The 92,570-nt window shown below is 61.9% G+C and carries 107 protein-coding genes and 2 tRNA genes (1 of these 109 cut by a window edge); 70 read left to right on the top strand and 39 right to left on the bottom strand.

Annotated elements, in window-relative coordinates:
• A protein-coding gene (argC, locus tag MAFF_RS34345; RefSeq protein WP_010915633.1) for an N-acetyl-gamma-glutamyl-phosphate reductase crosses the window boundary here: on the bottom strand, positions 1-850 show its 5' portion. The gene continues 77 nt to the left of window position 1, outside the view; 850 of the gene's 927 nt are visible here — the first part of the coding sequence; the start codon lies at positions 848-850; the stop codon falls past the left edge of the window.
• Between the two features lie 29 nt (positions 851-879).
• Positions 880-1,887, bottom strand: coding sequence for an agmatinase (gene speB / locus MAFF_RS34350; RefSeq protein ID WP_010915634.1), 1,008 nt, complete (start codon positions 1,885-1,887; stop codon positions 880-882).
• 123 nt (positions 1,888-2,010) lie between these two features.
• Between speB and MAFF_RS34355 the strand changes: the two genes are divergently transcribed.
• Positions 2,011-3,219, top strand: a complete 1,209-nt coding sequence (locus tag MAFF_RS34355) for an acyltransferase family protein (RefSeq protein WP_010915635.1) — start codon at positions 2,011-2,013, stop codon at positions 3,217-3,219.
• 95 nt (positions 3,220-3,314) lie between these two features.
• Entirely contained in the window at positions 3,315-4,373 is a 1,059-nt protein-coding gene (locus MAFF_RS34360) for a glycerophosphodiester phosphodiesterase family protein (RefSeq protein ID WP_044550258.1), read from the top strand.
• 159 nt (positions 4,374-4,532) lie between these two features.
• On the opposite strand, the gene rpsI is transcribed toward MAFF_RS34360, so the two are convergent.
• The 3 genes from rpsI to MAFF_RS34375 all read right to left on the bottom strand — a co-directional run bounded on the left by rpsI (position 4,533) and on the right by MAFF_RS34375 (position 6,160).
• Positions 4,533-5,015, bottom strand: coding sequence for a 30S ribosomal protein S9 (gene rpsI, locus MAFF_RS34365; RefSeq protein ID WP_010915637.1), 483 nt, complete (start codon positions 5,013-5,015; stop codon positions 4,533-4,535).
• A 1-nt stretch (position 5,016) separates the two neighbouring features.
• Positions 5,017-5,481, bottom strand: a complete 465-nt coding sequence (gene rplM / locus MAFF_RS34370; protein WP_010915638.1) for a 50S ribosomal protein L13 — start codon at positions 5,479-5,481, stop codon at positions 5,017-5,019.
• Between the two features lie 214 nt (positions 5,482-5,695).
• On the bottom strand, positions 5,696-6,160 hold the full coding sequence (locus MAFF_RS34375) for a PaaI family thioesterase (RefSeq protein WP_010915639.1): 465 nt from the start codon (positions 6,158-6,160) through the stop codon (positions 5,696-5,698).
• Between the two features lie 154 nt (positions 6,161-6,314).
• Between MAFF_RS34375 and MAFF_RS34380 the strand changes: the two genes are divergently transcribed.
• The 6 genes from MAFF_RS34380 to MAFF_RS34405 all read left to right on the top strand — a co-directional run bounded on the left by MAFF_RS34380 (position 6,315) and on the right by MAFF_RS34405 (position 10,647).
• Positions 6,315-7,136 (top strand): enoyl-CoA hydratase, encoded by an 822-nt coding sequence (locus tag MAFF_RS34380; protein WP_010915640.1) that lies wholly within the window; start codon positions 6,315-6,317, stop codon positions 7,134-7,136.
• 2 nt (positions 7,137-7,138) lie between these two features.
• Positions 7,139-7,561: a VOC family protein gene (locus MAFF_RS34385; RefSeq protein WP_044550261.1), complete on the top strand. Its 423-nt coding sequence runs from the start codon at positions 7,139-7,141 to the stop codon at positions 7,559-7,561.
• On the top strand, positions 7,561-8,337 hold the full coding sequence (locus MAFF_RS34390) for an AAA family ATPase (RefSeq protein WP_010915642.1): 777 nt from the start codon (positions 7,561-7,563) through the stop codon (positions 8,335-8,337). Before MAFF_RS34385 ends, MAFF_RS34390 begins: the two co-directional genes overlap by 1 nt.
• Positions 8,334-8,855, top strand: coding sequence for a CoA-binding protein (locus tag MAFF_RS34395; RefSeq protein ID WP_010915643.1), 522 nt, complete (start codon positions 8,334-8,336; stop codon positions 8,853-8,855). The genes MAFF_RS34390 and MAFF_RS34395 overlap by 4 nt, the downstream gene beginning before the upstream one ends.
• A 160-nt stretch (positions 8,856-9,015) precedes the next feature.
• Positions 9,016-10,296 (top strand): O-acetylhomoserine aminocarboxypropyltransferase, encoded by a 1,281-nt coding sequence (locus tag MAFF_RS34400; protein ID WP_010915644.1) that lies wholly within the window; start codon positions 9,016-9,018, stop codon positions 10,294-10,296.
• A gap of 6 nt (positions 10,297-10,302) precedes the next feature.
• Positions 10,303-10,647 (top strand): cupin domain-containing protein, encoded by a 345-nt coding sequence (locus tag MAFF_RS34405; RefSeq protein ID WP_010915645.1) that lies wholly within the window; start codon positions 10,303-10,305, stop codon positions 10,645-10,647.
• Here MAFF_RS34405 and MAFF_RS34410 read toward each other — a convergent pair whose 3' ends face one another.
• Together MAFF_RS34410 and MAFF_RS34415 are read right to left on the bottom strand one after the other, a co-directional pair.
• Entirely contained in the window at positions 10,648-11,607 is a 960-nt protein-coding gene (locus MAFF_RS34410; protein WP_157866131.1) for a hypothetical protein, read from the bottom strand.
• A gap of 139 nt (positions 11,608-11,746) precedes the next feature.
• A complete protein-coding gene (locus MAFF_RS34415) occupies positions 11,747-12,997 on the bottom strand; it encodes a cytochrome P450 (RefSeq protein WP_010915647.1) in 1,251 nt (416 codons plus the stop codon).
• Positions 12,998-13,101: 104 nt separating this feature from the next.
• Between MAFF_RS34415 and MAFF_RS34420 the strand changes: the two genes are divergently transcribed.
• Positions 13,102-14,205, top strand: coding sequence for an NAD(P)/FAD-dependent oxidoreductase (locus MAFF_RS34420; RefSeq protein ID WP_010915648.1), 1,104 nt, complete (start codon positions 13,102-13,104; stop codon positions 14,203-14,205).
• Here the strand turns inward: MAFF_RS34420 and MAFF_RS34425 are convergent.
• Positions 14,202-14,792 carry a hypothetical protein gene (locus tag MAFF_RS34425; RefSeq protein WP_010915649.1) on the bottom strand — a complete coding sequence of 197 codons (591 nt, stop codon included), beginning with the start codon at positions 14,790-14,792 and terminating at the stop codon, positions 14,202-14,204. The two genes, MAFF_RS34420 and MAFF_RS34425, sit on opposite strands and share 4 nt — an antisense overlap.
• Positions 14,793-15,118: 326 nt before the next feature.
• Here MAFF_RS34425 and clpP point away from each other — a divergent pair, with 326 nt between their 5' ends.
• From clpP to MAFF_RS34450, 5 genes are all read left to right on the top strand, one after another.
• Positions 15,119-15,748 carry an ATP-dependent Clp endopeptidase proteolytic subunit ClpP gene (gene clpP / locus MAFF_RS34430; RefSeq protein ID WP_010915650.1) on the top strand — a complete coding sequence of 210 codons (630 nt, stop codon included), beginning with the start codon at positions 15,119-15,121 and terminating at the stop codon, positions 15,746-15,748.
• Between the two features lie 295 nt (positions 15,749-16,043).
• A complete protein-coding gene (gene clpX / locus MAFF_RS34435) occupies positions 16,044-17,318 on the top strand; it encodes an ATP-dependent Clp protease ATP-binding subunit ClpX (RefSeq protein WP_010915651.1) in 1,275 nt (424 codons plus the stop codon).
• Between the two features lie 274 nt (positions 17,319-17,592).
• Positions 17,593-20,004 (top strand): endopeptidase La, encoded by a 2,412-nt coding sequence (gene lon, locus MAFF_RS34440; protein WP_027046751.1) that lies wholly within the window; start codon positions 17,593-17,595, stop codon positions 20,002-20,004.
• A gap of 197 nt (positions 20,005-20,201) precedes the next feature.
• Positions 20,202-20,474, top strand: coding sequence for an HU family DNA-binding protein (locus tag MAFF_RS34445; protein WP_006201846.1), 273 nt, complete (start codon positions 20,202-20,204; stop codon positions 20,472-20,474).
• Between the two features lie 327 nt (positions 20,475-20,801).
• Entirely contained in the window at positions 20,802-21,008 is a 207-nt protein-coding gene (locus MAFF_RS34450; RefSeq protein WP_010915653.1) for a hypothetical protein, read from the top strand.
• 228 nt (positions 21,009-21,236) lie between these two features.
• On the opposite strand, the gene MAFF_RS34455 is transcribed toward MAFF_RS34450, so the two are convergent.
• Positions 21,237-22,259, bottom strand: coding sequence for an aldo/keto reductase (locus MAFF_RS34455; RefSeq protein WP_010915654.1), 1,023 nt, complete (start codon positions 22,257-22,259; stop codon positions 21,237-21,239).
• Between the two features lie 165 nt (positions 22,260-22,424).
• Between MAFF_RS34455 and MAFF_RS34460 the strand changes: the two genes are divergently transcribed.
• Together MAFF_RS34460 and MAFF_RS34465 are read left to right on the top strand one after the other, a co-directional pair.
• The gene (locus MAFF_RS34460) at positions 22,425-22,991 is read left to right on the top strand and encodes an SIS domain-containing protein (RefSeq protein ID WP_010915655.1); all 567 of its coding nucleotides are present in this window, start codon (positions 22,425-22,427) and stop codon (positions 22,989-22,991) included.
• A gap of 3 nt (positions 22,992-22,994) precedes the next feature.
• The gene (locus MAFF_RS34465; protein ID WP_010915656.1) at positions 22,995-23,738 is read left to right on the top strand and encodes a creatininase family protein; all 744 of its coding nucleotides are present in this window, start codon (positions 22,995-22,997) and stop codon (positions 23,736-23,738) included.
• Between the two features lie 284 nt (positions 23,739-24,022).
• Here the strand turns inward: MAFF_RS34465 and MAFF_RS34470 are convergent, their stop codons facing one another.
• The 3 genes from MAFF_RS34470 to MAFF_RS34480 all read right to left on the bottom strand — a co-directional run bounded on the left by MAFF_RS34470 (position 24,023) and on the right by MAFF_RS34480 (position 27,839).
• Positions 24,023-24,940, bottom strand: a complete 918-nt coding sequence (locus MAFF_RS34470) for a carbohydrate ABC transporter permease (protein ID WP_010915657.1) — start codon at positions 24,938-24,940, stop codon at positions 24,023-24,025.
• An 11-nt stretch (positions 24,941-24,951) separates the two neighbouring features.
• Positions 24,952-26,073 (bottom strand): carbohydrate ABC transporter permease, encoded by a 1,122-nt coding sequence (locus MAFF_RS34475; RefSeq protein WP_032933358.1) that lies wholly within the window; start codon positions 26,071-26,073, stop codon positions 24,952-24,954.
• A gap of 98 nt (positions 26,074-26,171) precedes the next feature.
• Positions 26,172-27,839, bottom strand: coding sequence for an ABC transporter substrate-binding protein (locus MAFF_RS34480; RefSeq protein WP_032929955.1), 1,668 nt, complete (start codon positions 27,837-27,839; stop codon positions 26,172-26,174).
• A 283-nt stretch (positions 27,840-28,122) separates the two neighbouring features.
• On the opposite strand from MAFF_RS34480, the gene MAFF_RS34485 reads away from it, so the two are divergent.
• The 3 genes from MAFF_RS34485 to rbsK are packed head-to-tail and all read left to right on the top strand — an operon-like array spanning position 28,123 to position 30,591.
• On the top strand, positions 28,123-29,178 hold the full coding sequence (locus tag MAFF_RS34485) for an ABC transporter ATP-binding protein (protein WP_010915660.1): 1,056 nt from the start codon (positions 28,123-28,125) through the stop codon (positions 29,176-29,178).
• A gap of 26 nt (positions 29,179-29,204) precedes the next feature.
• Complete coding sequence (locus MAFF_RS34490; RefSeq protein ID WP_010915661.1) at positions 29,205-29,657, top strand: RbsD/FucU family protein; 453 nt, start codon at positions 29,205-29,207, stop codon at positions 29,655-29,657.
• Between the two features lie 4 nt (positions 29,658-29,661).
• Positions 29,662-30,591 (top strand): ribokinase, encoded by a 930-nt coding sequence (gene rbsK, locus MAFF_RS34495; protein ID WP_010915662.1) that lies wholly within the window; start codon positions 29,662-29,664, stop codon positions 30,589-30,591.
• Positions 30,592-30,756: 165 nt separating this feature from the next.
• Here the strand turns inward: rbsK and MAFF_RS34500 are convergent, their stop codons facing one another.
• Positions 30,757-31,272: a hypothetical protein gene (locus MAFF_RS34500; protein WP_010915663.1), complete on the bottom strand. Its 516-nt coding sequence runs from the start codon at positions 31,270-31,272 to the stop codon at positions 30,757-30,759.
• A gap of 56 nt (positions 31,273-31,328) precedes the next feature.
• On the opposite strand from MAFF_RS34500, the gene MAFF_RS34505 reads away from it, so the two are divergent.
• Entirely contained in the window at positions 31,329-31,610 is a 282-nt protein-coding gene (locus tag MAFF_RS34505) for a hypothetical protein (RefSeq protein ID WP_010915664.1), read from the top strand.
• A 51-nt stretch (positions 31,611-31,661) separates the two neighbouring features.
• Here the strand turns inward: MAFF_RS34505 and MAFF_RS34510 are convergent.
• Positions 31,662-31,738: transfer RNA gene (locus MAFF_RS34510), tRNA-Asp, on the bottom strand.
• Between the two features lie 217 nt (positions 31,739-31,955).
• On the opposite strand from MAFF_RS34510, the gene MAFF_RS34515 reads away from it, so the two are divergent.
• Positions 31,956-32,031, top strand: a tRNA-Val gene (locus MAFF_RS34515).
• A 98-nt stretch (positions 32,032-32,129) separates the two neighbouring features.
• Here the strand turns inward: MAFF_RS34515 and MAFF_RS39600 are convergent.
• The 5 genes from MAFF_RS39600 to MAFF_RS34545 form a co-directional block, all read right to left on the bottom strand.
• Positions 32,130-33,209, bottom strand: coding sequence for a site-specific integrase (locus tag MAFF_RS39600; protein ID WP_010915665.1), 1,080 nt, complete (start codon positions 33,207-33,209; stop codon positions 32,130-32,132).
• 193 nt (positions 33,210-33,402) lie between these two features.
• A complete protein-coding gene (locus MAFF_RS34530) occupies positions 33,403-33,627 on the bottom strand; it encodes a hypothetical protein (RefSeq protein WP_010915666.1) in 225 nt (74 codons plus the stop codon).
• A complete protein-coding gene (locus MAFF_RS34535) occupies positions 33,624-33,866 on the bottom strand; it encodes a hypothetical protein (protein ID WP_010915667.1) in 243 nt (80 codons plus the stop codon). The genes MAFF_RS34530 and MAFF_RS34535 overlap by 4 nt, the downstream gene beginning before the upstream one ends.
• Before the next feature lie 5 nt (positions 33,867-33,871).
• Positions 33,872-34,102, bottom strand: a complete 231-nt coding sequence (locus MAFF_RS34540) for a hypothetical protein (RefSeq protein ID WP_157866132.1) — start codon at positions 34,100-34,102, stop codon at positions 33,872-33,874.
• Between the two features lie 482 nt (positions 34,103-34,584).
• Complete coding sequence (locus MAFF_RS34545; protein ID WP_157866133.1) at positions 34,585-35,289, bottom strand: XRE family transcriptional regulator; 705 nt, start codon at positions 35,287-35,289, stop codon at positions 34,585-34,587.
• 74 nt (positions 35,290-35,363) lie between these two features.
• On the opposite strand from MAFF_RS34545, the gene MAFF_RS34550 reads away from it, so the two are divergent.
• The 5 genes from MAFF_RS34550 to MAFF_RS34570 all read left to right on the top strand — a co-directional run bounded on the left by MAFF_RS34550 (position 35,364) and on the right by MAFF_RS34570 (position 38,230).
• Positions 35,364-35,588, top strand: a complete 225-nt coding sequence (locus MAFF_RS34550) for a carph-isopro domain-containing protein (RefSeq protein WP_044550281.1) — start codon at positions 35,364-35,366, stop codon at positions 35,586-35,588.
• On the top strand, positions 35,585-36,085 hold the full coding sequence (locus tag MAFF_RS34555; RefSeq protein WP_044550284.1) for a hypothetical protein: 501 nt from the start codon (positions 35,585-35,587) through the stop codon (positions 36,083-36,085). Before MAFF_RS34550 ends, MAFF_RS34555 begins: the two co-directional genes overlap by 4 nt.
• Positions 36,086-36,210: 125 nt before the next feature.
• Positions 36,211-36,696 carry a hypothetical protein gene (locus MAFF_RS34560; protein WP_044550287.1) on the top strand — a complete coding sequence of 162 codons (486 nt, stop codon included), beginning with the start codon at positions 36,211-36,213 and terminating at the stop codon, positions 36,694-36,696.
• Positions 36,696-37,052 (top strand): HNH endonuclease signature motif containing protein, encoded by a 357-nt coding sequence (locus tag MAFF_RS34565; RefSeq protein ID WP_044550289.1) that lies wholly within the window; start codon positions 36,696-36,698, stop codon positions 37,050-37,052. The genes MAFF_RS34560 and MAFF_RS34565 overlap by 1 nt, the downstream gene beginning before the upstream one ends.
• Positions 37,049-38,230, top strand: a complete 1,182-nt coding sequence (locus tag MAFF_RS34570; RefSeq protein WP_010915672.1) for a hypothetical protein — start codon at positions 37,049-37,051, stop codon at positions 38,228-38,230. The genes MAFF_RS34565 and MAFF_RS34570 overlap by 4 nt, the downstream gene beginning before the upstream one ends.
• Positions 38,231-38,232: 2 nt before the next feature.
• Here MAFF_RS34570 and MAFF_RS34575 read toward each other — a convergent pair whose 3' ends face one another.
• Entirely contained in the window at positions 38,233-38,916 is a 684-nt protein-coding gene (locus MAFF_RS34575; RefSeq protein WP_157866135.1) for a hypothetical protein, read from the bottom strand.
• Between the two features lie 50 nt (positions 38,917-38,966).
• Here MAFF_RS34575 and MAFF_RS34580 point away from each other — a divergent pair, with 50 nt between their 5' ends.
• The 27 genes from MAFF_RS34580 to MAFF_RS34710 all read left to right on the top strand — a co-directional run bounded on the left by MAFF_RS34580 (position 38,967) and on the right by MAFF_RS34710 (position 60,257).
• Positions 38,967-39,239, top strand: a complete 273-nt coding sequence (locus tag MAFF_RS34580; RefSeq protein WP_044550295.1) for a hypothetical protein — start codon at positions 38,967-38,969, stop codon at positions 39,237-39,239.
• Positions 39,232-39,528 (top strand): hypothetical protein, encoded by a 297-nt coding sequence (locus MAFF_RS34585; RefSeq protein WP_010915675.1) that lies wholly within the window; start codon positions 39,232-39,234, stop codon positions 39,526-39,528. Before MAFF_RS34580 ends, MAFF_RS34585 begins: the two co-directional genes overlap by 8 nt.
• Positions 39,525-39,815, top strand: a complete 291-nt coding sequence (locus MAFF_RS34590; protein ID WP_010915676.1) for a hypothetical protein — start codon at positions 39,525-39,527, stop codon at positions 39,813-39,815. Before MAFF_RS34585 ends, MAFF_RS34590 begins: the two co-directional genes overlap by 4 nt.
• Positions 39,812-40,111 (top strand): hypothetical protein, encoded by a 300-nt coding sequence (locus MAFF_RS34595; protein WP_010915677.1) that lies wholly within the window; start codon positions 39,812-39,814, stop codon positions 40,109-40,111. The genes MAFF_RS34590 and MAFF_RS34595 overlap by 4 nt, the downstream gene beginning before the upstream one ends.
• Positions 40,108-40,668 carry a hypothetical protein gene (locus MAFF_RS34600; protein WP_010915678.1) on the top strand — a complete coding sequence of 187 codons (561 nt, stop codon included), beginning with the start codon at positions 40,108-40,110 and terminating at the stop codon, positions 40,666-40,668. The genes MAFF_RS34595 and MAFF_RS34600 overlap by 4 nt, the downstream gene beginning before the upstream one ends.
• Positions 40,665-42,620 (top strand): DNA cytosine methyltransferase, encoded by a 1,956-nt coding sequence (locus tag MAFF_RS34605; RefSeq protein WP_044550298.1) that lies wholly within the window; start codon positions 40,665-40,667, stop codon positions 42,618-42,620. Before MAFF_RS34600 ends, MAFF_RS34605 begins: the two co-directional genes overlap by 4 nt.
• Positions 42,617-43,747 (top strand): helix-turn-helix domain-containing protein, encoded by a 1,131-nt coding sequence (locus MAFF_RS34610; protein ID WP_244420695.1) that lies wholly within the window; start codon positions 42,617-42,619, stop codon positions 43,745-43,747. Before MAFF_RS34605 ends, MAFF_RS34610 begins: the two co-directional genes overlap by 4 nt.
• Positions 43,716-44,402, top strand: a complete 687-nt coding sequence (gene nusG / locus MAFF_RS34615; protein ID WP_244420696.1) for a transcription termination/antitermination protein NusG — start codon at positions 43,716-43,718, stop codon at positions 44,400-44,402. The genes MAFF_RS34610 and nusG overlap by 32 nt, the downstream gene beginning before the upstream one ends.
• Positions 44,403-44,514: 112 nt before the next feature.
• The gene (locus tag MAFF_RS34620; protein WP_048894845.1) at positions 44,515-44,874 is read left to right on the top strand and encodes an HNH endonuclease signature motif containing protein; all 360 of its coding nucleotides are present in this window, start codon (positions 44,515-44,517) and stop codon (positions 44,872-44,874) included.
• 23 nt (positions 44,875-44,897) lie between these two features.
• Complete coding sequence (locus MAFF_RS34625; RefSeq protein ID WP_010915683.1) at positions 44,898-45,431, top strand: hypothetical protein; 534 nt, start codon at positions 44,898-44,900, stop codon at positions 45,429-45,431.
• Positions 45,432-45,435: 4 nt separating this feature from the next.
• Complete coding sequence (locus MAFF_RS34630) at positions 45,436-47,232, top strand: terminase large subunit (RefSeq protein WP_010915684.1); 1,797 nt, start codon at positions 45,436-45,438, stop codon at positions 47,230-47,232.
• Between the two features lie 2 nt (positions 47,233-47,234).
• Positions 47,235-48,539 (top strand): phage portal protein, encoded by a 1,305-nt coding sequence (locus MAFF_RS34635; protein ID WP_157866217.1) that lies wholly within the window; start codon positions 47,235-47,237, stop codon positions 48,537-48,539.
• Entirely contained in the window at positions 48,536-49,381 is an 846-nt protein-coding gene (locus MAFF_RS34640) for a head maturation protease, ClpP-related (RefSeq protein ID WP_010915686.1), read from the top strand. The genes MAFF_RS34635 and MAFF_RS34640 overlap by 4 nt, the downstream gene beginning before the upstream one ends.
• Before the next feature lie 14 nt (positions 49,382-49,395).
• Positions 49,396-50,799, top strand: a complete 1,404-nt coding sequence (locus MAFF_RS34645) for a phage major capsid protein (RefSeq protein ID WP_010915687.1) — start codon at positions 49,396-49,398, stop codon at positions 50,797-50,799.
• Between the two features lie 85 nt (positions 50,800-50,884).
• Positions 50,885-51,322, top strand: a complete 438-nt coding sequence (locus MAFF_RS34650) for a hypothetical protein (RefSeq protein WP_044550303.1) — start codon at positions 50,885-50,887, stop codon at positions 51,320-51,322.
• A gap of 62 nt (positions 51,323-51,384) precedes the next feature.
• Positions 51,385-51,669 carry a hypothetical protein gene (locus tag MAFF_RS34655; RefSeq protein WP_157866136.1) on the top strand — a complete coding sequence of 95 codons (285 nt, stop codon included), beginning with the start codon at positions 51,385-51,387 and terminating at the stop codon, positions 51,667-51,669.
• An 11-nt stretch (positions 51,670-51,680) separates the two neighbouring features.
• The gene (locus MAFF_RS34660) at positions 51,681-52,334 is read left to right on the top strand and encodes a hypothetical protein (protein ID WP_010915690.1); all 654 of its coding nucleotides are present in this window, start codon (positions 51,681-51,683) and stop codon (positions 52,332-52,334) included.
• A 109-nt stretch (positions 52,335-52,443) separates the two neighbouring features.
• Entirely contained in the window at positions 52,444-52,731 is a 288-nt protein-coding gene (locus MAFF_RS34665; protein WP_157866137.1) for a hypothetical protein, read from the top strand.
• Positions 52,731-53,372, top strand: a complete 642-nt coding sequence (locus tag MAFF_RS34670) for a hypothetical protein (protein ID WP_010915692.1) — start codon at positions 52,731-52,733, stop codon at positions 53,370-53,372. Before MAFF_RS34665 ends, MAFF_RS34670 begins: the two co-directional genes overlap by 1 nt.
• On the top strand, positions 53,372-53,812 hold the full coding sequence (locus tag MAFF_RS34675; RefSeq protein ID WP_010915693.1) for a hypothetical protein: 441 nt from the start codon (positions 53,372-53,374) through the stop codon (positions 53,810-53,812). Before MAFF_RS34670 ends, MAFF_RS34675 begins: the two co-directional genes overlap by 1 nt.
• A gap of 44 nt (positions 53,813-53,856) precedes the next feature.
• A complete protein-coding gene (locus MAFF_RS34680; protein ID WP_010915694.1) occupies positions 53,857-54,798 on the top strand; it encodes a phage tail tube protein in 942 nt (313 codons plus the stop codon).
• The gene (locus MAFF_RS34685) at positions 54,798-55,022 is read left to right on the top strand and encodes a hypothetical protein (RefSeq protein ID WP_010915695.1); all 225 of its coding nucleotides are present in this window, start codon (positions 54,798-54,800) and stop codon (positions 55,020-55,022) included. Before MAFF_RS34680 ends, MAFF_RS34685 begins: the two co-directional genes overlap by 1 nt.
• 82 nt (positions 55,023-55,104) lie before the next feature.
• Positions 55,105-55,539: a hypothetical protein gene (locus MAFF_RS34690; RefSeq protein ID WP_010915696.1), complete on the top strand. Its 435-nt coding sequence runs from the start codon at positions 55,105-55,107 to the stop codon at positions 55,537-55,539.
• A gap of 143 nt (positions 55,540-55,682) precedes the next feature.
• Positions 55,683-55,889, top strand: coding sequence for a hypothetical protein (locus MAFF_RS41560; protein WP_425280343.1), 207 nt, complete (start codon positions 55,683-55,685; stop codon positions 55,887-55,889).
• A gap of 15 nt (positions 55,890-55,904) precedes the next feature.
• Positions 55,905-58,862 (top strand): hypothetical protein, encoded by a 2,958-nt coding sequence (locus MAFF_RS34700; protein WP_010915698.1) that lies wholly within the window; start codon positions 55,905-55,907, stop codon positions 58,860-58,862.
• Positions 58,863-58,865: 3 nt separating this feature from the next.
• The gene (locus MAFF_RS34705) at positions 58,866-59,621 is read left to right on the top strand and encodes a hypothetical protein (RefSeq protein ID WP_010915699.1); all 756 of its coding nucleotides are present in this window, start codon (positions 58,866-58,868) and stop codon (positions 59,619-59,621) included.
• 3 nt (positions 59,622-59,624) lie between these two features.
• Positions 59,625-60,257, top strand: coding sequence for a hypothetical protein (locus MAFF_RS34710; protein ID WP_010915700.1), 633 nt, complete (start codon positions 59,625-59,627; stop codon positions 60,255-60,257).
• Here the strand turns inward: MAFF_RS34710 and MAFF_RS34715 are convergent.
• Positions 60,251-60,442 (bottom strand): helix-turn-helix domain-containing protein, encoded by a 192-nt coding sequence (locus tag MAFF_RS34715; protein ID WP_157866139.1) that lies wholly within the window; start codon positions 60,440-60,442, stop codon positions 60,251-60,253. The two genes, MAFF_RS34710 and MAFF_RS34715, sit on opposite strands and share 7 nt — an antisense overlap.
• A 34-nt stretch (positions 60,443-60,476) precedes the next feature.
• Here MAFF_RS34715 and MAFF_RS34720 point away from each other — a divergent pair, with 34 nt between their 5' ends.
• The 3 genes from MAFF_RS34720 to MAFF_RS34730 are packed head-to-tail and all read left to right on the top strand — an operon-like array spanning position 60,477 to position 65,286.
• The gene (locus tag MAFF_RS34720) at positions 60,477-60,884 is read left to right on the top strand and encodes a DUF6950 family protein (RefSeq protein WP_010915702.1); all 408 of its coding nucleotides are present in this window, start codon (positions 60,477-60,479) and stop codon (positions 60,882-60,884) included.
• Positions 60,869-63,151: a hypothetical protein gene (locus tag MAFF_RS34725; protein ID WP_010915703.1), complete on the top strand. Its 2,283-nt coding sequence runs from the start codon at positions 60,869-60,871 to the stop codon at positions 63,149-63,151. Before MAFF_RS34720 ends, MAFF_RS34725 begins: the two co-directional genes overlap by 16 nt.
• A 14-nt stretch (positions 63,152-63,165) precedes the next feature.
• Positions 63,166-65,286 (top strand): SGNH/GDSL hydrolase family protein, encoded by a 2,121-nt coding sequence (locus MAFF_RS34730; protein ID WP_010915704.1) that lies wholly within the window; start codon positions 63,166-63,168, stop codon positions 65,284-65,286.
• 76 nt (positions 65,287-65,362) lie between these two features.
• On the opposite strand, the gene MAFF_RS34735 is transcribed toward MAFF_RS34730, so the two are convergent.
• Together MAFF_RS34735 and MAFF_RS34740 are read right to left on the bottom strand one after the other, a co-directional pair.
• A complete protein-coding gene (locus MAFF_RS34735) occupies positions 65,363-65,665 on the bottom strand; it encodes a hypothetical protein (protein WP_157866141.1) in 303 nt (100 codons plus the stop codon).
• A gap of 148 nt (positions 65,666-65,813) precedes the next feature.
• The gene (locus tag MAFF_RS34740) at positions 65,814-66,185 is read right to left on the bottom strand and encodes a hypothetical protein (protein WP_044550314.1); all 372 of its coding nucleotides are present in this window, start codon (positions 66,183-66,185) and stop codon (positions 65,814-65,816) included.
• A gap of 194 nt (positions 66,186-66,379) precedes the next feature.
• Here MAFF_RS34740 and MAFF_RS34745 point away from each other — a divergent pair, with 194 nt between their 5' ends.
• From MAFF_RS34745 to MAFF_RS34755, 4 genes are read left to right on the top strand one after another with little or no spacing between them, the layout of a single operon-like run.
• Positions 66,380-67,231: a glycoside hydrolase family 108 protein gene (locus MAFF_RS34745; RefSeq protein ID WP_010915706.1), complete on the top strand. Its 852-nt coding sequence runs from the start codon at positions 66,380-66,382 to the stop codon at positions 67,229-67,231.
• Positions 67,228-67,521 (top strand): hypothetical protein, encoded by a 294-nt coding sequence (locus MAFF_RS34750; protein WP_010915707.1) that lies wholly within the window; start codon positions 67,228-67,230, stop codon positions 67,519-67,521. The genes MAFF_RS34745 and MAFF_RS34750 overlap by 4 nt, the downstream gene beginning before the upstream one ends.
• A 28-nt stretch (positions 67,522-67,549) precedes the next feature.
• Positions 67,550-67,675 carry a hypothetical protein gene (locus MAFF_RS41225; protein ID WP_010915708.1) on the top strand — a complete coding sequence of 42 codons (126 nt, stop codon included), beginning with the start codon at positions 67,550-67,552 and terminating at the stop codon, positions 67,673-67,675.
• 10 nt (positions 67,676-67,685) lie between these two features.
• Entirely contained in the window at positions 67,686-68,090 is a 405-nt protein-coding gene (locus MAFF_RS34755; protein WP_010915709.1) for a DUF1515 family protein, read from the top strand.
• Positions 68,091-68,299: 209 nt separating this feature from the next.
• On the opposite strand, the gene MAFF_RS39840 is transcribed toward MAFF_RS34755, so the two are convergent.
• Complete coding sequence (locus MAFF_RS39840; RefSeq protein WP_162034346.1) at positions 68,300-68,485, bottom strand: hypothetical protein; 186 nt, start codon at positions 68,483-68,485, stop codon at positions 68,300-68,302.
• On the opposite strand from MAFF_RS39840, the gene MAFF_RS34760 reads away from it, so the two are divergent.
• Complete coding sequence (locus MAFF_RS34760; RefSeq protein WP_010915710.1) at positions 68,445-69,377, top strand: NAD-dependent epimerase/dehydratase family protein; 933 nt, start codon at positions 68,445-68,447, stop codon at positions 69,375-69,377. The two genes, MAFF_RS39840 and MAFF_RS34760, sit on opposite strands and share 41 nt — an antisense overlap.
• Before the next feature lie 107 nt (positions 69,378-69,484).
• Here MAFF_RS34760 and MAFF_RS34765 read toward each other — a convergent pair whose 3' ends face one another.
• Entirely contained in the window at positions 69,485-71,077 is a 1,593-nt protein-coding gene (locus MAFF_RS34765) for a hypothetical protein (RefSeq protein WP_157866142.1), read from the bottom strand.
• A 71-nt stretch (positions 71,078-71,148) separates the two neighbouring features.
• Between MAFF_RS34765 and MAFF_RS34770 the strand changes: the two genes are divergently transcribed.
• Entirely contained in the window at positions 71,149-71,892 is a 744-nt protein-coding gene (locus MAFF_RS34770; protein ID WP_010915712.1) for a class I SAM-dependent methyltransferase, read from the top strand.
• Positions 71,889-72,296: a GtrA family protein gene (locus MAFF_RS34775; protein ID WP_044550317.1), complete on the top strand. Its 408-nt coding sequence runs from the start codon at positions 71,889-71,891 to the stop codon at positions 72,294-72,296. Before MAFF_RS34770 ends, MAFF_RS34775 begins: the two co-directional genes overlap by 4 nt.
• Here MAFF_RS34775 and MAFF_RS34780 read toward each other — a convergent pair.
• Positions 72,293-73,354 (bottom strand): glycosyltransferase, encoded by a 1,062-nt coding sequence (locus MAFF_RS34780; protein ID WP_010915714.1) that lies wholly within the window; start codon positions 73,352-73,354, stop codon positions 72,293-72,295. The genes MAFF_RS34775 and MAFF_RS34780 overlap by 4 nt on opposite strands.
• Before the next feature lie 115 nt (positions 73,355-73,469).
• Between MAFF_RS34780 and MAFF_RS40355 the strand changes: the two genes are divergently transcribed.
• From MAFF_RS40355 to MAFF_RS34805, 5 genes are all read left to right on the top strand, one after another.
• Positions 73,470-73,718 (top strand): hypothetical protein, encoded by a 249-nt coding sequence (locus MAFF_RS40355; protein ID WP_044550320.1) that lies wholly within the window; start codon positions 73,470-73,472, stop codon positions 73,716-73,718.
• Positions 73,719-74,607: 889 nt separating this feature from the next.
• Entirely contained in the window at positions 74,608-74,994 is a 387-nt protein-coding gene (locus MAFF_RS38630) for an ArsR/SmtB family transcription factor (protein ID WP_010915715.1), read from the top strand.
• A 1,022-nt stretch (positions 74,995-76,016) separates the two neighbouring features.
• The gene (locus MAFF_RS34795) at positions 76,017-76,394 is read left to right on the top strand and encodes a hypothetical protein (protein WP_010915716.1); all 378 of its coding nucleotides are present in this window, start codon (positions 76,017-76,019) and stop codon (positions 76,392-76,394) included.
• 82 nt (positions 76,395-76,476) lie between these two features.
• Complete coding sequence (locus tag MAFF_RS34800; RefSeq protein WP_044550326.1) at positions 76,477-77,067, top strand: hypothetical protein; 591 nt, start codon at positions 76,477-76,479, stop codon at positions 77,065-77,067.
• Positions 77,068-77,575: 508 nt separating this feature from the next.
• The gene (locus tag MAFF_RS34805) at positions 77,576-77,779 is read left to right on the top strand and encodes a hypothetical protein (protein WP_010915717.1); all 204 of its coding nucleotides are present in this window, start codon (positions 77,576-77,578) and stop codon (positions 77,777-77,779) included.
• A gap of 147 nt (positions 77,780-77,926) precedes the next feature.
• Here MAFF_RS34805 and MAFF_RS39615 read toward each other — a convergent pair whose 3' ends face one another.
• The gene (locus tag MAFF_RS39615) at positions 77,927-78,268 is read right to left on the bottom strand and encodes a hypothetical protein (protein WP_010915718.1); all 342 of its coding nucleotides are present in this window, start codon (positions 78,266-78,268) and stop codon (positions 77,927-77,929) included.
• Here MAFF_RS39615 and MAFF_RS34815 point away from each other — a divergent pair.
• Positions 78,267-78,803 carry an inorganic diphosphatase gene (locus tag MAFF_RS34815; RefSeq protein WP_010915719.1) on the top strand — a complete coding sequence of 179 codons (537 nt, stop codon included), beginning with the start codon at positions 78,267-78,269 and terminating at the stop codon, positions 78,801-78,803. The genes MAFF_RS39615 and MAFF_RS34815 overlap by 2 nt on opposite strands.
• A 225-nt stretch (positions 78,804-79,028) precedes the next feature.
• Here MAFF_RS34815 and MAFF_RS34820 read toward each other — a convergent pair whose 3' ends face one another.
• The 5 genes from MAFF_RS34820 to MAFF_RS34840 form a co-directional block, all read right to left on the bottom strand.
• Positions 79,029-79,799 (bottom strand): SDR family NAD(P)-dependent oxidoreductase, encoded by a 771-nt coding sequence (locus tag MAFF_RS34820; protein ID WP_010915720.1) that lies wholly within the window; start codon positions 79,797-79,799, stop codon positions 79,029-79,031.
• A 13-nt stretch (positions 79,800-79,812) separates the two neighbouring features.
• A complete protein-coding gene (locus MAFF_RS34825) occupies positions 79,813-80,808 on the bottom strand; it encodes an ABC transporter permease (RefSeq protein WP_032929994.1) in 996 nt (331 codons plus the stop codon).
• Positions 80,809-80,929: 121 nt separating this feature from the next.
• Positions 80,930-81,970: a sugar ABC transporter substrate-binding protein gene (locus MAFF_RS34830; RefSeq protein WP_010915722.1), complete on the bottom strand. Its 1,041-nt coding sequence runs from the start codon at positions 81,968-81,970 to the stop codon at positions 80,930-80,932.
• Between the two features lie 39 nt (positions 81,971-82,009).
• Positions 82,010-82,774, bottom strand: a complete 765-nt coding sequence (locus MAFF_RS34835) for an ATP-binding cassette domain-containing protein (RefSeq protein WP_010915723.1) — start codon at positions 82,772-82,774, stop codon at positions 82,010-82,012.
• Entirely contained in the window at positions 82,771-83,937 is a 1,167-nt protein-coding gene (locus tag MAFF_RS34840) for an ROK family transcriptional regulator (protein WP_010915724.1), read from the bottom strand. The genes MAFF_RS34835 and MAFF_RS34840 overlap by 4 nt, the downstream gene beginning before the upstream one ends.
• A 217-nt stretch (positions 83,938-84,154) precedes the next feature.
• Here MAFF_RS34840 and MAFF_RS34845 point away from each other — a divergent pair, with 217 nt between their 5' ends.
• Positions 84,155-85,333, top strand: coding sequence for a M24 family metallopeptidase (locus MAFF_RS34845; RefSeq protein ID WP_010915725.1), 1,179 nt, complete (start codon positions 84,155-84,157; stop codon positions 85,331-85,333).
• A gap of 189 nt (positions 85,334-85,522) precedes the next feature.
• Here MAFF_RS34845 and MAFF_RS34850 read toward each other — a convergent pair whose 3' ends face one another.
• From MAFF_RS34850 to MAFF_RS34880, 7 genes are all read right to left on the bottom strand, one after another.
• Positions 85,523-86,278, bottom strand: coding sequence for an ABC transporter permease (locus tag MAFF_RS34850; RefSeq protein ID WP_010915726.1), 756 nt, complete (start codon positions 86,276-86,278; stop codon positions 85,523-85,525).
• On the bottom strand, positions 86,275-87,048 hold the full coding sequence (locus tag MAFF_RS34855; protein WP_010915727.1) for an ABC transporter ATP-binding protein: 774 nt from the start codon (positions 87,046-87,048) through the stop codon (positions 86,275-86,277). The genes MAFF_RS34850 and MAFF_RS34855 overlap by 4 nt, the downstream gene beginning before the upstream one ends.
• Positions 87,048-88,076, bottom strand: coding sequence for an ABC transporter substrate-binding protein (locus MAFF_RS34860; protein WP_010915728.1), 1,029 nt, complete (start codon positions 88,074-88,076; stop codon positions 87,048-87,050). The genes MAFF_RS34855 and MAFF_RS34860 overlap by 1 nt, the downstream gene beginning before the upstream one ends.
• Before the next feature lie 83 nt (positions 88,077-88,159).
• Positions 88,160-88,603 carry a VOC family protein gene (locus tag MAFF_RS34865; protein ID WP_010915729.1) on the bottom strand — a complete coding sequence of 148 codons (444 nt, stop codon included), beginning with the start codon at positions 88,601-88,603 and terminating at the stop codon, positions 88,160-88,162.
• Complete coding sequence (locus MAFF_RS34870) at positions 88,600-89,343, bottom strand: FadR/GntR family transcriptional regulator (protein WP_010915730.1); 744 nt, start codon at positions 89,341-89,343, stop codon at positions 88,600-88,602. The genes MAFF_RS34865 and MAFF_RS34870 overlap by 4 nt, the downstream gene beginning before the upstream one ends.
• Positions 89,340-90,779: an FAD-binding oxidoreductase gene (locus tag MAFF_RS34875; protein ID WP_010915731.1), complete on the bottom strand. Its 1,440-nt coding sequence runs from the start codon at positions 90,777-90,779 to the stop codon at positions 89,340-89,342. Before MAFF_RS34875 ends, MAFF_RS34870 begins: the two co-directional genes overlap by 4 nt.
• A gap of 263 nt (positions 90,780-91,042) precedes the next feature.
• On the bottom strand, positions 91,043-92,347 hold the full coding sequence (locus MAFF_RS34880; RefSeq protein WP_010915732.1) for a M23 family metallopeptidase: 1,305 nt from the start codon (positions 92,345-92,347) through the stop codon (positions 91,043-91,045).
• Positions 92,348-92,570: the final 223 nt, after the last annotated feature.

The raw sequence follows: 92,570 nt of genomic DNA on the forward strand, positions 1-92,570 counted from the left end.
GCAGCAGCGCCTGCGCGCGTTTGTCGTTGGCAAAGACATAGACCTTCATGCGGTTGGTGCCGTTGTAGATCTCGGGATCGATCTCCGGCATGCGCTCCAGATGCGCATAGGGCGCCACCTCGACCACACCGCCCTTGATGGCGGCAAAATGGTCGGCAATGGCCGCATGAAGCTCCGCGCCCGTCGGTACACTGTCGAGGCCGCCGAGCTGCAGCGGCACCACGGTGATCATGCCCTGAGCGAAATTGCCGACCGCCGGCTGCATGATTGGGTCATGCGATAGTTTTGCATAGGCCCGCAGTTCCGGCACATGCTTGTGCTGCAGGGTCAGGCCATAGGGCAGGAACTCCGAGGCGTCCTCGCCTTTGGCGACATAGTCCTCGATCATCGGGCGTCCGCCGCCCGAATAGCCGGAAATGCCGTTGACGGTGATCGGGAAATCGGCCGGAAGCAGGCCTGATGTGACCAGTGGCCTGAGCGTTGCGATCGGTCCCTGCGGCCAGCAGCCGGGATTGGCGACGCGTTTGGCCGTGGCGATCGCCTTGGCTTGTTCCTTGTCCATCTCGGCGAAGCCATAGGCCCAGCCTTCGGCGACGCGATGCGCGGTCGACGCATCGATGACCTTGGTGGTGTCGTTGGTGATCAGCGAGACGCTTTCCTTCGCCGCATCGTCCGGCAGGCACAGGATCGCGATATCGGCGGCATTGAGGAATTCGGCGCGCGCCGCCGTCTCCTTGCGGCGCTCGGTGGGAATGGAAATGATCTCCAGGTCGCCACGCTCGGCAAGCAGCGCCCGGATCTGCAGGCCGGTGGTGCCGTGCTCGCCGTCGATGAAGATTTTCGGTTTCATGACCTGATCAATTCCCTGATATTCCGAGACTATATGCCGTTGCCGTGATTCACCGCGGCACCGTTGTGATTGCCGTTGTTCATCTCTTCCTGCCGTGCCTTTCGTTCAGCCAACAGGCCGAGATACTGCATGGCGACCATCGAGCCGGCGATCGCCGTTATATCGGCGTGATCATAGGCCGGTGCAACCTCCACGACATCGGCGCCGACAATATCGACCTGGTTGAGCTGGCGCAGCGTCGACAGGATCTTCGCAGAGGACGGGCCGCCGGCCACCGGCGTGCCGGTTCCGGGCGCATAGGCCGGGTCGAGGCAGTCGATGTCGAAGGTCAGGTAGGTCTTCTTGCCGCCGGTGCGGTCGACGATGGCGTAGGCGATGTCGGAGGCCCGCATCTCCTCGATTTCGTGACCGTAGAGGATCTTGATGCCGAACGTGTCGGGCGCGTGCGTGCGGATGCCGATCTGGATCGACCGGTCGGGATCGATGATGCCTTCCTTGACCGCGCGGCCGACGAAGGATCCGTGGTCGATGCGCTTGCCGTCATCTTCCCACGTGTCCTGGTGCGCGTCGAACTGCACCAAAGCGAGCGGTCCATGGATGGCGGCATGTGCCTTGAGCAGCGGCCAGGTGACGAAATGGTCGCCGCCCAGCGTCAAAAGGAAGGCGCCTGATTTCAGGATCTTGGCCGCTTCGCGCTCGATCGTGCCTGGCGTCTTCTGGTGGTTACCCGAGTCGAGCAGGCAATCGCCATAGTCGACTACCGCGAGATGTTCGAACAGATCGCGCGAGAACGGATATTGCGGGTCATTGTCGAGGATCGCCGAGGCGCGGCGAATCGCTTGCGGCCCGAAACGGGCGCCGGGCCGGTTGGTGACGGCGGCGTCGAAGGGGATGCCCCACACCACCGCGTCCGCGCCTTTCACGTCCTTGGTGTATTTGCGCCGCATGAATGACAGCGCGCCGGAATAGGTCGGCTCAAGGGCGCCACCCGTTTTGGAGCGGGCGGTGAAGGCATGGTCGATGTTCTTGGTCGCCATTACTGGTCCTCGTTTTCATCGGGGTGCAACAACTACAGAACCGGCATGGAAGATGCCAGTCACAGCTTGGGGAGACGAAACGGCGCCGCCCGGGTGCCACGGCAAGACAGGATTTGTCCCATCATGACGCAGGCCGCGTTTCTTAATCCGTCCGATGCCGTGGTGTCGACCCATGCCGGCACGATAGCGGGCGAGCGCTTCCAGGTTCTCGATTCGTGGCGCGGCATCTGTGCGCTTCTTGTGGCGCTGTTTCATTTCCCGACCGCTTCCGCGCTCTCGCAGAGCAGCTTCATCGGTTCGTCCTACCTTTTCGTCGATTTCTTCTTCGTGCTTTCCGGTTTCGTCATCGCCAGCAGCTACGCCAATCGGCTGAGCCAGCCGGTAGGGGTCGCCCGCTTCGCGCTGGTGCGTTTCGGCCGCATCTACCCGCTGCATCTCATCATGCTCGCGGCCTTTGCAGGCTTCGAACTGCTGCGGCTGATGCTGCCGCAACCGCATGGCACCGGCGCAGCCCCCTTCACCGGCGGTTTCGATTTGAAGAGCCTGCTTGCCAATCTGCTCCTGCTGCAAGGGATGGGCTTTGAGGATCATCTGACCTGGAATGCGCCAAGCTGGAGCATTTCGGCGGAGTTCTTCGCCTATCTCCTGTTTGCCGGCGTCGTCTTCATCGCCGGCGCGCGTGCCTGGATATGGTTTGTCGCCGCCGCCGTCACCGGGCCGCTGTTCCTGCTCGGCTTCTCCACGCATCATATGGATGTGTCCTACGATTTCGGCTTCATCCGCTGCCTCTACGGCTTCTCGCTCGGCGCCTTGCTGGCCTGGTTTCAGCATGATTCCATTGCAGGGGCGCGACAGCTCCTCGCCAGAAGCGGCCCGCGGCTGAGCTGGACCCTTGCCGAAATCGTCATGGTGGCGGTCATCGTCGCTTTCGTCTCACTGGCGGGCAGCAATGATTTCGGCATCGCCGCGCCCCTGGTGTTCGCGCTGGCGCTGTTTCTCTTTGCCCATGAGGGCGGCTGGATTTCCGCCTTGCTGCGGGCGCCCTTCATGCTGACGCTCGGCGCGCTGTCCTATTCCATCTATATGGTCCACATCTTCGTGCAGGCGCGCCTGATCAACGTTGCCGGGCTCGTCGAGCACAAGCTTGGCCTCGGCCTCGTCGGCGACATCGTGCTGCGCGGCTCGCCAGCGACGGGCTTCGGCGCCGGCTGGGCTGGAACGATGGCAATCGTCGTCATGCTCGTCGCCACCATCGCCACATCGTGGATCACCTGGCGCTTGGTCGAAATGCCGGCGATGGCATGGTTCCGTCGGCTCTCGAAACGCATCTGACAAACCTTTCGCGAGAAACCGCTAGCCGGCTTCGTTCACCTCCCTGTCATGGGCATCGCCTATCCCGGCTTCGATCCGGCAAGGAGCGATTCTCGATGCGGACGATCTGGCTGAGCCTTCTGCTTTGCACGACCCTTGCCGCCGTCTCCAGTCAGGCTTCGGCAGCCGAAAGCCGCGCCAGGCAGATTCTCGACCGCTTCGAGCATGCCAACCAGTGGCGAGACCATGTCATGGTGGCCGCCCATCGCGCCGGCAGCATGCAGGCCGGCAAGACGCTTTATGCTGAAAATTCGCTTGCGGCTGTCGAGGGCTCGATCGCCATGGGCGCCGAGATCGTCGAGGTCGACATCAGGCGCTCGAAGGACGGTGAGTTCGTCGTCATGCATGACAGCTGGCTCGATCGCACCACGACCTGCAAGGGCGAGGTGGTGAAACATACGCTGGCCGAACTGAAGACCTGCCGGCTGGTGATCGAGGGCACCCGCGCCGTCACCGACGAGAGGGTCTCGACGCTGCGCGAGATGCTGCTGGCGACCAGGGACAGGATCCTCATCAATCTCGACAACAAGCTCGAAGTCGGCGATCTCCCGGGCATGATCGCGGTGGCACGCGATCTCGGCATGGCCGATCAGGTCATCGTCAAGGAAAACCTCTGGAACCAGACCAGGATCGCGACGGTGAAGGCGGCCATGGCCGCGATCGGCGGCGGCGTCCAGTTCATGCCGATCATCGCCGATGACGCGGTGCATGATGCCGGTTTCGCCGAGACGGTGGACCACGCCTTCTCGCCGCGCGCGATCGAGCTGATCAACTGGCGGGCGGGCGCGCAGACGCTGACCGAGACCGGCGGACCGCTGTTCAGCACGCGCATGCGCGCGGCCGCGGTGCGCGGCAACTGGCACATCTGGGCCGACACCTACGCCATCGTCAACAAGCCGGGTGGTTTCCTCGCCGGCGGCCGTGGCGATGAACTGGCGGTGCAGGCCAGTCTGCCGCGCGAGGCCTGGGGTTTCTGGGTCGATCGCGGCGCCACCATCATCCAGACCGACGAGCCAAAGGCGGCCATCGACTGGCTTGCGGCGAACGCCTACCGCGTGCCCTATGCCGGGACGGGCGAACGCATCGAACCCGCGGCGACCGCCAGCATCAATTGATTTCTTGCTTTCCTCGCCTCAGCGCTTGCCGTGACATTCTCGGCGGTCTGCGCCTTCCTGTTCATCCGCGACGCGGACCATTCGGCCGGATAGGAATGCGCAAATACAAAAAGGCCGCCCGGAGGCGGCCTTTTCGATTGTTTCCAAAACTGCGGAGCCTTAGCGCTTCGAGAACTGGAAGGAGCGGCGGGCCTTCGCCTTGCCGTACTTCTTGCGCTCGACGACGCGGCTGTCGCGGGTCAGGAAGCCGCCCTTCTTGAGCACGGCGCGCAGCGCCGGCTCGTAGTAGGTCAGCGCCTTGGAGATGCCGTGACGCACCGCACCGGCCTGGCCGGAGAGGCCGCCGCCGACGACGGTGGCGACGATGTCGTACTGGCCCGAACGGTTGGACGCGATGATCGGCTGGTTGAGGATCATCTGCAGGACCGGACGCGCGAAATAGGTCGCGAATTCCTTGTCGTTGACGACGATCTTGCCGGAACCCGGCTTCACCCAGACGCGCGCGATGGCGTTCTTGCGCTTGCCGGTGGCATAGGCGCGGCCCGACTTGTCGAGCTTCTGGACGTGGACGGGTGCCGCGGCTTGCGTATTGGTGTTGCCGGTGGCGGCGCCCAGTTCTGCGAGCGAGGAAAGCTCAGCCATCTTATGCGACCTTCTTGTTCTTGGAATTCAGCTTGGCCACGTCGAGGACTTCTGGCTGCTGGGCGACATGCGGATGCTCGGCGCCTGCATAGACGCGCAGGTTCTTCATCTGGCGACGGCCGAGCGGGCCACGCGGGACCATGCGCTCAACGGCCTTCTCGACGACACGCTCCGGGAAACGACCCTCGAGCAGCTGGCGCGCGGTGCGCTCCTTGATGCCGCCGGGGTGGCCGGTGTGCCAATAATAGACCTTGTCGGTGAACTTCTTGCCGGTGAACACCACCTTGTCGGCATTGATGACGATGACATTGTCGCCGTCGTCGACATGCGGGGTGAAGGTCGGCTTGTGCTTGCCGCGAAGATGATTGGCGATGACAGTGGCGAGACGGCCGACGACGAGACCCTCGGCGTCGATCAGGATCCACTTCTTCACCACATCCGCAGGCTTCTGCGAAAAGGTTGTCATGTTTTCTGCTCTCGGTTTTGACCTTCAAAGAGAAGGCGTTTCTTGTTGCTTGGATTGGCGATGAGACGCTTGCCCGCCGCCAATAACAAAACGGCGGTTTTGCGGGCCGCTGCTTCGTGAGGGCTTATAGGCGACGGGGAATTGCGCGTCAAGCCGATCAAAAAGCCCTTTAGCGAAGAAATGGCAGTAAAAACAATGGCTTAGTAAAAAGGTATTATTTTACCACATCACCAATGCGCTTCGGCGGGATCGAATAGGTGCCGGTGGCGTGAGCGATCGTCTGTCCTTCCGGGCCGGCGACGATGTCGATGGCGAACACCATCAGGCTCTTTCCCAGCTTCAGGATGCGGCAATGGCCGTCGATCGGCCCAGCCTCGGCCTTGCGCACGAAGTTGATGTCGAGGTTGACTGTGACGGACAGCGCATCTGGCCCGGCATGAGAGAGCACGCAGACATAGCCGCCAATGTCGGCCAGCGTGAACAGCGACGGACCGGATACCGTGCCGCCCGGGCGCAAATGCCGCTCGCCGGCATTGAGCCGCACGGTGCAGCCGCCTGGGAAAACGTCGATCGCCTCGTAATATTTGAACTGCTCGTTGAGCTGGGGATAGACGGTTTCCATCAGCACATTGACTTGTGCTGCGGTCAGCACTGGTTTGAGGTTGGTCTGGGCGGGCATCTCGGTCTCTCGCTTCTGCGCACGCCTGTATGAGCGCGGCAGGGCGTTGCTGGCAACACCTTCGATCCTCTGGCGCAAGCGATGGGTGTTGGACGAATGCCGATCCGATATTAGATAGTTTATAAGCCCGACCGGAATCGCGGAGACCCTAGCCATGGCCGAAATCCTTGCCATCAAGCCTGCCGTCGCCGAGGGGCCGGTCACAACCAGGCTGGATAAGGGCGTGCTGCGGCTCACGCTCGCCAATCCGCCCGCCAACGCTTTGTCGCTTGCGGTGATGGCGGCGCTGACGGCCGAACTCGACCGCGCCAAGGCCGACAAGACGGTTCGCGTCATCATCCTGTCGGCGGCGGGAAAAGTGTTCTGCGCCGGCCATGATCTCAAGGAAATGACCGCGCGGCGTGCCGATGCCGATCGCGGCAAGGCTTTCTTCGAAGAGACGTTCGCGGCTTGTGCCCAGCTGATGCAGGCGATCGTGCGCCATCCCATGCCGGTCATCGCCGAAGTCGACGGCCTGGCCACCGCCGCCGGCCTGCAGCTTGTCGCCAGCTGCGACGTGGCGATCGCCTCGCATGAGGCGACCTTCTGCACGCCGGGCGTCAATATCGGCCTGTTCTGCTCGACGCCGATGGTGGCACTGTCGCGCAACGTCTCGCGCAAGCATGCGATGGAGATGCTGTTGACCGGCGAGACGATCGACGCAGCAACCGCCAAGGAATTCGGCCTGGTCAACCGCGTCGTGCCGCGCGAATACCTGAATCAGATCGTCACCAAATACGCGCAAACCATTGCTTCCAAATCATCTTTGGTGGTGAAGACCGGCAAGGAGGCTTTTTACGCGCAGGCCGAAATGGGGCTGGCGGATGCTTATGCCTATACCGGCCGCGTCATGGTCGAGAACATGCTGGCACGCGACGCCGAGGAAGGCATCGGCGCCTTCATCGGCAAGCGCAAGCCGGAATGGACGGACGAGTAGCCGTGGAACCGCGCATCTCCGTCGTCACGATTGCAACGGATGATCTCAACCGTGCCGTGCGCTTCTACGAAGCCATGGGTCTGAAACGGCATGCCGCGATCACCGACGGCGTCGCCTTCTTCCAGATGGGCGGCGTCATTCTCGGCCTGTTCCCGCGCGCCAGTGCCGAGGAGGATTCCGGCATCACCTTCGCCGAGGCGCCGTCCGCCGTCTATCTCGCCTACAACACCCGCTCCGACGCCGAGGTCGACGAGGTGCTCGCCATGGCCGACAAAGCCGGGGGCCGCATCGTCAAGCCGGCAGGCCGCGCCTTCTGGGGCGGCTGGTATGGCTATTTCGCCGATGCGGATGGGCATGTCTGGGAAGTGGCGCACAATCCGGCCTTTCCGATCGCGCAAGACGGCACGATTTCGCTGCCTGGGTGATGGCGTACCGCAAACAGCTGACGCGGCTCAAGGCGCCCTATCTCAAGCGCATCCTGCTCGACCCCGGGCGCGTGGAGGATTGGGAAAAGTATCCCTGGAACCTGCCGCTGTTTCGCGGCCGCGAATTCGAACTCGAATTCACCGCGCCAATCACCATCATCGTTGGTGAGAACGGCACCGGCAAATCGACGCTGCTGGAAGCGATTGGTGCTTTGGCCGGCTATGACGAGGCCGGCGGCGGCAAGGGCTACATGCCGGTCGACCACTCTCGTGCCATCGACAAGAGCGGTGCCGCACTGGCCGACAATTTTCGTTGCCACTGGCTGCCGAAGGTTACCGCCGGTTGGTTCTTCCGCGCCGAATCCTTCTATTCCGTTGCCCGTTACCTCGACGAGGCAGCTAGGGAATCGGGCGCGACGCCGCCGGATTTCCTTTCCTGGTCGCATGGCGAGGGTTTCATCCGTTTCTTCGAGGAACGCTGTCGCAGGCAAGGCATCTACATCCTCGACGAGCCGGAGAGCGCGCTTTCGCCGTCGCGCCAGATCGAGCTGCTGAAGATGCTGCGCCGCATGGACCAGTCCGGCACCGCGCAGGTGATCATGGCGACGCACTCGCCATTGTTGATGGCCTGTCCCGGCGCGCGGCTGTTCCGCATCAGCCGCTTCGGGCTCGAGCCCGCCGACTTTCGTGATACGGACCACTTCCGCATGTTGCGCGATTTCAGCAACGACCCGGATGGTTTTCTCGCCGAGGCGTTGTATGAGGACGAGGCATGAACCACGATAGCTACGACAATACCTACATCGGCGGCATCCTCAATTCGGTGAAGACCATCGCCATGGTCGGCGCGTCGGCCAATGACGTCAGGCCGAGCTATTTCGTGCTGAAATACCTGCTGGCCAAGGGATTTTCGGTGTTTCCGGTCAATCCGGGCCAGGCCGGCAAGGAAATCCTCGGCCGGATGACCTATGCCAGTCTGGCCGATATTCCGGAGCCGATCGATATGGTCGACATCTTCCGCGCCGCGACCGCGGTGCCGGGCATCGTAGACGAGGTATTGCGGCTCGATCCCTTGCCGAAAGTAATCTGGATGCAGCTCGGCGTGCGCCATGACGAGGCGGCCGCTCGCGCCGAAGCCGCCGGCATCAAGGTTGTGATGAACCGCTGCCCCAAGATCGAATACGGCAAGCTCTCCGGCGAAATCGGCTGGACCGGCGTCAATTCAGGCGTCCTGTCGTCCAAGAAACCGCTGATGCGCCAGGGTTTCCAGAGTTTCGGCGTGCGCCAGAAATAGGTCGCGAGCGAGAAGCGCAAAATTATTCCGGCAGATGCCGCGTTTTCCTGCGGCTTGGCTGAAAGTTCCGTGCCGAAGGGTATTTTCTTCTTTGCATTCCGAGCCGGGCTTCGCCAAGAATGCCCGGCGAATTTTGAGAAGTTCTTAAGGGAGGTTTTTAGTGACCCGTACGCCCGGTTTCAACACGCTCGCCGTCCATGCCGGCGCCAAGCCCGATCCGGCCACCGGCGCGCGCGCCACGCCGATCTACCAGACGACCTCCTTCGTCTTCGATGATGCCGACCACGCCGCGTCGCTGTTCGGCCTGAAGGCGTTCGGCAACATCTACACCCGCATCATGAACCCGACGCAGGCCGTGCTTGAAGAGCGCGTCGCGGCACTCGAGGGCGGCACGGCTGCGCTTGCGGTCGCGTCCGGCCACGCCGCGCAGGTCATCGTGTTCCACAATCTGATGCAGCCGGGTGACAATTTCGTCGCTGCGACAAGGCTTTATGGCGGCTCGATCAACCAGTTCGGCCACGCCTTCAAGAATTATGGCTGGGAGGTGCGCTGGGCCGACACAAACGACCTCTCGACCTTCGAGAGCCAGATCGACGACAGGACCAAGGCGATCTTCATCGAGAGCCTGGCCAATCCGGGCGGCACTTTCGTCGACATCGAGAAGATCGGCGACATCGCCCGCAAGCATGGCCTGCCGCTGATCGTCGACAACACGCTGGCCTCGCCCTACCTGATCCGGCCGATCGAGCACGGCGCCGATATCGTCGTGCATTCGCTGACCAAGTTCATCGGCGGCCATGGCAATTCGATCGGCGGCGTCATCGTCGACGGCGGCACCTTCGACTGGTCGAAATCGGGCAAATATCCGATGCTGTCGGAACCGCGCCCCGAATATGGCGGCCTCGTCCTGCACGAAACCTTCGGCAATTTCGCTTTCGCCATTGCCGCGCGCGTGCTCGGCCTGCGCGATCTCGGCCCGGCGATTTCGCCCTTCAACGCCTTCCTCATCCTGACCGGCCTCGAAACCTTGCCGCTGCGCATGCAGCGCCATTGTGACAATGCGGTTACGGTTGCCGGCTGGCTGTCCAACCACCCCAAGGTCGCCTGGGTGAATTACCCCGGCCTACCCAGCGACAAGAACAATGCGCTGCAGAAGAAGTACTCGCCGCTCGGCGCCGGCGCCGTGTTCACCTTCGGCCTCAAGGGCGGCTACGAGGCCGGCGTCAAATTCGTCGAGGCGCTGGAACTGTTCTCGCATCTGGCCAATGTCGGCGACACCAAGTCGCTGGTCATCCATCCGGCGTCAACCACGCACCGCCAGCTTTCCGACGAGCAGAAGGTCAAGGCCGGTGCCGGTCCGGACACCGTGCGGCTTTCGATAGGCATCGAGGACGTCACCGATATCGTCGCCGACCTCGAACAGGCACTCGCCAAGGTCTGATTGCTGATGGCCGCCTTTCTTTCCGTCGACACCAAGGGCGTCGAACCCGAATCCGGCGCGCCCGCGCCGGATCGCCTGATCTCGGGCGATCCCAAATTCCGCACCTGGAATGTCGAGGAGCGGGACGGCGGCCTCTATGCCGGCATCTGGGAATCGACCCCCGGCAAATGGCGCATCGTCTATGATGAATGGGAATTCTGTCACATCCTGTTCGGCGTTTCGGTGATCGCGGAAGACGAGGGCGAAGCGCGCACCGTCAAGGCCGGCGACAGTTTCGTGCTGAGGCCGGGCTTCAAGGGCAGCTGGGAAGTGCTTGAAACCACCCGCAAGGAGTATGTGATCAAGCTGTGATCACTTCGCCGGAAACTGGCTGAGGCAGGCTTCCGACGCTTTGTCGTGCGCCGTCAGCAAATCGGCGTCCTGTGCCTCTATATCAGCGTCTGAGATCTCGTCTCGATAATATTGCGCCAGGAGGTCGAGCCCCTGCTGGCTAACGCCATAGGTCGGGATTTCGCGGGCGACGCAGCCGCATAGCGCGAGTGCGCGATCGGGCGAGCCGGTCTTGTGGTTGGTCAGGATGAAATCCTGCGCCGGGCAGGCGTCGAGAAAACCGTTGAAGTTCAGCTTTTGCTGTGGCTGATCGCCATGATCGAAATAGGCCGGCGGCCATTGGCTTTTGCCGCTCGCGACATCGCAGCCTGTGGCGACGTCCTGGGCGCTTTTCGACAGGATGAGCCAGGCATCCTCCTTGTCGCCTATGGGGTAGTCGAAATCTTCGCCGAGAAGCGAGGCGGTATAGGCGTCAAGGTCGGCCTGCGTGAAACCGACCGTCTGAAATCGGTTGAACTGGCATTGGCAAGCGGCGCTCACTTGCTCTGTTTCGCTCTGTGAGGACTCTTGGCTCAGCTTGTTTTTCTGGCAGGCCGAGACAAAGACGGCGCCGTCTAGCGACGATGCGGGAAAAGTGGAGGCATCGACATAGCGCTTTCCGTCCCAGCCGATCGTCATTGTGTCGGACTGGATGTCGAAAAAGCCGTTCCGTTTGAAGGGGCTGAGCGCGATCTTGTCCTGCGGCACCAGCCGCGCGCCGGGAATGTCGCCGAGAACCTCTTGATAGCTGTCGCCTTCCAGGACGAACAGGTAGTTGCCGCAATTGACGCCGTCGCAGCCCGGCGCGTAGCGGTAGGCGAAGATCTCGGGCAAGCCGTCAAGATTGAGATCGACCTCGATGGCGAAGGATGCCAGCGGCAGGCCCTTCGATCCGGTCTGCCGCTCCAGAAGGCCCATCGCCATTTTCTGGGCGATGGCCATGCTGTTCTCCCAGGGAATGTTCTCCGGCTGTTGCCGGGCGCGTGTCGTGGTTCCCAGGCAGGCGCATAGCAACGCCAGTGCGAACGCCGCCGCCGGTCTCCAAAACAGTCTCATCGCGCAGCCCCAGGCCCGCGATCGTTCAGAAGCCGACGGCGAGCGTTTCCAGCCCATGGAAGTGGTAAGTGTCGCGGAAGCGTGACTGTTCGGCAAGATGCAGCCGCGGGTGCCGCTCGAACAAGGTTTTCAACGACACCTGCAATTCGAGCCGGGCCAGCGGCGCGCCGATGCAGAAATGGATGCCGGCGCCGAAGGACACGTTCTTCTGGTCCGCACGGTCCGGCCGGAAGGCCTGCGGTTCGGCGAAGGCGCGCGGATCATGATTGGCCATGCCAAGCAAGAGCCCGATGGTCTGGCCCGGCCGGACGACGATGCCGGGCGCAATCTCGATCTCCTGGTAGGCATAGCGCATGAACATGTGCAGCGGTGCGTCGAAGCGCAGGCATTCCTCGACCGTTGCGGCGGTCGCTTCCGCCGAGGTGAAGAAACGGCTGGGGTCGCCGCCTTGCGCCAGGATCGAGCGCACCGCATTGCCGGTCTGATGGACGGTCGCTTCGTGGCCGGCATTGAGCAGCAGGATCGCCGAGGACACCATTTCGTCCTCGGACAGCCTCTCACCGTCCTCCTGCGCCGAGATCAGCAGCGACAAAAGGTCGTCGCCGGGATTTCTGCGCCGCTCGGCGACGTAACCGCGCAGGAAATCGGCAAATTCGCTCGCGGCGCGGTTGGCTGTTTCCTCGGTCTCGCGGGTGCGGCCGTGGATGTACATGGCGACCATTTGGTGGGACCAGTCGAGCAGTTGCGGCCCCATCTCGACCGGCACGCCGAGCATTTCGGCGATGATGGTGATCGGCAAGGGAGAGGCGAAGGCGGGAAGCAGGTCGACCGGTCCGGTCGGATCAAAGCGGTCGATCAGTTCGTTGGCGAGCGCCTCGACCCGTGGCCGCAGCCGCTCGACCTGGCGCGAGACGAAGGCGCGGTTGACCAGCGTTCTCAGCCGCGTGTGCACCGGCGGTTCCAGTTCGAGCATGGAGTTGGCTTCAATGCCGTCGAACGCTCTGAGATGGCTGCGGTCCTGGCCGACACCGCGGCTGTCGGGAATGCCGGCCGGGTTCTGGCGGCCGAAGCGGCGGTCGCGCAGCAGCCGGTTGACATCATCGAAGCCGCCAAAGCACCAGAAGCCGAATTCCTCCCAGAAGAAGGCATTGGAGACGTCGTGCAGGAAGCCATAGGCCTCGTACGGGTTCAGGAAGAAAGCCGGCTCGTGCGGGTCGAGCCGCAGCCGTCGGGTGGCTGGATCAAAGGCCAGGTATGGGAGCGTCGAATTGGTCATGCCAGACCCATAGCGCGGCTTGCCAGCCTCATTCCAGACCGTATGTTGGCGCCGGTACTCCAATGAATTGAGCCAGCCAATGCGGCCGCGGAAGGTCTGAGCGGATGAACGTGATCGTTGTCGGCGCGGGGATTGCCGGTCTCTCCACGGCGTGGTCGCTGGTCAAGGCCGGCCACAGCGTGTCGATCGTCGAGCAGGGGCCGATCCCCAATCCGCTGGCCGCGTCCAGCGACCATCACCGCATCATCCGCCGCGCCTACCGCGCGGGAACCGGCTACGGAAGCCTGATCACCGAAGCCTATGAGGCCTGGGACGAGATGTGGGCCGATCTCGGCGAAAGCCATCTCGATGCGCGCGGATTCGTCTGCATTTCGCGCGAACCGGGCGACGAGGCCGAGGAATATCTCGAGGGCCTGGAAGAGGGCAATTTCCCTTTTGAATTGCTGGAACCGGACGCAGCCGTCGAACGCTGGCCGTTTTTGCAAGCCGGCACGTTCCGCTATGCCTATTATTCGCCGGAAGGCGGCGCGCTCCACTGCCGCAAGATCGCTTCCGGCCTTGCCGCCTGGCTGCGCGCAAACGGCGCCAATGTCTACGAACGCAGCAAGGCGACCGCGATCGACTCCGAAACCGGCCGCATCGTGCTCGAAAGCGGCGAAACCATGCAGGCCGACCGCATCGTCGTCGCTGCTGGCGCCTGGGTTCTGAAGCTGTTTCCGGAACTGGACGGCGAGCTGAAGACCTATCGGACAGCCCTTGCCTATGTCGAACCGCCGGCCGACCTGAAGGCGGCCTGGAAGGCGGCACCGGTCGTCCTCGACATCGGCGGCGCTGTCGATGGCTATGTGATCCCGCCCTCCGGCGGCGCCGGCATGAAATTCGGTTCCGGACTGCACCGAGTGCCGACGAGCGATGCCGACTGGAACCGTCAGCCGGTGCCGGGCGAGGGTGAGGCGATCCGCAACCTGTTTTCGCCACCGATCGCCCGCATCCAGGAGTATGAGGTGACCGAAGTGGTCACCTGCGCCTACACCTTCACCGTCGACGAAAAGTTCATGGCGCATGCGAAGGGCAAGTGCCTTGTTGTCTCTGCCTGCTCCGGCCATGGCTACAAGTTCGGCGCGGCAGTCGGCAGGCGAGTCGCGGCGGCGCTCGGCGATAGCGATATCGCCGGCCTGAAGCGTTGGCTGCGGGCGGAGGTAGCCTAATCCTGGCAATGTCTCGGAATATGCACGCGCCGCCAGCCTGACGACCCTTCGCGGACCAGCACGCGCCGCGTGACGGTCCGGTAGGAGGCAGGGACGTCAATGATGCGCCTTTGCTCCGGCTGCACCAGGACCTCCTCGGCGATGCTGTCGTACTGTGCCGGGGTGACGACGCGCCTTGAGCGCTCCGGCTGGATCACCACCGTCTCGGCGACGCGTTCATAGCGCGCCTTGTGCCAAATTTTGCAAAGAACCTTGCGGCCATGTATGACGCGCCATTCCCAGGCATAGCCGCCGCCGTCGACCCTCACCGTGTGGTAGACGGTGCGGGTGATGGCGGGCACGACCTCGTAGGTCACTTGTGCCGGAACGGTCATCACCACGCGTTCGCGGGTGCCATAGATGGGCGGGGTATAGTCGACCTGCTGGCCGGGCGGGCTGACCATCACGTCTTCATAGACCGTGTCGTAGACATCAGGCGTGCGGATCGGCTCGTAGCATTCGACGGCGTGGCCGCCGGCCGCTGTCGCGGAAATCGTGCCGAGCACGGTCAGCCCGGCAATGGTGAAGCATGCGGTTTTCCTGAACATGATACTCCCCCTGTTGAACGGCCGATGACGGTTCAACGTTGGATTGTAGGGTAAGGGGCGTCCGGGAAAAGCGGATTTGCCGCATTTCGTTAAGCAATGCGGTTAAGAAATTGCTACGGATGGGGCGGCGTCGGCGAACGACGATGGCGCGGGTCGATGAATCCTGTGAATAACCTTGATTCGACTTACCCAGATGGCTAGGACGGGTCGGCCTTGCACAAGGATGAGCCGACATCCTATCTACGGAACAACGATCCAGAACCGATTCTGCCCGATCTGCCAGCATTCCCGGCGCCGGAATCCCACCGCGAGATAAGAGATAACTGATGAAGAACCCCGTCGAAACCTACATGAACCTCGTTCCGATGGTGGTCGAACAGACCAATCGCGGCGAGCGGGCCTACGACATCTTCTCGCGCCTCCTCAAGGAGCGCATCATTTTCATCACCGGTCCGGTCGAGGACGGCATGGCGACGCTGGTCTGCGCCCAGCTCCTGTTCCTCGAAGCCGAGAATCCGAAGAAGGAAATCAACCTCTACATCAATTCGCCGGGCGGCGTCGTCACTTCGGGCATGGCGATCTACGACACCATGCAGTTCATCAAGCCGGCCGTATCCACACTCTGCATCGGCCAGGCGGCCTCGATGGGCTCGCTGTTGCTGACCGCCGGCCACAAGGACATGCGTTTTGCCACGCCGAACGCCCGCATCATGGTTCACCAGCCGTCCGGCGGCTTCCAGGGCCAGGCCTCCGACATCGAGCGCCACGCCATGGACATCGTCAAGCTGAAGCGCCGCCTCAACGAGGTCTATGTCAAGCACACCGGCAAGAGCTACGAGGAGATCGAACGCACGCTCGACCGTGACCATTTCATGACCGCCGACGAAGCCAAGGATTTCGGCCTCATCGACAAGGTTATTTCGTCGCGCGAGCCGGCTGAGAGCGCCGTGGCATAAGGGCTTGGTGGCAGTTGGATGACACCATCACGCGCTTTTGGCGCGTCTTGCGGCATTTCGGCCACAATTGGCTGTTCCCTCGACGGTCGGGATTGCCTACGTTAAGGCTATGTTGATTTTCGACGGCTTAGCTTTGTGTGGGGCTGCTGCGAATCATTGCCACGTTTTCTGATTTGTGTTTCGTACGGAATACGTTGCGGGAGCCGGGATACTGGCGGCGGCGGATTCCCGCGATAAATAGAGTAAGCGCCCTTTCAGCCAGACCATCGGCGGGCGGCGATGAAAGGACAGGAAAATGAGCAAGGTCGGCAACAACAGCGGTGACTCGAAGAACACGCTTTATTGCTCGTTTTGCGGCAAAAGCCAGCATGAGGTGCGCAAGCTGATCGCCGGTCCGACGGTCTTCATCTGCGACGAATGCGTCGAGCTCTGCATGGATATCATCCGCGAGGAGAACAAGACCTCGATGGTGAAGTCGCGCGAGGGCGTGCCGACACCGCAGGAGATCCTCAAGGTTCTCGACGACTACGTCATCGGCCAGCCCTACGCCAAGCGCGTGCTGTCGGTGGCTGTCCACAACCACTACAAGCGCCTGGCACATGCCGGCAAGAACAACGATGTCGAGCTGGCCAAGTCCAATATCCTTTTGATCGGCCCGACCGGTTGCGGCAAGACGCTGCTCGCGCAGACGCTGGCCCGCATCATCGACGTGCCCTTCACCATGGCTGACGCCACGACGCTGACCGAAGCCGGTTATGTCGGCGAGGATGTCGAGAACATCATCCTGAAGCTGCTGCAGTCGGCCGACTACAATGTCGAGCGGGCACAGCGCGGCATCGTCTATATCGACGAGATCGACAAGATTTCTCGCAAGTCCGACAATCCCTCGATCACCCGCGACGTGTCGGGCGAGGGCGTGCAGCAGGCGTTGCTGAAGATCATGGAAGGCACCGTCGCCTCCGTGCCGCCGCAGGGCGGCCGCAAGCATCCGCAGCAGGAATTCCTGCAGGTCGACACCGCCAACATCCTGTTCATCTGCGGTGGCGCTTTTGCCGGCCTGGACAAGATCATCTCGGATCGCGGCAGAAAAACCTCGATCGGTTTCGGCGCCACGGTCGCTTCGCCGGAGGACCGACGCACCGGCGACATCTTCCGCCAGGTCGAGCCCGAGGATCTCCTGAAGTTCGGCCTCATTCCGGAATTCGTCGGCCGTCTGCCCGTCCTGGCGACGCTGGAGGATCTCGACGAGCCGGCGCTGATCCAGATCCTGACCGAGCCGAAAAACGCGCTGGTCAAGCAGTACCAGCGGCTGTTCGAGATGGAAAATGTCGACCTGACCTTCCACGAGAACGCCCTGTCGGCGATCGCCAAGCGCGCCATCGAGCGCAAGACCGGCGCCCGCGGCCTGCGCTCGATCATGGAGGCGATCCTGCTCGACACCATGTTCGAACTGCCCGCGCTCGAAGGCGTGCGCGAAGTGGTGATTTCGGAAGAAGTGGTGACCGGCAGCGCCCGGCCGCTCTACATTTATTCCGAACAAAAGGAAAAGAAGGGCAACGTCAGCGCCTGACATGGCACTTCACCGCATATTTTTGTGGAACGGCGCCGTTGCGGCGCCGTTTTGCTGTGAAGGGCACACGACCTCAGTGATGGAGTGGATTTGCAGGCGATGTTAACTCTTGATCTTTGGCCCGCTTGCATCCACCTAACACGAGAAGGCCGAGGTGCCCGATTTCTGTGCTGTAAAACTCCCGTCACAAACGGTGGTAGGCGGAACGATCCCCGGTCGTTAATATAAGATTCGCGGTTGGCCTGATGGCGGCCGCGACATGAAAGGTTGGACAATGGCCAAAATATCCAAGGCTCCCAGCGACGGCGTCTTCGCAGTTCTCCCACTGCGCGACATCGTGGTGTTCCCGCACATGATCGTTCCGCTCTTTGTCGGGCGCGAAAAGTCGATCAAGGCGCTGGAAGAGGTGATGGGTCAGGAAAAGCAGATCCTGCTTGCCACCCAGATGAATGCTGCCGATGACGATCCCGAGCCCGATGCCATCTTCGACATAGGCACGCTCGCCAATGTGCTGCAATTGTTGAAGCTGCCCGACGGCACCGTCAAGGTCCTGGTCGAGGGCGCTTCGCGTGCCAAGATCGTTTCGTTCACCGACCGTCCCGATTTCCACGAGGCCCGCGCCACCGCGTTGGTCGAGCCGGAAGAGGAAGAGGTCGAGGTTGAGGCGCTGGCCCGCTCGGTCGTCACCGACTTCGAGAACTACGTCAAGCTGAACAAGAAGATCTCGCCCGAAGTGGTGGGTGCCGCCAGCCAGATCGACGACTATTCCAAGCTCGCCGATACGGTTGCCTCGCATCTGGCCATCAAGATCCCTGAAAAGCAGGAAATGCTGGCCACGCTCTCGGTAAAGGAGCGGCTGGAAAAGGCGATGGGCTTCATGGAAGCCGAAATCTCCGTCCTGCAGGTGGAGAAGCGCATCCGCTCGCGCGTCAAGCGCCAGATGGAGAAGACGCAGCGCGAATACTACCTCAACGAGCAGATGAAGGCGATCCAGAAGGAGCTCGGCGAGGGCGAGGACGGCCGCGACGAGGCGGCCGAGATCGAGGCGCGCATCAAGAAGACCAAGCTCTCCAAGGAGGCCCGCGAAAAGGCGGAAGCCGAGTTGAAGAAGCTGAGGACGATGTCGCCGATGTCGGCGGAATCGACCGTCGTGCGCAACTACCTCGATTGGCTGCTGTCGATCCCGTGGGGCAAGAACTCCAAGGTCAAGCAGGACCTGGCCTACGCCCAGAACGTGCTCGACACCGATCACTTCGGCCTCGACAAGGTCAAGGACCGCATCGTCGAGTACCTTGCCGTGCAGAGCCGCCAGAAGAAGCTGAAGGGGCCGATCCTGTGCCTCGTCGGCCCTCCCGGCGTCGGCAAGACCTCGCTCGGCAAGTCGATCGCCAAGGCGACCGGCCGCGAGTTTATCCGCATGGCGCTCGGCGGCGTGCGTGACGAAGCCGAGATCCGTGGCCATCGGCGCACCTATATCGGCTCGATGCCCGGCAAGGTCATCCAGTCGATGAAGAAGGCGAAGAAGTCCAATCCGCTTTTCCTGCTCGACGAGATCGACAAGATGGGCCAGGACTTCCGTGGCGATCCGTCGTCGGCGCTGCTCGAGGTGCTCGATCCCGAGCAGAACTCGACGTTCATGGACCATTACCTCGAGGTCGAATACGACCTGTCGAGCGTGATGTTCGTGACGACGGCCAATACGCTGAACATCCCTGCGCCCTTGATGGACCGCATGGAGATCATCCGTATCGCCGGCTACACCGAGGACGAGAAGATCGAAATCGCCAAGCGGCACCTGATGCCGAAGGTGATCCGCGATCACGCGCTGCAGCCGAAGGAGTTCTCCGTCGGCGAGGACGCGATCCGTGCCATCATCCAGACCTACACCCGTGAAGCGGGTGTCAGAAGCCTGGAGCGCGAGCTGATGAAGCTCGGGCGCAAGGCCGTGACCGAGATCCTGAAGACGAAGAAGAAGACGGTGAGCATCACGGCGGCGAACCTCGCCGATTACCTCGGTGTCCAGCGCTATCGCTTCGGTCAGGTCGAGGCTGACGATCAGGTCGGTGTCGTCACCGGTCTTGCCTGGACGGAAGTCGGCGGCGAGTTGCTGACGGTCGAAGGCGTCATGATGCCCGGCAAGGGCCGCATGACGGTCACAGGCAATCTGCGCGACGTGATGAAGGAATCGATCTCGGCGGCGGCCTCCTATGTCCGCTCAAGAGCCCTCGATTTCGGCATCGAGCCGCCGCTGTTCGACAAGCGCGACATCCACGTGCACTTGCCGGAAGGCGCGACGCCGAAGGATGGCCCGTCCGCGGGTGCTGCCATGGCGACAGCCATTGTGTCGGTGCTGACGGGCATTCCGGTCCGGGCCGACGTGGCGATGACTGGCGAGATAACGCTTCGCGGCCGCATCTTGCCGATCGGCGGCCTCAAGGAGAAGCTGCTCGCCGCGCTGCGCGGCGGCATCAAGAAGGTGCTGATCCCGGAAGACAACGCCAAGGATCTGGCGGAGATTCCGGACAATGTGAAGAACGGCATGGAGATCATTCCGGTCTCGCGCGTCGGTGAGGTGTTGCGCCACGCGCTGGTGCGGATGCCGGAGCCGATCGAATGGGTCGAACCGGTCAATCCGCCGGCCACGACCGACAGTGCCGATGACGCTGGAAAGTCGCTTGCACATTAGATTCTTTCTAAGGTTGCAGTGCACAAACGGAAAGCCGGGCCTCGCGCCCGGCTTTTTCATGTGAAAAACCCCGGATTTCCGGGCTTTTTTCCACTTTTTCCAGGCTTTTCGACTTGGTTGCGGCAACGCTTCTTTCTAAAGTCCGTTTCCTGCCGGATGAGTCGTAAGTTCCGGTGTTCTCATGGAAGGGAATTTTTATGAACAAGAACGAACTGGTGTCCGCTGTCGCCGACGCCGCGAGCATTTCGAAGGGTGACGCGCAGTCGGCGGTCGATGCGGTATTTTCCGTCATCACCGGCGAACTGAAGAAGGGCGGCGATGTCCGGCTTGTCGGCTTTGGCAATTTCACCGTGTCAAAGCGTGCGGCCTCGACCGGCCGCAATCCGCAGACCGGCGCCGAAGTGAAGATCCCGGCACGCACTGTGCCGAAGTTCTCGGCCGGCAAAGGCCTGAAGGACGCAGTCAACTAAGCGTTTTTTCTTTTCAGAGACCAGAAAAGCCGGGCTTGCCCGGCTTTTCATTTTTGTCCCCGACACCGGTACACACGACCAGAAAAGCCGGGCTTGCCCGGCTTTTCACTTGCCGGGCCTGGAGTAGAAAATCTCTGGGGCGGGCTGTCCCGGAATGAGGGCGCGAAGCAGCCAAACTCGCGAGCCAGAGAAGCCGGATGGAGGGGCGCTTGACGCGAGTCCGCGTTTTGCGCTCGACCGAGAGCCCTGGCCATACTATCCTGAACCTTGGACATTGGCGGCGCTGCTCCACCGGGAAGAGGTTTCCATCCCTAGGGGTATTCGGAAATGAACCTGTTGATCGGCAAGCTTGGCGGATTGGTCTTTATCGTCCTTGGCTTCCTGCTGGCGGCGTCGGGTTACCGAGCCGCATCGACGGGATATATGGCTGCCGGGATCGTTCTGCTCGCCATCGGTGTTGCCCTGGTGGTACGCAAGGTGCTCCGCGAAATCAAGACAATCAACGGTGATGGCCGCCAAGGCGTAGAGGGCTAACCCCTGCGTTCGCGCGGTGGCCGACAGCATCCGAACAGATCAGTCGGCAGCCGTGCGAGCGCAGCGGAAACCTGCGAGTTCTGACCCTCGGAATTTTGAAGCGAGTATACGCTTCCGTCACTCGGCCTTTCACTGGTCGGGCACCGGCAAATGGCCGATAGGCGACGCGCCTCCCGTCCTTGTTTTTATGCGTGCCGTTGTCTCGGATCCACTTTGGGGCGACATGCATTAGCCATTCGGCGCGTCGGCGCGCATCAGGCCTTCCTGCTTGAGATCGGCCCAAAGCGCTGCCGGCAGCTTCGCGTCGAGCAGCGAGCGGTTGCTCTCGACTTCGCTCGGCCGCTGGCCGCCGGGGATCACCGAGACGACCGAGGGATGCAGCAGCGGAAACTGCAGCGCCGCCTCGATCAGCCTGACACCATGGCGCTTACAGACAGCCTCGATGCGGGCGACCCGCTCGAGAATGTCCTTCGGCGCCTCGGAATAGTTGTAGTAGGCGCCGGGCTTCGGTCCTGTCGCCAGGATGCCGGAATTGTAGGGGCCACCCAGCACGATGCCGATGCCGCGTTTCTGGCAGAGCGGCAGGAAGGATGTCAGCGCCTCCTGTTCCAGCAGCGTGTAGCGCCCGGCAAGCAGGAACAGGTCGAAATCGCCGCGCTCGGCCAGCGTCTGGGCAACCTGCCATTCGTTGATGCCGCCGCCGAACGCCTTGATCGCACTCTGATCGCGCAGCGACAGCAGTCCGTAGTAGCCCGAGCGCATGAATTCTTCGATGCGCAGGTCGGACGCCTGCTTGCTGCCATGGGTGAAGATGTCGACATCGTGCACGAACAATATGTCGATCCGGTCGACGCCAAGCCGCTCGAGGGAGGCCTCGAACGAGCGCATGACGCCGTCATAGCTGTAATCGTAGACCTCCTGGCGCGACGGCGTGTCGAAGAACTTGCCGATGCCGGTGCGCTGCTCCGGCGGGCAAGCGCGCATGAGGCGGCCGACCTTGCTCGACAGCACATAGTCGTCCCGCTTCTTGCCGCGGAGGAACGGATTGAGGCGCGTTTCCGACAGGCCAAGCCCGTAGAGCGGCGCGGTATCGTAGTAGCGGCAGCCGGTCGCCCAGGCGGCGTCGAGCGTGGCCTTGGCATCCTCGTCGGAAACGGCACGATAGAGATTGCCGAGCGGCGCCGTGCCGAAGCCGAGTTCCGTAAAGGTGAGGCCGCCATTGCCGATGCGGTCGAAATGCCGTGTCTTCATGTCTTGCAGTTTTCCCGGGGTTGATTTGTCGGACATGACACTATCATGCCTGTGATCAGGCAAAAGCGCCGCGCGGCGTTGGACACGCATTTTCGCGGTTGCTAGCATGAATGAAATCAAGCTGTTCGCAAAAAAATCCGAGGATGATTTCGAGGGGGGTTTGTCGTGAGCGACCGGAACGAAAATCTGTTCAAGACCGCTCTCGACGAACTAAGCGGCGTGCTGGCGCGGGTGGATGACAGCCAGATCGACGCCGCCTGCAAGCTGCTCGCCGAAGCCAGGCAGATCGTCGTCTATGGCTGCGGCCGCGAGGCCTTGCAGGTCAAGGGTTTCGCCATGCGGCTCTATCATCTCGGCCTGCCGGTCTCGGTGGTCGGCGACATGACCGCGCCGCCCTTGGGCCCCGGTGACGTCTTCCTGGCCAGTTCCGGACCGGGAGAAACCTCGACCGTGCTGACCTTGATGCGCGTCGCGCGCGAAGCCGGCGCGACCAATCTGCTGCTGACCGCCCAAGCCGGCGGCAGTGCGGCAAAACGGGCCGACACGACGCTCCTCATCCCGGCCCAGACCATGGCCAATGACCAGGGGCCGCAAAAGACTTCAGTCCTGCCGATGGGCTCGGTATTCGAAGGCGCGCTGTTCCTGCTGTTCGAGGTGATGGTGCTGAAGCTCAAATCCTTGATTGGCGCGTCGCCCGAAGCCATGCGCGCACGCCACACCAATATGGAATAGATCATGCGCTATGAACTGATGCTGCCGCACCAGATCCGCCAGGCGATTGCCGAGAATTGGCCGGTCGCCCTGCCGCTCGGCGTGCTCGAATACCATGGCGAGCACATGGCCGTCGGCATGGACACGCTGGCCGTCACCAAGACGCTTGAACTGTTCGAGAAGGAGAGGGATGTCGTCATCCTGCCGCCCTTCTACTACGGTGCCGCGAGCTACGCAGTGGCGCCCCCGGAAGGCACTGGCTCGGTGCAGGTCGGCGGCAATCAGCTGGCGCTGTTCGGTGAGGAGTTGTTCTACAGCCTGTTGCGCATCGGTTTCCGCAACATACACGCCATCATCCATCACCAGACCGAGAATTTCGCTGCCGGCATGCCGACCGATCTCGCCTTCAAGACCGCCGGCCGCCAGGCGATCTTCCGCTTCCTCGAGAAGCAGCGCGGCGAGGGCTGGTGGGGTTCGAAGGACATGGCCGATTACTATGCCGGACACGCCGCCGGTGAAAATTTCTTCAACTGGGTGCAGGTCCATCCGCTGATGCCGGCCGCCATGAACGGCAAGTATCCGTTCGACCATGCCGGCATCGGCGAGACATCGCTGATGCTGGCGCTATGCCCGGAGGCCGTCGATGCCGCCCGCTTCGCCGACAATACCGGCTGGTATACGGCAAGCGCCAAGGATGCATCGGCGGAACTTGGAAACAAGGGTGTCGCCATGATCATGGATCATTTGCGCGCTATCCTGAGGGCCTAAAGGTTGTTTTTCAGCCGCTCCGCCCGGTAGTCGGCAATCGACTTGCCCGGATCGCTCTTGGTGGTCACGGCCCAGATGAACGTGCCGGCGCCCGCTATCGCCAAGCGCGAGGTGGTTGGCGTGGAAGCCCACCACGGCCATGAGCAGGCCGCCGCACAGCGTAGCCAGCACGAAGCCCGCGATGGCGGCTCGACCTTGCCAGGCGATCGGCATGACGCCCTTGCCATAGCGGTCGTAGCCCTTGTAGCCGACACGGATGTTGCGTGCGAACCAGTACTGGTTCGTCACTTCACGGCTCCGGCGGTCATGCCCATGATGAGATAGCGTTCCAGCGCGATGCCGATCACCGCCAGCGGCGCGATCGCGGCGGTGGCAAGGGCTGCCATCGACCACCAGTTGATGCCTTGCGAGCCGGTCTGGCTCGCCACCATGACGGGAATGGTCTTGGCATCGGTCGAGGTCAGGAGGGCGGCGAAGAAATACTCGTTCCAGCACAGCACCATCGCCAGGATGAAGGCGGCGACCATGCCCGGCAGTGCGATCGGCATGACGATACGGAAGAACGCCCCCCAGATCGACAGGCCGTCGACGAGGGCCGCTTCTTCCAGCTCGACCGGGATCGAGTTGAACTGGTCGCGCATGATCCAGATGACGATGGGCAGCACCATCAGCGTGTAGAGCAGAACCAGCCCGATGCGCGTGTCGAGCAGGCCGACTTCGCGGTAGAGCACCAGGAAAGGCAGGGCGAGTACGACAGGCGGCAGGATGAGCTGCGACAGGAAGAAGAAGGAGATGTCCTCGTTCTTGAACCAGGCGAACTTGTAGCGGTAGCGTGTGAGGCCGTAGGCGGCGAGGCTGCCGATGACGATGGCAAGGCTCGACGCGCCGACCGAGGTGATGACCGAGTTCATGAAGCGCTTGAAGAACTCATCGCGCACTGTCGAGGTCTGGAAGATCGAATCCGGCGAGAGCCCGAGCGAACGCCAGCCCTTCCAGTCCGGCTGGAAGTCGACGAAGGGGATCAGATGGCCTTGGGTGACGTCGACCGCCGATTTGAACGAGGTCGTTATCGTCCAGTAGATCGGGAACAGGCAGATCAAGGCCCAGAACACCAGCGCGCCATAGATGAAGACGCGGCTGGTGATGAAGCTCGCCGGAGAGCGGATTTCGGAGACGGTATATTCGGTGGTCTGAACGCTCATGATCCGGCCACTCAATTGACGTTGCGCACGAAGCGGTTGGCGAGCTTCAACAGCCAGGTCACGAACACGACGATGATGACCAGATAGGCCATCGCCAGCATGGTGCCATAGCCGACATTGGAGCGGTCGCGGTATTCGCGGTAGATGAAGCTGGAAACGGAATCGGTGGCGCCGCCGGGGCCGCCCGAGGTCACCGTGATGATGATGTCGGCCAGCTTCAACTTGAAGATGATGCGCAGGATCACCGCCGTCACCGAAACCGGCAGCATCAGCGGGAAGGTGACCTGCCAGAAGGTCTGCCAGGCGGTCGCGCCGTCGACGCGCGCGGCCTCCAGCACCTCGCGCGACATCGCCTGCAGGCCGGCGAGCAGCATGATCATCATGAACGGGATGAAGGTCCAGGCATCCAGTATCATGATCGATATGCGGGCGATGATGGGATCGGAAAAGAAGGCGGGATTGTCCCAGCCGAGATGGCGCGCCAGCGTTGCCGCCGGTCCGAAGCGATATTCCATCAGCGATTTGCCGATCATCCATGACACCGCGACCGGGGACAGCATAAGCGGCATCAGGAAGACGACGCGGAAGAATTTGCGAGCCCGGATCTGCGCGTTGAGCAGCAGCGCCAGCCCGAAGGCGATGACATATTCGACCAGCACGGCGAGCACGTAGAGCACCATGTTGAACAGAGCATTACGATAGTAGGGATCGCCCAGCATCTGCCAGAAATTGTCGAGCCCGTTGAACCTGCGGCCGCTGAAGGAGGAGAGGTTCCAGTCGGTGAGCGCGATGTAGAAGCCGAACAGCGTCGGGAAGATCACCATGGCGATGGTGAACAGCAGCGCCGGTAGCAGGAACAACGCACGCTGGCCGTCCTCGCCGCGCGTCAGCACCTGGCCGATGCCGAGTGCCACGCCCCACAGCACATAGGCGTAGACCACGGGACGCCATGTCTCGAAGCCGATCGTGTCGACCTCGCTCTTGTAGAGGATCTGGACAAGGATCGTTGCCAGCAGGCCAAGCGTTGCGGCGGCCATCACCGCCCAGCCCAAGCGTTTGCGGCCTGGCGGTATCAGGTCGGATGGGACGGCGTTTGCCGGCCAATCATTGGTGGGCAAAATCTGGTCAGCCACGCGTCTCATCCGGTTGCACAAGGCACTTCGCGACCGGCGATGCCGGTCAAGACAGGGGCCGGCGGCTTTCGTCGCCGGACCCCAGGTTCACGCTACGATCAGGCCAGGCCGAGCGAGGCCTTGTAGAGCTTGATCTGTTTTTCGCGGCCGATCTGGTCGGTGAGCTTTTCCCAGGCGGCGGCGATGGCATCGGCGCCTTCCTGCGCCTTCATCTTGCCGGCGAAGGTGTTGGCCAGAATGTCCTCGGCGGCGGAATAGTACTGGAAGATGCCGGGGATGCGCGGCTCGATCGCCGCGTTCGGATGGTTGTAGCTGTCGCCTTCCGACTTCAGATACGAGGTGATGAAAGCCTCGTCATAGCCGGCCGCCACCCATTCCGGAATGTCGAAATGCGAATTGCGGTAGGGCTGGAAGCCGGACGGATACATCGCCGTCCAGATCGACAGGTCCTTGCCGCCGAGATGGGCGGCGGCGGACCATGCCGCCTTTTTCTTCTTCTCGTCCTTGTCGACGCGGGCCATGACGTAGACCCCCCAGCCGAGATAGGCGCAGTTCGGCGAATAGTTCGGCCCGCTGGCGAGCTTCTCCCATTTGCCGGTCTTGGAATTGTAGACGTCGTCCGAACCCGGCAGGATCGAGAAGCCGGTGACGTCGCCGATGACCGAGGAATCGTTGGTCTTGACGTTGGAGCCGATGTCGCCCCACCAGGGGATCATCGAACCGGTGCCGGCCAGGAACTGCTGGAAGCCGGTGGTGTTCGGGTCGGCATTGATCTGATCCGCCGGTTCCGACGGCAGCGCGTCAATCACGTCCTGGATGGCGCGCACCCAGGCCGGATTGTTGATGCGCGGCTTCATCGTGTCGGCGTCGAACAACCAGGCCTTGTCGTCGGGATGCTTGGCGTAGGCGGTGGCGCGGCTGCCGAGGAAGTAGAAGCCGAAACCGCCCCATGGCTTGGGCGCGTCAAGATAGCCATAGACGTCCTGGCCCTTGAACTTCTTGCCCTTGAGGAACTTGGTGACGGCTTGCACCTGCTGCCAGGTCTTCGGCACGCCCCATTCGCCTTCACCGCCGCCGTCCTTCCACTGCTTGGCGAGGTCGGCATCGGCGAACACGTCGGTGCGGTAGTTGAAATTGTGCGTGTCGCCGTCGATGGTGACCCGATACTGCTTGCCGTCCCAAGTGCCGACCGGCGGCTTCAGGTAGTTGACCAGGTCGTCGAAATCGATCTGCTTCTTGACCCAATCCGGCATCTCCGAAGTCAGGCCCTTGCCGCAGACATCGCCTTCGAAGGGCGCGCCCATCTCGATGATGTCGAAGTCGACGGTGCCGGTGGCGATCGACTGCTGCAGCCGGGCATTGTAGTCGGCCTGCGCCAGGTCGATCCAGCTGATCTTGGCGCCGGTATAGGCCTCCCACGGCTTCAGGAAGCCGCGAAACAGCACATTGTGCAGGTTCTGGTTGTTGAGGCCCATGAAGGTCAACTCGACGCCGGCGAATTCGCCTTCCTTGACGTTGGCCTTGGTTGCCTCGAGGCAGAGTTCGCCGACCTTCTGGAAATCGGCATCGGTCGGCTGACCTTTGCCAACGCCGGGAATCTGCAGGATCTTCGAGCGCAGTTCGCTTGCGGCGGAAGCGGGACGCGTCAAGGCGCCAAGCCCGGCGCCGGATGCCGCCGCGATCGCGGCCATGCTGGCCGCACCCTTCAAGACGTCGCGCCGCGTGGCGCCGGCACGGACGAGCCTATCGTAAAGACCTGTTCTCATCGACTATTCCTCCCAGAATCAGTGTGAATGGATGTGGCCATCTGTCGGACGCTGAAGCACAAAGTGCTACCGGCTCGGATACGAATTAGGCAGGACCCCACCCTGCGTCGATTGAAATTCCCTGCGGATCGGTGCCGACATTTGGACCAGCGCCCGCCACTATTCTCGCAACCAAACGCCGTGTCAACGACAACGGTTTTTATCTATAAGAGACCGACTTGCCCTGACAGGGCGCGTTGGTTAGCTTCTGCGCCTACGGCCAGTTGGAGCCGATGGGGGAGAGATGGCTCAAGTCGCAATCAGCAAGGTGGCCAAGGCGTTTGGAACCGTCAAGGTTCTGCACGAAGTCAGCGTCGACATCGCTGACGGACAGTTCGTGGTGCTGGTCGGCCCCTCGGGTTGCGGCAAGTCCACGCTGCTCAGGATGGTGGCCGGGTTGGAGACCGTTTCCGGTGGCACGATCGCCATCGGCGACCGCGTCGTCAACCATTTGCCGCCGGCAAAACGCGACATCGCCATGGTGTTCCAGAACTACGCGCTCTACCCACACAAGACGGTCGAGCAGAACATGGCCTTTGCCCTCAAACTGCGGAAAACCGATCCGGCCGTGGTCGCCGAGCGGGTCAAGCGCGCCGCCGACATCCTCGACCTCAACCCCTATCTGAAGCGCTATCCCCGGCAGCTCTCCGGCGGCCAGCGCCAACGTGTGGCGATGGGCCGCGCCATCGTGCGCAATCCACAGGTGTTCCTGTTCGACGAGCCGCTCTCGAACCTCGACGCCAAGCTGCGCGTGCAGATGCGCACCGAGATCAAGGAACTGCACCAGCGGCTGAAGACCACCACGATCTACGTCACCCACGACCAGATCGAGGCCATGACCATGGCCGACAAGATCGTCGTCATGCGCGATGGCCGCATCGAGCAGGTCGGCGCGCCGCTGGAATTGTTCGACCGGCCGGCCAATTTGTTCGTCGCCGGTTTCATCGGCTCGCCGTCGATGAACCTGCTCAAGGGTGTTGTTCGCAAGGGAGACAAGCCCGGCGTCGACATATCAGGCACATTGTTTCCGATTGCCGACAATGCCGCGCAGGACGGGCAAGCCGTCGTCTATGGCGTGCGCCCGGAGCATCTGGAAATCCATCCCGACGGCGTGCCGGCGAAGATTTCGGTGGTCGAACCGACCGGCTCGGAAACGCTGGTGTTCCTGCGCTTTGGCGACCGCGAGATGGTGGCGCTGTTTCGCGAGCGCCACGACTTCAAGCCCGGCGACACGCTGACCCTGAAGCCCAGGCTCGACCAGATTCATCTTTTCGATGCCGAGACCGGCAAGCGTCTCTGATCTCAACGGACTTCACGAGGACTATCATGCTCAAAGGCATCAATCCGCTGCTCAATGCCGACGTGCTCCAGGCATTGCGGGCGATGGGCCATGGCGATGACCTGATCATCGCCGACACCAACTTCCCCTCCGATTCGGTGGCGCGTCAGACGGCGCTCGGCCGACTGCTGCGCATCGATGCGTCAGCCGCGGAGGTGGTCAAGGCGGTGCTGTCGCTTTATCCGCTGGATACGTTCGTCGACGACGCGGCCGCGCGCATGGAAATCGTCGGTAAGCCGGACGAGATTCCGTCCGTGCAGAAGGAAGTGCAAAAGGAAATCGACGCGGCCGAAGGCAAGTCGTGGCCGATGCTGCCGGTCGAGCGCTACGCCTTCTACGAGCGTGCCAAACAGGCCTATTGCGTCATCCAGACCGGCGAACGCCGTTTTTACGGCTGCTTTGCCTTCCGGAAGGGCGTCATACCGCCGGATGCGGAGTAGGGATATGGCAGCCGGAAAGCCTGTCGTCATATTGGGCGTCTTCGTCGCCGATACCGCCTATCGCGCCGATCGCCAGCCGCGCATGGGCGAGACGATCCTCGGCAATTCGTTCAAGCTGGGCCCGGGTGGCAAGGGGTCGAACCAGGCCGTGGCCGCCGGCAAGCTCGGCGCCGACACCACTTTCCTGACCCGCCTTGGAGTCGATGCGTTCGCCGACATGGCCAAGCGGACATGGCAGGATGCCGGCGTGAAAAGCGCCGTCATCGACACGCCGGACAGCTATACGGGCGCCGCCTACATCTTCGTCGAGGAGGGCAGCGGCAACAACGCCATCATCGTCAGCCCGGGTGCGGCCATGCTGATCTCGCCGACCGATATCGAGGCCAATGCCGCCCTGATTCGTGGTGCCGGCGTCTTCGTAACCCAGCTCGAACAGCCGATCGATGCTGCGATGCGGGCGCTGGAGATCGCGCGCGGGGCAGGGGTGACGACCATCCTCAACCCTGCCCCCGCGGCAAAGCTGCCCGACCGCGTCTACACGCTCTGCGACTATCTCACGCCAAACGAGACCGAGACGGAGGAATTGACCGGACTGAAGGTCTCTTCGGTCGATGAGGCGCGCACCGCCTCCGGCAAGCTGCTCGAAAAGGGCGTCGGCACCGTCATCGTCACACTCGGCGACAAGGGCGCGCTGCTGCACTCGAAGGGACGCTCCGAGCATGTCCCCGCTATCAGCGCGGGGCCGGTGGTTGAAACCACTGGCGCGGGCGACGCCTTCAACGGCGGCTTCGCGGCAGCCCTATCGCGAGGCGTGGAGCCGCTGCAGGCGGTGCGCTTCGCATGCGCCGTCGCCGGCATTTCGGTGACGCGACCCGGCACCGCGCCGTCGATGCCGACGCTGCAAGAGGTCGAGGCACTGCTGGCGAAGGGTTGAGGCACGCGGGGCAGCCGGGCCATAAGGCTGTCCAATCCCAGGGCAATCCCATGAAAAGTGCGTAGCGCTTTCCGTTGGGAATTGGGCCAAAACAAAGAGTTAGGGCAGCTCGCCGTTTCCGTAAAACGGCAAACTGCCCTGGATGTCCATCCATAGCCCGATCAGCTATCGCCTGACGTAGCAGCGCTTTTCGCGACCGGGAGCGGGATCGCCGAACGTATCATTGTCGCATTGGACGCCGTTGCGGAACACGTCCTGCGTGAATTGGCCGCGTGCCCCGTACCTGACCACCTTGCGGCCGTAGAAATCGCAGTAATCGCCTTCATCGGCACAGGCTGCCCATCTCTCGCGGCGGGGTTCGTCGTAATTGTCATCCGACTGGTCCTGGCCGCGCATGACGATGAAACACGACTTTGGGATGCCCGGCGCCGGATCGCCAAAAACGCGATTTGAACAAGGCACCGCGTCTCGCTCGAAATAGCGCGAGGTCGTGCGGCCCCGGGCGCCGTAGACCACTTCGGCGGGATACGGCAGACGGCAGAGCCCGCCCTCGCGCGCGCATGGCTGCAACCGGTCGGCCGACGCGGTCGCCGGGAAAAGGGCGGTGGCGACCGTCGTCGCGCCGCCCAGGTACATGAGCGTGAATAATGTGCGCATAGAAATGTTTGGTGCGTTTGACACGATAAGTCCTCCATGCCGTTCAGGCAGCCTACTAATGCAACTCCGCTACCTGCGAAATGAATCCAGCGCTTTGTGGGCAAATCCGCAAGTGGGATTCGCAAGGTCAAACGCGGCTCAAGCCCGAGTCGTTCCAGGAACTGCTTTTCAGCCTATTGGAGTGGCGTCGCGTTTGCCAGATTGCCGCGCGGGCGTGGCTGAATTTTAAAGCCGGCTGCGAAACAGGCGGCCGCGAACGATTCGCGCGGCGGCGAATGATCATCGACCGCCAGGCTGCAAAGCCGGCGATCGGATGCAAAAGCCCGCGCCTTGGCACTTCATTTCTTGAAAGTGGATTCTGACAATTCATGTCGGCATTTCCCTGTGCCAAGGATTGCGATCCTTGAGGGAAATGGCGCGAGTGACGGGGCTCGAACCCGCGACCTCCGGCGTGACAGGCCGGCACTCTAACCAACTGAGCTACACCCGCGCATTGACGAGCACGTGTCAGCCGTGTTCGTCGTTGGGGCGCTGGATAAGGGGTTCGCCACCGGGTGTCAAGCGCACCAAACCATCATAACAACAAACTGGAGAAGGTTTTTTGACAGCCGGCGTTTTGTTCGCAAATCGGGCCTGCGGACAGGGCGCCACCTGTTCATTTGGCCTTGCGAAGCCGGTCCCGACCGCTTAAAGGTCCGCGCCGGAGCGGGCGATTAGCTCAGTTGGTAGAGCGCTTCGTTTACACCGAAGATGTCGGCGGTTCGAGCCCGTCATCGCCCACCACTTTTTACCAATGAATTCAAAGGCGTCTGCTGGTCCCCTGAGGCGGGCTTTGCGCGTTGCGCCCAGCTATGCGCCCAGAAACGACCGTTTTGGAGTGTCTAATAGGCATCTGCGGCGGCCTGCTGGAAGTCGGGATGATGGTGACCGTAGGTCGATTCCATCTGTTTTACCGTCATGCCGAGCGAGCCCGCGGCATCCCAGATCGGCACGCGGCGTTGCATCAACCAGGTGGCGCGGGTGTGGCGCAGGATGTGCGGCGTGACCTCCTCGCCGAGCTTGGCCTCGACGCGCGCGGCGTCGAAGGATTTGCGCATCAGGCCGATGGGCTCGCCGCCCTTGGCATGGATCACCGGACCCTTGCCGCCGTCCTTCAGCTTCCACCGCTTCAGGTGCGCGATCGCGCGCCGCGGCAGGCGCATCGGCGGCCGGCGCTTCGTCGTCTCACGCACGCGCTCGCCGCGACGGTAGAGCACGCCGGCGTCGAGGTCGGGCCAGCCGCCGGCCGGGCCACGGTTCCAGTTGAGGTCGAGGATGGCGGCGTGCCGCGTGCCGGTATAGAGGCCGATGATGATGAAGCGCGGCAGGCATTCGTAAGTCTTCGGCCTGGCGCGGCGCAGTCGCAAGGCGGCCCGGAGCAGCTTGGCGGCTTCCTGGCGCGTCAACCAGCGCTCGCGCGCCACTGGCTTGGCCGGCAGATCGAAATACGGGCGGAAGTTCAGTCGCTTCTCTTTGCAGAAGAGATAGACAGCGGCGCGCATGTCCTCGAGCTCGCGTCGCGCCGCCGCCGGGCGCTTGCGGCTGGCCGCATATTCGCGGCAGGTTTCGCCGTCGATGGCGGATAGCGGCTTGTCGCCCCAGAAGGCGGTCAGGAAGGCGATGCGGCCTTCCAGCGGCTCCGTGTCCGCTTCATCATCGCCATTGTCGGACGGGGCCTGCTTGGCTGCGAGGTAGTAGTCTAGCGCTGTTGCGCACGAGATGTGATCGGGACCACGTTCGACGGCGACGGGCTTTTGCTTTTTTTGCCCGATGTATTCCGCGAGCTTTTCCGCCGCGATTTCAGTTTCGCCAACAAGGCATCCCGTTCGCTTGTAAACGGCCCCGTCCCGGATGACGAGCCGCTGGACGCCGTCCCGGTCGAGCCGGGGGACGAGGCGGGGAGGGCTTTTCCGACGCGGCATTTTAGGCGCATTTCCCTGATGGCAGACGGCGTGACGAAATCCTTGTTGGCAATCTGTTCGATTGTCAAATTGCCCTTGCGCGCCTCGGCCCGCAGCGCCTTCGGCGTCAATCGGCCCCCGAAGAATCGGTCGCAGGCCTCCTGGAGGCGAATCGGCGTGTCGTCTTCCATCAATGACGCCGCCCGGTCAGCCATCAGTGCAGTCCCACATAAAGCAGCCCGGCGCCAATCACGGCGACGGCAAGGATCAGGCCGTTTAGGATTCGGCGCGCCATCGGCGATTCCGCCGGCGCGAGGTCAATGCAGTCGTCGCCACACAGGCAGTCGGGCCAGCGCTTGCAGATGAGCTGCGTCCTTCCGCCCGGCGGGACTGTCATCCGCTCCAGACTGCGCGGCACTTGGTCGAGACGCGCGGTCATGACGGCAGCACCCAGCCGAGCAGGGCGAAGGGCAGCGCGAACATCACCACGCAAGCGAAGGTGAGCCCGGCCGGACCGTCACCGCCGACAGCGGCGATGATGAGGGAAGGGTTGGCCGCGCGGCGAAGGTCGGCCAGGATTTCGGACGGCTTGCGGCCGGCGAGGATCTGGCGCGACACCCATGCCTCGGCCTTGCGCGACTTCGCGGCCTCGGCGATCAGGCTTTCGGCGACATTCATAGCCGTCAGCCCTGATTATGAAGGGCGCGCGACTTGGCGAGGTCGGCGGCCTCGGGGCCGTGTTCCTCGATCTGTGCACGCGTGAAGTTGGAATGCTCGGCCAGGCTGTCGGCGGTAACCGCCGTGCCGTTCATGCCCATCTCCAGCATCTTATCGGCCATGCGCTCGACGATGCTCTGGGCGGTGATGACGGCAGCTGGAAGGGCCGGCGCCTGGCGTGGCTGTGTGGTGATCATTGCGTTTGCCTCCATGCGGGATTGCGAATAGCGACGAACATCACACATCAACACGAAACATGTCAACATGTATCGTGTTGGTTTTGGGCCTCATCATCGGATCGGAGACGCGATCCGAATCAATTTTGCCCCAATTTGTTCTTGCTGTGTTCTCACAAGTGAGTCATGCTGCCGCGCATAAAAAGACGGCAGGGAGCCATCAAAAATGAGTGCTGAGTATGCCGGTTCTCCGGTTGGGAACGTGCGCGCATCCAATGACAATCCCGACGCGTCGCGGCTGATAATCGAGCTGGCAAGCGTCTACGTCGCCTGCGACGACTGCGGTCATTCTCGGATTTTGCGGCTATCCAATCTGGTCAAGGCAAACGAACTTGGCGCCCACACTTATCGTGCACTCTGCCGCCATCTGAGCTGCAGCGAGTGCCCGCGCAAGCCGCCGAGATCGCGCAACTTGACCATCCGGCCAACGTGGGTCGAGGAGACTAAAGGCTCGCCTGAAACACAATCTTATGAACTGAGAAAACCCGCTTTGTCGGGAAATCTAGCGTCTCGTTTTCGCCTTCGTCAGGGTTCAACTGACGCAGGCGTACCAGGCTATTCGACCGCGACATAAACTGCTTGATATAGCTGTCTCGAGTATCATCGTCATCGTCCCCAACCACTTGAACAACAACGAAATCCCCGGATCGTACAGGTTCGTGGGGGTTGATCCATATCGTCTCGCCGGCGAAATAGCGGGGTTCCATCGACGTGCCGTACACGCGAACCGCATAGGCGCCTTCGACGTTTTCAAGCATGGGCGGGCAAAAGACGCGGCCTGCTTCCTGGCCGTTCAGCACAAACCTTCCGTTCGGTCCGCCGACCGACTGCCCCAACACCGGAATGGTGCCAACTTGGGGGAATTGTTCGTATCGAGGCGGGAAACTGGCGTTCGGCTTCGGCAGTGATTCCCTCTCGGGGATGGGCAGGCGCTCTACGGTTGCGGTTGCCCCTGTTAGAAGATGCGCGGCGGACGTGCCGAAACGTCGAGCGTACCGCTCCGCCTCAACCGGGCCGAATTCGTTCTGCCCATTCTCATGGGCGCGGAAGGTTGAGGCCGAAATGCCCAGTGCCGCCGCGGCCTTGGCCGCAGAGCTGTACCCAGCTTTTTCTCTGGCTGCACGCAGCCGATCACCCATCGTGTTCATGGGCGGGAGAATTGCAAATGTCTCAACACTAATCATGTTGACACGTCAACACGAATGATGTTGTATCCGCGACCATGCAAACGGTGCACGACATCTTCGAAGCGTTGGGTGGGACGGGCGCGGTGGCGAAAGTCATCGGCGCCAAACATTCCGCCGCATCCGAGATGCGCCGACGCCAATCTATCCCCGTCAAGTATTGGCCGGCACTCATCGCGAAGGCGTCGGAAGAGCGTGTTGCGATCGATAGTGATGTCTTGGTGCGCGTCCATGTCTCGGCGGAAGAGGGGCGCGCTGCATGATCAAGACGCGCCTCGCTTGCCCTTGCCTCGCCGATCGTGGCGCCCGCCTTGCTGGCGTTGGTTTCACCGACCGCCTCGCGCCGCGCCGGGTCGGCGCCGCTGATTATGAATTCCCCGCTGCGCCGGTTCCCCAAGAGCCTGACCGCGCAGTTGCTGCCGCCGAGGCTTCGGACCTCCAAGCCTCGGCGGCTTTTTCTCTCCTCGCCGATTCCTGCCCGGTTCTCGAACCCATCGGTCAGGACAGCGCGCCGGCAGTTGTTGCCTCTTCGGCCGGTGCGCTCTCGCTGCCCGACCATGTGATGGTTCTGGTGCGCGCGGTCGCGGCCTATGAGCGCTGCACGAATGAACGTGCCGTTGCGCTGGCGCTGACCGAATACGCCACCGCGATCGGGGCAGGGGTGCTGGCCCGTGCTGTCGCCGATCTTGGCGACGAACTGGCCGAAGTGCCCGCGCACGCGCGCCTGGCGGCAAACCGATTCCGGAGCGGCGGACCATGAGTGCATCTGCTTGCGGGCCTCCATGACGTGACGCCCGCACACTGAATCCAAAAACCCTTTCCCGCCACGGGAAACGACGCCGGGATTTCCCGGCGCGGGAAACCTTTGCGTCTGAGGAGGCCACGATGGTGCCGAATGCCAATGCCCGCCACTTCCTGATCAAGGCGAAGCAGCGCGACCTGATCGCCGCCGCCGGCGGGATAGAGCGCGCCGCCGCCGTCTGCTCCTACTCCAAGAGCGTCGTCGGCCGCTGGTACAATCCGGACAGCCCAGAACTCATGGAACTGCCTGCGATCTTCGCGCTGGAGGAAGAGACGGGGCGCTTCGACCTTAGCGAGGCCATCGCTTCGGCGCGCGGGCGCCGCTTCGCCGAAGATGAGGCGACGCCCGTCAACGGCAACGTGATGTCGGCGCATGCCGAGACGGTCGTGCGCATGGGCGAGCTGATGTCCGAAGGCGCGCTTGCCTTCGCCGACGGACTCCTCACGCCGGCCGAAAGCCAGCGGATCGACCGCGCCTTGTCCAAGGTCGAGGCGGGCACCGCTGAATACCGCAAGATTCTCGCCGGCGCGCGCGCCAGCGGCGGGCTGAAGGTGGTGGGGGGCGAATAGTGGATCGCCGCGCTGCCATTGCCGGTCGTATCGCAGCCGCCGTCGACATCCGCGACGGCGGCTATGTCTCGCCGTGCTGGTTCTGGACCATGGGCGACAGCGGCACCGGGCGCGGCGGCGGTTATCCGCGCATGAAGCTGAACGATCGCACGGTCGCGGCGCACATAGTCAGCTTTACCAATGAATTCGGCTATGTGCCGCGCAACAAGCAGATCGACCACAAGTGCCACAACCGGCGCTGCGTCAATCCCGACCATCTGGAGATGGTCAGCCACATCGAAAACCAGAAACGCCGCGACGCCGCCAACGGCGTTGTCCGGCGCAAGCGGCGGCGGCGGAAGGCGGTGGCGAAATGAGCGCGATCGTTGAGGCCTTCGATGCATCTGGCCTGCAGCAGGTCGTTGAGCGCGCCCGTGCGCTGCTCGACGACGGCGACGTGGCTGCCGCGCGCATGCTTGCGGTCGGCGTTTATGACCAGGCCAAAGCTGGCGCGGCATTTGCTGCCCGGTTTGGTGCCGCCGATCGGCTGGTGAGGAAGGCGCGTCAGCTCCAGGGGGACGCGCTGCTCATTGAGGCCCGCGCCAAGGTCAGGTTGGCCGACGAATATGATGCCGCGCAAGCCAAAGGCGAGGCTTCCAAGGGCCGACCGAAAACTATTCCAGACGGGAAGACTTTCACCCAGGAAGAAGCTGGCCTTTCGGCCAAGGATGTTCACGAGGCGCGCAAGCTGCGCGATGCTGAATTGCGCACGCCCGGCATTGTCGAGCGCGCCATTGCCGCGCGCCTGCTTGCCGGCCTGGAGCCCAGCCGCTCGAACCTGCGCGCTTCCGTCGGCACTGATAGTGCGACCGCAGCAGAGCGGGGTAACAATCTATACGAGACGCCGCCGGAAGCAATGCGCACGCTGCTGTCGTTCATGCGCTTCTCGGCCAAGGTCTGGGAGCCGGCGTGCGGCAAGGGCGCCATATCGCGAATGCTGGAAGATGCCGGCTATGAGGTCGAGCTTTCCGACCTCGTCGACTATGGCACCGTCGATCGCCACGGCGAACTGCAGCGCGCCGAAAACTTCATGTCCACCGCGCCGCGAGCCGACAATCCGGACCGGCCCGACATCGTCACCAATCCGCCCTATGGCGCCGACCTCAATGCCTTCGTCGCGCATGCGCTGCGCGCGCACCGGCCTCGCCGCATCGCGCTGCTGCTGAATTTGAATTTCCTCTGCGGTTTCGAGGATGAAAACCGCAATTTTGCCATGGACGAGCATCCGCCATCGGATGTTTTCGTCTTCACCCGCCGTCTGCCGATGATGCACCGCGACGGCTGGACCGGCGACATCGCCTCCAGCCGCATGAACACTGCTTGGTTCATTTGGACGTTGGATGAGGCGACCAACACCTATGACGCCGATGGCAAGCGCGGCACGCAACTGGTTCGCGTCGACTGGAAGACGTTCGAGAATTCGATCCTAAGCGGGCCGCTCGACGCCAAGAATGCTCGGAAGCCTAAGCGCCGGGGGAAGGCGGTGCCGGCATGACGCTATCCTGCAAGGACAAGCGCATCGGGCCGATCAACCATGAGCGCCTCGGTTTGATGGCGCGCGCCGGCGATGGTGATTTCGACCTTAAGCGTGATCGGGCATCGAACCAGGTCGTTCTGTGCGATCGCTATCAATGCGGGATCCGCCGTCGAGAAAGTCAGATCGAATTCCGCGACGGTCGGCATCTTGCTTCTGTCGACCCATCCCGGGACATACATCCGCCCGCGTTTATGTTCTTGCTGGAGAATGTGTCGCCGGCCAGCATCGTGGTCCTCTACCTCGACGCCAAAAAGCTCAACATTGGTCGGCTCCATCAACTGTATCGACCGAATCAAGATCGGGTGGCGGTTCCAGTTCACGATCTTGAGGCGTGTGGAGTAGGCATTGTCGACCCGAGTTTCCCGGGGATCATGCATGTTTGCAGTCGGCATGGCGTCACCAACGATGAACTCGGTTTGGCGGCGCGCTTCGCGGACTTGTGCAGCCACGAAGGGAATGGCGATGACGGCGCCGATGAAGGCAGCCCAACCGCTCAAGGCGCTTACCCATGTCTGGAGGCAAACAACGGCCTCGCTTTTGGCTGGACAGACATCGGCAAAGTCAAAGTAGCTCGGCAGCAGGACAATCCCTGCCAAAACTACACAGTAGATGTAAAAGACGATCGAATACCAAAATCTACTCATGAGAGGCGGCATAGCACGCGAGAGCCCACCTTTGCGAGGGCTGCGTGCGCATGAAGCCTTTGCCCGAATATTCGCCAACCATGCTCGGTCTAATGCTGCAAGCGTGCCAGGTGCTGGCCAAGGATGATCATGGCCTGACCGCCCAGAAGTTCGCGCGCCAGACGGCGACTGCAGCTGGCGTCCATGTCCAGTCGGTGCAATACGCGCTTGCCGGGCGGCTGCGCAAGGCGGAGTCGCGGGTGCGGCTTTGGGCGCTGCTCGGCCATTTTCCAGCCGATGCAGGTATCGTGCTGACCGACGACGGAGGCCAAATCCATGGCTGATGTCGCCTTCCTGCGCTTTGCCAATGCCTTTCAGGACCGGCTCAATGATCTCGGCTATTCGCTGCGGCGGGCCGAAGAGCAATGGCCCGACACAGACCGCGCCATGCTGTCGCGCGCCATCAACGGCAAGACGCTGTCGGCCGGCAATTATCTGCTGCTCTGCGAGATGGCGGGGCTTGATCCATACGCGTATCTGGAGCGCCAGCCGCACCGTCGCGTGACCCTGAAAACCATTGCAGCGCAATTGGTTACACCATCTGTCCCATGTGAAACAGGAGACGGTCCATGACCGATTCCATGCTGCCGATCCTGCGCCAGTTGCACGATGCCGACGGCGACCGCGCACGCGCCGATATCCTGCTGCGCATGCCCGATGCCGTGGTGATGACGTTTCATCCGGTTATCGACGCCGCCTGCCACCGGGCAGGTTTCGAAGCCGGGGCGAACTTTCTGGCCGTGCGTGTCTCGCTGTCGCTGGCAGTGCGCGATGGAAAGGGCCAGCCGCCTGCTGAACTGGCGATCGTGGCGGAGCAATTCCGCATCGGCATGGCTGAATTCTCGGCAGGTGCATCATGACCGCGCGCGTTGAAAACCAGATCGAGGGCCAATTGGCGCGCAAGCTGGCGCCCGTGGTGCGCGAAATGCTGCTGGCCGAGGTCGAGCGCATCGCCGCGTCGCAACCGCGTCCCAAGCCGAAATCGGTCAGCAAGGCCGACGACGACATCATGGAGGCATGCCGCCAGGTGGCCAGTGCAGCCGACAGGCTAGCGCAGGCAAAGTATGGTGTCGGCGAGATCTCGGCGCGCAAGTCGCTGGAGCGGGCGGCGACGGTGCTTGGCCGCGCCATGCGCAAGCATGGGCGAATGCCATGAACGCCGCTGCCCGCTCCACCGATGCCGCCAAGCTGAAGGCCATCAGGGCCTCGCTCGACGCAATCGCGCCGGCGGACTGGACGCGAGCCCATGACGAGCATGGCGGCCTGATCGAGGCGCGTGACGACATGGCGGCTGGCGGGCGCTGCGTGCTGGCCCGCTTCAGCGACGCCACGGTCGAGGAAATAGAATTCGCCTGCAACGCGCCCGATGCGGTGCGCTTCTTGATCGATCTGCTGCGCCGGGCCTTCGACGAAATCCGGCTGCTTCGTGGCGATCCCCCGGTTTCCAATCCCAAGGCCGAACCGCCGGCGGCGAGCGAGCCGAAGAACTATGCCGCCGAGTGCGCCATGAAATGTCAGGAGCCGGCCTTCAAGGTGTTTCTGGAAGAGCGGCACGGGCTTGAGCGCCCGCTGACCAATGAGCGCGCCGCGCAAAAGGTGCGCTCGCTGCTCGGCGTCACCTCACGGAAAGAACTCAACGAAGGCGGGCGAGCCGGCGACGCATGGAAAGACCTGCGCGCCAGTTTCGCCGCATGGCTGAAGGCCCAGAGATGACCGCACCATTTTCGCTCGACAACCGCATGACGATCGTTTTGTTCGCCGGCATGGGCGGCGGCTGCGACGGACTGGAGGATGCCGGCTTCCATGTCCACGTCGCAATCAACCACGATCCAGTTGCCGTGGCAGTGCACGAAAAGCGGCACCAGCACACCAGGCATCTGCGCTGCGACGTGTTCGAGGCGGACCCACGCAAGGTGACCGGCGGGCGGGGCGTGCGCGCGCTGCACGCCTCGCCCGACTGTACGCATTTCTCCGTCGCCAAGGGATCGAAGCCGGTCAGCAAGCGGCGGCGGTCGCTGGCGTGGGTGATCTGCCGCTGGGCTGGAACGGTGCGGCCCGAAACCATCACCATGGAGAATGTGCAGGAGATCACCACGTGGGGGCCGTTGATCGCCAAGCGCGACCCGGCGACGGGGCGCGTGTTGCGGCTCGATGGTTCGGTCGCCGGCAAGGGCGAGCGTGTGCCGGTGCAAGAGCAATGGCTGATCCCGGATCCTGCTCACAAGGGCCGCATCTGGCGCGCCTGGCTAAAGCATTTGCGCGGCCTCGGCTACAGCTTCGAGTATCGCGTACTGGTCTGCGCCGACTATGGGGTGCCGACCATCCGCAAGCGGTTCTTCGGTGTCGCGCAGGCCGACGGAAGGCCGATCGTCTGGCCAGTGCGCACGCATGCCCCGCGCAAGGATGCCAAGCGGCTGGGCCTAAAACCATGGGTCGGCGCGCATACGATCATCGATTGGTCGCTGCCGGTGAAATCGATCTTCGGACGCAAGAAACCGCTGGCCGAGGCGACGCTGCGGCGCACCGCGCGCGGCGTCATGCGCTATGTCGTCGATGCGGCGAAACCGTTCATTGTGCCAATCACACATGCCGGTGATGACCGGGTGCACGATGCCGCCGAACCGCTTCGCACGCTGACCACGGCTCACCGCGGCGAGATGTCGGTTGTGGCGCCGGCCTTGATCCGCACCGACCAGCATAGCGCGGCTGCTCGCAACGGCGTGCATTCCGTCGATGAGCCGATCAACACACTGCACACCTCGTCAGGCCTGGCCGTTTTGGGCGCGACCGTCGTCGGCGCCGGCGGGCGCGCAGCACAGTCGGCACCGCGCGACATGCTGGAACCGCTCGGCACGACGACGGGCAAAGAGGACCGTGTATTGGTAGCGGCGACGCTGGTCGATACTGCGCATGGCGAGGGCATGGGGCGCGGCGTGTCTGAATGGTCGCTCGATGATCCCTTGCGTACGGTCGGCGCCAGCGGTGGCAAGGCGGTCGTTGCAGCCAGCTTGATACAGTCTGGATATGGCGAACGCGAAGGGCAAGCGCCGCGCGTGCTCGACCTCGAGGAGCCGGCCGGAACACAGGTCGGCGGCAGCAAGGCCGCGTTGATGGCGGCCTTCATGGCGCAGCACAACACGGGTGAACCGGGACGTTCGGCCGAGGATCCGTTGTCGACCATCGTAACACTCGGCTCGACGCAAGGCGTGGTTGCCGCGACGCTCGGTAACCTGCATGGCACCAATGCCGACGGGCGGCCGATCGTGGAGCCGCTTGCGACGATCTGCGCCGGTGGCAGCCATGCGCATCTGATCCTCGGCTTCCTCCAGCACTATTTCGGCTCCGGCAAGCAGGATGACGACGTGCGTCAGCCGCTCGGCGCGCTGACCGGCAAGGCGCGCTATGGCCTGGTCGAGGTGATGGTGAAGGGCGTGCGGCATTACATCGACGACATCGGCATCCGCATGCTGGAGCCGGAGGAGGGCGCTGCCGCGCATGGCTTCAAGCCCGGCGCGCTGCCGGCTGAAATCACCATCGACGGCAAGACGCGTCGGCTGACGAAGACGGAGAAGTATCATCTGGTCGGCAACAGCGTGCCGCCGCACATGATCAAGCTGCTGGCGGAATGCAACGTGCGCCATGCCTTCGCGGAGGCGGCGGAGTGACTGGACCACGCCTTTCCATCATCCCGGCGCGCGCCGCCACGGACAGGTCGCTAAAGCCGCGCGACCTGCAGGTGCTTTGCGTGCTCGGGCGCCATACCGACGATCTCGGCTGGTGCCGGCGCAGCCAGGTAAAGATGTCCGACGAAATGGGCTGTGCGCGCTCGACAGTGTTCGAGGCGGTCGAGCGGCTGGTGAAGGCCGGCTATCTCGAAAAGCATGAGCAGGAAGAGATCTCCGGTCGCGACAGCGCGCATTGGTATCGCGTCATCCTCGATCCGGTGCACCCCAATCTGGCGCTGGTGAAAGAGGCCGACGAACCGGCTGATTCCACGGCGGAAATACCCTGCCGGCCAGTCGGCACCCCTGCCGGTATATCGGCACCCCCTGCCGGTCCAGAACCGGCACCCCCTGCCGGTCCTGGACCGGCACCTATTAACGACACTTCTCTAACGACCCCTGTTAACGTCGAGAGAGAGCGTGCGCGGGAAGAGGAAAAACAGATCGAGCGCTGGCTGAAGAAGACGCATCCGGCCTGGCCGAGCTACATCAGCGACAGCGGGCCGAAAGCGCTGGCCGAGGCGCGCAAGCTGACCGATGAGGAGCGCGATGCCGCCGCCGACCGCATGGCCGATTACGTGGCCAGCGCCAAGGTGGCCGGGCGCACGGTGATCTGCACCTTCGCGGTCTATCTGTCCGAAAAGCGCTGGGAAAAGCTGCCAGCGAAGGCACAGGCGGCGGCGAGGGCCGACGACTATGCGCCGCCTTTCGGGCCGGTGTGGATGGCGTGGGTGATGGGGCATGTGCTGAAAGGCCCGACCAATCCGGAGGCGACGGCTTTCGCCGAGCGCTGGCCGCAACTGTTCTTCCTGTTCGCCAATGCGCGCCAAGGTCGTGGCCATCGCTTCGGCGAGCGCTTCCATGCGCTCAAGAGCCGGATGGTGGCCGTACCGGTCGATACCTCGCAGTGGGATGACTGGAAGGCACATTTCCAGCAGCAGGGATGGCCGTGGCTCCCGGATCCGGGACGCGTGGCTTACTTCCCGGCAGGCGGGCCAGCTGGATTGGCGGAATTCGAACAGGCGGTGCGAGGAAACAATGATGCGGGCGGACGTGAAGCGGCTGAGTGAGCGTGAACACGTCTGGGTGGATCGCTCTACAGGCGAGGTTATCAACGTCGACCGCGCCTGGCAGAAGAGCGACAAGCGAATCGCACTATCGCGCCGTGAGCAGGCGATGCTCGCCGCGGCTGGTCAGGACGGTCCGGAGGCGCGTTGGTACGTGCTCCGGGTCGAGGACCGCGCCGACATTGCTGTGGATAAGTTGCTTGGCGAGGCCAACGTCGAGCGCGTCATGCTGCACACGGAATGCGAGGCGAAGCGTCGCGGCAGGCGCAAACACCAGTCTTTGGAGCCTGTTCGGGTGCCATCCTTTCCGGGCTACATCTTCGTCAAAGTGGTGTCGTGTGCAGCAACATGGGCCGGCCTGCGGACGGTCTCAGGCGTGCTCGGTCCCATCGGTGGCTGTGATGGTCCAAGCCCTGTCAGCGAACAGGAAATCCTTAAATTCCAAGCACGTATCGAGAATGATCCTGAAGCCATAGCCGTGCTGACAAATGCGCTGAAGGCCGGTGACAAGGTGTCGATCGATAGCGGTCCGTTCGCCGGCTTCGAGGCTGTGGTGCTGATGCTGGGCGACAAGCACAAGGTGCACGTCGAGGTCGATATATTCGGTCGCAAGACGCCGATCGGCTTCGCTCTTGCGGAAGTCACCAAACTGGATTAGCGAGTCCGACCTAGGACGAGCTGAAAGAGTCGCACGCCGAACAGGTGGACCGCGCCATCAGCCCCAGGGGAAGCAACCCAGCTTCCCCGCGATGGATAAGATTCCAGACATCATGGCGAAGATTAAGACGATGGCTCCGGCCATTCGCTCGATCGACACACGAACGGTGAAGGTGGCACCCAAGGTCGCCGACGCCGAGCTGCAATCGGCTGAGTACAGGCAGTGGCGCAATGCTGTGTATCGCCGTGCCGGCTACCGATGCGAAGCGATAGACAATGGACGTCGCTGCACCAAGGCAGCACCGGCGCACCGCCTGTTCGCCGACCATATCGTCGAGCGTCGCGATGGTGGCGCTCTCCTCGACGCAGCCAACGGGCAATGCCTCTGCGGCTCGCACCACACCCGCAAGACCGTCGCGGCCAGAGCGGCACGCCTCTCATCACGATCAAGGGGGGGCGGGTCAAATCTCTAGACCGCCATGGGGCCTCCAACCGCATGGGGCTCATCTGGAGATTTTTTCTTTTGGCTCAGGATTTTGACCTGTTCGGCAACCCGTTCGACTTTGCCCCGCGAAGGGCAGGGCGGCCGGAGCATGAGCCGACAGAAGAAAACATCATAAATATCATGGTGTTGCTGGCATCTGGCATGACCAATCGGGAAGTTGCGAAGACGCTCGGGATTTCCGTGCCGACTTTGCGCAAACATTATTTGCACCTGACGCGGAACAGGGACGTTCTGCTGTCCAGGCTCCGGACGAAGCTGCGCACCGCTCAAATCCAGCAGGGCCTTGCAGGCAATGCCGCTGCACTCTCGGCTTCTCTCCGAATGCTCGATTCCGTCAGCGCCGAACGCGTGTCGCGCGACCTTCAAGGCAAGGCGGCAAATCAGCCTGCCGCTCGCGGCTACGTCTCGAAGAAGGATCAGCGGCTGGAAAGCGCCCAAGCCATCGGCGGAAAGTATGCCGTGCCCGCCGCACCTCGGCTTGTGGCCAGCAATGGGCAGGCCGTAGCGGTCGACGACGGCGAGTAATCTCATGCCGCGGTTCAGTACAGCGTGTCTCGACTGGGAAAGCCGCATCGTCAACCGCGAAAGCCTGATCCCATTTGCCCCGCTGTTTCCGACCGAGGCCGAAGCGGCGCTCGATGTCTTCAAGTCGCTGCAGATTACGGACCTGCCGCAAGTCTACGACCGCAAGCTGGGCCGCCACCGGCACCCGACATTCGGCGAATCCTGCGAACAGTATGTGTTCGATTTCGTCTCCGCGATCTTCGGCGCCTATGACGAGGAATCTGCCAAGCGCGTGATCGAAGAGTTCTTTCTGCTGATCAGCAAGAAGAACATCAAGTCGACGCTCGCGGCTGGGATCATGCTGACGGCCCTGATCAGGAACTGGCGCCATAATCAGGAGCTGTTGATCCTCGCGCCTACTCAAGAGGTCGCCGGCAATTCCTTCAACCCCGCCGCGTCGATGGTCGCGGCGGACCCCGATCTGACGATCCTGCTGCACGTCAACAAGAACACCAAGGAAATCACCCACACGCTGACCAAGGCGGTGCTGAAAATCGTCAGCGCCGATTCCAACACTGCCGCGGGAAAGAAGGCGGCGTTCGTCCTGATCGAAGAATTGTGGCTGTTCGGGAAGAAGGCCAATGCGGCGGCCATGCTGCAGGAGGCCACCGGCGGCCTGATCTCGCGGCCGGAAGGTTTCGTGATCTACATCACGACGCAGTCGGATGAGCCGCCGGCGGGCGTGTTCAAGGAAAAGCTCGACTATTTCCGCGATGTTCGCGACGGCAAGATTGACGATCCGACCAGCCTCGGCGTTCTCTACGAATTCCCCGATCCCATGATCGACAACGAGGCTTATCTCGACCCGGCAAACTGGTACGTCACCAATCCGAACATGGGCCGTTCGGTCCGCAAGGATTGGCTTGAGCGCAAGCTGCTAAAGATCCAGAGCGGCGAGGATGAGGAAGGCGACACCTGGCAGAGCTTCCTCGCCAAGCATCTCAATGTCGAGATCGGCATGCGCCAGCGCGGCAATCGCTGGCCTGGGGCGAATTACTGGGAGCGTGCAGCAGATCCGGAGCTCGCCGTCCTGGACCACTTTGCAGCACTGGATCGGTTTTTGGAGCGTTCCGAGGTTGTTGTGGTCGGTGTCGACGGCGGCGGCCTCGACGATCTCTTCGGCCTGACGCTGGTCGGCCGCGAACCTGACGAGATCGAAATCCCTGTGATGGTCAACGGCAGGGAGTCGCTGGTGAAGATGAAGCGCTGGCTGACCTGGTCGCATGCCTGGTGTCATCGTGACGTTCTGAAGCGGCGCAAGAAGATCGCGCCCGTCCTCACCGACTTCGACAAGGCCGGACATCTGACGATCGTCGATGCCGCCCTCGAGGATTTGGCGTCGATCGTCGACATCATCGGTACCGTCAAAGCTTCGGGCCTGCTGTCATCCGTGGCAGTCGATCCGGCCGGCCTCGGCGAGTTCGTCGATGCCTTGGCCTCGCCCGAGATCGACATCACTCAGGAAAACGGCCTGCTGGTCGGCGTGCCGCAGGGTTTTGCCCTGATGAACGCCATCAAGACGGCTGAACGGCGCCTGTCGAATGGCATGCTGCGTCACGCCGGCGGCCCGTTGATGCCGTGGTGTGTCGCCAACCTCAAGATCGAGCCGACCGCCACCGCCATCCGTGCCACCAAACAGACCGCCGGCGACGCCAAGATCGACCCGGCAATGGCGCTCTTCGATGCGGTGACGATGATGGTGAAGAATCCGGAAGCGCCAATAGCATCGGTCTATGCCGAGCGCGGAATCAGGGTCGTTTGACGATGGGATTGATTGATCGGCTGCTTGGACGGAACGCCGCGCCGGTCGCGTTGCCGGTGCATGTCGAGCCGACGATGGGCGAGCCGCGTGCATCAGCAATTCAGTCGGCCGGCGCCGGTCAATTGATCATAACGCCGGAGGATCTGGAGCGCGCGATTCGCGCCGGCGATATGTCGACCTCGGGGCAGTCTGTCACGCCCGATCGCGCGCTGCGCGTGGCGTCCGTTTTTGCCTGTGTCCGTATCCTGTCTGGACCGCCCGCGACAATGCCGCTCGACCTGAAGCGCCGCATCAGTGCCAAGGTCAGGGAAGATGCCGACGATCACCAGCTCTCGCGTGTCTTGAAGCGCCGCCCGAACCGCTGGCAGACGCCCAGCCAGTTCAAGCGGATGATGCAGGCACATAAACTGCTTCGCGGTCATGGCGTGGCGCAGATTGTTCGCTCGCTCGGCCAGGTGGTCGCTCTGATCCCCCTTCATCCGGATCGTGTCGAGGTGCGTCAACGCAACGACATGGCCCTGGAGTTCGTCTACCGCAAGCCGGGCGGCGGAGAAGTTGTCTTCCAGCACCGTGACATTTTCTACCTGATCGGCCTGACGCTCGACGGAATCCACGGCGTCACGCCGTTGACCTATGCGCGTGAAACGATCGGCACCGCGCTGTCGCAGGAGCAGTATTCCGGTTCAGCTGCCCGCAATGGCAATCGGGCCAGCGGCGCGTTCAAGATGCCGCCCGGCAAATCGCTGTCGGATCCTGCCTATCAGCGGCTGAAAGCCTCACTTGAAGCCTATCGCAGCGGCGGCGACAGCGAAGGCACGACAATGCTCCTCGAAGAGGGGCTTGAATACCAGCAGATCGCCCTCAGCGCTGTCGACGCCCAGTGGATTGAAAGCCGGAAATTCTCGCGCAGCGAAATCGCCATGTTTTACGGTGTGCCACCGCACATGATCGGCGACATCGAAAAGCAGACGAGCTTCGGCACCGGGCTTGAGCAGCAGACGCAGGGTTTTGTCACTTTCTCCCTCGAGGATGAGCTGACGCCTTGGGAAGAAACCATCAATCGCATCCTCGACGACGACAACGAGCCGACGCTCTACGCGCGCTTCAACCGATCTGCGCTCGTTCGCGGCGATCTGAAGGCGCGCAAGGAATACTACCAGGCCGCGTTGCAGTGGGGCTGGCTCAATCCTGACGAGGTTCGCGGCCTCGAAGACATCAATCCGCGTTCCGATGGCAATGGCGAGCGCTTTTACGACCCGCCGAATACCGCCGGAAATTCCTCCAATCAACCGGAGCCGAACCCATGAGCTTGCGCCAACTGCCCGAGGCGAAGAGCATCAAGCGCCCGCAGAACTTCCAGTGGGATGCGCCCTCCGACGTGCTGGCCAAATGGAGCGAGCAGCCGCTCGCGGCCGACAACCAGGATGCGAACACGATCACCGTCTTCGACGTGATCGGCGAGGATTTCTGGAGCGGCGGAGGTTTTACCGCCAAGCGCATGGCCAATGCCCTGCGCTCGATCGGCACGAACGACATCGTGGTCAAGATCAATTCGCCTGGCGGTGACATGTTCGAAGGCATCGCCATCTACAACCTTTTGCGCGAACACAAGGCCAAGGTGTCTGTGCAGGTCATGGGCTGGGCCGCTTCCGCCGCGTCGATCATTGCCATGGCCGGCGATGAGATCAGCATGGGTCTTGGGACTTTCATGATGGTCCACAACGCCTGGGGCATGGTTGTCGGAAACCGGCACGATATGCGCGATGCGGCGACGCTCTTTGACGGTTTCGATTCCGCCATCGCCGATATCTATCAGGCCCGCACCGGTCTCGCCCGTGCAGACATCGAAAAACTCATGGATGCCGAGACTTTCATGGGTCCGACCGACGCCGTCGCCAAGGGCTTCGCCGACAAGGTTGACAACGACCTGGTCGCCGAGCCCGCGTCGACCAAGAACGCGGCGGACAACCAGATACTGGCGCGCCGCCGCACCGAAGCAGCCCTTGCCAAAGCGGGAATACCCCGCGGCGAGCGTACCTCAATGATCAATTCCCTGTCGGGCCAGCGCGATGCAACCCGACCAGCCCCGCGAGATGCAGGCTTCGACCCACTGGCCGTCCAACGGCTGATCCAAACCATCAAATCCTGAGAAGGAATCCTGTCATGAACGTGAATCGCACCCTCTTTTGGGGCGCGGCGCTTGCCGTTGCCTGCCTCTGCGCCGTCGTCGCGCTGAGCCCCGACATGCTCTCGCATTTTTCCGGCCATGCGCTCGACCACGGCTATGGTCTGGCGATGACCTGCGCGCCGGCGCTGAACAAACGCGCTCGCGGCCTTGTCGGCGTCCGTCTCGATGCCAGCGATGCCACCAAGATCCTGGCCGAACTGCAGAAAACCTTCGAATCCTTCAAGGCGGAGAATGAAGCCGAGTTGAAGGCGCTGAAAAAGGACGTCGTGCAGACGGAAAAGGTCGACAAGATCAATGCCGAGATCACCAAGCTGACGACTGCCCTGGCCGAAATCGACCAGACGATCGCGGCGCTGAAACTCGGCGGCGGCTCGGCTGCGCCGGATCCGACCAACGGTGAGCATGCCAAGGCCTTCAACCGCTATTTCCGCAAGGGCGATGCCGGCAATCTTGGCGAACTGCAGGTCAAGGCGGCGCTCACCACCCAGTCGGATCCGGACGGCGGCTATCTCGTGCCGACCGAGACCGAAAAGACCATCGATCGCATCATGGGCGTCACGTCCACGATGCGCCAGCTCGCAACCATCCTTCCCATCGGCACCAGCGAATACAAGAAGCTGGTGAACATGGGTGGTGCCGGTTCCGGCTGGGTCGGCGAGGAAGAGGCCCGTCCGCAGACGGGCACGCCGACCTTGCGCGAGCTGATCTTCACGGTGATGGAACTCTACGCCAATCCCGCCACGACCCGCACCATGCTCGATGACGGGATCATCGACATCGGCGCGTGGCTTGCCGACGAGGTCAACATCACCTTCGCCGAGCAAGAGGGGGCGGCCTTCGTCACGGGTAACGGCCTCAAGCGTCCGCGCGGCATCCTTGCCTATCCTACTGTCGCCAACGCCAACTATTCGTGGGGCAATGTCGGCTATGTGGTGACCGGTGCCGCCAGCGATTTCCTGGCGCCGACCAGCACTGTTAGCCCGGCCGATGCCTTGCTCGACCTGCTCTATGGCCTGAAGCAGGGGTATCGGAACAATGCAAGTTACTTGTCGACCGATGCCACCATGGCCAAGATCCGCAAGTTCAAGGACGGCCAGGGCAACTACGTCTGGGCGCCGCCGTCGGCCAACGAAAAGGTGCCGACGATCTTCGGCAAGCCTGCCTACACCGACGACAATATGAACGAGATCGGCACCAACACCTTCCCGGTAGCGGTCGGCGATTTCAAGCGTGCCTATCTGATCGTCGATCGCCAGGGCGTCCGCGTCCTGCGCGATGAGCTGACCAACAAACCTTACGTGCACTTCTACACCACCAAGCGCGTTGGCGGCGGCATCTCGAACTTCGAGGCGATCAAGCTGCTGAAGTGCAGCACCTGATCTGGCTGAGAGCCTGACGGTATCCGTGCGCCGCCCTGGCGGCGCACGTCACCCTTCCCATCATTCCAGAAGAGGATTCAGTCCGATGAAGGACCTTCACTCCAAACTCTCGATTATCAACGCATTCGGTCCTGCCGTCCTGGCTGCCGACAATACCCCTGCGGCCATCGATCTCCAGGGGTTCAATGCCGCTGAAATCGAACTCGCCATCGGTGTTGGCGGCATCACCTTCGACGCCACCAACAAGATCGAGGTCAAGGTCACGCATTCCGATGACAATGCCAGCTATGTGCCGGTGACGGATGCGGACATGCTCGGCATTTCCGGCATTTCTGGCGGCATCATCAAGTCGCTTGTCGCTGCCCACGCTGCCGTTGAAACCTGCCGCTATGGCTACAAGGGCGGCAAGCGCTACCTGAAGATCCTGGCCGACTTCAGCGGCACTCACGGCACTGGTACGCCGCTCTATGCTTCGGTCATCAAGAGCCGCGGCTACAACAATCCCCAGCCGAACGCCGCCTGATCACTGAAACCCGAACGCCCTGAGGCCGCCAGAATGGCGGTCTCATCGCCATGGAGACAATCATGAAAGCCATTGTGACAAAATCATTCATCGGCCGGCGTGACGATCGCGCCGAATCCGAGACCTTTGCTGTCGGTTCCGAGATCGATGGTGAACTCGCGGAATCCGCCGTCAACCAGAAGAATGCGGAATTCGCGGGCAAGAAGCAGGGTGGAAAGGGCAGAAAGTCCGATCTGTCGAAGCTCTCGCGCCCCGACCTTGAAAAGCTCGCGGCAGAACAGGAAATCGACGTTCCGGAGGCCGCAACGGACGCTGATATCGTCGCCCTGCTCGAAGCCGGCAAATAGGTACCTGCTTCATGCGCTCCTTCCTGACTGTCACCACTGCAGCGACGTCGCTGGCCCTGCTTACGCCTGAGGAAATGCGGGTGGCGGCAGGTTTGGCGTCGACAGATGGCAGTCAGGATGCCGTCCTGTCGCCATTGGGTCTGCGCATCGCAGCCTCGATCATGGCGGAATGCAAAATCGCTTTCGCATCCGGCGGCGAGCCGACCTTGCTCAAGGAAACGCTGTCGGAAACGTTCTATGGCGTTCGCGCCGACAGTCTGGTCTTGGGGCGCCGGCACAATGTAACGATTGCCAGTGTGAACAATCGCTCGACCACGCTTGATCCGGCAGATTATGTCGTCGATCCAGAGGCGGGCATACTGACCAGGCTGTCGAACGACTGCCCTGTCCGCTGGTGCTCGACGAAGCTTGTTGTCGTCTACAATGCAGGCTTCACGGATGTTCCGGGCGACCTCAAGCAGGCTGCGCTCGATTTCTTCCGTTACGCATGGCTCGAAGGCAAGCGCGATCCTGCCCTTAAGTCCGAGGTGATCGACACCCCGGATGTCGAGCGCACCGAACGGGCCTGGTGGGTCGGATCGGTACCGGGACAGTCATTCGAAGGCGCTGTGCCCGACATTGTCGCCGGGCAGTTGAAGCGCTTCCGCAATTTCACCATCAGGTAAGACTGTGGTCGACCAATCCGACACCCCGGCTGGCATGATCGCGAGGCTTGACGACAAACTTCTTCGCCGCGGCGAGGACTGCACCCTCCGCCGCAAGGAAGGCTCGCCCTTGACCGACAAGGACGTCACCGTGCGTGCATCGGTGCGTGGCCTTCGCGCCGCCGAGATAGTCGGCACGGCGACGCAAGCCTATTCCATGGCGGTGATATCGCTGACCCAGATCCTGGCCGCAGGCTGGCCGGCCGGTCACACCGTCACGCCTGGTGCCGTCGATCCGCGCATTCCACGCGAAAACGACTTCCTAGTCGTCAAGGGCAAGGTCCGACAGATCAAGTTCGCCGACCCGATCGCCGTCAGTGGCGTCGTGGTGCGCGTCAATCTGACGGTGGCCGGCTGATGGCGACCGGCTTCGAATTCTTCGAACGCGATCTGCGTGTCGCCACGGCGGGCCTCGAACCGGATGAGATAAACCGCCAGGTTGCGGCGTTCGCCAAGGCAGAGCTCGCCCGCGTCATCGCCGAAGGCTTCGCCACGCCGAACTACACCCGCATCGTCAACGGCGTCGCCGATGCCGCCGAGGAAAGCTACCGGGCGCCGGGCGCGATCGTCTACGAATTCACCAACTGGGACCTCGTGATCAAGGCGGCTTTGGAAGAGCTGCAGAAGCGCTCGCCGCGCAAGTCCGGCCGGTTCGCCTCGTCGTTCATCGTCATTGTGGGCGGGCGCACCGTCGTCACCGATTTCACCAGGATCCGGCCTGATGCCGAGATCATCATCACCAATTTCCAGCCCTATGTCCGCAAGGCTGAAGTCGGCATGCTGGGCGTGGCGGAACGCGTCCTGTTCGCCGGCACTGCGCGGGCAATGGCCAATCGTTTTCGCGGCGCCTTCACCTTCACGTCGAAGTTTCTCGACGTGCCGGCCGGCATCCATTCCGGAATGCCATACCGGCTGAAGGGGCGTGGCAGCCATGACCGCATCAGTCGCAAATCGGGCGTGTTGAGCTATCCCTCCATCATCATGAACCCGGTGAACTGATGTCCAGCCCCGAAGCCTTCGACGCGTTCAAGGGTGTGCTCGACGACTACGCCGCCGGCGATGGCGCCTTGCCGGTCCGCTATGAAAATGAATTCGTGCAGGACCTGCTCGACGCCAACACGCCGGCATGGCTCTACGTCGAGGTCTACGGCGATACCTACAATCAGGACACGATGGGCGCGCCCGGCGCCAATGCGTGGGAAGAGCGCGGCGTCACCTATCTGCATGTCATGACGCCGAGCGGCAGCGGAAGCAGGGCAGGGCGCGTCCATGCCAACCGGTTGCTCTACCTCTTCCGCGAAAAGCCGATCGGCAACCTGTTCATGCCGGAAATGTCGATCGGCGAAGGCTCTCCCGGCCAGGACTTCCCGAACTACTATTCCACCGCGGGAACCATCTTCTGGACCCGTCGTGACATCACGTCGACCCCGACGACCTAACCCCGGCCTCGACCGGTCTTTCTGAAAACCAAAGGAGAAGCACCATGTCGTTCGCTGACGGCAGTCAAGTCCGTTTGGCCGACGTGTCGGAAGCGACGCCCGGCACCATTCCGGCCACCCCGCCATTCCAGGTGATGCGCTATCGCACGGCCAGCGTGCGCATCAACAAGCAGACCGACATTTCCGACGAGGTCCGCTCCGATCGCAACGTGCCCGGCATCACCGATGTCGGCCGCGCGGTCACCGGCACGATCGAAACCCGGTTTTCGTACAACACCTACAACACCTGGCTGGAGCGCCTGCTCTGCTCGACTTTCACGACCGGCGTGCTGAAGAACGGTATCACCCACAAGACCGGCGCGCTGGAATTCACCTACGAGCAGGGCGCGACCGACAGCTATATCAGGTACACCGGCTGCCGCTGGAACACGCTCGACCTCAATATGCGCTCCCGCGCCCCGGTGCAGGCGTCATGGGGCATCATGGGCATCGACAGCCCGACGCCAACCACGGCCATCATCGCCGGCGCCACCTATGCCGCGCCGACCACGACGGAAGACTTCAACGCCGGCCTCAATGTCGCGGCCCTGTCGATCACCTCGGCCACCATGGTGTCGCCGCCGAAGGTGCAGGCGTTGAGCCTGCGCATCACCAACAACACCTACCAGGTCGACGTCGTCGGCTCCTATGCGCCCGAGGGGCATGGGCTTGGCCGGTTCGAGGCCAGCGGCACCATGACTTTGTTGTTCAAGGATCTGGCCGCCTACACCGCCATCCTCAATCATGAGGACGTGACGATCGGCTTCACCTTGCAGGACAAGGCGGGCAACGCGCTGCAGTTCGCGCTGCCCAAGGTGAAGTTCCTCGACGGCGGCCCCGCCGCTCCCGGCAACGGCCAGCCTGTCGTCATCGAAGTGCCTTTCCAGGGCTTCTATGACGCGACCTCGGCCGCGACCATCACCATCACCAAGACGGATGCACCCTGATGCGCAAGCCATCGAGAACTGCCCCGACAGCCAGTGCGGGACCGGAAGCCATTCTTCCCCTGACCGACTTCCGCGGTGACCCGTGGAACACAGGCAACAAATGGGCCGTCGCGTTTCGCGCCGGCGTCCTGTCATCGCCGGTGCCGGCGGAGTTCGCGCAAAAGGCGCGCGACGACGGCAAGGCCGCTCCGGCTTGCGAACCTGCTCCCGAAAAGCAGGACTGATCAGTCTGCCAAGACTGGTTTCTGCGCAGAACGGCCGGAGCGTTCGGGCGCTCCGGCCACAATCCTCCCGAAAGGATAACCAATGACCATCAAGCTTTCATCGGTGAAGGCCGATCTGTCGCGTGAAGAAAAAGGCGACTGGATTCCATCACCGGATTTCCCCGGCGTCGAGTTCAACGTTTCGTCGCTGCATTTGCCCGCCTATCAGACTGCGCTTGCCCTGATGGAGCAGCGTCTGGCCCGTGCCTACAAGGGCGTCCCGGTGCCGCCGCATATCCGAACGGTCGAGGTCGGCAAGCTGCTGCACAAACATATCCTGCACGACTGGCGCGGCTTCGATGAGCCTTACAGCGAGGAGATAGCTCGTGGCATGATGTGCGAGCCGGAAGGCCGCAACTTCATTGCCGCGGTCCAGAACTGTGCCGCCATGGTTTCGCTCACCGACGTCGAGTTCGTCGAGGAAGCGGGAAAAAACTCCTCGAGGCCTTCCGCGACAGGATCTGGCGGGAAGGCCTAGACCCCGAACGGCAGGACTGGCTTGAAGAGCTGGCGGCCGAAGAGGGCGCCGAAGACTGGGTCATCAAGGCAGCGTTTCCCGCCGGGCGCATAGAGTTCGAGCCGGAGCCCTGGCATCGGCTTTATTGGCAGGCGTGGGAAGCGATCCGGTTCGACCGCTTCTATGGCGCCATGGGTGGCGAGGGTCCGATCCCGTACATGGTGATCCGGGCCTACGCCAACGACCACGGCATATCGGGCGACGACTTCAAGCTGTTCCGGGCCTTTCTCAAGATCCTCGACGACGCCTGGCTGTTGCATGTCGTTAAGCGCGACAAGCCTCCGCCAGAAAGCGTTCCTCCATCCTCATAGGTATGCGGGAATCTCATGGTCCAGCAATTGTCTTCCCTGCGGGTCGCGCCCGAGCTTGACGCCACCAAATACTCGGCTGGCGCCCAGCAGAAGGTCACGGCCGACAAGGCCATGGTGGCGTCCAACCGCGAGGTTGCCGCCACCGCCGCGCAGACGGATGCCAAGATCGTCCAGTCCGGCGACGTGCTTGCCCGCCTGTCGCGGCAGTTCGTCGACGGCTATGCCTCGGCGCAGCGCATGAATTCGGCGCTCAACTCGCTGTCGCGCGGCATCGACAGCGGCAAGATCAAGATGGAACAGGCGGGGCCGATCCTCGACGGCATCTACCGGAAATTCCAGCTTGCCGGCGACGCGTCGCTGTTCATGGCCCGTGGCCAGACCGAACTTGCCGCCGCGGTCTCTGCCGCCAATGCCAAGCTCGCCGCGCAAAAACAGATCGCGCCGGCCAACAGCAATGGCGGCAGCGATACCTTCCGCCGCACCAATCTCGGCTACCAGGCCTTCGACATCGGTCAGGGCCTCGCCGCCGGCACGCCGCTGGCGATCATCGCGGGGCAGCAGGGGCCGCAGATTGCCCAGATGTATGCCGCACAAGGTGGGCTCAACGCGCTGCTGAAGGATAGCGTCGGCATCCTTGGCGGCGTGGCGCGCGCCGCCGGGCCGTGGATAGCAGCTCTTGCCGCCATATACGGCGCCTACAGGCTCATCGCCTCGTTTTCCGCCGAGGCGTCGCTTGGCGTGGACAGTGCGACCCGTGCACTTGCCGCACAGGCTTCTTCGGTCGAGTCCATCGACGGCAAGATCAAGGATCTGGTTTCGATCCAGAGCGAGTACCAGAAGGCGATCACCACGACCGCCGACGCGCAGTCGGCCGCGTCGGCGTCGATCGTCGCCAGCACACAGCGGGAATTCGACGCCAAGAAACAGTTGCTGGAACTGGAGCTGAAGCGGCAGGAAGCGTCGATCAAGCTGCAGGAATCGGAGCTTGCGATTGCCGGCCTTCAACTGCGCAAGAGCGTCAACCAGCAGGTGTTCACGCGCAGCGACCTCGAGCGGCAGGGCTATGCCGATCCTCGCATCAATGGCGGTATCCCCTTCGTGCGTCAGCCGGACGATGTCACCGGCCTGCAGAAGACTCAGGACGTACTCGACAACAATCCGCTGTTCGACAAGATCAAGGAATTGCAGGCAAACCTACAGCTGACCGAGCTGGGCGCCGAGCGGCTGCGCGAAGCGGTCAAGAAGGTGTTCACCGATGCCGGCGGCGTCGGCGGCCCGACCTTCGCCGGCGGCAACATCCCCATCCCGCATTTCCGTGGCGTCGACGACAATCCGGCCGATCAGGATTTCATGAATGATTTCGGCAAGTCGTCGTCGCGCCAGATATCAGACCTGCAGAACCAGGCGACGGCGCTCGGCCTGACGGGTGCGGCGCTGGAGGCCTTCACGTTCAAGCAGCAGGCGCTGAATGCCGCGCTTGCGCAGAACATCGAACTCGGCCCCGACCAGGTCGCCATCATCGACAAGCAGGCCAAGGCCTATGGCGCGGTCGCCGAGGCCCTGGCACGCGCGCGCCTTGACAAGGACCTTGCCTTTGAGCGCGACCAGATGTTCCGTTCGGCGCAGGATCAGCAGATCGCATCGCGCCAGCAGGGTGCCGGTCTCGCCGTCGACCTCAATTCGCCGGCGGTGCAGCAGATGCGCGATATCGCCAAATTCAGCGATGCCAAGGAATTGGCAACCGGCTTCCTGACCGATTTCAAATCCGAGCTGCTGCGCAATGGCGGCGATGTCGGCAAGGCGCTCGGCACGTCGATCCTCAACGCGCTGACCAAGTCGATGGACGATCAGCTGGGCAAGATCTTCGACACCATCGCGTCCTGGCTTGCATCGGCGATCACCGGACAGCGGCCGGGTGCGGGCGGCGCGGCCTTCGGGACCGCCGGCGGCTTCGCCGACATGATCTTCGGATCGACCGCCAACGACAACTATGCGGCCGGCGCGGTCACGCGTGCGCCTCTCTCCGCCGTCGGCAACATGGCATCCTATGCCGCGGCGATCCGCTCGATCGAGAGCGCAGGCAGCGGCGGCTATTCGGCGCTCGGTCCTGTGCTGAAAAATGGCAACCAGGCGCTCGGCGCCTACCAGGTCATGAAGAGCAACCTGCCGTCCTGGTCGAAAGAGACCTTCGGCGAGGTGATGTCGCCAAAAGACTTCCTGTCCAATCCAGGCGCACAGGACGCGATCTTCGAAAAGCAGTTCGGCAAATACCTGTCCAAGTATGGCAATCCGCAGGACGCCGCGTCGGCATGGTTCACTGGCGGACCTCTGTCCACCGGCGCCAATTCCAAGGATGTTTTGGGCACGTCGGGATCGGTCTATGTCGACAAATTCAACGCCGCCGTCGCCAAGGCGTCTGACAGTCTCGGCGGTCTCGACAGTACCGTCACCAACACGGTGAAGAGCCTTGCCAGCGGCATTGACGGCAAGGGCGGTCTTGCCTCCATCCTGGATGGGCTCAAGCCGCAGAATTTCCAGGCCAACACCACGCTGTCCGACATCCTCGGCTATACCGGCGGGGGCGCGGCATCAGGATCTTCCGGTGGCGGCTTTCTCGGCTCGCTGCTCGGCTTCATCCCGAAACTCTTCGGTTTCGCCGGCGGCACGGATTTTGCGCCTGGCGGCCTGGCGCGGATCAACGAGCAGGGCGGCGAGATCGTCGACCTGCCGCGCGGCTCGCGTGTCATCCCGCATGATGTTTCGATGCGCATGGCGGCCAATGCCAATCGGCCGGCACAAGCCCAACCGACAAAGATAGAACTCCACACGCACATCTATGGCGCCAGCGGCGATGACCATATCCGCACGCTGTCGCGGCAGGGCGCGCAAGAGGCGATCAGCGAGTATCACCAGGGCCAGGTCAGCGGCGGCTTTGGCGAGACGCAGCGGCGCTACACGTCGCAGAAGGGTTGAGCGATGGGGCGCTATACGGATCTCCCCACGCTCGACATCGACTTCCTGAAACCCGCCCGTCTGTCCTTCGACACCAAGGGCGGCGGGCTGGAGGGCGGACGCAACGGTCTTGGGGAATCGGTCACCATCGAAACCAGTGGCGGTGGCATGCTTGTCGGCTCCTATGAAAGCTGCTTCGTGCAGGCGCGCGAAGAGCACGAATATATCAATTGGGTTGCTGCCCGGATGAACAGCGGTGTGCGGTTCATGAATGTGCCGATCAAGTCGGACTGGATGGGGCCTTTTCCAGTCGATTCCGGCAACATCCCGCGTCCCATCATCGGCGGCATTCCTCATTCCGATGGCGCCCTGTTCGCCGATGGCGCCGGTTACAGCCAGACGACGGTGATTGCCAATATGGATGCCGCAGCGCTCAATGCCGGAAAGGTCACGCTTCGAATCTATGGTGCCGCCCGCAATCTGCGCTGGTCCGACTGGTTTTCGATCTACCATCCAAACAAGGGTTGGCGCGCCTATCGAAATTGGGATCATACCGACCCTGTTCCAGCCTTTGAGACGATCGATGGCGTGGCGCGCGCCGGCCAGCGCTACACGCTCTCGCTCGATCGTCCGCTGCGCGAGGCGGTGATCCAGGGAACCCGGGTCGAATTCGCGCGGCCGCGCTGCGTCATGAAGTTTCCGTCCGGCTTCACGCTGCCCTGGGAGGTGCAGGGGTTCTGGCGGTCGTCGCCGACACTGCAATTCGTCGAGGGCTTCTGAACCATGGCCTGGCAGGACCTTTTCGGCTCATACAGCCTGCAATATGTGCCGCAATCCGTTCTCGACCGGATGGCGTCGAGCCATATGCTCGGCATCTTCTTTCGCCTGGATACGGATCCCGGCCTGCATATCTGGGCCGGCGTCAACGACATCCCGGCCGGCTTCGACAGCCTCGACGATAACGGCACGGTCTATCTCGGCGGCGGCCGGCTGCTCAACGTCCCGACGCTTGAGGTGCTGGTCAACGGGCAGAGCTCCAGTGTCGAATTCGGCATCTCCGGCATCGATCCGGATACCGCCGCCAAAGTCCTCGACACCATGCCCGATGTTCGCGGCAAGGACCTGAAGATCGGCATCACCACGCTCGACGACTATTACCAGCCGACAAGCCCGATCATCGCGCTCTGGACGGGAACCGCATCGCATCCGACGGAATCGAGCCCGGCGGTGTCCGGCACCGAAAACCCGACGACGACGATCACGCTTGCCACGGTATCGGGCAACAACACCAGGTCGCGGGCCTCGCTGGTGCTCTGGTCCGGCCCGCACCAGAAGGCGATGTATCCGACCGACAAATTCTGCGACGGCACCGCTCGCCTGGCGCGCGGCGTCGCGCCGGCTTGGCCGAATTACTGATTACGGCGCTCAGGCGGGCGATTGAGGTCGGACGCCTTGATCTCTGGATGCAAATCGTAAAACTTCAAGATCGTGCGGACCCGAGTGGGCGACACTCCGATCGTTCGAGCAATCTCTACCGCATTCTTGCCGGACGCCTTCATCGACAGGATTTCTGCGTTCCGCTGCACCTTCCTGAGCGACATCTCGCTTCTCCTTGGCAACCTGAAAGCATAGCGCATGACGCTGGAAGAATACATCCGCCTGCCGCACCGGTGGCAGTGGGGTTACACCGACTGCACGCTGTTCGCGGCCGACTGGGTTATCGCCGCGACGGGTAAGGATCCGGGTGCCGAATTGCGCGGCACCTATTTCGACGCTGATGCCGCTGCCGCCATCCTGCTCGCCTCTGGCGGCGCGGAACGGCTTGTCGGCGCGAAACTCTCCGCTCTGGGCTTCCATCGCGTCCAGACAGCGCGTGACGGCGATATCGGCATGGTCCTGGCCATGACCGGATTCGACGCCGCCCGCGCCATGCTGAAGGAAATACCGGCCATCCGCTTCGGCCCGCTCTGGGCCGTCATGTCGGCGCGCGGCGTCATGGTCAAGCATCTAGATTGGACTGGCGTGGCATGGCGCATAGCGTGAACCCGTTCGACGATGCGCTGCGCCAGGCGCTGGCGACGGCGTCGCGCAAGGGCACTTACAATCCCGGCATCGGCGCCTTCGAGACGGCGACGACGCAGGAGATTGTCGCCCAAGGCTGGAGCGGCGAATATCGCTGGCCCGTTCACCGCGACCCGATCTTCACGCCGATCTTCACCGCCATTCTCGGCAGCGGCGGTTTCTCGCTCTTCGGCGCGACCATCTCCTATGCTGCGATCGCGTCGGCGATCGTCACCACGGCGATCGTCGCCGGCGTGCAATATCTGCTGACGCCGAAGCCGCCAAAACCGGAGGACGGCCGTGCGCCGCTGACGCAACCGATCCCCTATCGCTTCTGGGGTGTTGGCGAGGCCAGGCTGGCCGGCGCGATGATGCTGTGGGAAGCGCTCGACAACCGCATGTTCTCGGTGCAGGCCATCGTCGGACATCGCATCAATGCCTACACTGGCTTCTATCTGAACGATGACAAGGTTGACGTCATCGGCGGTCACGTTCAATCGCCCGGCGGCGGTCGCTACGTCGACGACGACAGAGATCTTGTCTTTGTCTACCCCGCCCTTGGGCTGGTGCCTGAGACGCCGATCGCCGATTTTGTTACGATCTTAAGCGGCCAAGGCATCTGGACGAACAATCATCGTGGCGACGGACAGGCCTCCATCGGCATGCTCTGTGTCGGCCCCGGGGCCGACAATTTCCTGAAGTCGTTCCCCTATGGCAAGCCGGCGCTGTCCGTTGTTGCCGAGATGGCCTTGGTCTGGGATTTCCGCAACCCGTCGCAAAGTCCGGAAGACCCATCAACCTGGGCGTTCTCCCGCAATCCGATCCTCCATCTCGCCTGGCACGAATGCTTCAATCCGTTCGGCACCAAGCGCGATTTCCGCAAGGCGCTGCTGCCCGTGCTCGATATGTGGCAGGAGGAAGCCGATATCTGCGACGAGGACGTGCCAAGGGCTTCCGGCGGCACGGAAAAGCGCTATGAGTGCGGCGGCTTTGATACCACTGAGCATGATCCGAAAAGCGGCACCAACGCCATCTTGGCGACGTGCGACGGCTGGATGTGCGAGCGCGGCGATGGCGCCTTGCTTGTCGTCGCCGGCAAGTTCCGCGAAAAATACGTCGCCACGCTGACCGATGCCGACATCGTCGGCCACACCGTGCAGCATGACGTGTTGCCGGAAGAAGAGGTCAATCAGTTCATCCCGAAATTCACCTATCCGGCGACGGATTATACCACGACAGATACCGACTATTTCGAGGATACCGCAGCGCAGGTCGCGGCCGGTCGCGTGTTGCCGCAGGACGGCAATTACATCTGGTGCCAGCAATGGCGCCAGGCCCGCCGGCTGGGCAAGCGCGAGTTCGCCCGCGCGCGTGCCAAGAAGCGCGGCACGCTCGACGTCAGGTTCACCGGCATCAATGCCATCTACGCTCCGTGGGTTCGGCTGAACACGCCGCGTCGGATGCCGTCGCTCAACGGCAAGCTGATCAACAACCGCCGGTCCGTCCTGTCGGTATCGCGCGGCGGCTTCCAGATGACTTTCGTGATGATGCCCGACGATATCGACTCCTGGGACCCGGCCGTCGATGAGGGATCGGCGCCGCCTGTGCCGCCAAAGCCGGTTTCGGATGGCATTCCGATCCCGATCATCGACACGGCAGTGGCTGTCTCCGGGGGCGGCAGCGTTTACATCCGCGTCGCGCTGATCGATCCAAACCGGATCGATGTCACGCCGGTTGTTCACTATAGGATATCGGATGTCGGCGGTGGCGTTCCCGGTGCCTGGGTGGAACAGAAGTTCCCTGGCGCGACGCCGGCGGCTGGCCTGATCGTCCTCAACACAAATCCGGTGCCGGCCAACAATTCGATCGACGTCCAGGCCGCCTATATCGGTGCCGACAATAGCTACGGCACCTGGACTAGCACCGTGACGCTGGTCTCGACGGTCGATACGACGCCGCCCGGGGCGGTCACCAGTGTTGTCGCCACGGGCGGCGTCGGCCAGGTCGCACTGACCTGGAACACTCCGAATTCCGGCAACTACGTCGCCACCAACATCAGGCGCAACACCGTCAACAATGAGGGCACCGCAACCCTCGTTCGCACCGAATACGGCGCACCGTCATCCGCCGATGCCTGGACGGACACCGGGCGCGCGGCCGGCACCTATTACTATTGGCTGCGCTCGGCGAACGCATCCGGCGTCGAGAGCACCACAAGCGTCGCCACCGGCCCCAAAGTCGTCACTTAAAAAGGAAAGCATCCATGGCAGTCGTACCCTTCAACGCGCTTTTCGCTGACGGCCCTGCCGGCAATCCGTATCAGCCGCCGAAGCAAGATCTTCGCGATACTTTCAATGATCTGAATGGTCGGATCAGCACTGTCAGTGAGTCCGTGCATTACTCGACTGAATTCGGGTTTGTCGATGACGGCGTGGCTGGCGTTGATACTGGCACCGACAACGATGCTGCTTGGGCTGCGGCAAAGGCAGCGCTGACGAATGGCGAAACCCTTGTCATGGTTCGGCAGAACACAGGCGTGTTCTACTTCGCGACGACGAGCGATTTCACCGGCATCCCTATCGACGCAACGAGCAATCCGACTTTCAATGGACCGAACGTCTACAATGACAGGACGTCAGCGGAAGTCGCTGCCGGCGGACCCCCCATTACCATTGTAGGGGCGGGTAGGCTTACGTCGATCAGCACATCCCTCAACGTCACCTACCGTCGCCATGCGGAACCGGTGGCAAAGGCGGATTTCCTCACCGATGGCGACGTTGCCTATGATGAGCCGACCGTTGTCGACATGTCCGGGGCGGCGGTCACCATGCTCAAATACGCATGGCCGAACGGCAACACGACTTCGGCGACATCAACCGGCATCACCAAGACGACCAACGACATTCAGATCAACAGGGCGACGGCAGACAATTCCGTTCTTATGTTTGCCGGCGTAGTGCCCGAGGCCACATGTCAATACTCATGGGTGGTTGGTCCTAACGTCAATGACGTTCCGTTTGCAGTGATCGCTTTTGATGGCGGCTACCATGCTGTCTATGCGGCCCTCAACTCGCGTGCCATCCACAAGAAGCTAACGGCGCCAAGCATTTTCACCGAGGTCAATATTCCGGATTTCGGCGCGAGAATAACGCCAGAGACGTCGTACACCTTCGCCCAAGGGTCGATCACGATAGACCTTATTACGCCAACGAAATACCAGGTTGGCCTAAACGGCGTGGTGTTCGCGGAAGGGGACCTTCCTTCGCCTGCATTGTATGTCGGGCCAGGCCTGTTTTTTGGGCCAGGTCAGACGGGCACGTCTCATTTTTTCAACATGGTGAAGGTGAAAAACCCCAGCCGCCTGGCGCCCCGCCCAATCCGCGCGTTGTTCGTTGGCGACAGCAAAATGGACCCGGTTTTCCAGGGGTGGCCAGACGACATTGCGCGCATCATGCAGGGCTCAATGGGCGTGCAGTGGGAATACACAAGGAACATCGCCGTAGCTGGCGAGACCTTGGCCCAGCAGCTTACTCGCATCCTTGCTCTAGACATGACGGGTTACACCGATGTGTTCATTGGCCTTGGCACCAACGATGCACAAGGTCTCACATCGCAAACCACGTTCGCCACAAACTTGGGTTTGATGCTCAACCAGGCTTTGAGCCTGGGGGCTCGCGTAACGCTTTTGCTAACGCCAGCATTCTATACCAGAGCCGACGGTTATGCGGTCACAGGATTTGTCAATCAGGGCCAGGCTTCAGTCAACGGCGCAGCTGTCCCTGCGTATCGAGAGATCATCCGACGCGTCGTCGCCACGTACCGGGACGCGGGAAGCAAGGTTGCCCTTGTGGACGCCGGAAAGATATGCGGTCCCACTCTTGCGCAGTATCTGACTTGGGCTTCGTCGTGGAGTGGGAGTCGCGTCGACACCAACGTCTTTGACAACATCCACGAGGGGCGCACTGCCCGCACCAAGATAGCTCAGGCGTGCGCAAGAGCCGCCTTTGGGCTCGCAACGCCGGCAAGGACGAAGAAATATCCTAGCCTTTTAACGTCGGCCGTCCCGGCTTCCTGGTACGCAAACAGTTGGACAGCTTCGTCTCCTGCGGCGGTCTTTTGGATTGATGAGCGCGGCTATAAGCACCTTGACGGAGTGATCCAGGCGAATGCTGGCCCTCTCGCAGACGCTACGGTGGTTATGACCCTGCCGACCTACATGCGCCCGGCGCGAAATATCCAGCTAGCCGCGGTCGGCTCAAAAGTGGCCACGGCGGGGCAGGCTAACCAGACGTGGGTGGAGATCCTGGCTACTGGCGACGTCCGGGTGTACGGGGTCGATACCACCAACAAGTTCGTCCGCCTCTCTGACGCGCACTGGGAGTGACGAGCGCGTTTAATCCTTGCCGCGTGGGCACCGCGGCGCATTGCGGGAAAGAGCCTTGGGCCGTCGGCCGCTAAGCTCAAGGCCAAGATGGTGTAGGCATCGGTGGGCCACCGACAAAATCGTTGAAGGCGAATTTCTCATCTTGGGTCATCGTCCGGTACTCCCAAGCGATGCCGTTCCATAGACTCATGATGGGACGTCCGGCAACCTCTGTGCCGTCACTTAGCACGACGCGATCAGACGGCGTGTAGAAATGCCATTTACCGTCCTTGATGTCGGTCTCGCCCAAAACCCGCAGGAGCGATCCCACAATGACCAAAAAAGCCAGCGCGCCGGCAAAACGGGCAACAGGCTGTTCTGTTTCGGTCAGGCTGAACATGGCTTTAAAGTCCATCCGAGTCCGTTCGATTTGGTGCGCGCGTTCCGCAGCGCCTCGCGCATCACTCGGAGATCCACTGCCAAAATGGCGGCGTTCGTAGTCTGGGCGATGTCAGAATTAATTGTTAGGCGTTTGCCGATGCTCTCACCTAGGCGGCGGATATGAGCTTGATATCCTCGGCGAGCAACCGGACGCCGCTGTCCAGCACAATGCCGGAATGATCCGCCGCTTTCACTACGCCTACTTGCGGGAGAAGGTGGGGCTTGCCGCCCATGTCAGAGATGTCAGACGCGCACACATAGCGAATACTACGACCCACCAATGCGGCGCGGTCTTCATCGGTGCTAAAAGGCAAGTGGCCATCGTTCATCGGGTGCCCGAGTAAATCCATACTATCTATCTCCATTTTGGCCACTCGTAGCAAAGCGGGTTCTTGAAAGCCATAGTAGTAGCCGTGCAATTTGGTCAACAAGAAAACCAACTCGTCCTGCCGCTGGCAAAATGCGTAACTCGAATCCATTCGCCAGATATCGGCTCCCGGCCTAGACCATCCTTCACCTGTCCCCTGGTTTTAGCGGCTTCGACATCACTGCCGGCCTGCACCTCGGCGCGCTTCACGGCTTTGCCTTCTCGCATCCATTCGACTGTGTAGCTAGCCATCTGTGCGCCCTCCGGCGCTGATCATAACCAATCATCATCTGAAAGGAACATATCATGGCTGTTTCCCGTGAAAGGGAATCGCTTGCTCGCGTGCTTGCGCATGAGGGCGGCTATTCGAACCATCCCAACGACCCTGGTGGCCCGACGATGAAGGGCGTCACGCAACGCGTCTATGACGGCTTTCGGAAGGGCAAAGGCCTTGCCACCCGCTCAGTCAAAAGCATCACCACCGCCGAATTGAATGAAATCTATGATCGTCAGTATTGGGACGCGGTGCAGGGCGACGCGTTGCCGGCCGGCGTCGACTACGTGGTTTTTGACGGCGCGGTGAATTCCGGTCCCGGTCGCTCGATCATGTGGCTTCAGCAGGCGTTACGGCCTGCCTATACCGGCCGCATTGACGGCGTCCTCGGCATGGGCACGCTTGCGGCGCTGAAGGCGGACAAGAACAACGACGCGCTGATCGACCGCATTTGTAGCGCCCGCATGGCCTTCCTGAAGCACCTCAGCACGTTCGGAACCTTCGGCCGGGGCTGGACGGCTCGCGTTGCTGAAGTCCGAGCAATCGGCCAGGCATGGGCAACCGGTCAGGTGCCACAGGCGGCTAACTTCGTCGACGGCGGCCAAGCGAAAGCCTTTGTCGATGATGCCAACGCCGCACCGTCGACCGCGCCGGCGGACTTGGCAACTGGCGCCGGCACCGGTGGCCTCGGTCTGTCTGGTTACCTCTATGATCTGCAGAACCAGCTGTCGCCGCTGTCTTACACCAGCGAGTGGATCGGCAAGGTGGTCGTGGTCGTGGCACTCGCAAGCGCGGTGCTGGCGATCGGCGGGCTCGGTTATCGCTGGTACGCCAACCGCAAGGCCAAGCACCTCGCCGCCGCGCTCGGGACGGCGCCGGCATGAGCTTCCTCATCACATTGCTTGTCGGCCGGCTCAGCGTCTCGCGCTTGGCCGGCGGCATCATCCTGTGGGCGGTCATCGCCTTGATGGCCTCGGGCGCAGCGCTCGCGGTCTACGAATTGATAAAACACAAGGGCGCCGACGAGGCCCGTGCCAAGATCGAGAAGGGAAATCAGGATGCGATACGCAAGGGCATCGACGCTCGTATGTCTCTCGACGAGTGCATTGACGCTGGCGGCGTGTACGACTTCGGACGTCAGCGGTGTAACGCCGCTACGCTCGGCCCTCGGTAGCAGCCTTCCGGGAGCGCAGGGCAAGACGGTGGCCGATCAGAACAAGATCGACCGCACCGTAGCGCCAGGTTGCGCCGTGAAGCTCTACACCCGCGCAGAATGCGATCTCCACACCAAGGCCAGCACCGCGCGCCGCGCCGAACTGAAATCATAGCAGGGCAGGGATGATGCCGACGTCGGGAACGAAGAGCCTTGAGATGATGATCGGCGGCCTGCTGCAAGCCACGCAGGACATGCAGCGCGACATCACCGAGATCCGGCGTGATATCAAGGACAGCGATGCGCGAGCCGCGCTGAGCTACGAGCAATCGGAACAGCGCGCCGCCTCCAGTCGTGCGAAAATGTATCAAAAGACCGACGAACTGGTCGATCGCGTGACCGCCACCGAAAGCGCGGTCAGCAAGCTCAATGCCGACATGACCAGCGTTAAGGAAGTGACGGCCGAGGTGACGCGCTGGAAGCTCATGGGGCTTGGTGCACTCGGCGTCACCGGCATGGCCGCCGCTGCCCTTGCGTCGCTCGTTACCGCCTATTGGGGCGACATCTGGCGGGTGCTGCGCGGCGGATGAGAAAGGTAGCTCGCTCCGTCGGTCGCTGCTCTTCCGCCGCCACTTGAACGGTCCTTAGCTGTGTCACTTGGCAGTGCGCATTGCCTGCATTTCGGAGCCGAGCCACCATGAGACTGTTGCGTGACGTCTGCGAAAGTAGCCGCAGTATAAATGCATTAAGTTCCTTCGCCAATTTCATGAGCGATGAGGCATTGTTTGTTTAGTGTTGACTAATCCGCCGGACAGTGCTCGCTCCGGTCGGCCTTTATTTTGTTATCGCGCTGCGCCGCGCTACGAATGACGCTTTTGAAGCGTCCGCTGTACTTTTCCGGGTCAATGGAGTAGCTGGCAATTTTCGCAGCGAGATCGAGCGTAATGGTTGCAAAATGTCTGGTCCTTGGCGGCGGCGGCTTCATCGGCTCGAATATATGCCGGCGCCTGAGCGCTGAGGGTCTGTCGGTGACTGCCTTTGGGCGCCGAAAAGGTATTGCACCACTGCCACGTGAAATCGCTTGGTTCGAAGGAGACTTCAGAGACAATTTGGCGGTGACGAAGGCTCTGCAAAGTCACGACACCGTAATCCACCTTGTCCATTCCACTTGGCCATCGACTGCGGATGCGGACATGGCAGCCGATATTCGCGACAGCGTCATTCCCTCAGTCGAGCTGCTCGATGCCTGCGTCAGGTCTGGAGTAAAGCGAATAATCTATTTCTCCTCGGGAGGGACTGTCTACGGAGAGGTCGACGAGATTCCCATTAGGGAAGATAGTCCTACCAACCCCGTTGGGGCCTACGGTGTTTCGAAACTAATGATTGAGCACTACGTTCGATTGTACGAGCGCAAATACGGCCTCAACAGTTTCATTGTGCGGTTGGCCAATCCATTCGGTCCATGGCAGGTTGAGGCGCACAATCAGGGTCTGGTTGCGTTTGCCGGGCACCTGATTCAGAGCGATCGGCAAGTCACTGTTTACGGCGATGGCAGCGCTCGCCGCGACTATGTTTATGTCGAGGATGTCGCCAATTTCGTCGCCCGGCTCATCAACTACAACGGCGCCAAGCGCACTTTTAATGTCGGCGGAGGCGGCAATGGTCAATCGATCCTCGACGTCATCCATGCGATTGAAACATCGTTAGGCAAGAGGGCCATGATCAAACGTGAGCCATCAAGACCATTTGATGTACCATCCAACGTCCTGTCCATCGAGCGCGCCGAAAAGGAACTGGGGTGGAGGCCGGCGACATCGTTCCCCGACGGGATTGATTACACCCTATCCTGGCAGCGAGAATTTTATGCTAGGCCGTGAATCTCCTGATGTGACACCGGCCAACGAGGGCTACGGAATCATCGGCGTTTGCTAGGCGCGCCACTGGGCAACTGAAGCGGTCGCTTGCGGCAGGTATACGGCGAACGTCAGCTGCCATCCACCTTCAGTTTGTCTTTCCCAAAGTATTTCATGAAAAGGTCGGCAGCCCACGCTGATGGCAGCTTGCGATCCCCTTTCTCGTACAGACCCTCCTGGAAATAAAGCTCACCCCCGCCGGTGATTTCGCCAGGCTGGTATTTTTTCAGGACGATGGTTGAACCGGCGTCGAACCGATGATCCCATATGTAATCATTTTTCGTCCTGATCTCGACGAATCTGGAGTAGTTAATGGCCAGCGGCCGAGCCGTCAGCAATATGGACGGCACGACCGAGAGCAATGCGGCCACACATATTGCCCGATACCTCGCGTTGGTGGCCGGACTGAAGCTAAAAAAAGTTGCCAGAAATCTCCCAGCGGCGAGGATCGCTACCCACAGTAAAGCCTGCTCCATTGTTGCATGCCGACTGCAACATCCACCACCGAACTGGTAGTAGGTGATGAACAGCACAAAAAATGCGGCGCCGGCAGACGAAAGAAACAAGACGGCGGCCAACATCCGATCGCCAGGAGCGGCACGAAGCGTTCTAAAATAAAGGAAAGAACACGTAAGGAACGCTAACTTAGGCAATATCCCAATGTAAATAAGCTTGTTATGAGATCTCTGGCCAAGAGAGCTGACAACGTTATTTCCATAAAATAAGGAATCGACTACGAACTGCTTCACTGTCGCAAGCACCGAGCTGGAGAAAACCCTTGCCGTCGCGGACCCTGCCGAGGCTTCGGCAGACATGCTCAACCTTCCCATCATCAAATAATAGAAAACGAGCCCGGAAACGATCAATGCAGGGACGAATATCGCTGCCACCGAGCCGGTTACTGGAATAAAACGACGCCTATATAAGGCCCAGTACGAAATCATGAGGAAGCTCATTATCCAGGCAAATGTCGCACCAATCTCGGAAGAAAGAGCGCCAATTATGAGTGCGCCGACGGCCAGCCAAGCTTTTTGGTAAATGGGGCGGTCGGTGAACAAGAACACCGACGCTACAAAGAAAACGGCAGCGAGAGTTGGCATGTTTGGCAGCGCGGCTTGAACCCAGTAGAAGACCTCTGAATTATCCCGACCGACAACGCTCAACAGCACGAGTGCCGACGCGAGCAACAGGGGGACGGTTCTGTCAGAGGATGTTCTTTGAAAAAGTATTGGACCCAGCGCCGCCGCTATCATCGCTAACCAGTGCGTGATCAGCAGGGCGCCGATGTGCCTTTTCCCAGTTACCTCAACCGTGTGGTGATAGAGGTAGGAGATCAGCTCGGAGAACGGCCGCGGCGCCCAACCTGTAAGCTCCTGAAGCAGCGCATTTACGCCGTCAGTCCTGTAGACGTATCCGAAGTGAAACTCATCGGCCTGCCAATGCCCGAGGGGCGTAAGGAGAAAAAAGGAAATAATCGACAAGGCGATCAATGTGATGGTGAAGCCATACGCCATCTTACTGGTCAGACTATGCTGCATTTCGTGTTCCATCTCGCCTTGTAACCGCACGTCCCAATCCAAGCTTTGGTGGCGCTTGTAGACGATTGACTGCAGCACCGAAAGGCGCTGCTCGACTTTTTTGCCTTGGCAGGTTGAACGCGACATCACCGTTGCATAAGTATCGTTTCCTATTGCGCACGCCAGGTGCATGCCCTAGTCGGATAGCCTGCTGGACAATGCCGACACAGGTCGGGCGGATCGGCCGGGACGTGACAAAAAAAGGTTTGGAAATGGCCGGCAGCGAGTTCGATGCCTACAGGAATACCTACGCAGACACGGTCAACAGCGCGATCTCGTTTTCTGGCCTCGACGTCGACTTCTTCACGCGCGCGAAAGCGGTTCGGCTGATCGATATCCTGACAAGAGAAGTCGGTGCGCCGGGTGGGCTGTCCGTCCTCGACGTAGGCTGTGGAATAGGAAACTACCACGGCCTCTTGAGTGGAAAGGTCGGCCGTTTAACAGGGGTCGATCCTTCTTCCGAATGCATCGCAGAGGCCGAGATAAGGAACCCGGGTGTTGCCTATGCCGTGTCGGACGGCAACGTTCTTCCCTTCCCGGACAACGAATTTGATGCGGCGTACGCAATATGCGTCATGCATCATGTCCCCCCAGCCAAGTGGAAGCTCTTCGCTCAAGAACTGGCCCGTGTCACTCGTCCAGGTGGGATGGTGGTCATATTTGAACATAATCCTTACAACCCTGTGACGAGGCGAATTGTCTCCAACTGCGCCTTTGATGTAGACGCTGTTCTACTCTCGAAAAGGCAGGTCATGAGGCACCTGGAAAATGCCGGCCTTCGCGATATCGGCGGGCAATATATCCTCAATGTTCCGTCGATAGACGGCGCCTTGAGGCGGATAGACGATGCGATGGGATTTGTTCCCTTAGGGGCGCAATATTACGCGTCGGGCCGCCGTTGAACATTGCATTCGAGAGAGCCAGGCGGATCTCGACTTTCGCCATGGTGGGGTTCTTCAACACGGCCATGTATTTCGCGCTGGCCAACATCCTTGTAAAAATTGGTGTCAGCGAAACGATTGCGGCGTACGCCGCCTACGGAGCCCTTATGCCGGTTTCGTTCATTGGCCATCGCAAGCTAACCTTCCTCTCAAAAGGTCGGCTCGGTGTCGAATGGCTCAGATTCTGCGTCGTGCAAACCACAAACATAACGATCATTTTTGTCGTAACGAACCTGTCACGATCCGGCCATTTCTCGGGATGGCTGACATTTGCAATCATCAGCGTCCTTATCCCTATGCTAAACTTCCTCTTATTTCAGCTTTGGGTTTTTGCGGTACCGCGCCAAAAATCCGAGGACCGCTAGACTCTTTGTGTAGGCAACCGCACCTGGGCTTTTGCTACTTTTTCCGGGTTTGAAAAATAGCGCTCTATGGCCTCATCTGACGACCGATCGATGAGGAAAAATAGCGGCTTTCCATGTGCCCGAAGTACCAATACCGAGAGAAATTCCAGCACGACAGCGATGAGCATCATTGTCAAGCCGCCGAAGAGGACGATGGCCAGGATGAGGGAGGTCCATCCCTTCGCCTCCACAGCAGCTGGGAAGATGAAGTGAACCAATACCAGGGCCGCACCGCCAACGAGTGCGGCGGCGCTGAATAAGACCCCAAAAAAGCCGGCGAGGCGGAGAGGTTTTGCTCCAGCCGACATAATCATGCGTCTGGCATGGGAGACTAATTTGCTGAATCGGTACCCGCTGACCTTACCTTGAATGAACCGCTCGTCCTTTAGGCGCATCGAAACAATATCGACGCGCTGTGTGAACCACGAGAGTGCCATATCGAAATATGTATCGTGGCCACACGCGGCAGCGGCAGCCCTGGCGATCTCCCCTCGCAATAATCGAAAACTGTTGAACATTCGGATGTTCGGATTGCCGCTGGCTCTTTCAACGAAGGCTTTATATCCCCTCGACCCAAGGTCCCGTATCAGGCTCTGATGAACGGCACTTTCCGCGTTCGCATACACGATGTCGCTTCCACGCTCTGCGACCATTCGGAAAAGTTCGTTTACCGAACTTGGTGGATGCTGAAGGTCTTCATCGAGCGTGACGATCCAGTCCCCACTCGATCGTATGATACCCGCTATTGTAGCCGGGTGTTGGCCGAAATTTCGCGACAGATGAAAAGCACGCACCAGCGGATTTTCGGCAGCAAGGGTGTCGATCAGCTCTCCGGATCCGTCGATAGCATTGTCGTCGACCAGGCAGATCTCCCTGATTTCAAACGGAGCATTGGAGGCACTCCATTGAGCGCCAAGGGACTCGATTTCTGCCACGAGGCTCCGAAGATATTTCTGGCCGGAATAGACCGGGACAACAAACGACACAGATATCGGCGTAGCGATCACAATTTTTCCCATTCTTCGACGTCGAGGGCGACCGTGATAGCCTTAAGTTCATCAGGGTCATAGGAGGAAATCTCCTAAACACCGGAATTGGACTGGCCTTCTCCTATTTCTCGCACCCGATCCCGTCATGATCGCGATCCAATCCGTTGGGATCGGCGCCGGTGATCTTTACGGGGCCGACAACAACCGGATTGTTCCCTTTGCCGCCAGCGCAGTCCAGATCGCCTCCACTGCGAGAGCTTACGCGCCGGTAGCTGTTGACAACGGCGACAGCGCGGGCGCCATCGCCCTCTATGTGAGTGTTCTGACTGTTCGGACTGAACGGATCGACCGTCTGCAAAAGCATGTTGGTGTGGTTAGCGTCTCCAGCAGCTAAAGTGACGCCATCGTAATGGTTCAAGTAGTCGGCCGAGCACCCCGTCAAAAATACGACAGACAAACTCAATGTCCTAAGATGAAAGCGCATGAAGTTCCCCCTCATACGGAAAATATGCACTCTTTCTAATTTGTTGTCGAATCTGCCTGTGCTAAACCATCCAGGAAACGAAGGAGATCAAGCAACTGCGGCGCACGCGGCCCACGGTCCAAGTGACCTCCACTTCTGCCGCTCGTTTGACCTAGGCTGGTTGATCCCAGCCCCCGACTTGCCCGCTGCTCTCCCCAAGGGACAGCGGGCCTTTTCTACGTATAAGCGGAACCTGATATTCAACGGCTTGTTCCTGTGACGGCAGCATAACGCTGCTGGCCAAGACCCGCATCCTTGGCCGGGCCCGCTTCTTCCGCCATTGAGGCGGGCCCACTGTACTACTCCGTATTAGTTGCCCGCTACCGAAAGGCGGCGGGCTTTTTTCGTATGAGGGTGGAACATCGGTCTTTACCGCTTATTTGACTAGAGGCGGCCGGCTCTTCAGCAGTCTGCCGCTGACCAAAGACCCAAATCTTGGTCGGCCCGCGCATCCCCAAGGTGTCGCGGGCCACTAGGGCTGGTGAGGCGCCAACATGAGAGCACCCGCGGCAATAGGGAAGCCTGTCCTTGGGATGCTTTTAGGCTGGTGTTGCTTGCTGTGATCGGCTGGGGCATAGGCAGACAGGATGACGAAGAAGCCATGCCTCACGATTCTGCCGCTTTTGTCCCCCAGCTGTCTGGAACCAATTAGCGCCCACGAGGTTCATTATCTGCTCGGAAGACCCCTCGACCGAGCGGACAAACAAGAGCCCGTCACTGCTTCGTCAGTGGCGGGCTTTTCCTGTGCACAAGGGCGACGATGGAATCCTACGTCAGACAGCGGCTAGCAGAAATTAAGGCCAATTCTGCATCGCGACGCAAACGAGCGAAACCCCTCAGCTTCCGCAACAAAGCGGCTGAGGTGGCACGATGGCTCGCCGTTCTCGGCAACCGCAACCGTTTCTTGGTCGTCGTCCATTTGATCGACGGCGAAAAACCGGTGGGGGAATTGGCCGCGCTGATTGGTCTCTCCCCTTCGGCCTCATCACAGCATCTCGCGATTCTAACAGAGGAAGGGATCGTGGAATCGTGCGCAGATGGAGCTAGGCGCTACTATTCCTGCAAATCAGAAGCGGCGAAGGCTGTAGTCTTGCTTTTTGATGATCTGGCCGAGGATTCGAAGCTTCCCAAAGCACCACGAAAATGAAGAAGACCTCAAAACCTTCCCTGAAACAGACCAGATCTCTGCTGTTACGACAGGTCCCACCGCATCAATCATCTCGCCGCGTCTGCGGCTGGTGCTATTCGCGTTTGTGGTCCTGTTTTTCATGGGCGCCGGCTTGTGGCTGGCCGCTGAGTTGATACTTTCCACCTCGCAACCGGTCGTTATTTTCGTACACCCGGGAACACAATGATTGTCGCGCCGTCTTCAGGGTCCAGCGGTTTATGCCCAGGCTCTTCGTGCCAGAGAACCTGGCGCAAATCCCGCTGGTCGACCATCTGACCGCAGATCGGGCAGGGATAGAAGTTGTCTTCCTCCAGGGTCGGTTCGGTGCCATGGCGCTTCCCGGGGATAGGCGGGCCAAGGTCTGATAGCTTCGTCATGCCGCAGGAATTAGCCGATGGGGTCGGCGTTCTGGCGCCCTGCCGCTGCCAGGCTTTTGCCGGCCTTTCAGGTAGCTCGCAAAGATAGACAGCTTCTCTTCGTAGCCTATGCGCACCATCGCGTTGCACCCGACGCATCTGAAGCTTCCAATTGTGCGGAGCCAGGAACCGAATCTGACGATAGGTTGTGAACAGGCCGGGCAGTTGAATTCCATCAACACGTCGCACAGTTCGTCGTTTAAAGCCATTTCGTGATCCTCCCGACCCGGCGCGCCCCACCGGCCCGATTCAAGTAAAAAGGTCGGAATATGTTCCAGGGCGGGACTTATGGCCGACAGTGAGCGGACTTAGGTCCTACTTCAAGCCAAACGCTGGAGGACGGGAACTGTCTGGAGAGTTGGAAATTGTACCCAAAATCCAGGATGGCGAGGTTCCACGTGTTCAAACATAACGAATTGCTGATGATCGAGGGCGCCTTGGCGGCGATCCTGCCTGTTGCCCTTGGTTTGCTTCTCCTCTCGTGGGCTTTGTGATCGTGTCGTCCTGAGCACTTGCCCAAGCGCCTCATGATCCACAAGCCGATGAAGGTCGACGGCAAAATCACCTTGTACACGGAACGGTTTCGTGGATAGCGAACGCCTCACAGTCCGATCCGCCTATCGGCGCGGCTGGCAGGTTGTGGAGAACAACCACGCGATCGAGACCTTCGACAGCAAGGTCGAGGCCTTCAACTTCGTCCATGCCAGGGGTGCCCGCGTCCGGCTCACATGGGATCGGACCGTCATCGGTGGACAGACAGCTCATTACGATTTCGCTGCAAGCTTCGGCGACACAGGTGTCGGGCGCATCATGAAGGAACAGCATGGACCCTCGGCAGGCACCTGGTTTTGGACATGCTACGACGGTGGCGCTCGTGGCACGGTCGCCACCAAGGATGAGGAAGTAGTCGGCGTCGAGGTCGCCTACGCGCGCCGCGTCGCAGGGGCGGATTTGCCCCGATAGGCCACGTTCCAAAATGAACCTCCCTTGCCGCACCGTGCATGTCTAAGTACGCTGATCTTTTTGACGTGGCGAGGGAAGAGACATGGCTACAGCTCACGAAGCAATTTCGGGAGCCCAAGCTAGGCTGAAGGCAGCCTATTTCGGCTTAAAGGACATGGATGAACAGCCCACACGCTACCAATCCGGTCTGATGAATGCAGTAGTGTTCGGACGCATGGTCACACTATCATTGCAAAACATGCGCAATGACGTTGAGAGCTTTGACGCGTGGTATGAACCTCACAAGACCAAGATGAAGGACGATCCTGTGATGCGGTTCTTTATCGAATTGCGAAACAAGATTGAAAAACAAGTTGGTCAGCACACAAGTACGGCACTCCGTGTCTCGAGTTTTTCAGCAGGCGACATACCGCGGCCGGCGCCACCCTACGCGGTCGGGTTCATAGTGGGACATAGCGAATATGGCGGGGCGAGCGGGTGGAAAGTACGATTCCCGGATGGGCAGGAGGACTTTTACCCCGTCAGCCTTCCCGCTGAACTCGTGAAGATCGTCAATGTGTTCAGAGAGGCTCCGCCGGAGGTAAGAGGCGTGGATGCCAAGGCACTGATTGCGCATTACTTGCGCACTCTTTCCACGTTGGTGGAGGACGCACGCAAGCAGTTTCTGGGTTAACGGCCGGGCTCTCCGGGAGCTCGGTAAAATTCCTATATGTGCGCGCCCAGAAAGCGCCCAGATAACCCTCGCAAGCGCCCGGTTTCGGCAGGAATATCCGGGCGCAAACGGCATAAAAAAGCCCGGAAATGCGAGGTTTCTGCGGTTCGAACGCTCGTTTACACCGAAGATGTCGGCGGTTCGAGCCCGTCATCGCCCACCATCCCACGTCGTCTTGAAAATGCGATTTGGTCCTTCCGGGAGGCAGGACGATGGGCGCCTGATGCTTCCGAGCATTGAACCTAGATCCGTTTGAAGTCGGCAAGCCCCAAGCGTATCCGCTGGTCTTCTGCGAAGGCGAGGGCGAAAGACTCCAGATCGAACGATCGGGTTAGTTCCTCGTCGCCGTCGACCACGCGGACGAGCCATTCTCCGCAGGCTTTTCGCAGGTTGCGATTTCGCCGATGGGAACGTTAGCAGGGCTTCAAAGTTTCTTGACCGCTAAGGCGACCTTGCGCGGAGGTGGCAAATGAAGACGACAGTTGGACCGGATACCGTCGACGTGGCCAAGGCGGTCGAAACGATGCTCACGGAGCATGACGACCCTGCCTTTCTATCGATGGCCGAATTTATCGAAGTGCTTCGTCAAAAAACGGGGACTGACCGTTCTGACGCGGATCTGAAAGCCCTCGTCACGAAGAAGGCGGCGGTGCTTGGTATCGTTATGGAGTGAGGATGGCCAAGCCCGGCTGCATAGCCCGTGCCCGGATGCTGTTTGCGTATCGGCGCGCCTGCATGAGCCATTTTAGCGCGCTTGTTTGCGGGGCGTGCAACCCACGTTCAACGCTGCGCGCAAGATCGACTGAACAAGACCGGCGCGCTACATTTTGTTCTGCCGCTTTTCGACAGCATAGGATGTCCAGCGGCAGCACATGCCCGCGATCGATGTCGCGGCGCCACCAAACAGGCATGCCGCAAGCACCGGGTCTTGCGAGGCACTTTTCCAGCTGACCACCGCCAGCAATATGACGCTTACCGTCGAGACCACATAGCCGATACCTTTGAGCGTATGCGGCGAAACCTTGGCCATCACACTCTCCCTTTCCACGCCAGTGTTGAACTTTTGTATCGGCGCCAGGTTCCGTTCGTCGGTTGGCCATGCGGGAACCTTTTGCCTGTTCACGCGTGCTACTGTGATCTGGGCACTGGATGCATGAGCCATGACAAACTTTCTGAAACTCCCTGCGAAGTCTGAGAACCTGTTTCGCGTTGTCGTCGAAACGCCGCGAGGAGCAGCCGCCAAGCTCGCCTACGACCCCAAGACGGGCGTCTTTCAATATTCAAGACCGCTGCCGATCGGCAACACATACCCTTATGACTGGGGGTTTGTACCCTCCACCGTCGGGGAGGATGGTGATCCGCTCGACGGGATGGTGATCCACCAGGCCGCCACAGCACCCGGCGTGGTGATCAAATGCGATCTGCTCGGTGCATTGCGGGTGAAGCAGAAAGACCCCGATGGGACGGTCATCCGCAACGATCGTTATATTTTCTGCCCGCGCAAGGAGGATGCGCCGGACAAGCCCATGGCCGCCGACCATTTGCCGCGGGATTTGCGCCAGGAGATCGAGCAGTTCTTTTTGTCCTCCGTGCTGGGCACGGGCAAGACGATCAAGCTGAAAGGCTGGCAGGACGCCGACGAGGCCGCCAAGTCGCTTGGCAAGGGCGCGAGGGCTTTTCGGCGCAATCGCAAGTGATGGCCTTGTCTTCCGCGATCACACCATAGGCTAACACGGTCACGCGGTTCACAATACAATTGCAAGCGGTCGATTCCTCCGGGATGTAGCCACTCCAAAAGCCCGCCGCGGGTCGCTCCCGTGGCGGGTTTTTCGTTGGTCAGGGGTTGCAGGCCGCAGAGGGGCGAGCTTCCTGACGCCTCTGCCGGCCGGATCGCTCCTGCGCCGTGCGAAAGACTTGGGCGATCAAGGCGGCACCATCCGAAAATCATTGCCCTCGGGCAGCAATTGCCCGCCGTCGACGACAATGGTCGTCCCGGTGATATAGCCGGCGTCGTCCGAGGCCAGGAAAAGGAAGGCATTGGCGACGTCGCGCGGGCTGCCGAGCCGGCCGAGCGGGATGGAATCCTCCATGTTCTTGATGTAGGCGGCACCGCGATGCTGCTGGATGGCTTCGGTCAGGATGTTGCCGGGTTCGACACCGTTGACGGTGATGCCGTAGCCGGAGAACTCCAGCGCCGCTGCCCGGATGAAGCCGTTGATGCCTGCCTTTGTCGCCGAATAATGGCCGTGGCCGGGGCTCGTGACATGCGGTCCGGTGATGGAGGAGGTGTAGAGCATGCGTCCGGAGCGCTGCGCCTTCATCGGCACCAGGGCTGCGCGGGTGGCATTGAAGGTGCCGCGCAGATTGACGGCCATGACGCGATCCCAGTCGTCGGTGCTGGTGTTCTCGATCAATTGCCAGGGATAGATGCCGGCATTCTGCACGATGATGTCGAGCCGGCCGTGACGCTTCAGCGCCAGTGCCACCGAGGCCTCGGCGTCGCGCATTTGCGAGATGTCGGTGCCGATGAAAGGGACACCGAGCTCATCCGCGGTCGCTTGCCCGGCCTCGGCCTCGCTGTCGGCCAGAACCAGCCGTGCGCCTTCTTCGGCAAAGCGCAATGCGATGCCCTTGCCGATGCCGCGCGCGCTGCCGATGATCAGCGCCACCTTGTCTTTCAATCGTCCGGTCATGCGAGCCGTCCTGTCATGCCAGTCTTTGGCGAATGGTTTGCTTGAAGGCGTCGAGGAGCACGGCCGCAAGCACCAGCAGGCCGTGGATGACCTGGGTGAAATTGGCCGGCAGCCCCATCAGATTGATCGCCGTGTTGATGGCCGAGAGCAGGAGCACGCCGGCATAGACGCCGGGCAGGGTGCCGACGCCGCCCTTCAGACTGACGCCGCCGATGACGACCGCGGCAAAGGCGTTGAACAACAGGCCGACGCCGAGATTGGCGGTGGCGCCCGAGGTGCGGATCGCCAGCAGCCAGCCGGCAAGGCCGGCAATGGCGCCGGCAAGCACGAAAGCGATGATGAGATTGCGGTTCACCCGGATGCCGGCGCGGAAGGTCGCCGTCTCGTTGCCGCCGATCATCACCAGGTGCCGCCCAAACGGCGTCTTGGCCATGATCAGCGAGAAGACGACGAAACAGGCGATGGCGATCCAGGCGGTGAGCGGCAGGCCGATCAGCCGCTGGATGCCGAACCAGCGGATCGCCGGTGCCAAATCCTGCGCCGAACGGCCGCCCGAAATGACCAGCACCAGGCCGCGCACCCAGATGTAGGACGCCAGCGTGATGATGAAGGCGCTCATCTTGACCCTGACGACCAGAAACCCGTTGAAGGCTCCGATCAGGCCGCCCACGGTCAGCGCCAGCAGCAGCGACACCGGGACCATCAGCCATTCCGGATGCAGTTGAACGCCAAGGCCGATGCCCGACGAGCAGAACAGGATACCGACCGCCATGGCGCTGAGTGCGGCGACGGATTCGACCGACAGGTCCATGTGGCCGGCGATGATGACCAGCGCCAGGCCGATCGACATGACGCCGAGCACGCTCGATGCCTCGATGATGTTGGCGAAGATGCCGAGCTGGAAATAGTTCGGGATGAAGATGGAAAAGACCACCAGCACGAAGACCAGCATGAACCAGACGAGGTTGTCGAGGACGAACTCCAGGGTTTGGCGGGTGCGGGGGTTCATGGGCTGATCCGGTTGGCGCATGACCCCGAAAACGCGATTTTCGGTGACGATCTTGCGCGGATTGGAATTGCGGAGGAGTGGCTCCGGACCAGAGTGGCCCGGAGCGGCTTATGCGGTGTGCCTATTCGACTGACTTGACGGTGTCCGTTGGCGGCTTCTGGTTGCCCCAGAAGGCCGGATTGTCGACGTTTTCCTTGGTGATGGCCGCACCCGGGATCTTGATGTTCGGACCCCAGGCTTCCTTGGTCACGGTCGATTTCAGGCCGAGCACGTCATAGTCGCCGGGCTTGATCTCCTGCTTCTTGACGACCTTGTCCATGAACATGGCGACGGCCGCGGCCTGCGCGTAGAGCGGCTGTTCGACTTCGACGTTGAGCCAGCCCTTGCGGATCAGGTCGAGGCCGACCGGAGCGCCGTTCGAGCTCATCAGCATGACATCGCCCGGCTTCTTGCCGGCGGCCTCGAGCGAGGCGACGGCGGCGACCGACAGATGCGCGGCATGGCTGAAGATCAGGTCGATGTCGGGGTTTGCCAGCATCTGGTCGGCAACGATGGTGCCGGCATTGCTGGCTTCCCACTGCATGGCCGGCAGCGAGATGATCTTGACATCCGGGAACGCCTTCATCTTCTCCTCGAAACCTTTCTGGATGTCGAGCGTGTAGGGATCGCCGGGGTCACCCAGCACCTGCAGCACCTTGCCCTTCACCGACCCGTTCTTGGCTTTCAGCAGCTTTTCCGCCTGATCGGCGGCGATGTGGCCGATCTCGACGGTGCCCGCCACCGAGGTGAAGTCGGAAGGCGTCGAGGTGATCTGGCGGTCGAACTCGACCACCGGGATGCCGGCGGCGCGCGCCGCCTCGATCGACGGCTTCAGCGCATTGAAATCGACCGCCGCCAGGATGATCGCCGCCGGCTTCAGCGCGATGACGTCGTTCATCTGCGACTGCTGCGCGTCGGTCTTGTTGTCGGCGTTCAGCGTCTTTATGTCGTAGCCGACCTGCTTCAGGAACAGCTCCAGCGCGGTGACCGAACCGGTCTGGAATTCATCGAGCAATGTCGGCACCAGATAGTAGACGGTCCCCTTGGACTGGGCGAATGCCGGCGTGAGCGTGGCAACGGCCAGTGCCAGGATACCGAAGACAGCAAGAAGTATTCGCTTCATGTCGTTCGCTCCTGTTGAGCCGGACCCCTCTTGTGTCCCTCAGCCCGCCGGTCCGGCACCGGCGAGCGTCTCCCCGGTGATCATGTTGATCACCGCATCGGGACTTGTTTTGTTGCGTGCGACATCGCCGGCCACGACGCCCTGCCGGATCACCACGATCCGGTCGGCGACCTGAAAAGCCTGCTGCATGATGTGGGTGATGATGACGACGCCGATGCCCTGGCTCGCCACCTGGCGGATCATGTCGAGACCGCGCCGCGTCTGCTCGACGCCCAGCGCCGCGAACGGTTCGTCGAGCAGCACCAGCTTGCCGCCCCAATGCACGAAGCGGTTGAGCTCGATGGCTTGCCGCTGGCCGCCCGAAAGATGTTCGACATTGGTGCGCAGCGAAGGAATACGGGTACCGGCACTGGCCAGCGCCTTGCCAACGACGGCTTCCATGGCGCGCTCGTCGAGCACGGGAATGCCGAACACCTTCCTGGTGATCTCGCGGCCCATGAAGAAATTGGCCACCACGTCGACATTGGTGCAGAGCGACAGGTCCTGGTAGACCGTTTCGATGCCCGCCGCCTTGGCTTCGGCCGGCGATCTCGCCAGGAACTCCCTGCCCTCGAACAGCATGCGGCCGGAAGTCGGCTCCAACCCGCCTGCGATGATCTTGACCAGCGTTGATTTGCCGGCGCCGTTGTCGCCGAGCAACGCCACCACTTCGCCCTTGCCGATGGAGAAGCTGATCCCCTTCAGCGCTTCGATCGCGCCGTAATTCTTGGTGACGTTGTCAAGCACCAGCAGCGGTTCGCTCATGCCGCAATCTCCTTGGCCGTCAGAAGATCGCGGCCGCGTTCGCGCTCGGCGGCGAACATCTGGCCGAAGCGCGGCGACAGCACTCCCGAAACCGCAAGGGCGGCGGCGCCGCGCAACACCGAATGTTGCCCGCCGCGCGCGACCATCAGCCGGGGCGCGATGCGGTCCTTGCGCGCCGAGACGGAGTTGTGCAGGCCGCCGGTCGAACCAGCCAGCCGTTCGAGCAGGTCGGTGGACGCCAGCCCGCCGAGGATGACCGTTTCAGGGTCGAACAGGTTTTCGATGACAGCGACGGCATTGTGAAAGATCGGCGCGACTTCCGCGACCCAGTCGGCCTCCGTGCCGTTCCAGCGCCGGAGCGCCTCGAGCGAGAGGTATCTTTCAAGACAACCCCGGTTCCCGCAGGGGCAGGCCTCGCCGCCGGGAACGACAGGGATGTGCCCGACCTCGCCGGCATTGCCCCAAGCGCCGCGCTGCACGCTGCCCTCATGAACCATGACGCCGCCAAGGCCGACACCGAAATAGAGATAGTAGTACTCGGAAAATTGGGCGCCGAGGCCGTAGAGCCGCTCGCCCATGGCGGCGGCCGCCATGTCGGTCTCGAAGAAGGCAGGCAGTCCGGTCGAGGCCGCCAGCCGCTCGCGCAGCGCCACATCCTGCCAGCCGGTCATGGTGGTCGGGCCGACGAAACTCATGGATTCGACTCCGAACGGTCCGGGCAGGGCCAGGCCGACCCCAAGCACCCGACCGCCGGCTCGCAATCCGGTCAATTCAATCACCATCGCGCCGATCATCTCGAAGGCATGGTCGGGCGTTGCGTTCGGGGCTTCTCGGTAGGTGCTCTCGATCACGTCGCCGCTCAGATTGATCAAAGCGGCATTGATGCCGAGCGGGGTGATGTGGATGCCGACGGCATAGCCGCCCTCGGGATTGATGCGCAGCGTCGCCGGCGGCAGGCCGCGCCCCCTGGGTTCTTCACGCACCGAAAGGATGTAGCCCTGCTCCTCCAATTCGCGAACGATGGTGGAGACGGTCTGGACGGTCAGCCCGACACGGCTGGCGATCTCGCCGCGGGCGATCGGTCCATGCAGGCGGATGGACTCTAGCACGATGCGCCGGTTGTACGGCCGCCCGAACTCCTGATTGGTCCCCCGCAATGCCATGACTTGCGCCCTCGGTTGACGCAAGGTTCGCACCAAAGATTTATTCAGTCAAATGGAATTCAAAAATAGATCGAGAGCGACATCCCACCTAGGACGGCCGCAAGCCGTACCGGGCTTAGGACCTGTTCACCTGCCGCCCTTGGCCGATTGCCGCTATGGCGAAACCGCTTCAATGGTGGGCGAGGCCCGCAATCGTTGAAAAAAGCATGGAGCAAAGATGATCGAATTGCCGTTTGCCCGTGACGAGTACCAGGAGCGGCTTCGCAACATCCGCGCCGAGATGGCGAAGCGCGGTCTCGAACTCCTTGTCGTCAACGACGTTGCCAACCAGCACTACGTCACCGGCTATGATGGCTGGTCATTCTACACGCCCCAGGTGGTGCTGGTCCCCTTGGAGGAGGTCGAGCCGGTCTGGATCGGCCGCGCCATGGATGCGGCCGGTGGACTGCTGACGGCCTGGATGAAGCCCGAGAATGTCGTTGGCTTTCCGGAGGACCACGTCCAGCGTGCCGATCGCCATCCCATGGACTGGATCGCGCGCTGGATCGTCGCCAAGGGGTGGGGGAACAGGCATATCGGCATCGAGCTCGAAGCCTATTATTTCTCGCCAAAGGGGCACGCCCGCCTCGTCGCCGGCCTTCCCAACGCGAAATGGCACGACGCCGATCTGCTGGTGAATTGGATCCGAGCGGTCAAGTCGGCACCAGAAATCGCCTATCTGCGCAAGGCGTCGACCCTGGCCGAGGCGGCCGTGGCGCGGGCCTTCGAGGTGATCGCGCCAGGGGTGCGCGAATGCGATGCCATCGCCGCCATCCAGGCGGCGCAGATCGCCGGCAGCCCTGACTTTGCCGGCGATATCACGGCGCTCCCACCGACCATCCTCGGCGGTGAGAACGCTTCAGCCCCGCATATCATGTGGAGCGACCGGCGGTTTGGAGAGAACGAGACGATTGCGCTGGAACTCGCCGGTGTCTGCCGCCGCTACGCCGCCGGGTTGGCAAGAACCATGCAGCTCGGCAAGACGCCAACGCGTGTCGCGGACACGGCAAAGGCGGTGATCGAGGGCATGGACGCAGTGCTCGATGCGGTGAGGCCGAGAACGACCGCCGAAGCGGTCGAGGCTGCATGGCGCAAGGTCATCCAGCGTTACGGACTGAAGAAGGAGTCGCGCATCGGCTATTCCATCGGCGTCGCCTATCCGCCGGATTGGGGCGAACACACGATCAGCCTCAGGCCGGGCGACAAGACGGTGCTTCAACCCGGCAATGTCGTCCATTCCATCCTCGGCATGTGGATGGATGGCTGGGGCATCGAGATCAGCGAGACCATTTTGGTGACCGAAACCGGCCATGAGACCCTGACCAGGTTCCCGCGAGAGATCCATGTCATATCCTGAGGGGACGGCCAGCCGCAAAACTCCGACTGATCAAGGCGGTGCAAAGGTCGGCTCGTGCAAGGCTTGCACGAGCCGGTGAAAAGCTCAGAACAGTTCACCGTTTCAGGGAAACGGCGAACTGCTCTAACTCTTTGTTTTGACGCCATTCCCGACGGAAAATCCTTCACACTTTTCCTGGGATTGCTCTGCTCAGTATTTGATGACCCGGCGTTCGACCAGCACCACGGCGCAGAACAGCACGATCGACAGGCACGATGACAGCACGATCGCCGCGTAGAGCCGGTCCGACTGGTAGTTGAAGCTCGCCTGGATGATCAGCGCGCCGAGGCCCTTGTCCGAGCCGATCCATTCGCCGACGATGGCGCCGATGACTGCCGTCGCCGAGGCGATGCGGAGCGAGGAAAACAGCATCGGCAGCGCGCGGGGCAGGCGCAGGCTCCAGAAAATCTCGGCACGTGTCGCTGACAGCACCCGGAACAGTTCGTGCTCGTTGTCGCTGGCCGAATCCAGGCCACGGATCATGTTCACCAGCGTCGGGAAGAAGCAGATCACCGCCGCGATGACTATCTTGGGCGTCATCCCGAGCCCGAAGATCAGGATGATGATCGGCGACAGCGCCAGGATCGGAATGGTGTTGAAAAACAGCACGATCGGAAAGTAGGTGGCCTGCAGGATGCGGTTGTGGACGAACAGGACCGCCAGCAGCACGGCGGCCAGATTGCCGATGACGAAGCCGGCCAACGCCTCGATCAGCGTCGGCCTGAGATTGTCCATGAGCAGCGCGAAATTTCTCTGGAAGACGCCCGATATGGCAGTCGGCGTCGGCACGATATAGGCCGGCACGCCGAGAAGCGGCAGCAGATACTGCCAGGCGAGCAGCAGCGACGCAGCGCCAAAAACGGGCAGGGCGATCGACAATTGCGGCGAGAGCGGCACCGGCCTCATGATGCCTGCTCCAGCGCGGTCCGCAGTTCCGCCATGGCGGCGACGATTGCCGGGTCTTCCCGCGAACAGCGATTGCCGTCCTGCTTGAGCGGCCGCAGGTCCAGATCCTTGACTAGCCGTCCCGGATTGGCGGCGAGGACAATGACACGCTCGCCGAGATAGGCGGCTTCGGCGATCGAATGGGTGACGAACAGGATCGTCGTGCCCGTGCGCCGCCACAGGTTGAGAAGCTCGTCGTTGAGCCGGTCGCGAGTGATTTCGTCCAGCGCCCCGAAGGGTTCGTCCATGAGCAGCAGCTTCGGCTGGCCAAGCAAGGCGCGAGCGATCGCCACACGCTGGCGTTGGCCGCCGGACAGCTGGTGCGGCAGGCGTTCGCCAAACCCGGCAAGCCCCATCAACTCCAGCAATTCTTCGCTGCGATCCTCGATCTTGCGCGTCAGGCTGCCTTGCCCGATGCCAAGCGGGAGGCGCACATTGTCGCGCACGGTGCGCCAGGGCAGCAGCGTCGAGTCCTGGAAGACGAAGCCGACGTCGCGGCGCGAGCGCACCGCATGCGGCGTGTCGCCGAGCACGCTGATCGTGCCGCCGAGGGGGTCGAGAAGGTCGGCGACCACTCTGAGCAAGGTCGACTTGCCGCAGCCGGACGGTCCGAGGATCGACAGGAAGGAGCCGGCCTCGACGCTGAGGTCGAGGCCGGAAAGCACCTTGACGGCCGTCTGGCGGCCGCCATAGCCGACGTCCAGCCGGCTGGCTTCGATCGCGTTCGCCATCAGGCGGCGGGCGCGTCGAGCTTCGGCCGGTCGGCAGCCGAAAGTTCGAGGATCTTGGTGGTGTAGACGTCGGCGGCCTTCGGGCGCCCGTTCGGGTACTGGCCGACCTTGTCGAGCAGCGCCAGCTGCTCTTCGATAGAGGCGGGGTCGAACGTGCCCCAGCCGTCCTTGGCCGTCGCACCGTCGAACGATAGCTTCAGCACGAGGTTAACGGTCTTCTCTTCCCAGCCGAGGTCCATTTCGGGATAAGCGGCGACCATCTTCTTCACCGCCTCCTGCGGGTTGGCATGCACCCAGCCCCAGCCCTTGGCGACCGCGCCGATGAACTTGGCCAGCGTGTCCGGATCTTTTTCGATCGCGGCGTCTGTGGCGAAATAGACATCGGCATAGGAATTCAAGCCGAGATCGCGCACCAGAAGATCGATGCGATCCTCGCCGACGACGCTGAGCGCCTGCGTGTTGGTGATCCAGCCGCCAATGGCGTCGACATCACCGCGCACCAGCGGTCCCTTGTCGAAGCCGACATTGATGACGGTGAGGTCGGATGCGCTCATGCCGTTCTTGGCGAGGATCTCGTCCATGACGAAACGCGCCGTCGGCTGGATGCCGATCTTCTTGCCCTTGAGGTCGGCCACGCCCTTGATCGGATTCGACGCCTTTGAGGTGAGCGCGTAGGGGCCGGTGCGGAATCCGCAAGCGATGATCTTCACCGGCACGCCGCTGGCACGCGCCGCAAACAGCTGGGGCGTCTCTGAGAATTGGCCAAGCTGTGCCGCGCCCGATATCACCGGCGGCACGGTCGATGCGTTCGGGCCGCCCGGGCTGAATTCCACGTCGAGCCCGGCATCCTTGAAGTAGCCATTGGCGACGGCGGCGATGTCGCCGATCTGTCCGTTGGACATCAGCCAGTCATATTGGATGACGACCTTGCCGGCGGCCTTCGCGCCCGGAGTCAGCACCAGCTGCATGCCGCTCGATGCCATGGCAACGGCCGCCAGGCCGGATTTCATGAAGCCGCGGCGGTTCATGTCGTGATTCCCATTCATTTTTCGCTCCTGTTGCAAGACTGTCTCGTCTCTTCATTGCGCGCCGTTCCCTTGGCGCGGGTGGTCTACGGCTGTTCGTCGTGGTAGTCGCCGGGGCCGCCGTCGAGCCAGGCGTAGAGTTCCCAAAGCGTGTCGTCCGGGTCGGTGAAATAGGCGCAGCGCGCGTTCCAGACATAGTTTTCGGGCGGGCCATAGAACGGCACGCCCTTTGCCGTCAGCTCGGCGTGCAGCCGGTCGATCTCGTCAGGCGCATCGAGCTGGACGGCGACGCAGACCTTGTGCGCATGGCGCGGCGACCGCAGTTTCGAGACGCCGGCATGCTGGCCGATATGGTCGATCTCCCAGGCGGCCAGTGTCACGCCCTCGCCATGGAAGTCGGCGAAGCCCTCGGCGCGGCGGCGCAGGCGAAAGCCGAGCTTGTCGACATAGAACGCCACCGTTCGCTCGATATCCTCGACCAGAAGGCAGACGTCGGAAATCCGGCTCATGCTTGCCACAGCCATGCTCATTTCCCTCCGCCGGTGCGTTCGCCTCTGGCGGACGGCAGCTTCACGCCGACACGGTTGGCAGCGCCGATAATATGCGCGCGCATGGCGGCCTCGGCTGCCGCCGGATCGCCGGCGACCAACGCCTCGTAGATGCGCACATGCTCGCCGACATTGACCTCCACCAGATCGTGCAAGGGATTGGTCTGCCGCGCGTAATAGATCGAGCGGCGGATCTGTTCGCAGACGAAGGAAATGAAGGTGTGGATGTAGCTGTTGCCGGTCGCGCGGGCGATTTCGCGATGAAACAGCAGATCGGCGTCGATGCTGCCGTCTTCCCAGCGCTCCTCGCCGCTCATGCGGTCTAGTGCGGCCTTGATCGCGTCGAGATGCTCCTGCTCGCGCCGTTCGGCGGCAAGCGCCGCCGATTCCGCCTCGAGGATGCAACGCAGCTCGAAGAGCCGCTCCATGTTCTGCCCCTCCTTCAGCGTCTCGCGGTCGATACGGATCGCCGCGCGCTGTTCCGGCGCCAGGACGAAGGAGCCGATGCCTTGCCGCGCCTCCACCATGCCGTCGGCACGCAACTGCGCGATCGCCTCGCGCACGACGTTGCGGCTGACGCCGAATTTCTCTGAAAGCTGTTGCTCGGTCGGCAGCAGGCTGCCCGGATTGAGATCGCCGGACTCGATCTCGCGGCTGAGGAACGCCGCGACCCGGTGCGGCAGCGCCTCGACAGTGCCGATGGCGGCCAGTCTTTGTTTCATGAAAAAGTCTCCGTCGCGGGAAAGAGGCAGCCAGGGTTCATCAGCCCGCCCGGATCGAGCGCATCTTTGAGCGTGCTGACGAGCCGGCGCTGGACTGCCGACATTCCCGCCCAATAGACACGCTGGCGGGTGCGTCCGATGCCATGCTCGGCGCTGATCGAGCCGCCGAGGGCGTTGGTGATGTCATACAGGCCGGTGGTGATGGTGGCGCCTCTGGCGCGGGCGTCGGGATCGGCAAGGTCAAGCGGCGGCAGGACGTTGAAATGGATGTTGCCGTCGCCGGCGTGGCCGTAGGCCTGGGAGATCCAGCCCGGATGCTGCAGTTCGATAAACTGGCGGGCCTGGGCGATGAGCGTGGGGATGTCGGAGATGCGCACCGAAAGGTCGGTGCGCACATGGTAGCCGCGCTTGGCCTGGCCCTCGACCAGCCCCTCGCGAATGCCCCAGAATGCCCTGGCCTGCGCGCCGCTCTCGGCCAGGACGGCGTCGGTGACGATTTCTTCTTCCATTGTATCAGCAAGGAAATTCATCAGCAGGGCGCGCAAATCGATCTCGGCACTCGATGACAATTCGATCAGCACATGGACTGGCCCGGTGACCGGCGTGACGATGTTCGGGTCGGCGAGGCGCGCAAGCTCCATGCATTCCGCGCCGATGATCTCGAAGGCGGATATCAGGTCGCAGCATTGACGTCGGGCGCGCCTGAACAGCGATATAGCCGCTTCGAATGAGGGCAGCCCCAGATAGGCGGTCTCGACGCGGCCGGGTTTCGGAAAGAGCTTCATCTCGACACCGGTGATGATGCCCAGCGTGCCCTCGGCGCCGATGAAGAGCTGCTTCAGATCATAGCCGCGATTGTCTTTGCGCAGGCCGGAAAAGCCGTTCCACAATTCGCCGTCCGGCAGCACCGCTTCCAGGCCGACGATGAGGTCGCGGGCCATGCCGTAGCGCAGCACGTTGACGCCGCCGGCATTGCTGGCGGCGTTGCCGCCGATCTGGCAGCTGCCTTGCGCGCCGAGCGCCAGCGGAAACAGGCAGTCCCGCTCGTCAGCGGCATCCTTGATGTGCTGCAGGATGCAGCCGGCATCGGCCTGCAGGATGAAATTGTCGGCGTCGACGGAGCGGATCCTGTTCAGCCGCTCCAGGCTGATCACCACCGCGCCTCCGGCTGTGCCGATGTCGATCGCACCTGCCACAAGTCCGGTGTTGCCGCCTTGCGGGATCATCGCCAGCCCTAGCGTGCCGCACAGCCGGACCGCGGCCTGAACCTCGGCGACCGACGCGGGCTTCAGCACGGCAAGCGCGCCGCCATGATGATCGCCAGACCAGTCCACGAGGTATTTCGCCATGTCGGCCGTATCGGCAGCCACGCCGCTCTGCCCCAGCACATGCTCAAGGGCGGCGAGAACGTCAGGCGAGATGCCGTGGATGGTCATTGTCGGGTCGGCGCTGATGTTGTGGTGTATGGTTATACATATCATCCTACAACTGGAACTGTGTCAACAGCAGCAGGCCGAACGTCCGTGGACAAGTCACCTGCCGGCGCGTTGGGAATGAGGCGTTAGCCGGGAGGCAAAAGAGGCGAAACGGCTGGCCGGAAGCCGGCAAGGCCCGCACGGATGGCGATCACTCACCCTGAAATCAAAGCGGGAAGGTTTTATTCGAGAGGTAGGGCCAATCAGCTCAGGACTGGCGCGCCTCAGAGATACTGGGCGACCTTCTTGCCGACGGTTAGGAAGCGCAAGGGATCGATCGCTTCGCCATTGTGGCGCACTTCATAGTGCAGATGCGGGCCGGTCGAGCGGCCGCTGCTGCCGGTCTTGCCGATGATGGCGCCGGCGTCCAGCTTTTCGCCCACGGTCACGTCGATTTCGCTGAGATGCCCGTAGCGGGTCGCAAAGCCATTGCCGTGGTCGACCTCCACCATGCGGCCATAGCCGCCGTTCCAGCCGGCCTTGGTGACGATGCCGGGCGCCGTGACCTTAGCCGCCATGCCGATGGGCGCCCTGAAATCCATGCCCGAATGCAGTGCCGCAGTGCCGAGGATGGGATCGGTCCGCACGCCGAACGGGCTGGTGACGGAGTGGCCGGGGGCGGGATTGGAAAGCGGCAGCTGGCGCGCTTCCTTCTTCAACTGGTCGAGCGTATCCAGGGCTTCGTCCAGCTCCTTGACCTTGCTGTCGAAGATCATCGAACTGTCGAGTGGGATCAGCGGGCCGCCGACATCGCTTTCGTTCTTGCCGAAATCGCTGTCGACCGGCAGTCCGGCCGCCTGCAGCGCCTGCTGGATGGCATCGGCGCTCTTGTAGGCATTGTCAGCAAGCGTGCTGATGCGGGTGAGTTGTTCGTTCTCGATGGATTTCAGCGACTGGTTGATCGAGACGAACAGCTTGTCGGCACGATCCGCGGCTGAATCGCTGGGCAGCGGATCGGTGCGGGTCGACCACAGGGAGAACGGCCTGGTATCGGCAGCACCCAGGTCGGCACCCAGGCTCGCGACCGCATAATTCTGCGCGGGCTGGCTGATGTTGCCGGTCACCTCGGCGTGCTTGTCCGGTTTGACGGCCGCAGCCGGATCCTCGGCGGGCGCTGCTCCCACCTCGTTCTCGGCGCGCTCGAGCAGCGGTCCGAGGCGGCCGTGGCGCTGGCTGAGCTGCGTCTGGCGTTCAATCAGTTCGCTGACCTTGTTCTCCATCAATTGCTGGTCGAGCAACTGGCGGCTGGTGATGCGGTCGACCTGGGCGCGAAGCGCCGAGATGCGGTCTTCGTAGGCCTGCTGCATGCGCGCCTGGCGTGCGGTGGTGGCGCCGATCAGGTCGTCGCGCAGCACGAGATAGGAGGTGGCCAGGAGGTAGCCGATGGCGATGGCGGCGAGTGCTGAGCCGATGAATGCCGCGAGCCAGGGCCGGATCGTGAAATGCCTGATCTCGTTGCCGCGGGCGATGATGACCGTGTGGGGTTCCTTGCGCCTGCCGAAGACTGCGGACTGACCGGTTGCGTTCACGGGACCAAGCTTTCGTTTACGACACCACGACAGCCTGATTACACATTATTAGGGTTAACAAAGGCTTGCCGCACCGATCGCCCGGCGCCGACTGCACGCGACGCGCGCAGAGGATTGCATGAAAACGGCCGAGGGCGTGGCCATAATGCCGTGAAATCATTGGCGATGAGCGCCAATCTGCTGCCAGCAGAGCGGCCCGTCGGTCGCGGATCAGGGTGTAGGG

The sequence above is a fragment of the Mesorhizobium japonicum MAFF 303099 genome, assembly GCF_000009625.1.
GTDB classification, from domain to species: domain Bacteria; phylum Pseudomonadota; class Alphaproteobacteria; order Rhizobiales; family Rhizobiaceae; genus Mesorhizobium; species Mesorhizobium japonicum.

Bases quoted from the DNA above. Each gene is read 5' to 3' on its own strand.
- speB (WP_010915634.1), bottom strand. From the start codon at position 1,887: ATGGCGACCAAGAACATCGACCATGCCTTCACCGCCCGCTCCAAAACG.
- MAFF_RS34355 (WP_010915635.1), top strand. From the start codon at position 2,011: ATGACGCAGGCCGCGTTTCTTAATCCGTCCGATGCCGTGGTGTCGACC.
- MAFF_RS34360 (WP_044550258.1), top strand. From the start codon at position 3,315: ATGCGGACGATCTGGCTGAGCCTTCTGCTTTGCACGACCCTTGCCGCC.
- rpsI (WP_010915637.1), bottom strand. From the start codon at position 5,015: ATGGCTGAGCTTTCCTCGCTCGCAGAACTGGGCGCCGCCACCGGCAAC.
- rplM (WP_010915638.1), bottom strand. From the start codon at position 5,481: ATGACAACCTTTTCGCAGAAGCCTGCGGATGTGGTGAAGAAGTGGATC.
- MAFF_RS34375 (WP_010915639.1), bottom strand. From the start codon at position 6,160: ATGCCCGCCCAGACCAACCTCAAACCAGTGCTGACCGCAGCACAAGTC.
- MAFF_RS34380 (WP_010915640.1), top strand. From the start codon at position 6,315: ATGGCCGAAATCCTTGCCATCAAGCCTGCCGTCGCCGAGGGGCCGGTC.
- MAFF_RS34390 (WP_010915642.1), top strand. From the start codon at position 7,561: ATGGCGTACCGCAAACAGCTGACGCGGCTCAAGGCGCCCTATCTCAAG.
- MAFF_RS34395 (WP_010915643.1), top strand. From the start codon at position 8,334: ATGAACCACGATAGCTACGACAATACCTACATCGGCGGCATCCTCAAT.
- MAFF_RS34405 (WP_010915645.1), top strand. From the start codon at position 10,303: ATGGCCGCCTTTCTTTCCGTCGACACCAAGGGCGTCGAACCCGAATCC.
- MAFF_RS34410 (WP_157866131.1), bottom strand. From the start codon at position 11,607: ATGGCCATCGCCCAGAAAATGGCGATGGGCCTTCTGGAGCGGCAGACC.
- MAFF_RS34415 (WP_010915647.1), bottom strand. From the start codon at position 12,997: ATGACCAATTCGACGCTCCCATACCTGGCCTTTGATCCAGCCACCCGA.
- MAFF_RS34420 (WP_010915648.1), top strand. From the start codon at position 13,102: ATGAACGTGATCGTTGTCGGCGCGGGGATTGCCGGTCTCTCCACGGCG.
- MAFF_RS34425 (WP_010915649.1), bottom strand. From the start codon at position 14,792: ATGTTCAGGAAAACCGCATGCTTCACCATTGCCGGGCTGACCGTGCTC.
- clpP (WP_010915650.1), top strand. From the start codon at position 15,119: ATGAAGAACCCCGTCGAAACCTACATGAACCTCGTTCCGATGGTGGTC.
- clpX (WP_010915651.1), top strand. From the start codon at position 16,044: ATGAGCAAGGTCGGCAACAACAGCGGTGACTCGAAGAACACGCTTTAT.
- lon (WP_027046751.1), top strand. From the start codon at position 17,593: ATGGCCAAAATATCCAAGGCTCCCAGCGACGGCGTCTTCGCAGTTCTC.
- MAFF_RS34445 (WP_006201846.1), top strand. From the start codon at position 20,202: ATGAACAAGAACGAACTGGTGTCCGCTGTCGCCGACGCCGCGAGCATT.
- MAFF_RS34450 (WP_010915653.1), top strand. From the start codon at position 20,802: ATGAACCTGTTGATCGGCAAGCTTGGCGGATTGGTCTTTATCGTCCTT.
- MAFF_RS34455 (WP_010915654.1), bottom strand. From the start codon at position 22,259: ATGAAGACACGGCATTTCGACCGCATCGGCAATGGCGGCCTCACCTTT.
- MAFF_RS34465 (WP_010915656.1), top strand. From the start codon at position 22,995: ATGCGCTATGAACTGATGCTGCCGCACCAGATCCGCCAGGCGATTGCC.
- MAFF_RS34470 (WP_010915657.1), bottom strand. From the start codon at position 24,940: ATGAGCGTTCAGACCACCGAATATACCGTCTCCGAAATCCGCTCTCCG.
- MAFF_RS34480 (WP_032929955.1), bottom strand. From the start codon at position 27,839: ATGAGAACAGGTCTTTACGATAGGCTCGTCCGTGCCGGCGCCACGCGG.
- MAFF_RS34485 (WP_010915660.1), top strand. From the start codon at position 28,123: ATGGCTCAAGTCGCAATCAGCAAGGTGGCCAAGGCGTTTGGAACCGTC.
- MAFF_RS34490 (WP_010915661.1), top strand. From the start codon at position 29,205: ATGCTCAAAGGCATCAATCCGCTGCTCAATGCCGACGTGCTCCAGGCA.
- rbsK (WP_010915662.1), top strand. From the start codon at position 29,662: ATGGCAGCCGGAAAGCCTGTCGTCATATTGGGCGTCTTCGTCGCCGAT.
- MAFF_RS34505 (WP_010915664.1), top strand. From the start codon at position 31,329: ATGAATCCAGCGCTTTGTGGGCAAATCCGCAAGTGGGATTCGCAAGGT.
- MAFF_RS39600 (WP_010915665.1), bottom strand. From the start codon at position 33,209: ATGCCGCGTCGGAAAAGCCCTCCCCGCCTCGTCCCCCGGCTCGACCGG.
- MAFF_RS34530 (WP_010915666.1), bottom strand. From the start codon at position 33,627: ATGACCGCGCGTCTCGACCAAGTGCCGCGCAGTCTGGAGCGGATGACA.
- MAFF_RS34535 (WP_010915667.1), bottom strand. From the start codon at position 33,866: ATGAATGTCGCCGAAAGCCTGATCGCCGAGGCCGCGAAGTCGCGCAAG.
- MAFF_RS34540 (WP_157866132.1), bottom strand. From the start codon at position 34,102: ATGATCACCACACAGCCACGCCAGGCGCCGGCCCTTCCAGCTGCCGTC.
- MAFF_RS34545 (WP_157866133.1), bottom strand. From the start codon at position 35,289: ATGAACACGATGGGTGATCGGCTGCGTGCAGCCAGAGAAAAAGCTGGG.
- MAFF_RS34550 (WP_044550281.1), top strand. From the start codon at position 35,364: ATGCAAACGGTGCACGACATCTTCGAAGCGTTGGGTGGGACGGGCGCG.
- MAFF_RS34555 (WP_044550284.1), top strand. From the start codon at position 35,585: ATGATCAAGACGCGCCTCGCTTGCCCTTGCCTCGCCGATCGTGGCGCC.
- MAFF_RS34560 (WP_044550287.1), top strand. From the start codon at position 36,211: ATGGTGCCGAATGCCAATGCCCGCCACTTCCTGATCAAGGCGAAGCAG.
- MAFF_RS34570 (WP_010915672.1), top strand. From the start codon at position 37,049: ATGAGCGCGATCGTTGAGGCCTTCGATGCATCTGGCCTGCAGCAGGTC.
- MAFF_RS34575 (WP_157866135.1), bottom strand. From the start codon at position 38,916: ATGAGTAGATTTTGGTATTCGATCGTCTTTTACATCTACTGTGTAGTT.
- MAFF_RS34580 (WP_044550295.1), top strand. From the start codon at position 38,967: ATGAAGCCTTTGCCCGAATATTCGCCAACCATGCTCGGTCTAATGCTG.
- MAFF_RS34585 (WP_010915675.1), top strand. From the start codon at position 39,232: ATGGCTGATGTCGCCTTCCTGCGCTTTGCCAATGCCTTTCAGGACCGG.
- MAFF_RS34590 (WP_010915676.1), top strand. From the start codon at position 39,525: ATGACCGATTCCATGCTGCCGATCCTGCGCCAGTTGCACGATGCCGAC.
- MAFF_RS34595 (WP_010915677.1), top strand. From the start codon at position 39,812: ATGACCGCGCGCGTTGAAAACCAGATCGAGGGCCAATTGGCGCGCAAG.
- MAFF_RS34600 (WP_010915678.1), top strand. From the start codon at position 40,108: ATGAACGCCGCTGCCCGCTCCACCGATGCCGCCAAGCTGAAGGCCATC.
- MAFF_RS34605 (WP_044550298.1), top strand. From the start codon at position 40,665: ATGACCGCACCATTTTCGCTCGACAACCGCATGACGATCGTTTTGTTC.
- nusG (WP_244420696.1), top strand. From the start codon at position 43,716: ATGATGCGGGCGGACGTGAAGCGGCTGAGTGAGCGTGAACACGTCTGG.
- MAFF_RS34620 (WP_048894845.1), top strand. From the start codon at position 44,515: ATGGCGAAGATTAAGACGATGGCTCCGGCCATTCGCTCGATCGACACA.
- MAFF_RS34625 (WP_010915683.1), top strand. From the start codon at position 44,898: ATGGGGCTCATCTGGAGATTTTTTCTTTTGGCTCAGGATTTTGACCTG.
- MAFF_RS34630 (WP_010915684.1), top strand. From the start codon at position 45,436: ATGCCGCGGTTCAGTACAGCGTGTCTCGACTGGGAAAGCCGCATCGTC.
- MAFF_RS34635 (WP_157866217.1), top strand. From the start codon at position 47,235: ATGGGATTGATTGATCGGCTGCTTGGACGGAACGCCGCGCCGGTCGCG.
- MAFF_RS34640 (WP_010915686.1), top strand. From the start codon at position 48,536: ATGAGCTTGCGCCAACTGCCCGAGGCGAAGAGCATCAAGCGCCCGCAG.
- MAFF_RS34645 (WP_010915687.1), top strand. From the start codon at position 49,396: ATGAACGTGAATCGCACCCTCTTTTGGGGCGCGGCGCTTGCCGTTGCC.
- MAFF_RS34650 (WP_044550303.1), top strand. From the start codon at position 50,885: ATGAAGGACCTTCACTCCAAACTCTCGATTATCAACGCATTCGGTCCT.
- MAFF_RS34655 (WP_157866136.1), top strand. From the start codon at position 51,385: ATGAAAGCCATTGTGACAAAATCATTCATCGGCCGGCGTGACGATCGC.
- MAFF_RS34660 (WP_010915690.1), top strand. From the start codon at position 51,681: ATGCGCTCCTTCCTGACTGTCACCACTGCAGCGACGTCGCTGGCCCTG.
- MAFF_RS34670 (WP_010915692.1), top strand. From the start codon at position 52,731: ATGGCGACCGGCTTCGAATTCTTCGAACGCGATCTGCGTGTCGCCACG.
- MAFF_RS34675 (WP_010915693.1), top strand. From the start codon at position 53,372: ATGTCCAGCCCCGAAGCCTTCGACGCGTTCAAGGGTGTGCTCGACGAC.
- MAFF_RS34680 (WP_010915694.1), top strand. From the start codon at position 53,857: ATGTCGTTCGCTGACGGCAGTCAAGTCCGTTTGGCCGACGTGTCGGAA.
- MAFF_RS34685 (WP_010915695.1), top strand. From the start codon at position 54,798: ATGCGCAAGCCATCGAGAACTGCCCCGACAGCCAGTGCGGGACCGGAA.
- MAFF_RS34690 (WP_010915696.1), top strand. From the start codon at position 55,105: ATGACCATCAAGCTTTCATCGGTGAAGGCCGATCTGTCGCGTGAAGAA.
- MAFF_RS34700 (WP_010915698.1), top strand. From the start codon at position 55,905: ATGGTCCAGCAATTGTCTTCCCTGCGGGTCGCGCCCGAGCTTGACGCC.
- MAFF_RS34705 (WP_010915699.1), top strand. From the start codon at position 58,866: ATGGGGCGCTATACGGATCTCCCCACGCTCGACATCGACTTCCTGAAA.
- MAFF_RS34710 (WP_010915700.1), top strand. From the start codon at position 59,625: ATGGCCTGGCAGGACCTTTTCGGCTCATACAGCCTGCAATATGTGCCG.
- MAFF_RS34715 (WP_157866139.1), bottom strand. From the start codon at position 60,442: ATGTCGCTCAGGAAGGTGCAGCGGAACGCAGAAATCCTGTCGATGAAG.
- MAFF_RS34720 (WP_010915702.1), top strand. From the start codon at position 60,477: ATGACGCTGGAAGAATACATCCGCCTGCCGCACCGGTGGCAGTGGGGT.
- MAFF_RS34725 (WP_010915703.1), top strand. From the start codon at position 60,869: ATGGCGCATAGCGTGAACCCGTTCGACGATGCGCTGCGCCAGGCGCTG.
- MAFF_RS34730 (WP_010915704.1), top strand. From the start codon at position 63,166: ATGGCAGTCGTACCCTTCAACGCGCTTTTCGCTGACGGCCCTGCCGGC.
- MAFF_RS34735 (WP_157866141.1), bottom strand. From the start codon at position 65,665: ATGTTCAGCCTGACCGAAACAGAACAGCCTGTTGCCCGTTTTGCCGGC.
- MAFF_RS34740 (WP_044550314.1), bottom strand. From the start codon at position 66,185: ATGGATTCGAGTTACGCATTTTGCCAGCGGCAGGACGAGTTGGTTTTC.
- MAFF_RS34745 (WP_010915706.1), top strand. From the start codon at position 66,380: ATGGCTGTTTCCCGTGAAAGGGAATCGCTTGCTCGCGTGCTTGCGCAT.
- MAFF_RS34750 (WP_010915707.1), top strand. From the start codon at position 67,228: ATGAGCTTCCTCATCACATTGCTTGTCGGCCGGCTCAGCGTCTCGCGC.
- MAFF_RS34755 (WP_010915709.1), top strand. From the start codon at position 67,686: ATGATGCCGACGTCGGGAACGAAGAGCCTTGAGATGATGATCGGCGGC.
- MAFF_RS34760 (WP_010915710.1), top strand. From the start codon at position 68,445: ATGGTTGCAAAATGTCTGGTCCTTGGCGGCGGCGGCTTCATCGGCTCG.
- MAFF_RS39840 (WP_162034346.1), bottom strand. From the start codon at position 68,485: ATGAAGCCGCCGCCGCCAAGGACCAGACATTTTGCAACCATTACGCTC.
- MAFF_RS34765 (WP_157866142.1), bottom strand. From the start codon at position 71,077: ATGTCGCGTTCAACCTGCCAAGGCAAAAAAGTCGAGCAGCGCCTTTCG.
- MAFF_RS34770 (WP_010915712.1), top strand. From the start codon at position 71,149: ATGCCGACACAGGTCGGGCGGATCGGCCGGGACGTGACAAAAAAAGGT.
- MAFF_RS34780 (WP_010915714.1), bottom strand. From the start codon at position 73,354: ATGGGAAAAATTGTGATCGCTACGCCGATATCTGTGTCGTTTGTTGTC.
- MAFF_RS40355 (WP_044550320.1), top strand. From the start codon at position 73,470: ATGATCGCGATCCAATCCGTTGGGATCGGCGCCGGTGATCTTTACGGG.
- MAFF_RS38630 (WP_010915715.1), top strand. From the start codon at position 74,608: ATGGAATCCTACGTCAGACAGCGGCTAGCAGAAATTAAGGCCAATTCT.
- MAFF_RS34800 (WP_044550326.1), top strand. From the start codon at position 76,477: ATGGCTACAGCTCACGAAGCAATTTCGGGAGCCCAAGCTAGGCTGAAG.
- MAFF_RS34805 (WP_010915717.1), top strand. From the start codon at position 77,576: ATGAAGACGACAGTTGGACCGGATACCGTCGACGTGGCCAAGGCGGTC.
- MAFF_RS34815 (WP_010915719.1), top strand. From the start codon at position 78,267: ATGACAAACTTTCTGAAACTCCCTGCGAAGTCTGAGAACCTGTTTCGC.
- MAFF_RS39615 (WP_010915718.1), bottom strand. From the start codon at position 78,268: ATGGCTCATGCATCCAGTGCCCAGATCACAGTAGCACGCGTGAACAGG.
- MAFF_RS34820 (WP_010915720.1), bottom strand. From the start codon at position 79,799: ATGACCGGACGATTGAAAGACAAGGTGGCGCTGATCATCGGCAGCGCG.
- MAFF_RS34825 (WP_032929994.1), bottom strand. From the start codon at position 80,808: ATGAACCCCCGCACCCGCCAAACCCTGGAGTTCGTCCTCGACAACCTC.
- MAFF_RS34830 (WP_010915722.1), bottom strand. From the start codon at position 81,970: ATGAAGCGAATACTTCTTGCTGTCTTCGGTATCCTGGCACTGGCCGTT.
- MAFF_RS34835 (WP_010915723.1), bottom strand. From the start codon at position 82,774: ATGAGCGAACCGCTGCTGGTGCTTGACAACGTCACCAAGAATTACGGC.
- MAFF_RS34840 (WP_010915724.1), bottom strand. From the start codon at position 83,937: ATGGCATTGCGGGGGACCAATCAGGAGTTCGGGCGGCCGTACAACCGG.
- MAFF_RS34845 (WP_010915725.1), top strand. From the start codon at position 84,155: ATGATCGAATTGCCGTTTGCCCGTGACGAGTACCAGGAGCGGCTTCGC.
- MAFF_RS34850 (WP_010915726.1), bottom strand. From the start codon at position 86,278: ATGAGGCCGGTGCCGCTCTCGCCGCAATTGTCGATCGCCCTGCCCGTT.
- MAFF_RS34855 (WP_010915727.1), bottom strand. From the start codon at position 87,048: ATGGCGAACGCGATCGAAGCCAGCCGGCTGGACGTCGGCTATGGCGGC.
- MAFF_RS34860 (WP_010915728.1), bottom strand. From the start codon at position 88,076: ATGAACCGCCGCGGCTTCATGAAATCCGGCCTGGCGGCCGTTGCCATG.
- MAFF_RS34865 (WP_010915729.1), bottom strand. From the start codon at position 88,603: ATGAGCATGGCTGTGGCAAGCATGAGCCGGATTTCCGACGTCTGCCTT.
- MAFF_RS34870 (WP_010915730.1), bottom strand. From the start codon at position 89,343: ATGAAACAAAGACTGGCCGCCATCGGCACTGTCGAGGCGCTGCCGCAC.
- MAFF_RS34875 (WP_010915731.1), bottom strand. From the start codon at position 90,779: ATGACCATCCACGGCATCTCGCCTGACGTTCTCGCCGCCCTTGAGCAT.